The organism is Aquimarina algiphila, assembly GCF_947494415.1.
Taxonomy (GTDB): domain Bacteria; phylum Bacteroidota; class Bacteroidia; order Flavobacteriales; family Flavobacteriaceae; genus Aquimarina; species Aquimarina algiphila.
In genome coordinates this window covers 173,014-288,356 of sequence record NZ_CANLVC010000010.1, presented here as the reverse complement: position 1 = coordinate 288,356, position 115,343 = coordinate 173,014, and the positions used below count along the sequence as shown (strand labels likewise).

Annotated in this window: 113 protein-coding genes (1 of these 113 running past the window's edge); 45 read left to right on the top strand and 68 right to left on the bottom strand. The window is 32.9% G+C overall.

Going from position 1 to position 115,343, the window contains the following annotated elements; translation table 11 throughout:
- Positions 1 to 94 precede the first annotated feature (94 nt).
- Positions 95 to 952: a hypothetical protein gene (locus PQF96_RS24820; RefSeq protein ID WP_271769352.1), complete on the top strand. Its 858-nt coding sequence runs from the start codon at positions 95 to 97 to the stop codon at positions 950 to 952.
- A 961-nt stretch (positions 953 to 1,913) separates the two neighbouring features.
- A complete protein-coding gene (locus PQF96_RS24815) occupies positions 1,914 to 3,524 on the top strand; it encodes an isocitrate lyase (RefSeq protein ID WP_143918832.1) in 1,611 nt (536 codons plus the stop codon).
- 217 nt (positions 3,525 to 3,741) lie between these two features.
- Here PQF96_RS24815 and PQF96_RS24810 read toward each other — a convergent pair whose 3' ends face one another.
- The 12 genes from PQF96_RS24810 to PQF96_RS24755 all read right to left on the bottom strand — a co-directional run bounded on the left by PQF96_RS24810 (position 3,742) and on the right by PQF96_RS24755 (position 12,344).
- Complete coding sequence (locus tag PQF96_RS24810; RefSeq protein ID WP_271769349.1) at positions 3,742 to 4,809, bottom strand: alkene reductase; 1,068 nt, start codon at positions 4,807 to 4,809, stop codon at positions 3,742 to 3,744.
- Positions 4,810 to 4,881: 72 nt separating this feature from the next.
- Positions 4,882 to 5,106, bottom strand: coding sequence for a tautomerase family protein (locus PQF96_RS24805; protein WP_109434079.1), 225 nt, complete (start codon positions 5,104 to 5,106; stop codon positions 4,882 to 4,884).
- A gap of 128 nt (positions 5,107 to 5,234) precedes the next feature.
- Positions 5,235 to 5,999, bottom strand: coding sequence for a DUF6503 family protein (locus tag PQF96_RS24800; RefSeq protein ID WP_271769346.1), 765 nt, complete (start codon positions 5,997 to 5,999; stop codon positions 5,235 to 5,237).
- Positions 6,000 to 6,048: 49 nt separating this feature from the next.
- The gene (locus PQF96_RS24795) at positions 6,049 to 6,345 is read right to left on the bottom strand and encodes a putative quinol monooxygenase (protein WP_109434081.1); all 297 of its coding nucleotides are present in this window, start codon (positions 6,343 to 6,345) and stop codon (positions 6,049 to 6,051) included.
- Between the two features lie 256 nt (positions 6,346 to 6,601).
- The gene (locus tag PQF96_RS24790) at positions 6,602 to 7,066 is read right to left on the bottom strand and encodes a hypothetical protein (protein WP_160114009.1); all 465 of its coding nucleotides are present in this window, start codon (positions 7,064 to 7,066) and stop codon (positions 6,602 to 6,604) included.
- 19 nt (positions 7,067 to 7,085) lie between these two features.
- Positions 7,086 to 7,598, bottom strand: a complete 513-nt coding sequence (locus tag PQF96_RS24785; RefSeq protein ID WP_271769340.1) for a YybH family protein — start codon at positions 7,596 to 7,598, stop codon at positions 7,086 to 7,088.
- A 75-nt stretch (positions 7,599 to 7,673) separates the two neighbouring features.
- Entirely contained in the window at positions 7,674 to 8,207 is a 534-nt protein-coding gene (locus PQF96_RS24780) for an NAD(P)H-dependent oxidoreductase (RefSeq protein WP_271769338.1), read from the bottom strand.
- A gap of 133 nt (positions 8,208 to 8,340) precedes the next feature.
- Positions 8,341 to 9,183, bottom strand: a complete 843-nt coding sequence (locus tag PQF96_RS24775) for a helix-turn-helix domain-containing protein (RefSeq protein ID WP_109434085.1) — start codon at positions 9,181 to 9,183, stop codon at positions 8,341 to 8,343.
- A gap of 365 nt (positions 9,184 to 9,548) precedes the next feature.
- Positions 9,549 to 9,950, bottom strand: coding sequence for a nuclear transport factor 2 family protein (locus tag PQF96_RS24770; protein WP_271769335.1), 402 nt, complete (start codon positions 9,948 to 9,950; stop codon positions 9,549 to 9,551).
- A gap of 54 nt (positions 9,951 to 10,004) precedes the next feature.
- A complete protein-coding gene (locus PQF96_RS24765) occupies positions 10,005 to 11,036 on the bottom strand; it encodes an NADH:flavin oxidoreductase (protein WP_271769333.1) in 1,032 nt (343 codons plus the stop codon).
- 112 nt (positions 11,037 to 11,148) lie between these two features.
- Complete coding sequence (locus PQF96_RS24760) at positions 11,149 to 11,703, bottom strand: peroxiredoxin family protein (RefSeq protein WP_109434088.1); 555 nt, start codon at positions 11,701 to 11,703, stop codon at positions 11,149 to 11,151.
- A gap of 236 nt (positions 11,704 to 11,939) precedes the next feature.
- The gene (locus tag PQF96_RS24755) at positions 11,940 to 12,344 is read right to left on the bottom strand and encodes a nuclear transport factor 2 family protein (RefSeq protein ID WP_271769330.1); all 405 of its coding nucleotides are present in this window, start codon (positions 12,342 to 12,344) and stop codon (positions 11,940 to 11,942) included.
- A 389-nt stretch (positions 12,345 to 12,733) separates the two neighbouring features.
- Between PQF96_RS24755 and PQF96_RS24750 the strand changes: the two genes are divergently transcribed.
- On the top strand, positions 12,734 to 13,486 hold the full coding sequence (locus tag PQF96_RS24750) for an SDR family oxidoreductase (RefSeq protein ID WP_109434090.1): 753 nt from the start codon (positions 12,734 to 12,736) through the stop codon (positions 13,484 to 13,486).
- A gap of 420 nt (positions 13,487 to 13,906) precedes the next feature.
- Here PQF96_RS24750 and PQF96_RS24745 read toward each other — a convergent pair whose 3' ends face one another.
- The 7 genes from PQF96_RS24745 to PQF96_RS24715 all read right to left on the bottom strand — a co-directional run bounded on the left by PQF96_RS24745 (position 13,907) and on the right by PQF96_RS24715 (position 24,076).
- Positions 13,907 to 16,129 (bottom strand): heparinase II/III family protein, encoded by a 2,223-nt coding sequence (locus tag PQF96_RS24745; protein WP_271769328.1) that lies wholly within the window; start codon positions 16,127 to 16,129, stop codon positions 13,907 to 13,909.
- Between the two features lie 2 nt (positions 16,130 to 16,131).
- Complete coding sequence (locus PQF96_RS24740; protein ID WP_271769327.1) at positions 16,132 to 17,133, bottom strand: sugar phosphate isomerase/epimerase family protein; 1,002 nt, start codon at positions 17,131 to 17,133, stop codon at positions 16,132 to 16,134.
- A gap of 465 nt (positions 17,134 to 17,598) precedes the next feature.
- Positions 17,599 to 18,558 carry an alpha/beta hydrolase family protein gene (locus PQF96_RS24735; RefSeq protein ID WP_271769325.1) on the bottom strand — a complete coding sequence of 320 codons (960 nt, stop codon included), beginning with the start codon at positions 18,556 to 18,558 and terminating at the stop codon, positions 17,599 to 17,601.
- A 121-nt stretch (positions 18,559 to 18,679) separates the two neighbouring features.
- Positions 18,680 to 19,987, bottom strand: coding sequence for a hypothetical protein (locus tag PQF96_RS24730; protein ID WP_271769323.1), 1,308 nt, complete (start codon positions 19,985 to 19,987; stop codon positions 18,680 to 18,682).
- A gap of 10 nt (positions 19,988 to 19,997) precedes the next feature.
- Entirely contained in the window at positions 19,998 to 20,888 is an 891-nt protein-coding gene (locus PQF96_RS24725) for a DUF4625 domain-containing protein (RefSeq protein ID WP_271769321.1), read from the bottom strand.
- Positions 20,889 to 21,085: 197 nt separating this feature from the next.
- On the bottom strand, positions 21,086 to 23,458 hold the full coding sequence (locus PQF96_RS24720) for a TonB-dependent receptor (RefSeq protein WP_271769319.1): 2,373 nt from the start codon (positions 23,456 to 23,458) through the stop codon (positions 21,086 to 21,088).
- Positions 23,459 to 23,755: 297 nt separating this feature from the next.
- A complete protein-coding gene (locus PQF96_RS24715) occupies positions 23,756 to 24,076 on the bottom strand; it encodes a hypothetical protein (protein WP_271769317.1) in 321 nt (106 codons plus the stop codon).
- A gap of 457 nt (positions 24,077 to 24,533) precedes the next feature.
- Between PQF96_RS24715 and PQF96_RS24710 the strand changes: the two genes are divergently transcribed.
- Positions 24,534 to 25,784: a site-specific integrase gene (locus PQF96_RS24710; RefSeq protein WP_271769315.1), complete on the top strand. Its 1,251-nt coding sequence runs from the start codon at positions 24,534 to 24,536 to the stop codon at positions 25,782 to 25,784.
- A 352-nt stretch (positions 25,785 to 26,136) separates the two neighbouring features.
- Here PQF96_RS24710 and PQF96_RS24705 read toward each other — a convergent pair whose 3' ends face one another.
- From PQF96_RS24705 to PQF96_RS24660, 10 genes are all read right to left on the bottom strand, one after another.
- The gene (locus tag PQF96_RS24705; RefSeq protein WP_271769312.1) at positions 26,137 to 27,003 is read right to left on the bottom strand and encodes a M12 family metallopeptidase; all 867 of its coding nucleotides are present in this window, start codon (positions 27,001 to 27,003) and stop codon (positions 26,137 to 26,139) included.
- 148 nt (positions 27,004 to 27,151) lie between these two features.
- The gene (locus PQF96_RS24700; RefSeq protein WP_271769308.1) at positions 27,152 to 28,597 is read right to left on the bottom strand and encodes a hypothetical protein; all 1,446 of its coding nucleotides are present in this window, start codon (positions 28,595 to 28,597) and stop codon (positions 27,152 to 27,154) included.
- A 53-nt stretch (positions 28,598 to 28,650) separates the two neighbouring features.
- Positions 28,651 to 30,672 (bottom strand): serine hydrolase, encoded by a 2,022-nt coding sequence (locus tag PQF96_RS24695; protein ID WP_271769305.1) that lies wholly within the window; start codon positions 30,670 to 30,672, stop codon positions 28,651 to 28,653.
- 70 nt (positions 30,673 to 30,742) lie between these two features.
- On the bottom strand, positions 30,743 to 31,675 hold the full coding sequence (locus PQF96_RS24690) for an alpha/beta hydrolase (RefSeq protein ID WP_271769302.1): 933 nt from the start codon (positions 31,673 to 31,675) through the stop codon (positions 30,743 to 30,745).
- A 197-nt stretch (positions 31,676 to 31,872) separates the two neighbouring features.
- Positions 31,873 to 35,781, bottom strand: coding sequence for a hybrid sensor histidine kinase/response regulator transcription factor (locus PQF96_RS24685; protein WP_271769299.1), 3,909 nt, complete (start codon positions 35,779 to 35,781; stop codon positions 31,873 to 31,875).
- A gap of 188 nt (positions 35,782 to 35,969) precedes the next feature.
- Positions 35,970 to 37,523 carry an IS66 family transposase gene (gene tnpC, locus PQF96_RS24680; RefSeq protein ID WP_271769297.1) on the bottom strand — a complete coding sequence of 518 codons (1,554 nt, stop codon included), beginning with the start codon at positions 37,521 to 37,523 and terminating at the stop codon, positions 35,970 to 35,972.
- Entirely contained in the window at positions 37,516 to 37,878 is a 363-nt protein-coding gene (gene tnpB, locus PQF96_RS24675) for an IS66 family insertion sequence element accessory protein TnpB (protein ID WP_271769295.1), read from the bottom strand. The genes tnpC and tnpB overlap by 8 nt, the downstream gene beginning before the upstream one ends.
- Complete coding sequence (tnpA, locus tag PQF96_RS24670; protein WP_271769292.1) at positions 37,878 to 38,210, bottom strand: IS66 family insertion sequence element accessory protein TnpA; 333 nt, start codon at positions 38,208 to 38,210, stop codon at positions 37,878 to 37,880. Before tnpA ends, tnpB begins: the two co-directional genes overlap by 1 nt.
- A gap of 16 nt (positions 38,211 to 38,226) precedes the next feature.
- Entirely contained in the window at positions 38,227 to 38,766 is a 540-nt protein-coding gene (locus tag PQF96_RS24665) for a hypothetical protein (protein ID WP_271769289.1), read from the bottom strand.
- Between the two features lie 5 nt (positions 38,767 to 38,771).
- Positions 38,772 to 39,206 carry a BfmA/BtgA family mobilization protein gene (locus PQF96_RS24660; RefSeq protein WP_271769286.1) on the bottom strand — a complete coding sequence of 145 codons (435 nt, stop codon included), beginning with the start codon at positions 39,204 to 39,206 and terminating at the stop codon, positions 38,772 to 38,774.
- Positions 39,207 to 40,231: 1,025 nt separating this feature from the next.
- On the opposite strand from PQF96_RS24660, the gene PQF96_RS24655 reads away from it, so the two are divergent.
- From PQF96_RS24655 to PQF96_RS24600, 12 genes are all read left to right on the top strand, one after another.
- On the top strand, positions 40,232 to 40,474 hold the full coding sequence (locus PQF96_RS24655; protein ID WP_271769283.1) for a helix-turn-helix domain-containing protein: 243 nt from the start codon (positions 40,232 to 40,234) through the stop codon (positions 40,472 to 40,474).
- Positions 40,446 to 40,763: a HipA N-terminal domain-containing protein gene (locus PQF96_RS24650; RefSeq protein WP_271769281.1), complete on the top strand. Its 318-nt coding sequence runs from the start codon at positions 40,446 to 40,448 to the stop codon at positions 40,761 to 40,763. The genes PQF96_RS24655 and PQF96_RS24650 overlap by 29 nt, the downstream gene beginning before the upstream one ends.
- Positions 40,756 to 41,709 carry a HipA domain-containing protein gene (locus PQF96_RS24645; protein WP_271769278.1) on the top strand — a complete coding sequence of 318 codons (954 nt, stop codon included), beginning with the start codon at positions 40,756 to 40,758 and terminating at the stop codon, positions 41,707 to 41,709. The genes PQF96_RS24650 and PQF96_RS24645 overlap by 8 nt, the downstream gene beginning before the upstream one ends.
- A gap of 31 nt (positions 41,710 to 41,740) precedes the next feature.
- Entirely contained in the window at positions 41,741 to 44,032 is a 2,292-nt protein-coding gene (locus tag PQF96_RS24640) for a type I restriction-modification system subunit M (protein WP_271769276.1), read from the top strand.
- Positions 44,033 to 44,351: 319 nt separating this feature from the next.
- Positions 44,352 to 45,611 carry a restriction endonuclease subunit S gene (locus tag PQF96_RS24635; protein ID WP_271769273.1) on the top strand — a complete coding sequence of 420 codons (1,260 nt, stop codon included), beginning with the start codon at positions 44,352 to 44,354 and terminating at the stop codon, positions 45,609 to 45,611.
- A gap of 10 nt (positions 45,612 to 45,621) precedes the next feature.
- Positions 45,622 to 46,545 carry a hypothetical protein gene (locus PQF96_RS24630; protein WP_271769270.1) on the top strand — a complete coding sequence of 308 codons (924 nt, stop codon included), beginning with the start codon at positions 45,622 to 45,624 and terminating at the stop codon, positions 46,543 to 46,545.
- A 1-nt stretch (position 46,546) separates the two neighbouring features.
- Positions 46,547 to 48,391, top strand: a complete 1,845-nt coding sequence (locus PQF96_RS24625) for a DUF262 domain-containing protein (protein WP_271769267.1) — start codon at positions 46,547 to 46,549, stop codon at positions 48,389 to 48,391.
- Between the two features lie 3 nt (positions 48,392 to 48,394).
- Positions 48,395 to 51,649, top strand: coding sequence for a type I restriction endonuclease subunit R (locus PQF96_RS24620; protein ID WP_271769264.1), 3,255 nt, complete (start codon positions 48,395 to 48,397; stop codon positions 51,647 to 51,649).
- A complete protein-coding gene (locus PQF96_RS24615) occupies positions 51,633 to 52,325 on the top strand; it encodes a M48 family metallopeptidase (protein WP_271769263.1) in 693 nt (230 codons plus the stop codon). The genes PQF96_RS24620 and PQF96_RS24615 overlap by 17 nt, the downstream gene beginning before the upstream one ends.
- 1,151 nt (positions 52,326 to 53,476) lie before the next feature.
- A complete protein-coding gene (locus tag PQF96_RS24610; protein ID WP_271769261.1) occupies positions 53,477 to 53,656 on the top strand; it encodes a hypothetical protein in 180 nt (59 codons plus the stop codon).
- Positions 53,657 to 53,666: 10 nt separating this feature from the next.
- A complete protein-coding gene (locus tag PQF96_RS24605; protein WP_271769258.1) occupies positions 53,667 to 54,425 on the top strand; it encodes a hypothetical protein in 759 nt (252 codons plus the stop codon).
- Entirely contained in the window at positions 54,422 to 54,661 is a 240-nt protein-coding gene (locus tag PQF96_RS24600; protein WP_271769256.1) for a hypothetical protein, read from the top strand. The genes PQF96_RS24605 and PQF96_RS24600 overlap by 4 nt, the downstream gene beginning before the upstream one ends.
- Here PQF96_RS24600 and PQF96_RS24595 read toward each other — a convergent pair.
- Positions 54,658 to 55,062: a helix-turn-helix transcriptional regulator gene (locus tag PQF96_RS24595; RefSeq protein WP_271769254.1), complete on the bottom strand. Its 405-nt coding sequence runs from the start codon at positions 55,060 to 55,062 to the stop codon at positions 54,658 to 54,660. The genes PQF96_RS24600 and PQF96_RS24595 overlap by 4 nt on opposite strands.
- 428 nt (positions 55,063 to 55,490) lie before the next feature.
- On the opposite strand from PQF96_RS24595, the gene PQF96_RS24590 reads away from it, so the two are divergent.
- The 21 genes from PQF96_RS24590 to PQF96_RS24490 all read left to right on the top strand — a co-directional run bounded on the left by PQF96_RS24590 (position 55,491) and on the right by PQF96_RS24490 (position 71,471).
- Complete coding sequence (locus tag PQF96_RS24590) at positions 55,491 to 56,063, top strand: hypothetical protein (RefSeq protein ID WP_271769252.1); 573 nt, start codon at positions 55,491 to 55,493, stop codon at positions 56,061 to 56,063.
- A 418-nt stretch (positions 56,064 to 56,481) separates the two neighbouring features.
- Positions 56,482 to 56,811 (top strand): hypothetical protein, encoded by a 330-nt coding sequence (locus PQF96_RS24585; RefSeq protein ID WP_271769249.1) that lies wholly within the window; start codon positions 56,482 to 56,484, stop codon positions 56,809 to 56,811.
- Between the two features lie 48 nt (positions 56,812 to 56,859).
- A complete protein-coding gene (locus PQF96_RS24580) occupies positions 56,860 to 57,156 on the top strand; it encodes a hypothetical protein (protein WP_271769246.1) in 297 nt (98 codons plus the stop codon).
- A 180-nt stretch (positions 57,157 to 57,336) separates the two neighbouring features.
- Positions 57,337 to 57,750 carry a hypothetical protein gene (locus PQF96_RS24575; RefSeq protein ID WP_271769244.1) on the top strand — a complete coding sequence of 138 codons (414 nt, stop codon included), beginning with the start codon at positions 57,337 to 57,339 and terminating at the stop codon, positions 57,748 to 57,750.
- A 71-nt stretch (positions 57,751 to 57,821) separates the two neighbouring features.
- Entirely contained in the window at positions 57,822 to 58,400 is a 579-nt protein-coding gene (locus PQF96_RS24570) for an RNA polymerase sigma factor (RefSeq protein ID WP_271769241.1), read from the top strand.
- Positions 58,401 to 58,680: 280 nt separating this feature from the next.
- The gene (locus PQF96_RS24565) at positions 58,681 to 59,115 is read left to right on the top strand and encodes a hypothetical protein (RefSeq protein WP_271769239.1); all 435 of its coding nucleotides are present in this window, start codon (positions 58,681 to 58,683) and stop codon (positions 59,113 to 59,115) included.
- Between the two features lie 186 nt (positions 59,116 to 59,301).
- Positions 59,302 to 60,624, top strand: coding sequence for a hypothetical protein (locus PQF96_RS24560; RefSeq protein ID WP_271769236.1), 1,323 nt, complete (start codon positions 59,302 to 59,304; stop codon positions 60,622 to 60,624).
- Positions 60,625 to 60,626: 2 nt separating this feature from the next.
- A complete protein-coding gene (locus PQF96_RS24555; protein WP_271769235.1) occupies positions 60,627 to 61,706 on the top strand; it encodes a hypothetical protein in 1,080 nt (359 codons plus the stop codon).
- Positions 61,707 to 61,710: 4 nt separating this feature from the next.
- Positions 61,711 to 62,769: an RHS repeat-associated core domain-containing protein gene (locus PQF96_RS24550; protein ID WP_271769233.1), complete on the top strand. Its 1,059-nt coding sequence runs from the start codon at positions 61,711 to 61,713 to the stop codon at positions 62,767 to 62,769.
- Between the two features lie 4 nt (positions 62,770 to 62,773).
- Complete coding sequence (locus tag PQF96_RS24545) at positions 62,774 to 63,238, top strand: hypothetical protein (protein ID WP_271769231.1); 465 nt, start codon at positions 62,774 to 62,776, stop codon at positions 63,236 to 63,238.
- An 11-nt stretch (positions 63,239 to 63,249) separates the two neighbouring features.
- Positions 63,250 to 64,155: a hypothetical protein gene (locus PQF96_RS24540; RefSeq protein ID WP_271769228.1), complete on the top strand. Its 906-nt coding sequence runs from the start codon at positions 63,250 to 63,252 to the stop codon at positions 64,153 to 64,155.
- A 5-nt stretch (positions 64,156 to 64,160) separates the two neighbouring features.
- Positions 64,161 to 64,679, top strand: a complete 519-nt coding sequence (locus PQF96_RS24535) for a hypothetical protein (protein ID WP_271769226.1) — start codon at positions 64,161 to 64,163, stop codon at positions 64,677 to 64,679.
- A 43-nt stretch (positions 64,680 to 64,722) separates the two neighbouring features.
- Entirely contained in the window at positions 64,723 to 65,754 is a 1,032-nt protein-coding gene (locus tag PQF96_RS24530; RefSeq protein WP_271769223.1) for a JAB-like toxin 1 domain-containing protein, read from the top strand.
- 2 nt (positions 65,755 to 65,756) lie between these two features.
- Positions 65,757 to 66,308 (top strand): hypothetical protein, encoded by a 552-nt coding sequence (locus tag PQF96_RS24525; protein WP_140591285.1) that lies wholly within the window; start codon positions 65,757 to 65,759, stop codon positions 66,306 to 66,308.
- 31 nt (positions 66,309 to 66,339) lie between these two features.
- A complete protein-coding gene (locus PQF96_RS24520) occupies positions 66,340 to 66,816 on the top strand; it encodes a hypothetical protein (protein ID WP_271769220.1) in 477 nt (158 codons plus the stop codon).
- Positions 66,817 to 66,880: 64 nt separating this feature from the next.
- Positions 66,881 to 67,369: a hypothetical protein gene (locus tag PQF96_RS24515; protein ID WP_271769217.1), complete on the top strand. Its 489-nt coding sequence runs from the start codon at positions 66,881 to 66,883 to the stop codon at positions 67,367 to 67,369.
- Positions 67,370 to 67,399: 30 nt separating this feature from the next.
- Positions 67,400 to 67,981, top strand: a complete 582-nt coding sequence (locus PQF96_RS24510) for a hypothetical protein (RefSeq protein ID WP_271769215.1) — start codon at positions 67,400 to 67,402, stop codon at positions 67,979 to 67,981.
- Between the two features lie 35 nt (positions 67,982 to 68,016).
- Complete coding sequence (gene tssD, locus PQF96_RS24505; RefSeq protein ID WP_271769212.1) at positions 68,017 to 68,712, top strand: type VI secretion system tube protein TssD; 696 nt, start codon at positions 68,017 to 68,019, stop codon at positions 68,710 to 68,712.
- 11 nt (positions 68,713 to 68,723) lie between these two features.
- Positions 68,724 to 70,202, top strand: coding sequence for a hypothetical protein (locus tag PQF96_RS24500; protein ID WP_271769210.1), 1,479 nt, complete (start codon positions 68,724 to 68,726; stop codon positions 70,200 to 70,202).
- 8 nt (positions 70,203 to 70,210) lie between these two features.
- The gene (locus PQF96_RS24495; protein WP_271769208.1) at positions 70,211 to 70,786 is read left to right on the top strand and encodes a hypothetical protein; all 576 of its coding nucleotides are present in this window, start codon (positions 70,211 to 70,213) and stop codon (positions 70,784 to 70,786) included.
- Positions 70,787 to 70,820: 34 nt separating this feature from the next.
- The gene (locus PQF96_RS24490; protein WP_271769205.1) at positions 70,821 to 71,471 is read left to right on the top strand and encodes a hypothetical protein; all 651 of its coding nucleotides are present in this window, start codon (positions 70,821 to 70,823) and stop codon (positions 71,469 to 71,471) included.
- 32 nt (positions 71,472 to 71,503) lie between these two features.
- Here the strand turns inward: PQF96_RS24490 and PQF96_RS24485 are convergent, their stop codons facing one another.
- The 27 genes from PQF96_RS24485 to PQF96_RS24355 all read right to left on the bottom strand — a co-directional run bounded on the left by PQF96_RS24485 (position 71,504) and on the right by PQF96_RS24355 (position 87,030).
- Complete coding sequence (locus PQF96_RS24485) at positions 71,504 to 72,472, bottom strand: hypothetical protein (RefSeq protein WP_271769202.1); 969 nt, start codon at positions 72,470 to 72,472, stop codon at positions 71,504 to 71,506.
- 6 nt (positions 72,473 to 72,478) lie between these two features.
- Entirely contained in the window at positions 72,479 to 73,012 is a 534-nt protein-coding gene (locus PQF96_RS24480; protein WP_271769199.1) for a hypothetical protein, read from the bottom strand.
- A gap of 11 nt (positions 73,013 to 73,023) precedes the next feature.
- The gene (locus tag PQF96_RS24475) at positions 73,024 to 73,566 is read right to left on the bottom strand and encodes a D-Ala-D-Ala carboxypeptidase family metallohydrolase (protein WP_333968243.1); all 543 of its coding nucleotides are present in this window, start codon (positions 73,564 to 73,566) and stop codon (positions 73,024 to 73,026) included.
- Between the two features lie 84 nt (positions 73,567 to 73,650).
- A complete protein-coding gene (locus PQF96_RS24470; RefSeq protein ID WP_271769197.1) occupies positions 73,651 to 73,968 on the bottom strand; it encodes a hypothetical protein in 318 nt (105 codons plus the stop codon).
- Positions 73,969 to 73,975: 7 nt separating this feature from the next.
- Entirely contained in the window at positions 73,976 to 74,608 is a 633-nt protein-coding gene (locus tag PQF96_RS24465) for a glycoside hydrolase family 73 protein (RefSeq protein WP_271769196.1), read from the bottom strand.
- Between the two features lie 11 nt (positions 74,609 to 74,619).
- Positions 74,620 to 75,405, bottom strand: a complete 786-nt coding sequence (locus PQF96_RS24460; RefSeq protein WP_271769194.1) for a hypothetical protein — start codon at positions 75,403 to 75,405, stop codon at positions 74,620 to 74,622.
- 7 nt (positions 75,406 to 75,412) lie between these two features.
- Entirely contained in the window at positions 75,413 to 75,832 is a 420-nt protein-coding gene (locus tag PQF96_RS24455; protein ID WP_271769192.1) for a hypothetical protein, read from the bottom strand.
- The gene (locus PQF96_RS24450) at positions 75,738 to 76,097 is read right to left on the bottom strand and encodes a hypothetical protein (RefSeq protein ID WP_271769189.1); all 360 of its coding nucleotides are present in this window, start codon (positions 76,095 to 76,097) and stop codon (positions 75,738 to 75,740) included. Before PQF96_RS24450 ends, PQF96_RS24455 begins: the two co-directional genes overlap by 95 nt.
- The gene (locus PQF96_RS24445) at positions 76,094 to 76,438 is read right to left on the bottom strand and encodes a hypothetical protein (RefSeq protein WP_271769187.1); all 345 of its coding nucleotides are present in this window, start codon (positions 76,436 to 76,438) and stop codon (positions 76,094 to 76,096) included. The genes PQF96_RS24450 and PQF96_RS24445 overlap by 4 nt, the downstream gene beginning before the upstream one ends.
- 12 nt (positions 76,439 to 76,450) lie before the next feature.
- Positions 76,451 to 76,687 (bottom strand): hypothetical protein, encoded by a 237-nt coding sequence (locus PQF96_RS24440; protein ID WP_271769184.1) that lies wholly within the window; start codon positions 76,685 to 76,687, stop codon positions 76,451 to 76,453.
- A gap of 6 nt (positions 76,688 to 76,693) precedes the next feature.
- Entirely contained in the window at positions 76,694 to 77,122 is a 429-nt protein-coding gene (locus PQF96_RS24435) for a hypothetical protein (protein ID WP_271769182.1), read from the bottom strand.
- Entirely contained in the window at positions 77,119 to 77,607 is a 489-nt protein-coding gene (locus PQF96_RS24430) for a peptidoglycan-binding domain-containing protein (protein ID WP_271769180.1), read from the bottom strand. Before PQF96_RS24430 ends, PQF96_RS24435 begins: the two co-directional genes overlap by 4 nt.
- 40 nt (positions 77,608 to 77,647) lie before the next feature.
- Complete coding sequence (locus PQF96_RS24425) at positions 77,648 to 78,163, bottom strand: hypothetical protein (protein WP_271769178.1); 516 nt, start codon at positions 78,161 to 78,163, stop codon at positions 77,648 to 77,650.
- A 16-nt stretch (positions 78,164 to 78,179) separates the two neighbouring features.
- Positions 78,180 to 78,674, bottom strand: a complete 495-nt coding sequence (locus PQF96_RS24420) for a hypothetical protein (protein WP_271769175.1) — start codon at positions 78,672 to 78,674, stop codon at positions 78,180 to 78,182.
- Positions 78,671 to 79,129, bottom strand: coding sequence for a hypothetical protein (locus PQF96_RS24415; RefSeq protein WP_271769172.1), 459 nt, complete (start codon positions 79,127 to 79,129; stop codon positions 78,671 to 78,673). The genes PQF96_RS24420 and PQF96_RS24415 overlap by 4 nt, the downstream gene beginning before the upstream one ends.
- A 10-nt stretch (positions 79,130 to 79,139) precedes the next feature.
- Positions 79,140 to 79,328 (bottom strand): hypothetical protein, encoded by a 189-nt coding sequence (locus tag PQF96_RS24410; RefSeq protein ID WP_143916928.1) that lies wholly within the window; start codon positions 79,326 to 79,328, stop codon positions 79,140 to 79,142.
- A 2-nt stretch (positions 79,329 to 79,330) separates the two neighbouring features.
- Positions 79,331 to 79,834 (bottom strand): N-acetylmuramoyl-L-alanine amidase, encoded by a 504-nt coding sequence (locus PQF96_RS24405; RefSeq protein ID WP_271769169.1) that lies wholly within the window; start codon positions 79,832 to 79,834, stop codon positions 79,331 to 79,333.
- A gap of 38 nt (positions 79,835 to 79,872) precedes the next feature.
- Positions 79,873 to 80,328, bottom strand: coding sequence for a TIGR02594 family protein (locus tag PQF96_RS24400; protein WP_271769167.1), 456 nt, complete (start codon positions 80,326 to 80,328; stop codon positions 79,873 to 79,875).
- 14 nt (positions 80,329 to 80,342) lie between these two features.
- Positions 80,343 to 82,061, bottom strand: a complete 1,719-nt coding sequence (locus PQF96_RS24395) for a YncE family protein (RefSeq protein WP_271769164.1) — start codon at positions 82,059 to 82,061, stop codon at positions 80,343 to 80,345.
- The gene (locus PQF96_RS24390) at positions 82,058 to 82,813 is read right to left on the bottom strand and encodes a hypothetical protein (RefSeq protein WP_271769161.1); all 756 of its coding nucleotides are present in this window, start codon (positions 82,811 to 82,813) and stop codon (positions 82,058 to 82,060) included. The genes PQF96_RS24395 and PQF96_RS24390 overlap by 4 nt, the downstream gene beginning before the upstream one ends.
- 5 nt (positions 82,814 to 82,818) lie before the next feature.
- A complete protein-coding gene (locus PQF96_RS24385; protein WP_143916933.1) occupies positions 82,819 to 83,307 on the bottom strand; it encodes a hypothetical protein in 489 nt (162 codons plus the stop codon).
- A gap of 25 nt (positions 83,308 to 83,332) precedes the next feature.
- Positions 83,333 to 83,560, bottom strand: coding sequence for a hypothetical protein (locus tag PQF96_RS24380; RefSeq protein ID WP_140591381.1), 228 nt, complete (start codon positions 83,558 to 83,560; stop codon positions 83,333 to 83,335).
- Positions 83,544 to 84,320 carry a hypothetical protein gene (locus tag PQF96_RS24375; RefSeq protein WP_271769157.1) on the bottom strand — a complete coding sequence of 259 codons (777 nt, stop codon included), beginning with the start codon at positions 84,318 to 84,320 and terminating at the stop codon, positions 83,544 to 83,546. Before PQF96_RS24375 ends, PQF96_RS24380 begins: the two co-directional genes overlap by 17 nt.
- A gap of 24 nt (positions 84,321 to 84,344) precedes the next feature.
- Complete coding sequence (locus PQF96_RS24370) at positions 84,345 to 85,100, bottom strand: hypothetical protein (protein WP_143916935.1); 756 nt, start codon at positions 85,098 to 85,100, stop codon at positions 84,345 to 84,347.
- 19 nt (positions 85,101 to 85,119) lie between these two features.
- Positions 85,120 to 85,761 carry a hypothetical protein gene (locus tag PQF96_RS24365; protein WP_271769154.1) on the bottom strand — a complete coding sequence of 214 codons (642 nt, stop codon included), beginning with the start codon at positions 85,759 to 85,761 and terminating at the stop codon, positions 85,120 to 85,122.
- A 95-nt stretch (positions 85,762 to 85,856) separates the two neighbouring features.
- Positions 85,857 to 86,756, bottom strand: a complete 900-nt coding sequence (locus PQF96_RS24360; protein ID WP_271769151.1) for a hypothetical protein — start codon at positions 86,754 to 86,756, stop codon at positions 85,857 to 85,859.
- Positions 86,757 to 86,859: 103 nt separating this feature from the next.
- Complete coding sequence (locus tag PQF96_RS24355; RefSeq protein WP_167571847.1) at positions 86,860 to 87,030, bottom strand: hypothetical protein; 171 nt, start codon at positions 87,028 to 87,030, stop codon at positions 86,860 to 86,862.
- 286 nt (positions 87,031 to 87,316) lie between these two features.
- Here PQF96_RS24355 and PQF96_RS24350 point away from each other — a divergent pair, with 286 nt between their 5' ends.
- On the top strand, positions 87,317 to 87,484 hold the full coding sequence (locus PQF96_RS24350; protein WP_271769147.1) for a hypothetical protein: 168 nt from the start codon (positions 87,317 to 87,319) through the stop codon (positions 87,482 to 87,484).
- Positions 87,485 to 87,507: 23 nt separating this feature from the next.
- Here the strand turns inward: PQF96_RS24350 and PQF96_RS24345 are convergent, their stop codons facing one another.
- Entirely contained in the window at positions 87,508 to 87,756 is a 249-nt protein-coding gene (locus PQF96_RS24345) for a hypothetical protein (protein WP_271769145.1), read from the bottom strand.
- Positions 87,757 to 87,869: 113 nt separating this feature from the next.
- On the opposite strand from PQF96_RS24345, the gene PQF96_RS24340 reads away from it, so the two are divergent.
- The 7 genes from PQF96_RS24340 to PQF96_RS24310 all read left to right on the top strand — a co-directional run bounded on the left by PQF96_RS24340 (position 87,870) and on the right by PQF96_RS24310 (position 108,978).
- A complete protein-coding gene (locus PQF96_RS24340) occupies positions 87,870 to 88,118 on the top strand; it encodes a helix-turn-helix domain-containing protein (RefSeq protein WP_271769884.1) in 249 nt (82 codons plus the stop codon).
- A 17-nt stretch (positions 88,119 to 88,135) separates the two neighbouring features.
- A complete protein-coding gene (locus PQF96_RS24335) occupies positions 88,136 to 90,976 on the top strand; it encodes a DEAD/DEAH box helicase (protein ID WP_271769143.1) in 2,841 nt (946 codons plus the stop codon).
- Positions 90,977 to 90,982: 6 nt separating this feature from the next.
- The gene (locus tag PQF96_RS24330) at positions 90,983 to 95,770 is read left to right on the top strand and encodes an Eco57I restriction-modification methylase domain-containing protein (protein WP_271769141.1); all 4,788 of its coding nucleotides are present in this window, start codon (positions 90,983 to 90,985) and stop codon (positions 95,768 to 95,770) included.
- Positions 95,771 to 95,781: 11 nt separating this feature from the next.
- On the top strand, positions 95,782 to 100,362 hold the full coding sequence (locus tag PQF96_RS24325; RefSeq protein ID WP_271769139.1) for a sacsin N-terminal ATP-binding-like domain-containing protein: 4,581 nt from the start codon (positions 95,782 to 95,784) through the stop codon (positions 100,360 to 100,362).
- A gap of 9 nt (positions 100,363 to 100,371) precedes the next feature.
- A complete protein-coding gene (locus tag PQF96_RS24320) occupies positions 100,372 to 106,683 on the top strand; it encodes a DEAD/DEAH box helicase (protein ID WP_271769137.1) in 6,312 nt (2,103 codons plus the stop codon).
- A gap of 94 nt (positions 106,684 to 106,777) precedes the next feature.
- Positions 106,778 to 108,766: a UvrD-helicase domain-containing protein gene (locus tag PQF96_RS24315; RefSeq protein ID WP_271769134.1), complete on the top strand. Its 1,989-nt coding sequence runs from the start codon at positions 106,778 to 106,780 to the stop codon at positions 108,764 to 108,766.
- A gap of 11 nt (positions 108,767 to 108,777) precedes the next feature.
- Positions 108,778 to 108,978, top strand: coding sequence for a hypothetical protein (locus PQF96_RS24310; protein ID WP_271769132.1), 201 nt, complete (start codon positions 108,778 to 108,780; stop codon positions 108,976 to 108,978).
- A gap of 121 nt (positions 108,979 to 109,099) precedes the next feature.
- On the opposite strand, the gene PQF96_RS24305 is transcribed toward PQF96_RS24310, so the two are convergent.
- The 10 genes in view from PQF96_RS24305 to PQF96_RS24260 are tightly spaced (at most 26 nt apart) and all read right to left on the bottom strand, a layout consistent with a single transcriptional unit that may run on beyond the window.
- Complete coding sequence (locus tag PQF96_RS24305) at positions 109,100 to 110,128, bottom strand: zonular occludens toxin domain-containing protein (protein ID WP_271769130.1); 1,029 nt, start codon at positions 110,126 to 110,128, stop codon at positions 109,100 to 109,102.
- Positions 110,070 to 111,029, bottom strand: coding sequence for a hypothetical protein (locus tag PQF96_RS24300; RefSeq protein WP_271769128.1), 960 nt, complete (start codon positions 111,027 to 111,029; stop codon positions 110,070 to 110,072). The genes PQF96_RS24305 and PQF96_RS24300 overlap by 59 nt, the downstream gene beginning before the upstream one ends.
- A 6-nt stretch (positions 111,030 to 111,035) precedes the next feature.
- Positions 111,036 to 111,491, bottom strand: coding sequence for a hypothetical protein (locus tag PQF96_RS24295; RefSeq protein WP_271769126.1), 456 nt, complete (start codon positions 111,489 to 111,491; stop codon positions 111,036 to 111,038).
- A 24-nt stretch (positions 111,492 to 111,515) separates the two neighbouring features.
- Positions 111,516 to 112,004, bottom strand: a complete 489-nt coding sequence (locus PQF96_RS24290; protein ID WP_271769125.1) for a hypothetical protein — start codon at positions 112,002 to 112,004, stop codon at positions 111,516 to 111,518.
- A 26-nt stretch (positions 112,005 to 112,030) separates the two neighbouring features.
- Entirely contained in the window at positions 112,031 to 112,285 is a 255-nt protein-coding gene (locus tag PQF96_RS24285; protein WP_333968236.1) for a hypothetical protein, read from the bottom strand.
- 21 nt (positions 112,286 to 112,306) lie between these two features.
- Positions 112,307 to 112,975, bottom strand: a complete 669-nt coding sequence (locus PQF96_RS24280; RefSeq protein WP_271769122.1) for a hypothetical protein — start codon at positions 112,973 to 112,975, stop codon at positions 112,307 to 112,309.
- Positions 112,976 to 112,993: 18 nt separating this feature from the next.
- Complete coding sequence (locus tag PQF96_RS24275; protein ID WP_143916952.1) at positions 112,994 to 113,353, bottom strand: hypothetical protein; 360 nt, start codon at positions 113,351 to 113,353, stop codon at positions 112,994 to 112,996.
- A 3-nt stretch (positions 113,354 to 113,356) separates the two neighbouring features.
- Positions 113,357 to 113,701 (bottom strand): hypothetical protein, encoded by a 345-nt coding sequence (locus tag PQF96_RS24270; protein ID WP_143916953.1) that lies wholly within the window; start codon positions 113,699 to 113,701, stop codon positions 113,357 to 113,359.
- Complete coding sequence (locus PQF96_RS24265) at positions 113,698 to 114,717, bottom strand: DUF7192 family protein (RefSeq protein ID WP_271769119.1); 1,020 nt, start codon at positions 114,715 to 114,717, stop codon at positions 113,698 to 113,700. The genes PQF96_RS24270 and PQF96_RS24265 overlap by 4 nt, the downstream gene beginning before the upstream one ends.
- Positions 114,718 to 114,724: 7 nt before the next feature.
- Positions 114,725 to 115,343: the 3' portion of an AAA family ATPase gene (locus PQF96_RS24260; RefSeq protein WP_143916955.1), read on the bottom strand. Its footprint extends 338 nt past the window's final position; the window shows 619 of its 957 coding nt (coding positions 339-957); the start codon falls outside the window, past its right edge; its stop codon occupies positions 114,725 to 114,727.

The following is a 115,343-nucleotide window of genomic DNA, read 5'->3' as shown; positions in this document are numbered from 1 at the left end:
ACCTTTTAACAATGTAATTCACTTATTAAAAAGAGGTTACCCTAAACAAGGTACCCTGTCAAATAATTATAAACAACATAAAAATTAAAGTATTATGAAACATTTTAGCAAGTACACAACAACAATTATTTTATCATTACTTTTTATTAGCTGCAGCTCTGATGATGCCAATCAAACTATTGGAATATCTAAGGAAATTAAAGATTTAATTTATTTCAAAGGAGATGAAGGTGCATCTACAGTTATAGTAAATGCCCAAAGTGGACCAGATACAAAACTCAGCACAGGTGAAGTTGACGAAATTTTTCAAACTTTTGATACTACCGACCTTTTAGTGGTCAATGTACACCAAGCACAAACATTAAATCCTAGTCTATTTGAAGCAAATGATATAACATTTGATCGAGCTATTGATTTAAATACAGAAAGTGTAGAAATGATTTACAAGGTCGTCAAATATTTTAAAGATCAAGGAAGAACCGTTTATGTTTTAGGAATTTCGTTTGGTGCATTTATAGCACAAGATCTTATCGCAAAAAAAGGAGCAGATGCAGCAGATCAGTATCTCATTATGGTAGGTAGACTGGATATGAATGCTATTATGTGGCAAGCATTTTCTGAAGGAAGGCCCGGGTATTTTGAAAACGGAATTACTCCTATAATTGACCAAGAAGTTGGTGCAGACTTAATTGATAGAAATTTGGATCGACTAGCCGCTGGATTGTCGATGAATAGATATACAGAACTTCTTAATACGTTTGAAGATTTATCCAACATCACCTACATTTATGGAGAAATTGACGAAGCCGTTGGTAGACTTACCGATTCAGAAATTGAATTTTTGCAGTCAAAAAACGTTAACCTAATCACTAGCAGTGGAAATCACGATGACACTATTAATGATTTTGTTGTACAAGGTTTTAATGAGGCATTTGGAATACAATTACAATAATTAATCATACCATAGGTACAGTTGACAAGAAGTTACTAATAATTTCACAGACTATTTTTCATGATTAAAATACTGTAAAAATACTTTTCTGGTATTTTTAATAAAACCGATGTTCTTTTAAAAACAAAAATATTCACAAACAAAAATGACCATCTCAAAATGAGGTGGTTATTTTTTTTTAGTATTTCTAATAAAACCAACAAGATTATACTCTTTTGTAACAAAACTAAAACGGAAATTTTATAACATTCTAAACTATAAAATCTCTACAATGAAAGCCAAATTCTTATCAAACTTAATAACAAGATATAGTTATAAAACACATCCGAAGTACAGAAAAGCAGAATAATTTTATCAATTTTTAGAATACTATATCCTTTTTCAATCTTATTAAAGTTGAATCACAACAAACCAAAAAACTGAGATTATTTCAATGGTAATAACTTATCAAAAAACAAATAAACCATTGATTATCAGTAAAAAAACAAAACATCAAGATTGATCTCCAACAATTTTTAGCTAGAGAAAATAACTTTTGCGAACATAAAATATTTCAACTTTTTTTACATATTTAGCGAACGTTCGCTTTTTTTATCAAAAACTTTTTTATAATATTGTCCTGTAATTAATTATGAAAAACAATAAATCATTTGTCTAAACTATATACAGCTTTCATAAAAAGGTGATCTAGAAGTATTGAAAAAATGAGGTTATGATTTTCTTAATCGCATTGCAAAAAAAAGAACCCCACAAATGCTGTTTCGTAGATATTGATCGGGATTCAAATTATTAATAAAATGGTAAAAATCTAAAGGATGAAATCTCAAGCAAAAACTAAAACATTGGTTACAAATTGGGCTATTAATAATACGATTGACTACAATAGTTATGATTACAATGCTCAAAAAAACAATAGTTAAAACAAAGACATTAACCTAAAATAAAAATTAAAAACAAGATTATGACTACTTATAATTCGACTCTTGATATCGTACGTAAACTAAAGGCAAAACATGGAAATACCTGGGCAACCATAAATCCAGAAAACGCGGCGCGTATTGCTGTACAAAATAGATTTAAAACAGGATTAGATATTGCCAAATACACGGCTTCTATCATGCGCAAAGACATGGAAGCTTATGATGCTAATAGTGTAAATTACACACAATCCTTAGGTTGCTGGCATGGTTTTGTTGCCCAACAAAAAATGATTGCGGTAAAAAAGCATAAAGGCACCACAGATAAAACATACCTATATCTTTCTGGTTGGATGGTAGCAGCATTACGTTCAGAATTAGGGCCTTTACCAGATCAATCCATGCACGAAAAAACCTCAGTTCCTAAATTAATCGAAGAGATATACACCTTCTTACGTCAAGCTGATGCTGTAGAATTAAATGATCTTTTTCGTCGTCTGGATGCAGGAGAAGATGTTCAAGCCGAGATCGATAATTTTGAGACCCATGTTGTACCTATCATTGCCGATATTGATGCTGGTTTTGGTAACGAAGAAGCAACGTATCTTTTAGCCAAAAAAATGATTGAAGCGGGTGCTTGTGCACTTCAGATCGAAAACCAAGTGTCTGATGCTAAGCAATGCGGTCACCAAGATGGTAAAGTAACAGTACCGCATGAAGATTTTATAGCTAAACTAAATGCCCTGCGGTATGCGTTCTTAGAATTGGGTGTAGAAGAAGGTGTAATTGTTGCCCGAACAGATTCTGAAGGTGCCGGTTTAACACAAAAACTACCCGTATCTATGGAGGATGGAGACTTGGCATCACAGTACATGGATTTTGTTGAAGCAGAGGAAGTTCTTATAGATGAGGTTAATGAAAATGATGTCTTATTCAAACGTGATGGTAAATTGGTTCGTCCGGTACGCATGCCAAACGGTTTGTATAAATTTAAAGAAGGTTCTAATATCGATCGTGTTGTATTGGATTGTGTTACAAGTCTAGAGAATGGTGCAGATTTATTATGGATTGAGACTCCGACGCCAAATGTTAAGCAAATTGCGCATATGGTAAACCGAGTTAAAGAAAAGGTGCCAAATGCCAAATTAGTATACAACAATTCTCCATCTTTTAATTGGACGATCAACTTCCGTCAGCAGGCATTTGATCTTATGGTAGAATTAGGGGAAGATACATCTGATTATAACCGTTCTGAGTTAATGGATGCTAAATATGATGGTACTGAATTATCAAACCGAGCAGATGAAATGATTCGATTATTTCAAGCAGAAGCATCTCGTGATGCTGGTGTATTTCATCATCTAATTACACTACCAACATATCATACGACTGCGTTACATATGAACGATCTTGTGGAAGGTTATTTTGGAGACGAGGGAATGTTGGCTTATGTAGACTCTGTTCAACGTCAAGAAATACGAAAAGGTGTATCTTGTGTAAAACACCAACGTATGGCAGGTTCTGACTTAGGAGATGATCATAAAACATTTTTTGCTGGTGAAAAAGCGTTAAAAGCTGGCGGAGAGAAAAATACCAGTAATCAATTTGAAATTAAAACAAATATCAAAGAGCCAGAACTGGCTTTAGATAAGTAAAATTCATATTGAAGTTATTTAGAAAGGTGACCTTATTGTTGGTCACCTTTTTTGTAGTTTTAAAAAATAAAAGAAGCTGTTGAATTACCTTAGTAGAAGTGAAGTTCTATAGTGTTAGCTTGATCATGAACAAATTAAAACATTGAATCTACATCTAATATTGAAAACGAAAGAGTAGTTTAATTACGGCTACTCTTTTGTTGATGAAAAATTGTAATTAATAATCTGTATAACCTACTTCGCCAGGTGTATAGAAAGTATCAGGATTAGGATCTATAAGCTCTTGATTATTTTTTAGCTTCTCAACCAGATTTGGATTTGAAATAAATGGCCTTCCTATATATACTAAATCGTATCCTTCATTAAGTAGTTTCTCAGATTTAGATATGCTATCTACATCTCCTCCTACAATTATATTTCCTTCAAAAACAGTCTTTATCGTTCGTTTTATATTTGTAGTAAAATCAGGAGCATTCATAGCAACTCTTTGATCAACGATATGAATATAAGCTATACCTAATTTACCAAGCTCCTCTGCCATATATGTATAGATATCTACCAGATCATCATAATCTCCTTTCATATCATTAAAAACACCATAAGGAGAAACACGAACTCCAACTTTATTACTTCCTATAACATCTGCTACGCGTATTGCCAGTTCCAGTACAAAACGGGCTCTATTTTTATAATCTCCGCCGTATTCGTCTGTTCTAACGTTAGTTTTCGGATTAATGAATTGTTCTAATAAATATCCATTTGCTGCATGAAGCTCGACTCCATCAACACCTGCATCAACCAATTGCTTTGCAGCGTTCACATAATCGTCCTGAACTTTTTTGATATCTGCAATAGTCATTTCTCGTGGTGTATCATGTGGCTGAAACCCTTTACTGTCTGTATATATTTCTCCTTCTAGCGTTATCGAAGATGGTGCAAACACTTGTGAATTTTGAGGTAGGTTTAACAGTGATGTTACCCGACCAGTATGCATTAGTTGTACAAAAATATTTCCTCCATTTTCATGAACCCCTTCTGCAACATTTCTCCATCCTTCAATCTGCACTTTAGAATATGCACCTGGTGTTCTGGCATATCCAAGACCATTGGGCGAGGGTGAAGTACCTTCTGAAATGATTAATCCAGCGGTAGCTCTTTGTGCGTAGTATTTACGCATTAATTCATTTGGAACATTATTAATAGCTCGATTTCTTGTTAAAGGAGCCATAACAATTCTATTATTTAATTGTATATCTCCTAACTTAAATTTTTCAAACGTTTTCATATTTTTTATTTTTTTTATATCATCGTCTTTAGACTACTTCATGAATATAGGCGTATCAACTATTATCTTTCGTTAAGCTGAAACAAGGTTTTTGACTATTTCAGAGGTAACCACATTACCTCCAATACTCCAATTAACTGGATCTTGTTCATCTATGATTACTGTAACAAACTTGGCAAAATCTTCATTGCCTCTTCCTTCTGTTTTGATCATCAATTCTGTTATCCCTTGATGGATTTCTTTTTTAATTTCTTCTGTAAGCATTCCTTTTGGCGTACTAATTTTTACTGTTGGCATTTTTTAAGTTATTAAAGGTTTATAATTTATTTACATTTTTTTATGAGGAGTGATATAGGATTGTTTAAATAGAAAATATCCTTCTCTAATCTCACATTTTACTTTTATCCTCAGAATATTATTTTAAACTACTTTGCGTAGATGTTCATATCAATTTTAGTATTAAACTTGATATTTGTCCAATACGTTGTCGCCCATTTTTTACCCATGACTTCACCTTTCCAATTAGATGAAATTTCTACACGTTCTGTAGGTACTTTTATACCATCGATTGTCTCGTAATGAAGCTTTAACAATTCTGGTTCTGTGATTCCAAATGCTACGACTGTAAACAATAATTGATCAATTAGTTTTGTTTTTTTGTTAACATATAACACATAAGTATCTTGAGAGTCTCCAATATTATTACCAAATGTTACTTTTATCAGATCATAATCACGTCCTTCTACTTTTTTGTTACCAATATGTTGCAGATTTAATCCTTTATCCTGTAACTTAAAGAACATGGCGAACCAATAATAATTTGTCTTTCTCCAAAACCGTGCTATTTGATTTGCTTGCTTATCATTAGAAATTTTATCATCAAACTTTATCCAAACATTTTCTCCGTCATACGCTTCTGTTACTTTACCTTTTCCTTTTAACATAGAATGTTCAGAATATGTTGCAAAAGAGCGCTCTTTATCAAAAACATAGATTTCCTTACTCACAAGAGACATTGGCATATTTGGATCTTTATATTCTACATCATAAGTGACATTTTTCATATTGTAGAAAGCATTCTTGCCTCCCAATTCATTAATCATATCTGCTATTATTTTTTCAGCATTTTGAGCAGATACCATAGGTATTGTAAAGATTGCTATCAGTAGGGTTTTAATTGTGTTTTTCATTTTTTAATGTTTATTTTATTATTTCTATTTTGTGGATTTATTGTTGTTTTTATGCATCGGTCAATACTTCTAGAATTTGTAAGTCTATTTCTGAAAAAAGCATAGACCTAAGTATCTTAAAATCTCCTGTTCTATTTCTCCACTCTCCATAATCCAGGTAGTGCTGACTAGATTCCCAATGCTCTATGAGGATAAACTTATAAGGTTCCATAGGAAATCTTGATATTTTTGCACTTTCGCACCCCTTATAATCTCTTGTGTCAGGAAGTATTCTTTTAAAAAAATGGTGGACTTTTTCAGTGTTTTCTGGTTGAGCAACTAGCTCTATTTTTACCATAATTTTCATAATATCTGCTTTTTGATTACATAGAGTATTATAATGACCTTAATGCTCTGTCGAATTTCTATATTTTATTAATTTGTTATTGTGTATGTTTTTCTCACAATCTTCAGATTATTGCTACCCTTCAACACTCATTCATATTTGACAAACAATACGTCTTGTGTTTAAAATTAAATTGGTGTATCGGCTATTTTTAACAATATTTATAATAGCAACCTATTTCAGTATTAGTTTTTAAGAAAAAGGTTATTATTATTTTTTACCAAGACTTAATGGATTTAAGAATATTGAAATAAAGTCCCATCCCTAAAAATGGTGTAGGATCATCTCCAAATGTGCCTCCTACTTCGATGTAACCTTGAATATAATTTTCTAATATTGGCGTGGTGAAACCCAAAAAGTAATTCCCTGTGTTTCCTGTTAATATTTTATCTATTGCTATATACGCTCCAAATTCATTTGAGATATTATAGTTAACAAAAGCACCTGCTCCATTTGAACCAAAATTATAGTAGGGAGCTATGGACCAATCCCCTTTTACAATAGCAGCAGTAAAGAATAGTGAAGTGTCTACAGAAAACGGCGGATCTCCTTCAAAAATAGTCGTTGCAGAAGGTGAAAAAATAAAACCAACAAGTATTTCTTTAGACAGTTTTTTGTCTTGAGCTATCAGGTTTATTGTAAACAAAAACAAGAAACCCAATAAAAATATGCACCTGTACATCACTAATTTTAGGTTGAGCTTATTTATAAATTGAGGTGATAGTAGGATCCACATTCCAAATATCAACAGCCATTTTCCATTCCCCTTTTTTATCTTTTTTCCAAACCGTAACGACTTTTTCAAATAGACTTACCGTGTTGCCATTTTCACCATCAAAATTCACTAACATTAGATCTATTGTATAACCTAAATCAACACTCTTAGACACAAAAGCTTCTTGTGGTTCCCAAGCGACTTTAAAACCAGGTAATGATTGAAATTCTTGTAATATTTTTCTAATCTTTTCATGACCTCGTATCATCCCTTTATCTGGAGCCATCATTATACCATCCTTTCCAATAAAACTAAAATATTCTTCGGTTGAAAATGTTTTAGACCACTTGCGACTGGTTTCCATTAAATTGTCTTCTTCATACTTTTTTTGTTCTGCTGTTTGCTCAGCTAATGGTTTTACTACATGTTTTACTTTTTCCTCATTTGCACAAGAGGTTACTAAATAACCTATTAATGCTATTAAAAATAATTTTCTCATTTTTCTTTATTCATTATTATTATTAAAAATTATTAGGGGTGTTTAATTAATTACGAATACTCTTAGTTACCTGATTTATAAGTTTTCTATAAAGCTTATGTAGTTTTTGGTATTCTCCTCGATATCCTCTTGAGTTGGATTATGTTCTTCGCCATAAAATGCATAGAGCGGTTTATAATCTGCTTTGACATACTTAAATGTAGTTTCAAAAGGTCTGGTTAGTTCTTCGAGCGTATATTCGTATTGCCCTGTTGCCTTATAATCCTCTTCTTTAATACCCGCAGTAACAGCTAATGCAAACTTTTTACCAGCAAGTTTATAACCGCTATTTTTACCAAATGCCCATCCATGAGTCAAGACATCATCTATCCATTTCTTTAAAAAAGGTGGACAATTGAACCAATAAAACGGGAATTGAAGCACAATTTTATTTACAGATTCTAGTAAAAGTTGTTCTTTTATGACGTCTATTTCCAGAGTTGGGTATGTAGAATGTAAATCATGAATAACATATCTATCTGGGTATTTCTGAAGTTCTTGAATCCAACGTTTATTTATTTTAGAACTCCCTAATTTAGGATGCGTTACTATAATTAATGTTTTCTCCATACTCATTTGTTTTAGAACACATTTATTGAATCTTTTTATGTGTTATTTGTTTTATAAAATGTTTCTAAAACAAAGGTATTGAGATCAAATGGGCAACAAATGGAGGAAAAGTCCGCAGATATGGATTATAGGTTCAAGCTATATTTTTTTGACGATACTCTGTTGGAGAACCGCCAATTTTCTTTTTAAAAATTCGTGTGAAATATAAAGGATCATTAAACCCTACTCCGTAGGCGATTTCACTGACAGGCATTTCTGTAATACGAAGAAGTTCTTTGGCTCTTTTTAATTTTTGGTCAGTTATGTAATTATTAGGAGTGTCATTAAACACTTTTTTGAACTCTCGTTTAAAAGAAGACAGGCTCAGATTACATAACTTAGCCAATTCATCTAATCCTAAATTCGAATAACGGTGCAACTCGATTACATTTTTTACATGAACGCTCCTAGTTGAATATAGATCAGAGATTAATTCTTGTATAGAACAAACATTTTCGGATTGTATAAGCAATAACACCAGTTCTTTTATTTTTAACTCAAGTAGATCGTTATTTATCAAAATTGGATTCTGAAAATAGAACTCTAGAGATTCTATAAATCTCGAAATAACCTCTCTTGACACTACTACTTTACTTTGTATATTACAGTCTCCTTGCTCTATTATTTTAGGTAACTCGTTTGCATATATTTTCTTTAGTACTTCCGGATATAAATGCACGACCATAACTTCAACTTGTTCATCATCGGTTTTCTTCAACATATCCAAAAAATGATTTCCGCACTTTAACAAAACTGCTTCTTGACTATTTACCTGAACATTCTGTTCTGCAGATAATAATTTAGGTGCTCTATCTTTAAAATATATAAAACAACCACTGTTTTCAAAAATAGCCTCATATCTAAAAGGAGTACCAATTTTCACCTTTTCGATAAGGATTTTATTGTCATATTCAAATGTAAGTCGCTCAAGAATCATTTAGTTATTTTTTATGAGTCTATTTATATTTAATTATATTAATTAACCAGAAATAGTATTCAATATAAATATACTATTTCTGTTCTTCTTTCAACAAAACATTTATGATGGATTGTTGGGTACTACTACACACTGCAAAAGAAAGATGCCTGTTATTTAAGGTTACCACCAAGGTACTCGCTATAACTTTTTTCTTATGGATTCATCTTCAATGACAAAAACTTTAAATAGCAATAATCCATAAGAAGAAGCTGATCGATGGATTGATTTTTGCAAATCATCATGATTAATTTCATGTGATATATTGTACAGCATAACCCGCCTATCTGGCGGGTTATAGGTTACACCTTATTTTTATGTATGTGCTATTTTGACTCTTGTCTAGTATAATATATTTTACTTACTATTTTCCACTCTCCATCAACTTTTAACAGATGCATAAAATCTATGTATGTAAAGGTTGGGAACTGAATTTCCAATTGTGCACTCGCAGCGTCACCAGCAATGTTTACTGAAACAACACGAGTATTTATCTTTTCCTTGTGCGGAGTTCCATCCATACCTTCTGTTAAGCCTTTGATAGCATTAACTTCTTTATAGTCATCGCCAATCCATTTCATAGTCGCCGTTGGATGATATGCCTTTTTAAGTGTTTTAGCGTCGTTATTCACAAGTCCTGTTAGATAATAATTCACTGTTTTTTCAACAAGTTGTAAATCTGTTTGTTGTGCTTGAAGTTCTGTTGTTATAGTTGTTACTATAACCAATATTGATAAAAGTTTTTTCATATTTTTTTATGTTTTTCTGTTTTATATAATCATTTAATTTTCAACAAAATCGGGCCATGTTTTCATTAATGCAATAAATTTCGGACCAAGGCCTTCTTTTTTAAGATGTTCTGCCGACACAGGAAGATTTAAAGGGATAAAATCTTTATTATTTAATACTTGTTTAGGAAAATCGTGATGTACAATGCCAGACTTTCCTATGGTTACAAAGTCTACTCCAGAATTAAGAACCTTATGTACTTCTGCACCACCAGTTATTTTACCAGCCACAGTAAGCTTAACACTTTTATAGTCTAATTCTAAAAAATGATCCAACAATGATTTATTAGCTTCTGTTTGCCCTTCAGGAACTTTAAAAACATCCCATAGCGAAAGATCTATAAAGTCAATTTTATCAGTATTAATCAATCGTTTAGCTATCAATTTTACTTCTTCTAAAATCATTCCGTAACGTTCTGGTGATAAACGAACACCGATAACAAAATCGTTTCCACAAGCAAGTCGTATACCATCTACAATTTCGAGTAATAACCTGGACCTGTTTTCAAGACTACCGCCGTATTCATCGGTACGATGGTTAATCTCACTACTCAAAAATTGCGCGATCAAGTATCCATGTGCACTATGAATTTCTACTCCATCGTAGCCTGCTTCTTTTGCTCTGACTGCAGCTAATATGAAATTATTTCTTACCTCATGTACTTCTCTTAAAGATAACTCCCTTGCATCAAATTCTTTGTTGATTGAAGGACCTACTGGTTGCCCATCTATTAAATCTTTAGGAGAACGCATACCTCCATGAAAGATTTGTATAACCGCAAGACTACCATGAGCTTTAATACTCTTTGTTAGTTTTTGATGTCCAGGTATCTGATCATCAGAATAAATACCTAACTCTCCTTCCCATACTTTTCCATTGGCCATTACATTTGAGGCACATGTCATCACCAAGCCAAATTGTCCTTTGGCCCTCATTGTTAACCAATGTAGTTCTAGATCTGATAATCTCCCATCGTCATGACTTTGTTTATTGGTCAAAGGAGCCAACATAAACCTATTCTTCATGACTTTTTTGCTAGTAAACTTTAAAGTTTCATTAGCTTTATTCGCTTTGTAATTAACTACGCTCATTTTGATGACTAATTCTTTTAAATATCTAAATCTGGAGAGTTATCTTTTAATTCATTTCTAAAGTAGAGACAATATCCCATTCTAAAATCTTGGACACTGGTAAATGGTCATCATATGTATTTCCATAGTGTGCTTTTACCACGTTTTGTTCTTCATCAATCAAAAAGTCTGCAGGTAAAACAGGGTCTTGAAATGTCGTTTTCAAACTAAAAAAACCTCCGGTTATAGCTTTGGATACTTTACCCGGATTAAACATGGTTTTTAACATGCCCTTGTAAGAAATATCGATCCCATATTTTTTATAAATATTGTATTTCTCATCAGGAATGATCGGGAATGGTGCCTTTTGTTCTCCAGCGTACTTTAGAATCTCAGCTTTTGATGAAGCAAAAAGAGCAACCACCTTTATCCCTTTTTTTATAAATTCATCATGTTTTTTTATCAATTCTCTAACTCCCATATTACAAAAGGGACAAGCAGCTTTCCTAAAAAAAACCAGATATAATTTTTGCCCCATGTAATCAATTAGATTTATCGTCTCTCCATTGATATCTTCTGCCTTAAAAGGTATTAAAAGGTCATTCTCTACTATCTTTTCCATTGTTTTTAAAAATTAGTTTCTTAGTAAAAAAGGCATATCTGTTTTATTAATGACTACCTCATATGCTCCCGTTTCTATTAAACCTGTAATTCATTCTTTTATCAGAGCTTCTTTCTTACACGTGATTAGTCATTTTCTTTATTAATCAACAAAGGCTGGATATCATTAAGTACACCATTCATATCAATCCATCATAATATAACCAGCCCTCGTGTATAGTTTTACACTACGTTAAATTAATTTTTTGCGTGTGAGTCATATACCTTCCCACTTATTTTCCATTGTCCGTCTTTCTTGTATAAAACAAAGAAATCGGTAAAACGAAAACCAAGCCAATCAATGAATTCTACCTTTGCTGCTGCTGCAGGACCTGAAATATCAATCCAGGCAATATGATGTTTTACATTTTCTGACGCTCCTAGAGAACCTACCGCTTCGGCAAACTGATCGGCGGTATGATTTAAATGATCCCCATTCATAGATCCTACAATATGTGCATGATCATAAAATGCTGTACGAATCACTTTCCCGTCTCCTGTCTTTGCACTTTCGATATAAGGTTGAAGCGCTTTTACTACTTCTTGATATTCATTAAAATTTTGAATCTCGTCTTGTGCTGTCTCTTTTGTTATTGTTTCCATTTTTATTTTAGATTTTTTTATTAAATAAACTATTTGATTCTATCAGATATTCTTAGAACCTGATTACGACAACAAAGATATCGTCGTTATGCAAACAAGAAATGGAGAAAAAGTTCTTTGATATGGACAATACGTTCAGATAATATATTGTCTCAGACACATTATTAAAAAGATATCTTATACCATTTATTAAAACAATATCTAAAAGGAAATAGGAACTTACCTCATCATTTTTGAGAAAGCGATCAAATTTGACCCAAATATCCATACATAAGGACTATTTCTCCTGTTCAATTCTAAATACTGCATCTACTTTTGCCCCTGATAATAACAAATTATTGCGGCATACATTGAAATGCTAAAACATTAAACTTTATAAAAAAAACGATATGAATTTAACAGACAACATTACAGGAAAAGTAGTAGTAATTACAGGAGCAAGTAGCGGATTAGGAGAAACCACAGCTCGTTATTTGGCATCAAAAGGCGCAAACGTAGTTTTAGGTGCCCGACGAGAAGAACGTCTACAAACGATCACAAAAGAAATCAATGCTCAAGGAAATGGCAAAGCAATTTATGTTAAAACCGATGTAACTAAAAAAGAAGATGTACAAACTTTGGTTGAAGCAGCGGTAAGTGAATTTAGTAAGTTAGATGTGATGATCAATAACGCAGGATTAATGTCTATTGCTCCTATGAGCGAAGTTAAAATCGATGAATGGGATCGTATGATTGACATTAATATAAAAGGTGTTTTATATGGGATCGCATCTGCTTTACCAATTTTCCAAAAGCAAGAATCTGGACACTTTATTAATTTATCTTCTGTCGCTGGAGTAAAAGTATTTAGTCCAGGAGGAACTGTTTACAGTGGGACAAAATTTGCTGTTCGAGCAATTTCTGAAGGTTTACGTCATGAAGTTGGTGGAAATATTAGAACAACCTCTATCGAGCCAGGACTTGTAGATTCTGAATTAAAACATGGTAGCTCACACACAGAGAGTTCTGATTTTGTAAAAGAGTTTTATCAAATCGCTATTCCATCAGATTCTATTGCGAGAACCATTGCTTTTGCGATAGAGCAACCCGCCGATGTAGACGTCAATGAAATCGTTATTCGTCCGACAGTTCAGGATTTTTAATCCGTTCAGTATTTTCACAATCAGTGGATCTTAAAAAATAGCTTACACACAGAAAACCAATGACGAGATTCATCAGGTTTTCGGGTATAAAAAAACCATGCTCCAAAACGGAGCATGGTTTCATTTATATCGATTATTGCCAAAGTTAATACTTCGATTTGTCTTCTAACTCTATTTTTAATCTTTAAACAACTGTATTTGATAACATTTCATAGTATTTGGATACACAAAATCCCTGTATATTTTGATTATGTTTCAATTAAAAAAAATCAAGCTTCTGTAAATATGAATTTTCTCTTGGCCGTCTCCAATAATGCTGTGTAAAAAGAATTTAGAGAAAACATCTTAACAAATTAATAAGCAACTCTATACCAATTAATTACAACTCTAAAAGCTTTTATTGCTTATATCAAACATACATTATTTAGGTAAACTCAAAAACGCTCCTGGTTTTAAAACAAAGTCCTGAATTGATTTTCCCGAAATTTTTCCTTTAATTTCTTTATCACTCAAATTGTAAAACGTAGTCTCTCGATCATTTTCTTTAATAAAAATATCACTTTCAGCATCTAATGTAATCTCCAGATCTTTCCTTTTTAAAGATTTTAAGTTAAAAAAATACCATTCATTACCTTTTGAAATTGATGTCACCTTATTTCCTTTAACTTCATAATACGTTTGATGTAAACTCCATTTTTTAATTTTTGGAACTGCTTCTTCTTCATCAATTCGATTATTGTATCCTTTGTACGGATAAATTAGGGTGATAAATTCAAAATTTTTAGATGGCGCTGCCTTAGCGATATTCCAATTTTTTCCTCTAGTACCTCCTTGCTCTACACTATCTATTGTATTGATTTGATAAATATCACAACCTGAAGCATAATCGTAAATGGCGCGTAATAAATTTGGGCTTTTTTCTTGAGTATAGTGACCTTGCCATACTTGCTTATAGCTATGCTCTTCATTGGCTTTAAAATTATCTTTTACAATCCAAAAATCTCCTTTTACATAGATTACTTGCCTGCTATAATTAACTCCCAAGTCAGAAAAACCATCATGACTTCCCGTAAAAAAGTCGAAATCAGAATTTGTCTCCCAACCGATCACTTTTGGAGTGGGTAATGACTTGAATTTCCCAAAACCACTTCCTCCTTTGTTTGAAGTCCATTTTTTTCCTTGCAACTCATCATCTACCAAAGCTACATTTTTAGTCATTGAATTTTTAAATATCTCTAAATCTTTCAACGGATAACGTACTTGGTAATTTGGTAAAATAACTTGGGTATTGGCAATAGCTTGTACTCCCAAAACATCCCCGTGTTGATGATCTGGTTTTTCGGTATCCACACCAGCACTAATAATCATCATTTGATCTTTGGTATTCCACCCTTTTCGCATCACATAGTATTGGGTTTCGGGCAATGTTAATGATTTAAATTTGGGCTTTTGAGCAGCTATATCCTTTAAGGATTCCAGCTGGTTCTTTCTTAAAAACCAATAAATTTTAGAAGCTACTTTATCTTTAGAAAAATACCCCATCACTGGATCATCAAATAATAAATACCCTAAAGTCATTGCACCTGAAATATCATTTTTTTCTGCCCAAGGAATATTGGTGTCATCCTGCAAAACAGGGGCTGTTTTATCAGGATACGCAATTTTTATTAAGCTTATAAAAAGTGACTTTAACTTTTCCTCCCACAGTGTATCTATTTTTAAATCACTAATTTTTAATAACTGATACACGTAAAAATAATTTTCAATGTCGCTTATATGATAGTGTACGGATCGTTCAAATTGAAATCCATCGGGATTAATTTCTTTGTCCAAATGTTCTTTTAATCGTTTCATTGATCTTTCACGCCAAAGATCAGCATCTTTAAAATCCCTAAATAAAATAGAAAGCATTGTCAGTGCTGACATCCCTCTGGTTTGATGATTCCCTGCTCTAAATTTTGAATTATTTTGGTATAAATCTGCCGCATGTTGTAGTAAAGTAGCTATGGTGATCAATTGCTCTTTATCATCATAGCTCTCTTCACCAATAAACATATTGTGAATTTGAAGCCAGTTTAAAATTCGATAGCCCGATCTAAATACCTCATATATTCCATTGCCTGAGTCCAAGGTTTCTACTTTTTTATTAGCAAGTGCTTCATTTAAGGAATTTCGTTGCTCTAAAAAATAATTCAAATATTTAGGATCTTTGTTTGAATTAAAATAATGAAAAGCAATATCAACCATTTTATGTTGCCTGGCCAAATGCCTAAGTGCATAAGCATTTACTTCTTTTTCATTACTATAAGTAAAAGGCAACTGCCATTTGGTTGTTGCCGAAAACTTCCCCATATGATCTTCTGCTCTACTCCTATGTTGTTCTAGAGGTGCATACATAGCATTATAATCTTCTAAACGCGCTGAAAAATTATTCCAATCTGAAAAAAAGCGTTCTGAAAACTTCAAACGAAAATAGTGAGCTAAATCACTTTCTGAATCCAGTTTTGTTTTGAGATCTTCTTGCAAATAGTTTTTCAATTCTGTATTCAAAAGTACTCTATCGGTTGGTATTTGTGCTTGACCTATCATCCCTACTATAAGGAGTAATAAAAAACACACTACGGTCTTATATAATGGTGTCATAATTATTTGCTTAGTCCCTTTTTAATGAATTCTATATCTTTTTTCATTTGCTTAAGAATTTTTTCTTTCGGTATCGTAGGTACTTTTCCGAGCTCTGCTCCTCCCAAATCATATTCATAATGAACTGAAATGGGTACGTTGATTTTATATTTTTTCAATACTTCAAAATAGGTATCAAAATCTACCATCCCTTCTCCAAGTGGCGTATATTGTTTTTTCCAGATTCCATTATTTTCTACCCATTTAAAATCTTTAATCACCAAAGAGTTAATATGTGGTTGAATGAGTTGAAAATCTAACTCCCAACTTTTAGCACCTTCTAAACTGGCATGCATAATATCGTATTGACATCCTAAAAATTTAGGATTCATATCTTTTAAAGCAGTTTTTAAATCCCAAATAGGAGCCCCAAAATATAAACCAGAATGATTTTGATACGCACCGGTGATCCCAATATCTTGGTTTAATTGAGCTAACCTTTGTAGCTGAATTGCATAAGCTTCTATATCCCTCTCTATCGCAATATCTTTGGGATATTTGAACCATCCGGTTCGATAATGTGAATAACCAAGCTTTGCTGCTACTTTTAAAAGTTGAATATTTACAGGGTCCTCTGTGTTTTTTACACTAGAGGAAATCAATTTGGTTTTTAAACCATACGATTGCATAATTTCTGTAGCCTTTGGTAACTCTCTCGCTACATTTTCTGGTAGAACATGCCCTTTGGGTCTTACTGTAAGATCTAAGCCATCTGCTCCAATCTCTTTTGCCGCCACACTCATTTCTTTGTAGTCTAAAAATTGTAGGGCTTTAGAAAAAATATATAATTCAGGCGTATGCGACTCTGGTTCAAAATTAACCAGTTTTTGTCCCATTACACTTGTAAAAGAAAGACCTCCGATGGTTGCCAATGAACCTTTTTTTATAAAATCTCTTCTACAATGATTATTTCTATCCATCATTATTTTCTTAAATTGGTTAACCAATTTAAGAAAATGTATCATCTTACCCTTTTTTTTGGCTTAAAATTATCATTTTGATTTCCAGAAATAAATTCCTGTATCCCTAAACCAGCTATTGCCCAATTTAGGAGCGCTTACACTTTCAATGAAACTTCTGATTCGTGTTGTTTTAAAACTTTGACGATTTGTACTTAGCTGAATCTACTTTTTTTCATATTCTAAATTTACAGTTATTATCCTTATTGTAACTGTAGTAGGCTTCAGGAATACTTATACCATCGTGCAAACTATCTAATGGTCACAAATGCTATAATACTCCATCAAAAATTTAAAAACCAATAATAAACTCATTTTCAAAAAAATTAAATTCAGTTCTCGAAATGTTATTTTATTAAAAACTAAACTAATCGTTTTATTGAACTTTTTATGATTTCATTTTCACTTTAATATTCTCTCCTATTTTTTGAAACTCAGGTTCAATTCTCTTCAGTAGATCCTGATACTCAATTAAAATTTCAAATGACTTTTAAACCAATTGACTATTTCTTGAAAGGAATCAAATTTTGAATACGGTAAAGAGTGGCTTTTTTTGTCATAGATTTTTAACTTAAATTCTTTTTTGTGAAGCTGCAGTTGCCTTGCCATTTCAATCGCTCCCATAACAGAAACTCTTCCATCTTGACGAGAGTGTAAAATGTATACCGGGGTGTTAATTTGATCAGCCCATTTTACAGCAGAACGCATATTTAAATAATGTTCTTTGTTGTTTTCAAAATCAGGTAAAATATTCTGTAACCCTTTATAATTGTATTCTTCTTCCAGATCAGACCAACCGTCTATAAAAATAGGTCTATTTTTTGCCTGTAATTCGAGATCTGCCACACCACCCAATACGGCGGCGGCATTTAATTTGATTTCTTTAAGACTTTGATAGGTCATTTGACCGCCTCTGGAAATTCCCATCATAAAAATATTACTAGTGTCTACAAATTCAATTTCTTTCACCAATTTGATAAGATTTAGGACATCATTAACATCATCACCTCCCACTTGATCTACACGACCTAATTCGTCCACAAAACGATAGTTTGATGCAAATACTGCAAAACCATTTTTAGCTAACCAATAAAAATCTGGTAAATCTTCTGCAGACAATCTCCCATAATTTCCAGTTCCGCCTCTATTATAAATGATCACCGGTATTTTTTTGCCTTTTCTATTTTTTGGAATACAAGATAAACCTTCAATCTCCAGACCATCACTCTTATAGCTAAATTTTTCGTAGATAAACTGTTTTTGACTTTGAGCCTCCTGATAAGATAAGCTGTCATATCTATATTTTCCTAATGAACTGATCTCCTCATAAGGCTGTTTTAATTCAATTTCTATTTTATTATATATTTCAGTTTGAGAAAACACCTGAAGAGATAATATCATTAGAAATATTAAAAATTGATTTTTTTTCATATATCTATATTAATTTTAATCATCTAAGTTTAAAATATTGCATAAAAACTTACATAAACCTTGAATTAAGACTAACCCTTATTCGAAAATGTACTAGAATAAGGGTCAGTCATTAAGATGTTTAGTGTTCGTAATCAGGGTTCTGATCACCTTCTAGTGAAAAACCATTTTTCATCATACTGAGAACTGGCGAATTCAATTCGATGGTATGCACGTGAGAAAGATTCTCTATTTTAAGAACTTTAATCTGTGTACGGTTAGGTGCTAAAACGTATAGAAATTTGTTAGAACATACTAGCACAGGGCTAGGTTCTTCCATTTTTTGTAAAATCTGAATTTCAGAATTTTCTCTTTTTGAAGATAATTCTGGAATATTTGCTATCTCTATATTACGCTGCGTAATCTCATTTCCGTTTTGCGCATCAAATACTATAATTTTATTCTCATTTGTATGTACTAAAAAATAAGCACCATCAAAACTAAACATAGCATTTGCTACATCTTCTCCTAGATAAATGCTTTCAAGACTTTTTGCCATAGGGTCAATCTTAAAAACACCAAGATTTCTAGATCTACCAAAGAATAAATTTGAGTTATCATGTCCTTTCACAGTACCTAACCAATTTCCTGATTCAGCATTTAAACCCTCAGCGTTTGCAATTAAATTGATATTATTATCTGTATCAACAAGTATTATTCCGTCAGTAGAACCAAATACTCCGTAATCGCCATTTACAGCATCCCCGTGAATACCGCTAACCTCAACGCCACCATTATCGTCAATTACTTCACCTTCGCTAGATATATACTTAACCATCTGCGGACCCCATTCATACCCTTCAGGAGGAGTTTCGCTTTGGAATGTTACAGCAAACATCCCATTAGTTAATCGAAAACCTGCTCCGTGATGCGCAACGGTATTCGTAAAAGTGAAAGTTTCAGGTTGATAGGATGGAATTTCTAATTGTGCTTCATTGATGTAAGAAATAGAACCGTCTCCATCATTAAATATAACTATATGTCCTTTAGATCCTGCATAATGTGTAGGAAGCACTGTATTGAGTTCTGCATTTGCCCATTTGGCTTGATATTCGTGACCGTGATCTTCATGGTTCACTATTCCAGAATCAAAAAATCGCACAATGCCTCCAGCTCTATCTATGACAGTAAGATAACGCCCAGAGTTACTGGTGTAATAACGAGCATCCTCTGTAAGCGGAGTGTCTAAGTTATATTTCATTTCTCCAGAATCTGCTTGCATGACCTCTAGTTTGCCTTCACTCATCAAAGTCAGGCGAACCCAGTCACTTTCCATATCTGCAAAAGTAATTGGTTCTTCTACTGTTCCAGAATCATCATCATTACTACATCCTATAAGAAAAATGATACCTGATAAAATAGTTAAGAAGTTTAAAAAAAGTTTTTTCATGATTTATATTTTAGTTATTAAATTGATGTACTGATATATTTCCATTTGTATCTTCAGCCCAAATGACTAAGCGATTTCCAGTTAGATTGTTAAAAAAGTCAGGATCATCTTCAAAAAGAGTCTCTAGTTGAATTTCATCTACATTTGGAAGGTCTTCTCCAGAATTAGGACGGAATTGGTGAGGCCAATTGGATTTTCCAAAGATTTTTTCCTTTAAAACAATTCCTTCTTGATCAGGATTATTCTCATCAGGATCTTCTATATATATCCAAAGAAAAGAAAGGTTAGAATTTGCCGGGTGTTCATTATTTCTATAAATACGTCCAGAAATCGAACCGCCAGATGTTCGAATTTCTGAAAGCTCTACCTGTGGTGCGTAAGGTCTATGGATATAAACTGTGGTATGATATGTGGTATTATCTGCATACGTTGTCTGATTACCTTCAACATCAGTTGCTTGAATCGAAAAATGGTAAGGTCCCGCAATTATAAGTTCATCGTCTGCTATTTCAGGATTTCGATGATCTGCAAATACTTCAGAACTGTAAGTGATCCGCGTTTGATCTTCAAATGTTTCAGCATCCATAACCTCATTGAGACTAAACAATTTAAATTTTTGACCATCATTTTGTACTGATTTTCCGTGAGTATGGCCATCGAATCCACTATGTGATTCAATTTTTATCTCCTTAATTCCAGAAGGGTCTTCTATACTGAAAGCAATAGGTATATTTGGATTTTCTGGACTCGTAGTGAAAAAATAAGAAGGTTGGATTCCACTCGTGCCTTCCATAGCTTTAATGCTAGGAGCCCCTAAATCGACATTGTCATCTGAATCTTCGTTTAAGCAAGAAATAAAGATGCTCAAACAACATAAAGGTATCCAAGTGTGTTTTTTCATTTTATTTTTTTTAGTATTAAAATCAATAATTGATATATTCAAGTAACAGTTTTAAAGCGAATTACTTCAAATCGATATTTAGAGCTAGAAGTTGAAAATTGCGCTCTTGTAAAACTTTAAGGTGTTACTTTTTTGTTTCTGTTCTATTCGTTTGACGTTTATTTTAATTTTATTTCATAGGCATCATTTTTAATGGTTTATATAGTTATTGGTACTTTTAAGGAGAATATGATATTACGACCCTGCTCGGGCAAATTGAGCAATCGGTATCGGCTTATATGATTTAAATACCTAGCATTCAATATATTGTTTACACTTAATCTTGATGTTAGCTTTTGTCCTAAAAATTTAAAATCCATAGTAATGCCCGCGTTCAGTATAAAACTGTCTGGAGTAGATCTTTCATTGCGATCTGTACGGTTTTGAGAAAAGTTATATCTACCTGATATAAATACCTGTCCATTTTTTAGCTTTTCCTGGTTTTGCAAAAAAGAATAATCTAAGCCTAAGGTGATTGAAGATGATGGAGTTAAAGGCAGCGGTAAACGACTGTTAAGATTTAAATTTTGTACAAAATCAGCAGCCATATCAACCTGAAGTCCCATCGCTATATTGTACTGTGCAGAAAACTCAAAGCCGTTAAAAACCGCATCATCTTGACGATATTGCCAAAGTGTACCTCCTGAAGCTAGCGGTGAGAAATTTCCTGTAGGCGCTAGATAAATATAATCGGTAAAGTAGCCATAAAAAGCAGATGCCTCGAGAAATAAGTCTGAAGATTGAAACAAGTAAGTCAAATCTCCTTGATACCCTCTTTCGATACCTAGATTCGAATCTCCACGTTCGTGCCTGAAATTTCCGTGATGTACTCCGTTACTGGATAATTCAATTGCTGTAGGAAATCTAAAGCTATTGCCTAAATGCAGCTTAAAGATATTTTTTCTATTCCGCTTAAAAGTTGCTCCAAATGCTCCGCTGATATTATGAAACTCTCTATTAAAGTCTGGAGTACGTTCTTCAAATTCCCCGGTAGGCATTAATGTGCCTCGATCATATATGGGTTGCAAATGCTGATCAATATGATGTAAACCTATATCATATCGTAAACCTGCATTGATCTTCCACTTTGTTTTCAATTCCCATAATTGATAATGAAAGAAACCAACTTGAAAACTGTTAAATACAGGTAATAAAAATTCAAAACCATCTTTTTGATTATTCATATACTGCAATTGACTACCAAATAAAATTTGACGATCATCATTTGCATTTATTTCATAGCGCAGATTAGCGGTGTATGTATCTAAATAAAGACCTAAGGCTAGATTAGATCCAACCAATTCAGGTGAAATACCGTGTGCTCCAGGAAAGGATAGCTCCTCCCGTATATTACGCTGGTAACCTAAATCTATCTCCAGTTGATCAGAACCTATTGCAATTGTGGTGTTATTAGTAATCATATGATGCTGATTCTCTTGTCTGGGCACATCAATATTTCTAAAATCACCATTGTGCCTGAGATTGTAAGCTCTAGGTAGACCTATAGCACCGGTAAAAATTCCAGCTTTTTGGTTAAAGCTTGAGATCCTAAGCGTTGAAGAAAATGTTTTTGATTGATAGTTTAAGTTACCACTGAAATGAAACTCATTACCTGCTGTATTTTTCAACCTATTCTCAAAGATGGGTAAATCAAAACCTGCATAAGAAAAATCATCTGCAGGAACGGTATAGTCTCCATAATCCTGATGAGTAATTCTGTTTCCATAGCTCCAGTTCCCTTTTTTTCCTTCCCAGTCAATAGTATTTGATATGGCTCCATTATTAGACTGATACATTCCTAGATATTCTAAAAAATGCCCATCCTTTTCTGGAACACGATCATCTTTTATATTGATAACGCCTCCCAAACCATCGGAACCAAAAAGTAAAGAAGCAGGACCTTTAATAATCTCTACATTGTCCACGTCAAAAGGATCTACTTCAAGACCGTGATCTGCACCCCACTGTTGACCTTCTTGTTTTATTCCTCGATTATTGACTAATACTCTATTAAAACCCATACCTCTGATCATAGGTTTGGCTATTCCCACACCTACATTCATAGTATTAAGACCAGGTAATGCCGCTAATGCTCCAGAAAAAGTGCCTGTATTATTACTTGAGATAAAATCTTTATCTAATATCACTACAGACTGAGAGTTGTTAATCACTTCTTGCAATATGCTTTTTTGTACTAAAGTAACTTCTGCCAGATCTGTAACTATAGCCTTCATTCTAATTTCAATGGAGTCTAAATTTTGTTGAATCGATAAGGGAATTTGTTTTTTGAGATAGGCCAAATGGTTTACTTCCAGAAATGAAATACTGTCTTTTTCAGCTATAGGAATATTAAATCTTCCTTGTTTATTACTAATTGTTGCATTTCCTGAAGGAAAAACCTGAATTGTAGCAGTTTCTATAGGATGCCCTGTCTCACTAAGGATTACTCCAGATATTTGCTGAGCTTCCATTATATAGCTTATCAAAATGATTAAAGGACAAAGTAATTTGCGTGATAGGGTGATCGACATTCTGTTTAGTTAATAAGGAATTAAAATCTTTTATGTAGGGATCGTTTTTAGAACAACTGCGATACAGAAGCTTGTTGAAATTTTAAAGTGTTTAATCCTCTTTAAAATTTCAAATTACTTTCATTAATCGAAGTCAAAGCAAGTTGAAGGATATTTTACTTGTTCTATCTAGGAAACATAAAGGGAAAAGTTAAATCAAATAGAAAACCTAATTCCTGATAGCAATTAGACATATGTCTATCAGCCACAGGTATCCGCAGTCTTTAATTTTTAACTATTGGAAATTGTACTTTTCCTTTATATAATAATACCAGGAGGTGGTTTGTTATAAAAATTTTCAAAATAAAGTACTTTAATCGCGGGTGAAGTGTAATAACCAAACTCATTTAGATTAAAAACATTACTAATATTTTGTTCAGGAATACTGGGCGAATCTGGACAAAAGTCTAAAGTATTAGAATTAGATTGTGTGATTAAATCACATAGTTCACAGTGTTGAACATCTTCTTCATCTTCGTTGAGATGAGAGAAAGAGTGAAAATTTGCAATTCTTAGAAAAAGAAAAGCAGAAAGAAAAAAGAGTGTAATAGTATTTTTCCAAAAACCTATTTTCATCATACAAATATAGTGATAAAACATAGATTTAGTCCTCTTTTAAATTCTAGAAAAAGAAAGGACTAAATTTCGTACAAATTTGATAGATTATTATTTATTTAAAGAAAACATAAACCCTTGTAAACATCTACATTCACAAGGGTTTAAATTCAATAGTAGCGGGAACAGGACTCCCTTCGACTCGTACCTCGTTTATCCTGAGCTTAGTCGAAGGGCTCAGGATAAACTTCTCGTCCTGTCAAGTCTTATTAAAATATTAGCAATAAAAAAAGCTTCAGAAATTTCCTGAAGCTTTTACTTAGTAGCGGAAACAGGACTCGAACCTGTGACCTTCGGGTTATGAGTATTTTACCCTTATGTATCAAATTAACATAAATATACTGAATATCAATTAATTATATTTTAAAAAATACTGTTTGATATCAAATAATATCATATAAAACCATAAAATGTTGTACCTATGTTGTACCCAAAATTTGTATCTTTACAATCTAGAGGTTTTAATATGGCAACGGTAAGAGCAGTTTTAAGGAAGAAGAAAAACAAGGCTGGTCTATGTCCAATTGCAATTCGTATTACCAAAGACAGAAAAAGTACATTCGTAAGCACAGGTCAATACATTAATGAAAAATTTTGGGATGATAGAAATAGAGCAGTTAGAAAATCACACCCTAATAGTAATGCTATAAATAACTATATCTTAAGTAAGGTGGCGGAAGCCAACCGTAAAACACTTGAAGCCGAAATGAAAACCGAATATCAAACGGTTTCTGAAATTCGCAATAATGTGATTGTTAAAAAGGAATTAGATTTCTTTGCTGTAGCTAATATTCATCTTGAAAATCTAAAGGGCAGAAACAAACATCATCAATACGATACTGAGGTTGGTCGTTTAAAAAAGTTTAAAGCGTTTTTAAGACAAGACGAACTTTCGTTCAGTAAATTAACTCCTTCCTTGCTTAAGCGCTTTGAGGGTTATCTCTTAGAAAATCAGAAGCGTTCACCAAGAACTGCGGTTAATTATTTAATCTTGATTAGGACAATCTACAATCTCGCTATTAGCGAATCCATAGTTGACAGAGGTCGCTATCCATTTGGAAAAGGCAAAGTGACGATTCGCATTCCAGAATCTCAAAAAATAGGATTGAATAAAGAAGAAATTCAGAAGCTTGAAGCTGCTAATAATCTTTCGGAAGCACAACAGAATGCCGTTGATGTTTGGCTCATTAGTTTCTATTTTGCAGGTATTCGAATTGGGGATGTCTTACAATTAAAATGGTCGGATTTGGTCGATGGTCGTTTACTTTACAGAATGGACAAAAACAGCAAGCTTGTTTCTTTAAAGATTCCAGAAAAAGCCAAAACAATATTTACTATCTATCGAAAATTACAGACACTAAACGACCTTATATTTCCATATCTTGAACATACTAATTTGAAGAACGCTGAAGAAGTTTCGGTAAGAACACAATCTGTAACAAGAAATCTGAATAGAGCACTAAAGCGAGTAGCAAAACATTTAGACATCAAAAAGAATATGAGTATGCATATTGCCCGACATAGTTTTGGAAATATTTCAGGGGATAAAATTCCTATTCAAATGCTACAAAAACTATATAGACACTCTTCAGTAACAACAACTATAAGATATCAGGCAAACTTTATTCATAAAGATACTGATACAGCTTTAGATAGTATTATTAATTTCTGACTTGATTTTTACAAGTCATTATCAGTAGTCTATATCCTCTTTACTTTTTAATTTATTTACATAGCCAGAAATTGGACTTGTCATTTTCGGTTCTTCCAATTTAAAATCGTTTTTCACAAAAATCTTCGCAATCGTTTGCCAGTTGTCTGTCTTCCATTTTTTCGATTTAATATAGGCGTGAAATTTTAGGGGTAACCGTTTGGTAAACCACGTATTGTATATCCTTAGTTTACCAAACGGTTACCTCTATTTTCTCATCTTAAAAAGTTTAAGAGGGCAAACCTAAAAAATAGCTAAGACTTTAAGACTTTACAATCGTCTTTGACGATGATTTTTCAAATAAGAAATAAATTTAGTTATAAATTTTATTCACAATTTTGATATCTCTACCACTAGGCTTATCTCTTTGAACAGAAAATGTACTCCCATCTTTTCTTACAATAGTAGGCAATCCATTTTTAGAAAAAAAATAAGACCCATACATCATTATAGACTTAAAATTGAATTTATTGGTTCTCACTGATGAAGGAGCTTGAGGATAAAAATTACCATAATAATCTGGATTTATATTTTGGTAATTTACAGTGATATAATTATTGTATTTAGGATGTGATTGTTCATGGAACAAACCAATTGCATGTCCCATTTCATGAATAGTATTTCCTATAGTACAAGCATCGGCTAAAAATATACTTTGTACACCTCCTTTTTTTCCTATTGATGACTTACACATATCATCACTTCTACGAAAACGAATATAATCTGGTTGATTGTCTCTTCTCAAAACAAACCTAAGTTTAGTGTGTGCTTCCCAGTGAGCAATAGCTGACAAAACCCTATTTATATTAGGTAAATCATCATCAATGGTATAAGGAACTTCATAATTGTTTCCCACTTTAGGCCAATGTTTAACCATCGTTTTTATTATAGTTCCTTTAGCATTGATATTGTTAGATTTTGTAACTTGTTCTTCGGTAAATATGATATCCCCCAATAGGTATTCTCCATTAATTTCCTCAAAGGTAACATCCTTACCAAAATATTTCTGAATGACTTGTTTTCCCCTTGGTAAACCTGTATAGATTTCTGCGGCTGCAGGAGAGTTCAATAAATTTTCTGCGGCCTCTTCACGTATATTTCCTTTTTGGCAATTTATACACGTAAAAACGAGAATGATTGTTGAAATTATTGAAATGAATTTTAATTTTAGATTTTTCACGATTTTGAATTTTAATGTTGATAATTAGTTTACCCCACTTTATGTAATAGATTTTCTATTACATAAAGTGGGGTAAACAGTATTTTTATTGAGTTCAAGTAATGGAGAGGTAATCTATATCCCAAATGTTGCTAGGGAAAGATAAATTTTATTCTAAAAAAGTAATCTTTGAACTAGAATCTACACCCTCTATAACAAGTTTTAGAGGTTCTTCAAAAATTGTAGCTTCTCCTTCAGTAGTATGTGTTAACGGGAATTTGAAGTACCAATTAGAATTGTTATCCTTGCAATTATCCAACGGGCCTTTAAAACCAATACCTTCATTTACATAGAATGAACCGTATTCTCCATAGTTACTTAGTTTATTTACTCTATTAAACATCTCATTGTTTATGATATTTCCGTTTTTATCAAGCCATTTAAAACTAACTGCATGTGTTACTTTGATTCCGCAAAAATTTTCAGGAAGAATAATATTTCCTTCATTATCGTGATAATTATAATCAGGATTGTTGTCCTTTAGTGCTTGCCAATCAATACTTATTTGTGGGCTCGGGGAATCATCAGGAATATTAATAAAGTCAATAATTATTTTACCTTCATCATTAATACTAACATAATCTGGAATCACATCTCCTCCTCCTCCAGGAGTGGGGGTTCCTCCTCCTTCATTTGCTTTTTTATCCATCATAAAATCAAACTCATCCAGTTTCATTGCATTTTTCACTCTAATTCTAAACGATCTTTTCTTTGATGCATTTTTATAAAATCCATATGTCTTACGCTTATTTGCAGGTATTTCTATGCCTTCTTTAATTGATGCGTCGATTGGTTTCCAAACTCCATCTTTTTTAAATTCAAAATATAATTTAGGACCCCGATATCCTGTACATGGAGGATTCAGACATAGTATATTAGAGAGGTAGTGATCATTGTTTGAATTTTGAATAGATTTTGCACATATTTTTCCTCTCCATTTTTTAATATTTTTAAAAGTGGCTGAATAACGATATCGTTTTCCTTTTTGACACATAGCATCAGATAAGTTACTACAATCATTTTTAAAACTAGCGTAATTAATTGGTTTTTTGTCTAGTCTCACAAATTCAGGATTTCCTAAAAAACCTCCTGCAATAGAGCTGGTGAACTCACTGTTTTTACATGCAACTACAGTACTTGGTCCAGGGTTTTCAATACCTTTATTGATAGAGGTCTGGACTTGGTCTCTTGCCCATCCCTGAGGCTTAGCAAATGTTTTTCCAACATTTTGTCCTGTTTGTAAGAATGCAGGAACTCTTTGTCCTGTTTTTGACAATGCCCAAAAAATCTCGGCTTCGGACCAATCTTTTTTTGAAAGAGAAGCTAGATTATCCAGAGCAGAACAATTAGAACAATCACTTTCCTCAAGTATAAAAACCTCGTTGTCGTCATAATTAATAAAAGAAAGTTTGTTTTGGTTTTCTAAAATTAATGAGATACTTTTTTCTTTTTCAGTAGATTGCTGTATAGCTTCATAGGTCAATAGATCAGTTTGCTCACAAGAGAGTAAACTAAATACAATAAAAATGATGTTTATGATTTTAATTGTTTTCATAATGGTACGGTTTTAAAAGTTAATGTTTGAAAAATTATTAATACTATGTTTATTTATTTCCACCACAGTGCGGCAAATCGGTGTTTTGTTCCTTCACTATACCCTGTAATTGATTTTAAGGCATAGCCTTCTTCACTATTTTTATCAAATACTTCTTGATACTTTACAGGCCCTCTGCCTACAGAATATGTATATTTTTGTTGTTTCTTTTTAAAAATGGCAATGCAGTAGTTTTTACCTTTATGGGGATAAGCATTTACAAATACAGGGATCATGCCTTTACTTTCCATATCATCTATTGTTGGTTTCAGTTCTGAAATAGGTAAGGAATGTTTTACGTCCCAATTAGAATCTGATATCTTCTTAAAGGAAGCTGCGAATATTTTGTTAGTACCATTAGAACTACATGTAATACTCACAGGAGCATATCCATTATTTTTATAATGCTCTAATTTTTGTTTAAAAACAGTAAGTGACTTATTATGAAAAGCTTTGTAATCTGTAACATTAGTCTTTTCCATAATAATAGAATATTTAATCTGGTTGTTTTTATTATATGTATCAATATGGATTGGTCGGTACCCCTTATTCCAATATTCATCAAAGACTTTTTGATATTCAGAGGCAGAAAGATCATGCCTTGAAAGCCATTTTTTTATAGCAGGTTTAAAAATAGCATTGACATATATTTTTCCATTGACCTTATAGAAATCTGCATATTTTACAGCGCTTCCTTCTTTATCCATTACTTTTAAAATTCTATAGTATGCAGTTTCAGAAATACCATGTCTGATTAGGCTAATAGGCTTCCCTTTGGTAGCTTTATAGAAAGCATCAAAAACTACTTCTTTTATCACCTTATTAGTAATATCCTTCTGCTCGCCATTTCTATTCTCTAGTATAGTACTATTTACCATAATGATGGCATAATGATCATTAGGAAGTATTGTAAATACAGCTCTATATTGACCTTCTGCTCCATTATGAGAGGGATAATAGTTTGTTTTATCTTTAAATCTATTGTCAAATTTCTGACCAGAAAACACGATCATATCATCCCTTGTTTCCTTTGTGTCATCGATATAAAGTGAAGCCCTGGTTACAGGGCCAAAGAATGTATTAGTATGATAAAAAGTTCTGGCAAAATTTGCGTAATCTTGTGCAGAAACCATCCATCCTCCTTGAGTATGTGCGTGGGATTTATTAATGACTTGTGAAGAACCATCAGCATTATATGATTTAGCATATTTAATGTTGTTTGTTGGTTTATATATAGGCCTCATTTTTGGATTTACTTTGTTGAAAATATACGCTCTTACATATTTCTCATATAATGCTGCATATTCTACCACCATTTTCTGAGAGTGTATTTTAGGGTCATTACTACTGTTATATTTATTCTGGATCTTCTTTGTTTCCTCAGGATATGCTAATGAGGGAATTAACCAGACTAAAAGCCCTATATTAGTATTCTCATATTTTCTTTTAATTCCTACATTTGATTTTTTAAACCCATATGACATATTGAGATAATGATAAAATCCTTTCTCATAGACATATCCAGCATTCTTTGCCTTTTCAATCGCTTTAGCATCTTTACTGATTCCTGTTTTATGAGTAAGTAAATCTCTGTATGAAATTTTTTCGATCCCCGTTCCCATAAATTTAGTTTTCCATCTATCAGGAAGTTGATGAATTATATTCATATCTAATTGTTCTTGTACCGTTTTAGAGGAATGGATATGACGACTAAAAATATTTAATAAGGCTACTGCTGATATAGTTTTAAAAACAGAACCAATTCCTGATGCAACATCTGTTTTCATAGGTAAATTTCCATCACCTGGTATTCTTGCCCAACCATAAGAAACATTGGCTTGTATCTCTTTTTTATTCCCAACAACTATAGAATATCCTTTTACTTTTTTAAATAATTTTTGATGCACTACTTCCTTAAACAAGGCATCATTAAAAACAAAAGAAGAGGATATGTTCTCGTGTGCTGTTTTATTACTTACTTTGGTAAATCCCATACTGATATATACCAGTACTAGAATTAATGTTACTTTCTTCATTTTTATAGTGAGTTTTAAAAGTTATGAATTGACTAGACTAAATGGGGAATATTTTTCTTTAGGGGGCAATTTATTCAACTGTATTTTTTATAAAATCAAGTAATGAAGGGGTAATAATAGTTTCATTTTCTTTACCAATTGCATCATTGATCTCAGAATGTGTATACATACTTCCATCGATTTGAGAAACCGAAATAGAAACATTTTTTAATGCATCAATAAACTGATCCGCAATTGCTTTTCTCTCAATAGAACCTCTTTTTGCAATAAAAAAACTTGGATACGTAGTATTATATTTAAGATTATATATTGGTGAAGCATCTATATGCTGAGATTGATTTATACCAAATGCATTAATGTATAGGCGGTTTACATATTTACTATTCGTTATTTGTTCTAAAACGTTGTATCCTTCTGTATCGATAGAGGCTATTCCTCTAATAACGGAAGGTGATACTCCTCTTTTTTCTAAAAAACTTTTATTTGTACCTATTAACGATACCAAATGTGCTCCAGCACTATGTCCCAAAAGGATTATTTTTTCTTGATTTCCACCATATTGGTCAATGTTGTCATAAATCCATTTTATAGCATCGGCTACATCATTATTATGATCGGGATATTTCACTCTATTTGGATTAGCCAATTGAAAAGGAAATGGACTCAGCCTATAATTAAGACTTATGAAAAGCCAATTTTGTGATTGAAATAGTGATACTTTATTCTGGATTTTATTGTTTTTATCACCAAAAATCCAACCACCTCCATGAACATAAACAATAATAGGTTTTTTCTTATCTATAGAACTAGTATAGTAAATATCCAAGCTTAAAAGGTTATTATCTATTCCAGGTATAGATGCATATGATATGGTTTTCTTTAATGAAGTTTGTACCGTGACTTTATTCGATTTTTCTAATTCATTTAAAATGAATGCATCATCCGTATGGCAAGAATAGAACAATAGAAGAAAGCAAATCAATATTGAGAATATTTTAATCATCTTATTTAATTTTAAAAAAAAGGAAAACCTGATAAAGTTAATTAGGGAGTAGATTCTTTAATAAAAAGAAAGTATTATTAACATCTATAGTTTTAATACAACCGCAAGGTATTGGATAATGGATTAAGCGTATTGTACTCAGGTTACCAAAACTTGTATTATGGTTACAAATACAATAAAATGTAGGGGGAAGAAGATTAATTTCTGGATTGCGAAGGAGTTTTTCCGAATTCTTCTATATAGACTCTGGTAAAATATGCGGGATCTTTAAAGCCAGTTTGATATGCTATTTCTGCAATAGTCAGTTCTTTTTTGCTCAATAAGTTTCGCGCATGTTGTAATCGTATACCTCGGACTAATTTAGTAGGAGACATACCTGTTAAGTTTTTAATTTTCCTGAATAAGTGTACTCTACTGATATGTAATTTATCTGCTAGTTTAGGAATATTAAATTCATCATTATCCATGTTTTCACGGACCACTTCCATAACTGATTGTATAAAAGCATCAATATTTTTATTATTAGAACTTGCGTAGAAATTGCCTTGTTGGTACTTTTCTCGTAATTTATTTCGATTATCAATCAAATGATTCACTCTTATCAACAATTCATCTCTATCAAATGGTTTAGTCAGATAAGCATCAGCTCCTATGTTTAGTCCTTCTAACTTATCACCATGATTAGTTTTTGCTGTTAATAAAACAATTGGAATGTGATTAGTGGCTATATGTTCTCGCATAACTTTACCTAATTGCAATCCATCCCACTTTGGCATCATTACATCAGAAATAACCAGATCAGGGATATGTTCTTGACATAATTCCCAGGCATCACTACCATTGGTTGCAGAGAGTAACCGGTAGGTAGATTTTAAACAAAACTGAATGTATGTGTTGACTTCCTGATGATCTTCGGCTATTAGGATCAATGGTTGAGGTATTCCTTCTATGATTTGAACACTTGTTTTATTTAAAGTTTGTGGCTTAGAGTCTATTTCTGTTGCAGGGACCTGTATAGTAAAAACACTTCCATTCCCTACTTCACTTTTTACAGTAATATTCCCTCCCATCAATTCTACAAGCTCCTTGGTTAATGCTAGACCTAAACCTATTCCTTTAACCGTACTTATTTGCTCTCGAGAAAAAGGTTCAAATAACTGTGATATAAATTTAGGAGATATACCTATCCCTGTATCCCTTACAGAAAGCTGAATCATAGGTTGCGATCTTAAATGCACAAAATCAGCAGTGACTACTACATATCCTCCTTTTTTAGTGTATTTAATAGCGTTAGATATAAGGTTTGTTGTGGCTTTCTGCCATTTATCCTCATCATATGAGATATACAACATCTCTTTTGGCGAAGAAAACTTAAGTTGTATTTTATTAGATTCTGCTAATGAAGAAAAAGACCGTAATAGATATTTCTGAAAGGAGATAAAATCTCCTGTAGTATAATGTAACACTAGTTGACTATCTTTCATTTGGGCAATTTCCAGAATTTGACCTACTTGTTTGGACAAGTGCTTAGTCTGATTTTGTATTTGTGTAAGATGTTTGTCATTTTGATAAATAGATGAACTATTTAATTTATGCCTAATTTGGTCTATAGCACCTAGTATAACGGTTAACGGTGTTCTAAATTCGTGTGCAATCTGATTAAACCATCGTGTCTTTTTTTGTGATAATTCTTGCATATATTCTTTCTCAGAAAGTGCTGTTTTTCTTCTTAATTGTAAAAAATACCCTGTAAATAGTAGCATTACTATGCTTAATACATATAATGCATATGCCAAATTTGTTTGATACCATGTTGGGATTACCTGAATATGAATAGGAGGATGGTCAACATGCCAACTATCGTCAATGGAAAATGCTTCTACCATTAACTTATATGAACCTTTAGGGATATTAGATATTGTAAACATTCCGCTTTTCTGAACAGGTAACCAATTTTTATGGTACCCCTCTAACCGGAATCTATATCGGGTTTTTTTTGGTTCTTTATATGTTAATGTAGAAAATTGGTAAGTGATACTCTGATCAATCGGAGTGATCTTAATCGGATTCTGTTTAGTGATTTCTTTTGAAGGAAAACGGAAGACTTGTAATGTATTAGATTGGTGTTTGGTATAAGATAGCCAAACTAAATTAGGCTGAATTATAGATTGTAGTGTCACCTCGTCAGGATGGAAATACAGCAAACCACTGGTACTACCCATCCATATGTATCCATTTTCGTTTTGAAAGATAGAACTCAATAACATAGAGTTATCATACAAACCATCTCGAGAGGTATATGTATGGTATTTTTCTTTATCTGGTTCAAAGGAAGTAACTCCATGACTGATCGTACTCAGCCAAAGAGTTCCATTTTTGCTGCTGGTTATATTTAGAATTTTATCATCAGGCATTTCATCACTTCTTAGAAAACGTTGAAATTTATTGCTTAGAGGATCAAAACAATTTAAGCCTCCATCTGTTCCTATCCATAATTTACCATTCTTGCTTTGATGAATAGATTGAATTAAATTAGAACTTATACTATAGGGATCATTTTTGTCATAGAGAAATTGTTGATATACAGGGTTTTTATTTTCATCATGATTACTAATGTTAGAGATTTTTATAAGCCCTTCACTCATAGTGCCTATCCAAAGGTTATCTTCATTATCTATAAATAAATCTATAATTCGGAGCTTAAGATCTTCATGGTTTTTCGTTAGGGAAACTTCAAAATAATTCTGACCTTTTAGATCATAAGTGACTATACTATTCCATTCCGCGATCCATAAGCGTTTATTTTTGTCTTCTACAATCTTCCAACAGACAGAGGATGGTAATGGAATAAAAATATTTTCAATTGCTTTGGTAGTAGTATTAATTTTTAATAAATGTATTTTCTCTAAACTTTTATTAACTACCGCATACAGAAAACCATTACTAGCGCAATGCATAGAATTTATTTTCTTTTCATACAATAAACGAGGTTTCTTGATTTTTTCTTTTTCCCATACATATAAACCTTCAGGAATTGCAAACCAAACTTGATCATTACATTCTACGATTTCTCGAACTCCGCCAAGACACTCTTCGAACGATTTCAAGATTGGATGCCTAAAAGCTTTATGTTGGATAAGTTGAAATAAACCCAGATTGGTTCCTATCCAATAATTATCTTCGTGATCCTGAAACATACAATGTGCAGTTAACCTATCAGAACTATTTAAATTTAATAATGAAGATATTTCAAAACGTTCATACGATTGAAGGTCAGTAGAGTATTTCCAAATCCATTTTCCTCCATTAACCCAAATTTGATCGGCCTTATCTTTAAAAATAAATGATCTTGAATTATTATTGGAAACAATTGTAGTTTTAAATGGTAAATTCTCACGATACCATTTATTCTTTATTTTTTTTAGAAGATATAAAGCAGTATCAGTGGTCGCTAAGACACTGTCTTTTTTTATTCTAAAAATAGAAGTAACTTTTTTATTTTTTAATAACGGGAATTGATATGTACTGTCCTTTTCTATAGTGAATATACCTTTAGGTGTTGCTGCCAGAAGAGAAGTATCATTATGTACAGAAATATCTAAAGTTCTATATTCATATAATTTTTTTAGGACTTTACGTTCATGGTTATAAAAAAAAGTACCGCTTGAGGAGGAAATCCAAAGATTTTTCTCTGTATCCTTAACCAATTTATTCACAACAACAATTTTCTCTTTGTTTTTAAGTTGGGATAATGGATTAGAGAATGTTTCTAAATACGGGTCCATTTGATTTATACCCTTGCCGTGAGTGCCTAAAAAAAAATGTTCATTGTCTAGTTGAATGATCGATCTTACCCAATTGGCGTTAAGACTTGTTGAATCTCCAGGTCTGTAAGTATAGGGCGTAAAATCGTTACCATCAAATCTATTTAGCCCATTCTGAGTAGCACACCAGATAAAACCCTCATGATCCTGAAAAACATCTGATATCCAGTTGTTTGATAAACCATTAAAAATATCATAGTGTCTTACATAGTATGAATTTTGTTCTTGAGCAAAAACTAAAAAACACATATTAAATGTTAATACAATATTTATGTATTTCATTTATATTAATTTTTAGAATTATAATTTGATTAATATATTGAATATTAGGAAGATTTATTAGAAAAAAGATAAACAAGTGCATATCTTTTCCTGTATAAATATGTATTCCTACTAGGTTTAAAGTATCAACAAAAAGAAAAATACCATTCAGTAAAATGGCAAAAGTACATGAATTGATAACATTTATTTTATGATATTCTCCAATTGTTAGGTAGCAGCTCTTGTAATTGATTCACTTTATATTCCTGGATGTTTTCAAGCACATCTTTAAGCCAGATATAAGGGTCAATAGCATTGATTTTACAACTGGCAAAAAAAGAATATAAAATGGCACCTTTTTGTGCCGCTTTGTGAGATCCAGAAAATAAATAATTCTTTCTGCCCAACGCCAATGGTCTGATAGTATTTTCTACAAGGTTATTATCAATCATGTAACAACCATTAGTGGTATACCTTTTCAGTTTATCCCATAATTTTAGTGTATAGCCAATAGCTTTACCGATGGCGCTTTTAGGAAGTACTTGCAAAACTTGTTCTTTTAGCCAAATTTCTAATCTATTCAAAACAGGGATTGCGTACAACTCTCGATAACGTTTTATGAGTGTAAAGTTACTTTCCCGCTCTCTGGTTTTTCGTTCCATGGCATACAACCGTTGAATTTGTTCCAATACATAACTGGCTCTGGATGCATCATTATCCAGTGCTTTTTCAAAATACCTTCTTGCGTGTGCCATACAGGCCAATAGCGTAATACTTCCTTTAGTAGTAAGATTTATATATCCTGAATATCCATCGGTTTGAATGGTTCCGTTATAGTCCTGTAAGATTTCTTCTGGAACTTTTCTTGATCGACTTGGATCATACTTAAATAATACTAAGCCTTCTATAGGAGCATGATGTACCCAATGATATCCCATATGAAGTTTTCCTTTTTTAGCAGTATCCTGAACTCCGATAGGGGATTCATCTACCTGAAGATAGTTACTTTGTAAAAGTTCCTTTTGTAAGGTGTCATATAAGGGTTCTAATAATCTAGTGGTCGCATTAAACCAATTACAAAGAGTACCTCTGCTAATAGCTAAGTCTTGACTCTTAAATATTTGTTGTTGTCTGTAAAAAGGTAGGTGATGTACAAATTTACTAACCATGATATGAGCTAATAATCCAGCTCCTGCATTTCCTTTGGGAATAGGAAGTGATGGTAATGGAGCAACTACGATGTTTTCTTGTTCAGTCAAAATGTATTTAGGACGTATGATTCTCCTAACAAAAATAGTAGAGGGATTATATTCTAATATCTCCGTAACTTCCTCTCCTATCTTTGTAGCTCCTGCTAGTATATTATCGGGCTCTATGATTTCTTCTATTCTTGGCAAATGAGAGGGAAGTACCTGACGAACTGCTTGTTGTTTCTCCTGTACTTGTTTCTCTCTTTTGTAGCTAATTTCAATAGATTCAGAATTATTAATTGAACAAACATCTGATTGAGCTACAAATAAATCTAACTGTCCATTTTCTAAAGGAATATAACGTTCACTTTTACTACCAAAAATCAGATGTTTAAGTTCGGATAATTGTTGCTGTAAATACTGATAATCAAATTGTAGTTTTTGATGCTCCTTTACAAGAATATCATAGGATTCTTGCAATAAAGATTGTTGATCTAGCAAAGGTGTATCAGGTATTATTCCCACATAATAAAGATACCTAAAACCCATAAGTTTCGCAACAAAATCAAGCATTTTTAGCTAGAGATTTATAACGTTTTCTCTTATTGATATTGGTAATAGAAATACCATCTATGAGCAATACTAATTGTGAATATGATAATGAGATACTTTCCACTTCAGCATCATAATATGGAATCTCAAAAGTACCAGATTCTAAGCGTTTATAATAAAGCATAAAACTACTGCCACTCCAATGGAGTAATTTTACTTTATCACGGGTTTTATTGATAAAAATGTACACAGATCCATTCGTTGGAGATCTAGAAAGATGATTCTGTATCACTCCACAAAGTCCGTTAAATCCTTTTCGCATATCGGTGGGTTTACTATACAAATGAAATGTATGGGTAGTTGTGAGTCCAAACATTAGAAAAGGTTGATCAGATTTTTTAATTCTTTTTTACAAAGATCAGAAGGACATTGTAAAAAAACGCCATTGGGATAATGAATCTCAATAGGTACAATCTTAGAAATCGATACTGGTGTGGAAACTTCTACCGGAATGAATGCTGTTTCTTTCTTAGATATACTTTTCTTAGAATCTGGATATTCAGCTCTATACTTTCTATACCAATATTTCATGATCCCATAAGTGATGCCTTGTTTTTCACCATAGTCTCTTAAACTTAGACTACTCTTTTTCCATTTTCTTAGAATGGTGTACATCTCTTGTTTTCTCCTTGTGTCTTCTTTTTGCATAGCACAAAACTAAAACCTAATAAGAAGCCAAACAATATGTAGTTTGCCGAACGCTTACTTTTAGGGCTTCAATCTTTGGCCAATTATTTTTCTTGAAAAATAAAGTGACTTCACTTTCATTAAAAATAACCTTAGACTGTTTATTTAAGTTTTCTTTTGTTTTATGTTTATTAGAAGATACCAATTTTTGGCTGGGTTCTGGAACGCAGTTGTCCAAATTTTGGACTTTCAGTGTACTATCGCTTGTACCACTTTTGGGACAAGCTCTGGTCATCTTAATTTTAGAACCCCTTGATGGATGATATGATGGATAATAGGTAAGATATCCCCAAGCATCTAAATCTCGCAAATGATTATGATAAGTCGTTTTTGATTTCATTTTTGCCCGTTCCATTATTAGCTCACGATTAATGGTTAAGGTCTTTTTGAAAAACTTTCGATTCCATAACTGAAAGAATGCCAGATACAAGGTGATATGCCCTTGCTTAATACGCTCATCATTATAGAATCTTTCCAAGACAGTATTAAGGTGCGAGATGTAATTTACCTTTTCCATCGGTTTTAACTTTTAGACTTTTCAATTGCGCTTACTCGAGAATTATCTGAAAATGTTTTGCCTGGGTTCTCTTCTTCAAAAACCAATCTTTTTTTTTCAATCATAAGCGGTCTTTCATCTTTAGGCTCTGCTTGTTCAAAAAGAGATTGCAACATTGCAACAGTCGGTTTGGTTTGGTTCTTTTCAATATCTTTCATTATGGAAATCATTCCATTCATTCGCTTTTTGATGAGAAGAGAAATTCGCTTTTCTAATGTTTCCATATTTGGTCCCATAGACTCTGCTGGGGAAATACCATTTTCCTCAAAAAAATCAAGCATCATAAGTAATGTCATCGATTGTGATTTAGACATTTTCTTGCAAAATTTCCGAAACCTGTCTGCTACCGAAGCCTTAATCCCTAGCTTCTCAAATCGCTCTTTTTTAAATCCTTTATCCATTTTTTCTGAAAAAATTTGTTGTTTTTATTAGGCTGCCACGTTTTTTTCTGAAAAAACGATGCTAAAATACTAATCTTAAAAACAATCAATCGCTGTCAAGTACTGATTTTACTGGCGCTTTGAAAAAACTGAGTTTCGTAACATCGCGCTAGCGTGTTACCCTCTTGCTATACAACCCTTCCATTTTATTTCAGGTTTGCAGTACTTTATATCTAAAGCTAAAAAGCCTTTCAACTTAAATACTGACATCTCTATTTTTTAAGAAAAATGTACCACACTTTTATTCTATTCTTATAAAATAGCTTGAAGCGTTGATGTTTTTTTTATTCTGATTATAAGGATGTTACGTCAAAACCTAAGCCAATAATATATGGTGTCAATTGGTTTCAGTTAGTTGCCACAATGGCATTTATTCACATACTTATTATATCTTGAGCGTTTTCCTTTTCTTTTGATATTGAATTCTATGTATCCTGACTAATACCTCATTTATTTGTAGCAAAATGATACAGATTGCGATTCAATTCAGTTTTATTCACTTACTTCCCATAGCGCCATCGCCGTTACCTTTTCGGTAACCGACACTAAAATTGTGAGCGAGTAAGAACTTATAAAAGTGAGTGAGCGAACGGTTATGCAGTTCGTCTCGGACAGAATTTTAAACTTTGTGAAGAAATAGGTTGTCGTAATCTTTTTGCTTGGCGAACGCTGTCGCTTTTTCTGCGACTGTGTTCAAGATTGCCGTAGTGAACCGCTTTTCTCGGAATGAAGTTTTTCGCGAAATGAAGAGGAATGTGGTGTAACGGTTAGCAATTACCACACAAATTTGGTGTTATGAGCCGATTAGTCATTCTATTATGTTCATATTTTTATAGTGTTCAGTAACAATGAACAGCAAAAATAATGAGCAATAGAATCTAATAGTATGCTAAATCGGGTATAATTTACATTTCAAACAAAATAATATACCCAAAAAGGTATATTTTATGTAAATTTTAATATCTTGCACCCATATGGGTATAAATATGAAAGATTGGAATCGACATAATGCTATAGCTGATTTTGTTAGAACAAACAGAAAGGCAAGTAAAATGACACAGACAGAGTTATCTGACTTGACTGGCGTTGGACTTCGCTTTGTACGCGACCTTGAACAGGGAAAACCAAATTTAATGACCGATAAAGTAAATCAAGTATTGCTATTTTTTGGCCATACATTAACACCAACACCTATAAGCGATGAGACAAGGAGAAATTTGGGTGCATAAACAAAAAGCAGGAATGCTTATTGAAAATGACGAAGGTTATCTTTTTCAATATGATAAAGCATATTTGTCATTGAAAAATGCTACCCCTGTATCATTAACATTTCCGCTACAGGAAGCACCTTTTATATCAGATAATTTATTTCCTTTTTTCGATGGACTAATTCCAGAAGGATGGTTGCTAGATATTGCACAAAAAAACTGGAAACTTAATCCGAGAGATCGTATGGGATTACTACTAACCACCTGTCGAGATTGCATAGGTAACATAAGTATTATAGAAAATGAGTAGTTGCTTAGCCTGTCATAAACCATTAGCATCAGGGGATCATCAGTATCACCCTGCCTGTCTTGCTCGTTTCTGGGAAAGTGATACACCTGTATTTCAATTAGACTATGACGTATCACAAATAAATGAGCTTGCTGAAGAAAACGTTGCACAGCGTATTATAGTAACAGGTGTGCAGCCTAAATTGTCAATGGGCTTTACAAAAATTGCTACTGAAGAACGCTTAACCATAGTTGGGGCATTAAACGGGAGATATATTTTAAAACCACCTTATTCTGCTTATCCACAAATGCCAGAACTAGAAGCCTTGTGTATGCTAATGACCCAAGCTTGTGGTATTGAAACCGTTCCTTTTTTATTACTGCCTTTAAAAGGTGGAGAGTTAGCTTACATAACGAGACGCATAGATCGTAATGCACAAGGTGAAAAGTTCGCCATGGAAGATGCGTGTCAATTTAATGAGCGACTAACGGAGCATAAGTACAGAGGATCGTATGAACAAATTGCCAAAGGCATCATCGCCTACTCTAAAAACCCTATAAAGGATGTTGTTCATTTTTATGAACAAGTGATAGTGTCTTTCTTAATAGGAAATAATGATATGCACTTAAAGAACTTTTCGCTTATTGCAAAAGAGCCCAATGCATACGAACTCACACCTGCTTATGATATGGTCGCTGCACAATTATTATTGCCAGACGATCTAGAAGATTTAGCACTAAATCTAAATGGAAAAAAACGAAAACTAAAGCGAGGTGATTTTAACGAAGCCATGTTAAAAGCACACATACCAGAAAAAGCAATTGAAAATCTTTGGAAACGGATTGAAAAAGGAATGCAGGAATGGTCAGGATTGATTGACCACAGCTTTCTTTCACAAGAACGAAAAGAGAAATTTAAAGAACTAATAAATAAAAAAACAGCTCAATTGGCGCTACCATTAATCTAACCAAAGAACAACAATATTTCACAAAAACTAAATGACCTTCGAAAAAAAACATAAACTAACATTGCCAAGGTTAGAATCACTTTTACTTAAAGCCTGTGATGAACTACGAGGTAAAATGGACGCTTCTGAATATAAAGAGTTCATTTTTGGGATGCTCTTTTTAAAACGTGCCAACGATAAATTTACCGAAGAGCGGAAAAAACTTAAAGTCGAATACGAAAAAAGCAATATGCGAGCTGACCTTATCAAGCGTCAGCTTTCAAACCCTTCTAAATACGATTTTTATGTGCCACCTATTGCAAGATGGACGCTTACAGATGACGAAAAAGACCAATTAGCCAAAGATACGGACGAAGACAACCGAGATTTCAAAGGTATTCTTCACTTAAAAAAAAGTGTTGGTTCTGGCTTAAACAAAGCATTGCACGCAATTGAAGACGCAAAGCCAGAGGTTTTTGAAGACGTACTTAAAAACATCAACTACAACCGTAAAGTTGGAAAAAAAACCATCGATGATGCCAAATGGGTGTCGTTCATAGAAAAGTTTAATGATATTCCTTTAAAAGATGAAGATTTTGAATTCCCAGATTTATTAGGTGCTGCCTACGAATTCTTGATAAAGTATTTTGCGGATAGTGCTGGTAAAAAAGGTGGGGAATTCTATACACCTTTTGAGGTGGTTAATTTAATGACCAGAATCCTTGCGCCAAAACAAGGTATGAGCATTTATGATCCCGCAGTTGGTTCAGGTGGTATGCTCATTCAAGCAAAAGACTTTATCGCAGAAAATGGAGGAAACCCTCGTGACCTTTCCATTTTTGGACAAGAGGACAGTGGAACCACTTGGGCAATTTGTAAAATGAACATGATTCTTCACGGAATTCGTAATGCAGATATACGTAATGAGGATACCATTAAAAGTCCTGAACATATTGAAGATGGTAAATTAATGACCTTCGATAGGGTAATCGCCAATCCACCGTTTTCTCAAAACTACTCAAAAAAGGAAATGAAACATCCTGAACGTTTCCACACCTTTATGCCAGAAGGAGGTAAAAAAGCCGACTTTATGTTTGTGCAACATATGGCTAGTGTGTTGAAGAACAAAGGTAAAATGGCTGTGGTTATGCCTCACGGTGTACTCTTCCGTTCTGGAGATGAAAAAGAATGCAGAGCAAAGTTTATTAGTAGAGGAATACTAGAAGCAATAATTGGTTTACCATCTGGTTTATTTTACGGTACAGGAATCCCTGCTTGCATTATGGTTTTTAATAAAAAAGGAGCAAAAGACCGAAAAGAAATTCTCTTCATCAATGCTGATGCAGAATATAAAGAAGGGAAGAATCAAAATAAATTACGACCAGAGGATATTGAAAAAATCACCAATACCTACAACGCTAAAGCAGAAATACCTAAATACAGTCGTCGTGTTCCTATAAGTGAAATAAAAGACGAAGATTACAATCTTAACATTCGTAGGTATGTAGATAATTCGCCAGAACCTGAACCTCAAAACGTAAAAGCGCATTTAAATGGCGGTATACCTTGTGAGGAAGTAGAAGCGCTCAACGAACAATCTGAAGCATTGTTTGGTTTAAACAAAACCTTATTTGAAATAAGCGACAAGGAATTCTTAGCTTTCGCGAAATCTGTAAATAGTAAAGATGTCATTAAAGACATTATAGAAGCTAGCGATAATGTGAAGCAAAAATACGCCGAATATGAAACGCACATAAACGATTGGTGGGATAAGTACCATACAGATTTTGAGAACTTACCTGAAACTAAAAACCCAGCGTTACTTCGTAAGAAAGTAATGCCTGCTATTATTGAAGATTTAAACCATTTTAATGCCTTAGATGAACACGAAATACGTGGAGCGTTTGCACAATTTTGGGATGAATTAAAATTTGATTTTAAAAGTGTTGCCGCTAGTGGCTGGGGACCCGAATTAATTCCTGAAAAGGATATTTTACATAGTCAATTTCCTGAAGTTTTAGAGCAAATTGAAAACGATAAAACACGTATTGGAGAATTAGAAAGCTTATTCAGTGCGGCAGATGATGAAGATTATGAGGATGAAGACGATACAGGCATTTTGTCTAAAGAGACCGTAAAAAGTTTAAAGACGAAGCTAAAAACGCAAAACACTAACATTAGAACCTTTAAAAAAGAACTTAAAGAACTAAAGGCAGCACTTAAAATATTAGGAAAAAGCGAGTCGGTAGATGTTAAGGAGATAGCAAGTATTAAACAAAAAATTGAGCATCTAGAAAGCAAACAATTAAAAAAGGCTGAACAGAAAAAAGTAGAAATTGACTAGCAATTAGAAAAACATAGTGGGTTAGCGAAAGAACTTAGAGATTTAAAAGCCAGTATCAAAGCAGCCGAAGCTAAAAAAGATGAGTTAGTAGATGCAGCTCGAGCTCAAATTACGGAAGAAGAAGCTAAAGAATTAATATTGGAACGTTGGCTAAGCATTTTACAATCGCAATATAAGGGCTATGTAAAAGCTTTTATTAATCAATATATCCTTAAAGTTCAAAATCTAAATTCCAAGTATGATTTAACTATAAAGTCTATTCTAAAAAGTAGAGATGCCGATGCTAAACAATTAAATAAATTTTTAACGGAGTTGGGATATGAATAATTGGGAAGAAAAAACTGTAATTGAATTTGCAAGTGTTCTATCAGGAGGAACACCATCTTCGTCTGTTTCTGTTTTTTGGAATGGAGATATCACGTGGATTACACCAAGTGATATGAGCAAACTAAATTCTTATAAAATATCCAAAAGCCAAAGGATGATTACAAGTAAAGGATTAAATAATTCTTCTGCTGTTCTTATCCCTGAGAATAGTATTGTAATGTCTTCGAGAGCACCTATTGGCTATTTCGCAGTTGTAGATAATGAGTACTCTACTAATCAAGGATGTAAAAGTATTATTTTAAAAAAAAATGAAGTTCCTCTATTTCATTACTATAATTTCAAATTCAATGTTCAAAAATTTATAAATAAGGGAGAAGGAACAACTTTCATTGAAATATCAAAAAAGGAAATAGAACAATTAAAATTCAAAATTCCTAAGCCTAACCACCAACAAAAAATAGCAAAAATACTCAACACCATTGATGCGGTTATAGAAAAAACAGAAGACGCTATTACCAAATACCAAGCCATCAAAAAAGGAATGATGCACGATTTATTTACACGTGGTATTGATTTAAAAACAGGACAACTACGTCCAAGTTTTAATGATGCACCAGAATTATATACAGAAAGTGAGTTGGGGATGATTCCAAAAGATTGGGAAGATACATTTCTAGGAAAGTATAGTATCAAAAACATTTACGGCCCTAGATTTAATGCTAATGATTACTCAAAAAATGGAAATGTAAAAACCATCCGAGGGACAGATTTTTCTAAAGATGGAGAAATTTTATATTCACAATGTCCTATAGCTAAACTTCCTGAAAGTAAGGTCAATACACATTCCTTAAAAGAAGGAGATGTAGTTATAGTAACTACTGCTGATTGTGGTTTAACAGCTGTTTTTAAAAAACAAGATTTTGAGTATATACCTAGTGCTTATACTGTAAAATATAGTTTCAAAGACAATGTAGACCCATACTTTGTAAAGTATTTTATGAATACAAGTAATGCTAAAAAGCAAGTAGAGCAATTCATTAGAAAAGGAACTATAGCGAATCTTCCAAGCTCAGATCTATTTAGGTTTGGTTTTCCATTACCAAGCCCTGATGAACAAAAAGCGATAATTTTGAGGTTATCTCAAATAGAAAAATTAATAAATCAAGAACGAAAAAACCTAACAAAACACCAATCTATGAAAAAAGGCTTAATGCAAGATTTATTAACGGGTAAGGTAGAAGTAAAAGTTTAAAAAAATATAGATGTTTGATTTTAATTTAATAGTTCAGGAAGCAGAAGAAATAACCGGTTTTTGGTCTTTTTCTCAAAATTGGTTTGATATTCTTTCTTTGGTCTTAACGCTTTTAAGTTTATGGTTAGCGTATCATTTAGGTGAAAGAGGTTATAAAAGAGATAAAAAGGACAAAGACAAAGATCAGAAGGAACTTATTAAATCAGAAGTTAAACTTTTTGAAAATAACTTAGGGCAGTTAAACCTAGCCATAGACAGTCAATTAAAAGGATTCAACAAATACAAGGAAGAGCAAAATTTCAGCTTAGAATTTAATCCAGATGTACAAGTTGATTTTCTAAAGTTTATAGATGTTAAACATATTTATGAAGCTATCGGATTTAAGAAAGAAGATGGTATAGGAAAGGTAAATAGCCTTTTTGCAGCACTATACTCTTTAAACGATTTTCGACATTCTTTTAGGGATTCCGTAAGGACTTATAACTCTAGATACGTTACATTAGAAAAAAGATTCTACTTATACAGAAAGTTAATGTATAGAATGCTACACGAAATATGTAATAAAAGAGCAATTGATATACAACCAGCAGCAGGTGGATTGAATATCAACTTTGGAGATAATCATTTTGCTAGAGATTTCTTTAGGTTAAATCAAACTGTTTTAAATAGTCCTGAACTATTAGATGAAAATCAAATAGTAATTAGACCAAAACTAATTGAATTATTTATCATCCCACTTATTGAGTTAAGTAAACAGCACATTCCGTTAAACGCAGATGCTATTGAAATTGCAGATATGGCTAACGAGGTCAATTCTGCTTGGATTGATATGGAAGGAATTACTCAATCCCATTTTGGTGAAGTTGAAGGTCATATAAATAGCTTAGAAAAAGTAAGAAAAGAGATTATAACATTTTTAGAATTGAATAAGTAGAATGAATATTACGAATACAGAGATAGATATTAAAAAACTAATTGAGCTATCCTATAAAGAAGAAATTTGGTTACCTGAATTTCAGCGACCATTTGTATGGGATAAAAACCAAGTGAGGTTACTTATTGATAGCTTATACCGCAATTATACTATTAGTTCAATACTTGTTTGGAAAGGTGGAGATGAATTGGCAAGAAGAGCTGTAGGAGCTCGAGTAAAAGACATTAAAATCCCACAAAACAAACCTGAAGATGTTACTTATTTACTCGATGGACAACAACGTACTACAGCCTTAACTTTAGCTTTCACTGACAAAGCAATTTTTAAGGGTAATAATAGTAAAAAGAAAGAAAAGGTCTCACTCTTTTGGGACTCTGAATACCAAGGTGATGATGCAGAATTGAAGTGGATTTTTGATGATGAAAAGATTGATAACCCTGAGAATCCCAAAGAGCCTTTTATGTTGAAAGAGTATACCGATGAAGTTCTTTACGGGAAATTTGGTTCTCGATTTGTAAAAATAAAACACGCCTATTCTTTTGATGATACAATTGTAGAAAAATGGTTTGATATCACTAAAGAAAAGGAAGAAATTAAAATGCTTCGTTTTAAAAACGACTATAACAAAAAGTTAAAAGTTCTTGAGACAACTATCCTTTCGAGAAAGGTTTATGACATAGAGCAAAAAGGAAGTTTAGAACAAGTTCTTGAGGTATTTGAGCGTATAAACACAAAAAATACTAAGCTATCAATTTTTGATATTATGGTAGCCAAAACCTATCGCAAGTTTGATGAAGGCTATTTTGATTTACGCTCGTATTACAAAATCATCAAATATAAAGGCAACGTTAAAAATGATTATTTCCAAAACCTTGATGCTATAGATTTAGATATGGTAAATCTTCCTGTAGATGATAGTGATATGCTTCAATTATCAATGATTATTTTGAACAAAAAATTTAAAGGAAGTGAAATTCTAAAACTGAATACCAATCAGTTGATGGAAAATACAAAATTGCTTCACGATAAATTCGCCACATTAGTTCAATTTATGGATCAAAACTTCAACATCGAAGTTACAGAGCTTAGAAGATACAATCCTTTATTAAAGTTTTTAGCTGGTGCAATTTCTCACTTTGATTCCAGAGAATTAAAACAGAATGAATTTTTGAAGACCTATTTCTGGAATACGTTGCTTAAAAATCGCTATCCAGGAGCTCAAAGTGAACGTATTGCAAAGGACTTTGATTTATTAATTGAAACAAAAACTTCTTTGAATGAGAAGCTTGAAAAGATGATTAATGAAAACACTAGAAGTTTCGATTACTTACAAAGTACAACTACAAGTAATATAAAGTTGATTGACGCCCACTATTCTAATAGAAGCCAGCAAATGTATAGAGGGATGTTATTGTTATTAAAATCTAAAAATGTTAAAGATTTTTATAATGGTTTTACACCATTAAAAGATGTTATTAATGAGAACAAACTTGAAGAACATCATATTTTTCCTAAGCGCTCAGCATTAGGGAAAGAAATCGCTAAACAATATGAGAATCATAAGTACGATGATATCATTAATAATATAGCAAATGTTGCATTAATTACTAAAGAAACAAACAACAAACGTATAGGTTCAAAATTACCAAGTGTTTACATTACTGAATTTGAAAAAGAATATAAAGATTCAAAAAAGTATGATGAATTTCTTGAGATTATGGAATCTCAATTCATTTCAACTGATATGGTAGAACTATTGAAAAATGATGACTTTGATGGATTCATTGTTGCACGCACAAAATTATTACATCAGCAGATTGAAGAACTATGTAAAATAAAAGAATAATCTATGTCTGAGTACCACTTTGTAGAAAAACCTTTTTTAACGCAATTAGAACAATTGGGATGGGAAAGTATAGATTTAGGTCAAGGAATACCAAAAGACCCGACAACAAGCTTCCGTAGTTCTTTTAGAGAAGTTGTTTTAAAAGAGCATTTTTTAAGGAGTGTAAAAGCTATCAATACCTCTAATGGTAAACGATGGCTTACAGACAGTCAGTTAGAAGGTATCTTTACTGAAATCACACAACATCCAACAAAAAATTTACTGGAGGTTAATAAAGCAGTCTTTGAATTACTTATTAAAGGTACAAATGTTGATGTAAATGAAGTTACAGGAGAAGAGTATCCAACCGTTCAGTTTATAGATTTTAAAAATCCTAATAATAATAGTTTCATTGCTATCAATCAGTTTAGAATTGACACACCGGGAACACCGAAAGGTTTTATTATTCCAGACATAGTTCTGTTTATTAACGGACTGCCTTTAGTAGTGGTCGAATGTAAAGATCAAAACGAATATACCGCCAATCCTTTAACTGAAGCCTACAAACAGTTAAGACGTTACAGCAACCAACGAATAGAAACGCACGAAGCTGGACTAAAAGAAGGTGAAGAACGTCTCTTCCATTTTAACCAATTGTGTATTGCCAGCTATGGTGATGACGCTACCTATGGAACCATCACTTCAACAGACCAATACTTTTTAAATTGGAAAGATATCTATCCAGAAGCTTTAAAAACGTATCAACCACCTTTAGGAAAAGAACGTAGACAAGAGCAATTGATTCAGGGAATGTTATCTAAGGAAAACTTGCTTGATTTGCTTCAAAACTTCACGCTTTTTATGGAAGTGAGCGAAGGAAAAGAAATAAAAATAGTAAGTCGTTATCAGCAGTTTAGAGCAGTACAAAAAATTAAAGATAGATTATTAAAAGGAGAAACACCGATAGAACGTTCGGGTGTTATTTGGCATACGCAAGGTTCAGGTAAGTCCTTAACTATGGTTTTTTTGATTCGGAAAATAAGAACCGTTTCCGCTTTAAGCGACTATAAAATTATAATAGTTAATGACAGAACAGACCTCGAAGAACAACTTGGTGATACAGCACGTTATACAGGAGAAAAAATAGATTATGTGTCAAAGATTGGTAACTTAAAACCAAAGTTATCTACTGAAAATTCTAATATTACGATGGTAATGCTACAGAAGTTTCAAGAAAGAGATACTACTCAAACACCTAATTATCTTCTTGATAAGGTTGCAGAACCAATCCCAGAATATAAAAATTTCGGTATCGTAAACACTTCAGATAGGATTTTAATTCTTCAAGACGAAAGCCATAGGACGGTTAATTCAGACTTAGGAGATAACATGTTTGCTGCGTTTCCAAATTCAACAAAAATTGCGTTTACAGGAACACCTCTAATTACCGACAGGCATAAAACAAAAACCGTAGATCGTTTTGGTGATTATATAGATAAATATAAGCTACAAAATGCGGTTGACGATGGTGCAACTGTTCAAATTCTTTACGAGGGGAAAACCGCAGACACTGCCTTAAACGAAAAAGCGGTATTTGATAAAAAATTTGAAGATCTTTTTAAAGAGCGAACAGAAGAAGAATTGTTGGCTATCAAAAAAAAATACGGAACTTATGGTGATATCCTTGAGGCAGAAGAACGTATTAAGTTAATTGCACGTGATATGGTTGACCATTACGTCACAAATATTCTTCCTAATGACTTCAAAGCGCAAGTGGTTTGCTCTTCAAAACTAGCAGCAGTGCGCTATAAAAAATATATCGATCTAGCTCTTGAAGAAATAATTAAGGAAAAAGAAATAGACAATGATTACGAACCTAAACTTTTAAGAAAACTAAAATTCTTAAAATCGGTAGTAATTGTTTCTAGTGATGACACCAATGAGCTGGCAGAAATTACCCAAGTTAGAAAAGAGGCTAAATCCTTAAATGCAATTGAAAATTTTAAAAAGAAAATCAACTATGAAGAGCCTAATACAGGTATAGCCTTCATAGTGGTTTGCGATATGTTACTTACTGGTTTTGACGCGCCAATTGAACAAATAATGTATTTGGATAAGAAACTTAAAGAGCATACACTGTTACAAGCTATAGCTAGAGTTAATCGTGTATATCCAGATAAAAACAGAGGTTATATTGTCGATTATATTGGTTTAGCTAATAACCTTAAAGACGCACTATCTATTTATGGAGGAGATGCTTTTGACGAGGTGATGCAGGGAATGAAAGATATTGAAACAGAAGTCCCAATCCTTGAAAGCAGATATAGGCGCTTACTTCAATTATTCAAAGACAACAAAGTTGTTTATTTTGAAGATTTTTTAAATCAAAAAATTAAAGACAAACTTGAAGAATATAATATCTTAGACGCTGCAATTGATATAATGGAAGACATTAAATTGAGAGCAAACTTTACGACTTTTCTAAAAGCTTTTCAAGAAAGCATGGATGTTATACTTCCTAATGAAGCAGCAACACCCTATAAAATTCCTGCAAAGCGATTTGGCTATCTCTTAATCAAAATTAAAGAGCGCTACAAGGATGATACTTTAGATATTGCTGGAGCAGGTAATAAGATAAAGAGATTGGTTAACGAGCATTTGATTAGCTTAGGGATTAACCCAAAAATTCCACCGACAGAATTATTTTCATCTAACTTTATTGAAAAACTAGACAAGAATAAAACAGCCAAAGCTAAGGCAAGTGAGATGGAGCACGCCACTCGTAAACACATTAAAGTTAATCTCGCAGATGATCCTGTTTTTTACAAAACAATGAGCGAGAAACTCGATTCTATCATTCAATCCCATTGGGAAGATTGGGATGCTATTCTTGAAGGGTTAATCGATTTGAGATCAGATATAGAAGCAGGAAGGAAAGAAGGTTCTATTGACGGTATTACTGTTGAAGAAGCCCCATTTTATGATTTGATAATTTACATTGCCTATGGAAAAGAAGCTTCAGACGAAGTGATGCATCAGCTAAAACCAGTAATAACTCAAATACTTCCGCTACTCAAAAAGGAAATTAAAATTGCAAGATTTTGGAAAAAGAAAGATGAGGTTGAAAAATTAAGAGGGAAGATAGAAGATATAATTCTTGTAATTGCTGGCGAATTAAATTTAGACCCAGTAATAGATAAAACCAATAAAATCGTTTCTGAAATATTAGCATTAGCCAAAAAAAGACATCATAATTTATTAAATGACGACAACGTATAAATACAAAGACATAGAATATGCTCTTAAAAAGAGTAATCGAAAAACTTCCAGCATTTACATTGAGCGTGATGGAAGTATTTCTGTCTTAGTGCCAAATCAATTGTCTCATTCGGAAATAGAAAATATTCTTGAAAATAAACGATATAAAATTTACAGTCATCTTGCAGAATGGGAAGATGCTAATACGAGTAAAGTTTACAGAGAATTTGTAAGCGGAGAAGGTTTTTATTATTTAGGAAGAACTTACAAATTAGAGATTGTAGACAAACAAGATGTTCCCTTAAAGCTTAGAAATGGTCAATTCCTATTGAGAAAAAAAGACCTACATAAAGCAAAAGAACATTTTGTAAACTTCTATAAGGAAAAAGGTAAAAACAAAATACAGGAACGTGTAGAATATTGGAAAAAGTTACTAAATGTAGAGCCAAATGAGGTTAAAATTATGGAACTTCAAAATAGATGGGGCTCTTGCACAGAAAAAAGAAACGTCAATTTTCATTGGAAATCTATAATGACACCCTTAACAATAATTGATTATATAATTGCCCACGAATTAACTCATTTGATTCATCCAAATCATTCAGAATCTTTTTGGTTCGAACTTGATAAAATAATGCCAGATTATCATCAGCGTAAATCTTGGTTAAAAGTACACGGTGCTGGAATGGATTTATAATATCAAAATTGAAAAGTCCTGGTTTTAAAGCAGTATCGGTTTTATAGCAGGCTGTTACAAGTTCATCCCAAGAAAACGAGTATTCTTCAAACGATTGTAGTTGCTTTATATAATCTGAAATATCCACTATAAAAGTAAATTTTAGAGAAAGACACCTCTTTACGGTAATTATCTCATTATTTTACTATTTTATTTTATGATTTATTGGTCATTTAAAATCTAGAAATATGACTATTTGGATACTTTCCTCTTTCACATCAATTATTAATGACTAAATAACCACAAATTAAATGAGTGCAATAAAAAAATGCAATTTGTTGTACCTATGTTGTACCCAAGATATAAAAAAAGCCCTCACATTTCTGTGAAGGCTTGATTTTACTAGTAGCGGGAACAGGACTCGAACCTGTGACCTTCGGGTTATGAGACTGAATCACGTACTGCGTAACCTATTGTTTGCTAATATCTTAACAATATTAGAGCAGACATATAACAACATTTAGCTACAAAACCCTGCTTAAAAACCCTGCTCTAAATCAGAGCAGGGTTTTAAACTATAATGTACGACCAAAGTCAGTACTCCAACCTATACTAAAACTAAACTTCAAACCTGCAAACACAAACATTTAGTAACAATTAATAGCATTTGATGCTAGTAATGTATAAAACTCAAATTTCATAGTCTGCTCCAATAATTAATAATTTGTTTTTTTAATTTACTGGAATTAAGACAACACTATAAAAGATAAATATTTAGATTTCTTTAACAGATTTAAAGAAAACCTTATTAGGGGAAAACTCCGTTTTTCTGACGCTTTTTATTTTATAAAACTATCCAAAAAAACACTTGAATTTAACCAATCTGTGCTAAACAGCACAAATTTACATTCCTCTGTAATCGCGCAACCATAGTGCATTTAATGGCTCAGAAAGATTTTACGGAAATCCGTAAGCTATTGTTTTATCAATAAGCAATTGCTTAAAAAAATGCGGTAAAACCGTAATTTTCTTTCGATTTTATGTGTTAATTTTACCCTTCAAATAAAGTTTAATAAGCTATAATTGAATTTGAATCAAATTGTTTTCAAAACACAATAGTAAACTAGGACTAAATTTTATCTTTAAGCGGAATAACCTTAAAAATTTTAGTCATGAAAAACGTTTATTATGTATTAGTAGTTTTAATTTCAATATTTGTATTATCAAGTTGTGAAACGGAATCCGTTGAAAATGAAATTGAACCTAAACAGGAAACTGAAAATATTGATTCATCTTTTAATATATCTGCAATAGATAAAGAAGATGCTGAAACTGTCGGAACAAGAGATTAAAAATAAAAGTTTGAAATGGATTCAAACAACTAGAATTATTGCTATTTCTGTGATAATCATTGGAGTGTTTATTGTTGCCTTTTTAGGGGTTTTCTTTCCAAAGAAAAGTGAGTCTGCAATAAAAGCCCAAAAAGCTTATATTGAAGTCGATGATGCAAGAATAGAATCCGACAAAAAAATAAAACTTTTATTTGCACAATACAATGAAAATAAAATAACTGAAGGAGAGCTTCTCTCTAAAATAAAAACTCAAATACCTCTGATTCTTAATTTATCAAAAGAATCAGAGGTATTGAAAAAAGAGTATAAATCAATATCGAATGAAGATAAGGTTTTTGGTTTTAGAAGTGTAAAAATCTTTTTTGGACATTTAGGTATGCCTATTGTTGCTACTGCTTTAGGGGTTTATCTCCTACTTTTGTTTTTTAAAGAAGAAGATTTGTTTTTCAGAAAAGTAACATTGTCTTTCAGTATTGTTGGTTTAATCACAGGATTGTTTTATGTAATATGGGTCTTTTATCCGTCTCCCGATATCCCTGATTGGGCATACATTTTACTATTACTATTGTTTTCAATTCTTGGTACTTTAGTAGCCTACTTCACAGGAAGATATATGTATAAATTATCGCAAATAGATCTTGTTGTAAAAACACAAAACTTATTAAGTTATATAACTTTTGACATAAAAAGAAAATACATCAGTAAACAAGATCGTCAAGAATATATCAGTGATTACTTAGGGGAAATAGAAAAATTATCCAAAAAATGATGAAGTACGAGGAAGGAAAAGAAATCCTAAAAAAAGATGCAACTGGTTTATCCTTTGTTAATAGGAAACTCCGGAAAGAGATAGATAAGGATATTGAAGAATGTCTAAAAAAGCAACAAAAAGAGATTGATCAAATAGTTGATGAACTTAGTCATGTTGTAAAGATAAAGTTTAGCTCTATTTCGGAATTCAAAATTTTTATTGTAAACAATGTTTATCTGAACGTAGCTTCCTAATCACGACCTCCCATACCTTTTACCATTTTCAAAACTTGATATGCTGCATGTTTATCAATAATGTTTGAAAAAGTTTTTAATTTCATAAGCTCATCCTCATTATTAGAACAAAAAAGAGCTAATTCCTCTAAGCTTCCAAAATGAAGTTCTTTGTCAATTTTCTTTCTATTTAGTTCTGCCATCTTCTCTCCATCTAAAAGCATTTCACCAACATCTTTAAGAAGCCAAAGCGGATTAATTTCATCAAATGCTTCAAGTATTCCTTGTGTAACTTTATCACCCGCATTCCTCTTGTCTTTTAAGATGTCACTTATCGTTTGAGGGACAACTTTGATCTTTTCAGCAAATTCTTTCTGATTCAAACCATAGTAATCCATTATTTCTTTGATTTTTTTCTTCATTTATAGGGTTTTAGCTTAAAAAAATAAAGTTTTTGCTTATTAATAAGCTATAATTTTATTATATTTGAATGTGATAAACAAAGATATAAAGTATATCCATACTTATAGAAAAACTGACAAAATAATCTGTGGAAATATCCACACAAAATTAAAAATGAAGGAAAATTTTGAGACCAAAAGGAAGAAAAAAAATAGAGAATTGGCTTATTACATATGCTGACATATTAAACGTAACAGCATTAGAACGGAAAGTCGATATTCAAAGAGGGACAATACAAAAATTTGTAAAGTATAATCGAAAATTAGACAATTCTATTATTAAAGCGCTCGAAGAATTTTTAAAAGATCTCTGCTAAAGATTGGCTAAAGGTTCATCAACTTAGGCTTCAAAAAAAAATCAGTAATAATCCCCAAAAAAAGAAAAGATTATGAAAAATTCTGAACTTGATAAAAACAAATTTATCTCATCCATTATTGATTCAATCAAGATGAATGTTAACGATTTTATGCAAAACTTGGCTAACGGAGAAAAGTATGAAACTACGATTTATGAATGGTCAATAAACCTTTTTAAAGAGGGAAAATCTATAGATGATGCTATAAAAGTAATTCACGAAAAACGAATGCTCATAATTTTTAACTCCTCCTATATTTCCTCAACTCGTGAAGAACTAATTACAGCCCGAAATCGTCAAAGGATAATGACTGAATTAAACTCACAACCTATTTACATCAATCTAAATGAAAAGCAAAAGGCATCAATTCAAAAAAATATAGATGTCTTAGTTGAATCTAAACTCCGTACCCATAGTACCATCATAAAGTTAGTGCTTGAGTTGATAAAGCAAAATATAACTAGTAAGAAGTGGAATACAAATGTAACTGAGAAGTCAAGAAATAAGATCGATCCCGATGACAATGAATCGACATTCTTATCAAAATTTAAAAATTATCTAAACCCTAAAATCATGCTAAATGAAACACTATTACCATCGTCATAGCTAAGTTGAGTTTGTGGTTTAGTTACCCCAAGCAAGAAGATATTAAGGGTACTTTTCTCTTAATGTATACTATGAAACCTTTATTGTGACACTCCCAATTTATGTCATTCAATGAAGCCCTACCATTCTGTATTAACAGTTTTCAAAGTATGCCCCCCGTAAGCGATTCAGTACCCTGATATCTTCTAACTCATAAGATTATTTGCATTATATCAATTACTCCAAAAACCCAAAAAATGAAAAAATCGGCATTACCACATTTCAATCCTTTAATCGCAAATATTATGGAAATCTCAATTCAAAAATTATAAATGAATTACTTAAAAGATCAATCAATAATAATGGCAAAAATGGAGAACAGCATAATCAACTTTCTCACAAATTATCAAGATTTTATAAACCAATAATCTAAATAATTATGAGTGCATTCATTAAACGAGTTGAACTTATAAATCGAATAGATCAACTTATTCGTTTGCAGGCTACGGGAACACCAGTAGAATTGGCTTCGAGGTTGGGAATCTCAAAAAATAAATTGTATCGCATTTTAAAAAATATGAGAGATTTAAACGCTCCTATTGACTATGATGTCACTAGCCGGAACTTCGTGTACCAAGAAGACGTTGTATACTTTAGATTCGGATTTTACCCAACAAAATTATATCGCAATACTCAAGTATCAGCATATAAAAAGTTATCTCTTAATAGCACCAAAAAAATAAGAGAATTAACTAAGGAAATACATTAACCACATATCTTGTTTTGAAATCTAGTATTAAAAATAACTTCAATCTATATGGCTCTTGCCAATGATATTTATGACAAACTGAGCAAAAAAGAAAAGTTATCTATTTTAAAAACAATAGACACCATTGTTGATATGAATACTCCAATAGAAATCTCTAAAGAATTAGCAGATGAACTACTTGAAAAGTTGCTTTCATTAGGAGTTTTTGAAAAATCGAATATACTATTTATTGAATCTGATAAAAGTGTTTTTCAAAGGTTTAATCCACTGAATATTTTAAAAAACATCAGGTCAATTTTATCAAGAAAAAGCTTAAAAAAATTAAGAGTTAAGAGTGGGTTTTGAGTTTGTGTAGAACAAAGATGTCGAGTGTTTGCTTTAAAATTAAACACAGTAAAAATTCCAACATTTTGAATTTTATGCCAAGTGTTTTTTCTATGTAGCCCCATAGTTTTGAGCAAACATCTTGATGTCTTTGTAAACTCATCAAAGAACAAATAAAAACTAATTAAACCATAAATCGATATGAATACTAAAACGACACTAACAATTTTATTCCTATTTCTTTTCACAACCATCTCTATTCAATCACAAACAGCTCAAAACCAATCCTCAAATGAGTACACCGAGATGTTTCGTTTTAATGGAATCACCTACTCTGGTGATCGAGTTTTTGGTATTCATCCAAATAAAGAAAAAGCAATCCAAATCGCTACTGGTTTAATGTTTCAAGACAATAATTCCGAAGACCGCTTAAAAGAGTTAAAAATTAGCATAGAGACTATTGAAAAGAAAAAAGGCGCACTTGTTTATGAACAATTTAAGAAGCTATGCCCAAATGGTTATAAAGCAATCTCTAAAGAAGAATTTTCTAAGCTTACCAAACTGGAAAAGGAGGGATTATTTGGGAATAGTGCTTTACTAAAAGAAAAGAATTAAAACGGATTTTTCAAGGTCATCAAAGAATCCAGAGGAATATTTATAAAAAAAACACAACCTAGCTAAATATTATGAAAAGCCAAAGAGACAATCAAATAATAGAAGGAATCATTTCCGGAGATTCATTCATCATCAATTCTTTTTATCAAGAGAACCTTTCTTTTGCGAGTAGATATATTAAAGCCCATTATGGTAATGAAGAAGATGTAAGGGATATCTTCCAAGATGCAATGATTATTATATATCGAAAATCAATTCTCAATCTGTTACATTTCAATGGTTCTTTGGAAGCCTATTTCTTTGGGATTTGTAAAAATCTATGGAGAAATCGCTTAAGAAAAAAAAACAAAGTAATATATGATAACGTTCTTTTGGAATACAAAATTGATGAAGCTTATTTTTCTGATCAACCAAACATAGAAAAAGACTTATCACGTAAAATTTATGACAAGTACTTTTTAAAATTAAGTGAGTCAAAAAGAGAATTAATACTTCTCTCACTAGAAGGAAAAAGTTCTAAGGAAATTTCAAAAATTACAGGCTACACTCAAGGCTACGTTAGAAAGAAGAAACATAAATCAAAAAATGAATTGCAAGTTAGCTTGCAAAAAGATCCTGTTTTTTTGGAACTAACAGCTCCATTAATTTAATAAAATAAATTATGACTCTAATTATTTGTTATCTAGTAGGTTTCCTCATAGGTTTTGTTTTCGCATTATTATTAAAAAAAAGAAGAAAAAGAAGAGAAAAAGACTTACAAGATTTCGTTAACAAAAAAAACTTTGAACTTAAAAAGCTACACAAACAACTCAATATCACATCAGAATTTGAACCTTTAAAATTCAATTAAACGATAGTTGATTCCTATTGTGATACTTATAATAAGAAGATAGTGTGAATAGTATAAAAGAAAGAAGAATAATTAAAAAAATGGTCAAAGAACTATCAGGACTTACAAATCCAGAAATATTTGATATTCTTTATAAAACAGAACGATTGTTTAATGTGGTTAAAGATCCCGAACCCAAAATAATTGATGCTATATTATTTTCGTGGGATAACCCCCATGATATACCTTTTGATGGTTCTTTTTATCTTTTAACTGATTACACTTACAACCTAAGAATTTTTATCACCTCTTATCCAGTTACCTTATTATCTGTCTTTAGAAATAATTATTATTTCAAAACTGCTTATTGCAGTAATCCAAAAAAGTTTACAAAGAAAAATGTCCTTAAATCTTTCAAGGATACAAGTATGGAAATTCCCATATTTGAATTTCTGAAAAGAAATAAGTTAAGAAAAAGAAATCCTAAAACAAACCGCTTTCTGATTCTTGAATATTTACATAAAATAGAATGTTAAATGATATATAAAAAACACAACCAATTTGTAATTAATAAATGGTTAAAATGAAACGTATGAGTTCTTTATCGACAATATCAATCTACTTATCGAAAAGTCAGCAATATAGGGGAAAACACCCCCATACACTTTTAGGTTACTAATGATTATAAAACTATGTTTGTAAAACTTAAAACCAATATCAAATTGAAAAAAATATTCTCCTTTTTACTACTTGGAGTATTTCCCTTTTTGAATGCTCAAGTACTTCCTGATTTGATGCCTAAAACACCAAATACAAGCCAGTTTAACAATTATTCTAAGAATAACTATGGTAACCCCGCTATTTCTCCATTAAACACCACAAATCAAAATGTGAGAAATCAACTTTTAATTGAAGAAGTTGACAAAAGAATAAAAGAACAACAAGTGAGGGAACAACAAGCACAAGCATTAATTAATGAGGCAATACACTCTTTTCCAGAAACCTATAGTTTACCTTCCTATGGCAATGAAAAAGGGGCTAATTATTACCGCAATGCGTTTGAGAAGCTTCGAAATATGTCTAGCGCTGACTTTTCTGTAAAGAAAGCAATATTTGCAATTGAAAATGCATTTTATGAGGAAACAGAGAACTACGATGAGTTTGAAAATACTATCAAACAAACAGGAGATTTTCTAAGAGAAAAAATGAACGAATTAGGTTATGATTCTAAAAGTAACTTAGCAAAGAATTTTCTGCTTTTCCAATTTTTCTCAGATACTCTCAAGATAAAATCTAAAAATCTTAAACACCTCCCCTTAACTTATGATTTTGAAGACTATATGGGTAAGGATGATTGGAGCAAGATGTTTGTGAAAAAGTTACTTGAAACTGGAAAAGGTCAATGTAACTCATTACCACAACTATATTTAATATTGGCAGAAGAAATCGGAGCTGAAGCTAACCTAGCACTTTCACCCAATCACTCTTACATAAAATTTCAAGACGATGAAAAGTGGAAGTGGTACAACGTTGAACTTACCAATGGAATGCTCACTACAGATGCCTTTATACTTCAATCGGGATATGTGAAAGCCGAAGCTCTCCAGAATAAGGTATATATGCACCCCCTTTCTAAGCCACAACTACAATCTCATCTTTATATGAATTTGGCTTTGGGATACATTCGTAAATATGGGTATGACGAGTTTGTTAATGAAATACTCACTCAAGCTTTGGAACTCAATCCTTCCAACGTTCAAGCATATCTGATAAAATCAAATTACGCCACTATCAAGGTCAAATATGCTTTGGATAGATTAGGTATTGGAAAAGAAAACTTTGAGGAAATAAAACAACACCCAAGGGCAATTCAATTGTACAAAAATATGATTGCTCAATACAATATGGTCGATAAACTAGGGCATCAGGAAATGCCACCAGATGAATATCAAAAATGGTTGGCTTCAGTAAAAGAAGAAAGTAACAAACAACAAAACATCGAACTTAAAACTAAACTAAACACTATAATACCTGTTAAGCAATAATGATGCAAAAAAGAATATTTCTATTAGCACTACTTATTAATATTTCGCTTTGGTCGCAAGATCAGGAAAAAACATATAATGACACCTTAGAGCAACTAAACTGTATGCTCAAAGATTCTTGTCAATTAAGTTTTAAAAAGGCTGTTATGAGTGTCGAAAATGCGTATTACAATAATGTACTCGATACAGTAGGATTCAATTTTGAAATAAAAAGACTCTCCTCGTTTACTAGTTCTATGGTAAATCACATAAAATTGAAATACCAGGGTAAGGATAGTTTAAAAGTTAAAAAGTACGCTGCTTTGTTCTCAGTAGTAACAGATACAATACCCATTGTCGACAAAGATGGAGTGATGTATGAATATATTCCTTACGTATATGATTTTGAAGATATTTGGGGCTTGAAAAATTGGGATAGTATGTTTGTTTCTAAATTATTAGAAACTGGCAAAGGAAATTGTCACTCTATGCCTTATTTATATAAAATACTTGCCGAAGAAATTGGAACAGATGCTCATTTAGCAATAGCTCCAAATCATATTTATATTAAACATCGAAATGAAATAGATGGCTGGTATAATACTGAGCTTACTTCTGGTATTTTTCCTAATGATGCTTGGTTAATGGCTTCTGGTTATATCCATTTGGATGCAATAACAAATAAAATGTATATGGAAGCTCTAAGTGACAAACAAAGTATTGCTATGTGTATAATCGATTTGGCACAAGGATATAATAAAGTTTTTCCTGATAATGACGGTGAATTTGTAATGAAAGCTTGTCAAGTGGCTTTACAATACTACCCTCATTATATAAATGGCAGAATTCTTCAAGCAGAAACAAAAAAGAAAGTTTTTGAGAAAGAAGTAAAAAAGGATTTTGATGTTTTTACAAAGGAAGTTTATGAAGATGATTTTTTAAGATTACAATTCTTAGAGATTCAACACGAATATGTATCAATTCACGAATCAGGCTATCGAAGAATGCCAGAAGAAATGTATCTCAATTGGCTTACCTCTTTAAAAGAAGAACGAAAAAAATATGAAAATAAAAAGATAACTAACCCTGAAAAATTCAATTAGTAAAATGAAAAGAAGTTATATTATATTGCTATTAATAATGTGTACAACTATTGTTACAGCACAAAATCCATTTGAAAAATTTGGATATGAGCCAAAAATAGGAACATTAACCAAAGGAAAATTTATCGAGCATTTTGATAATGATACTATTGTACAGATTGGAACGGTATTACTTAATGTTCGTTCTAAATCCATAATTGGATTTGAAATGAAAACAATAACATTATCTGAAGCGACTTTAGAACCTTCAATATCTAGTCGATGGATGAATCCTGACCCATTAGCAGAAGGCATGAGACGATTTTCCCCGTATAATTATGCTTGGGATAATCCTATAAATGTAATTGATCCAGACGGATTATTTGGAATTTTCGTAAATGAAGCTGGTAGACAAATTGGTGATGATGGTATAGATGATGATAAAGTTTATGTTGTTAAAACAGTTACAAAAAGATTTGAGGGTGGCGCTCCTTCTGCGGGTATTTCGCGAAAAAATGCTAAAGCAACAATAGATTTTATAAAAACGAATAGCGGGAATACCGCAGCATTTCAAGAAAACAGTATTGCTTACGATAATAGTGTAGAAATCGAAGGAAATGCAGATACAAGGCAGGCAATGGTTGATATAGTAAACCAAGACAATGGACGAGGCGGGGCTTCCGATGCAAACAATAGAGAATATGGGGGCATAGTTTCAAATAATGGAACAGTTACGGAATCCCCTCCGGGGGCGGTTTCTGACCCGGCGGTAAATAAGCTTGCATTTATAGAACATGTAGTTCCTCATAACACCAAGTCTGTTTTTCATAGCCACCCTAGTGGAGTAGGATCATCACCCGTAGGGAATAAGAATAGTACCTCTGCTTCTTCAAGCGTTGGAGGAGGTGGAAAAAGTGGTCGTTTCGCACAACCTACTTCACTGCCTGATGTTCAAGGAACAACAGGAAACAGAACCAACTATACTTTTGGTAGAAGCTCAGGAAGAGTCTATATTTATAATAGCACAGGAATATTGGCAACCATGCCACAAAGCAGATTTGTTAGACCTAAGCCAAAAAAATAAAAATATGAAGAAAATTTTATTAATAGTATTAATGTTTTTTAGTGTCTTATGTTTTTCTCAAGAAGATTGGGATAATGATTTAAAAACATTCTATTACACTGCTGTCAAAGATTATATTGATTTTCATAAAAGTCATATAGATATTAACGAATTATATTTTACATATGATCCCGATGTCTCAATAAAGCTCTTACCAGATAATGTTGAAGGGTATAATGTACAATATGTTGATGTTGACAATATAAAAAACAAAAAACCTTTTAGAAAAAAACATGGGGTTTCAGCAGGGCATATTTTACCTATTGAACTAAAAGGTAAACAAATAAACGTTTACATATTAGAACTTAGTCTAGGATATAAAAAAGGACGAATAGATCGAGCTAGAAGCGGACAGACAACAACAACTTTTGAATATTCTTGTATGACAAATAAATGGGAGTTCGAAAAGAAAGAATATACAGGAATATAATTTAATTGATTATGAAGTACAAATATCTGTTATTGATACTATTGGTTTTAGGAACAATAAATGCACAAAACAAGAAAGAGAAAGAGAATGTTAATAAGTATATTTTAGCAGAGAAAGTACTTGCTAAATCAATCGATTCTCTGTTAAATACAACGAATAGTTGGCACTTTGATAATTCAAATAACGATTATTTCAAAAAAGATACAATTGTTTTAAATAGTGCTAGATGCTATTATAAAACCCTTTGTCAAAAAATAAGCTGGACTTTTTACGAAAACAAAAAAATTAGGTTAGACAAAGTTTCCGAATGTACCGAACCACCTACCCGAGAAATATCAAAAAAACAAGATTTTATACGTCTTGAGATAAAAAAAATAAGAGCTATAAACTATTTATATCTCTATAATACTAATGGGCTTTTTGATACTTTTAAGGTTTTAAGCCTAAAAAACAATAAAACTTTATTAGATAAAGAATGTACTTTTGATTATACTTTAACGCTTGTTAGAGATATTTCGAGTCAAAAAAGAATGTACTATACTGCTATTAAAAACCGTATTGATTTTGAAAAAGAAAAACTCGAAAAGGAAGGCTCTATGCTCGATATTGATGAATTCCTTTTTATGTACTCTAGTGCTAGAACAGGAGATCATTTACCAGAACACATTGAAGGGCATAAAATAAAATATATCAATGTTTACCATAAATCATATAAGAAAATTTTAAGAAGAGGGATTCAAGTTGTATCTATTCGACCAGTAAAAATAAAGGGCAATAAAGTAATTGTTGATTTAATCGATTTCGATATAAACTACAAAAAGAAAAACTATGAATTTGAAAATAGAGGGGAAAGTAAAACAATATTTGAATATTCCTGTATTACGAATAGATGGGAGTTCATAGAAACAAAACATTAAGGAATATGAAAAATATGATTTTACCATTATTGTTAATATTGTATTTAAACATATTTGGGATAATCAATGCTCAAAGTCAAATTACACCAAAAGAAATGCAATTTGTTTTCAAAGAAACACTTGCCAAATCTCGAAATTTTGTACCAGAAGCAACGAATATATGGTCATTTGATAATTCAAATAATGATTACTTCAAAAAAGATACAATAGTTTTAAATAGTGCAAGATGTGGTTTTGGATATAATTGCCATAGAATACAGTGGAGTTTTTACGAAAATCAAAAAATTATCTTAGAAAAGATTATTGAGTGCAATGAACCCCCGACTAAAGTTGCTTCCAAAGAGGAAGATTTTATGGATTTAAAAATCAAAGAGCAAGATGGTATGACATATTTATGCCTTCATAACAACAATGGGATTTTCGAGACTTTTGAAGTTTTAAGTTTAAAAGCAAATAACACTACTGATGAAGAATGCACCTTTAACTATACTTTAAAGCTTCTTAGAATTAGAGAGAATGAATAGAAAATCAAATCAACAAAAAAGAAAAAACACTAAATCAATCAGAATGAAAAAAATTTATTTATTCTTAATATTCCTTCTGAGCTTAACAATTATGAAAGCTCAAAATCCATTCAAGAAGTTTGGCTATAAACCGAAAATAGGAACTCTTAGTAAAGGAAAGTATATAGAATCTTTCGACAATGACAGTATAGTCCAAATAGGAACAGTATTGCTTAATGTTAAATCAAAACAAATTGTTGGATTTGTCAAAGAAACTATCACTTATTCTGAAGCAACTCTAGAACCTTCAATTTCTAGCCGTTGGATGAATCCTGATCCTCTCTCCGAGGAGTTTCCTGATAAATCTCCCTATAATTTTGTAAATAATAATCCTATATTTTTTACCGATCCAACCGGATTAGCTCCACAGGGTTTATTTGATGACTATGGATTGGATAAGAATGGAAATATTAGGTTGATCAAAAAGACCAATGACAATACTGACACACTATATGCAACAACTACCAATGAAAACGGAGATACCGTAAAAGATGAAAGTAAAGGTTCCGTTACCGTAAATAAAGATTCTGAAGGTAATAGTTTAGTTTCTGACTTAGCAAATAACGGTAAGACACAACAGTATGATGATTATGGCACAACTAAAGAAAGGGAGGTAAATATAGCCGTCACTGATGAAAAGAATAAAAATGATGTCTTTAATTTATTTAAGTTTGTAGCAGATAATTCCAATGTAGAATGGAGTGTTGGTAAAATTGAATATCAAGGGCTTGGAACAAACTATCAGATTGGAACTTATCACGATTCTAACCTTTCTCCAGGAGTTAAAAATGGTTCTCTTGGAAATGTCTTAGGCTTGGTTCATTCCCATCCTAATCAGAATACTGCCCAAGAAAGACGTGAAAGTATAGGAGGAGATACTGGGGTTTCTACTCGATTTTTGACTAAGCATGGAAGTAATAAACCTTATTTAATATATTTTCCTAGTACTCAATCAACAACTAGACTTCGCTTACCAAAAGAGGACTTTCTAAGAGGTAGAGCCGTTCGCAGAAGTAACTCATCATATAAATTTTAAATATGAAAATAAACTTAATAATTTTTGTTTTTTTTGGTTTGCTAGTAAGTTGTAATAGCAAACAAAAACTAGAGGACCAAAATGACATTATAAAGATTGATCCTTCTTTAAAGAAGGTTTTAGACGATTATATAGAAGAATATCCTATAAACGTAAAGTATGGAGAGGATTTAAACAGATTCTATGAGAAAGGATTCTCACATCCATCATATCACATTTACTTTGATAAAAAAGAAAAAGACACGATTTTCACTATAACCATTTTTCCACAGTTACATACATTTGAATTGGAAGAACGCGAGGGGGAAATGGAAGGAGAATCGTTCATCTTTCATTTATACCCAAAAGGATTTTTTACTTATAAAAAAACCAATCCTATTGTAGTTTTCGATCAAAAATCTATTGCTAATAAGTTTTACAATAAAGAGGTATTACACTCCATACCCGACACCCTTATTACAACAAGTATTGATGACGTTAGAGGTTATAAACCTTATCCTTGGAGATATCTTATTAAGAATGGTAAAATTACTTTAAAAATTGAAGGCAATTAATGAAAATGACAATTTTCTCAAAAGATTTAAAATGCTTAAATATCCAGTTATCATATTCACTTTGTTCTATTTGACTTCCTGCAAAACAAGTCAAGAGGAACTAAATTTGAGTGATCGGGAAACAATACTTCTGGATTCAGAATATAACAGATGGCTTAGAACCAAATACGGTTATGTAACTTGGAAACCGAAGAAAGAAGACCTTCGCATTTTAAATATTGTAATCAATAAAGCTATAAAAAACAATAAATTCAATTTTATAAAACAACCAATAAATAAAAATATTGAAACATATTATCGGCAGTATATCCCTTATATCAATAAAAGTAATGAACGTCTTATAAAAATTAATGCTTTTTGTGAATTACTTAAAACTCCTCCTACTCCATCACAGAAAGATATTGGCTTCACAAATATTGATTGGAAAGAAGAATATGTGGAAGTTGAAGATGGTGAAAGTTGTTATTGGGAATTGATTATCAATATTGACACAAAAGAATATGAATAAATTTACCTTGACATCCTTATTCTGTGAAACATTTCTTTCAACACCATGATTAAATTCAACCACTATGAAATACTTAATGTTATTATTCATATTTATTTTAATCAGTTGTAAACCGAAAGCAACAGGTAAGAGAACTGATTTTAATGAGACCCAAAATCCTACTAATGAGAATGAACTAGTGAAATATCGTTTTAACATAACTATGGAATGGGCTACCAGAATAGATGAATTCGTCGTAGTGGAAAATACGATAACAGGGCATATACAAAGAAAAGTAGAAGAAATAGATGATGATTTTACTGTTATCAAACTACAAAAAAAGAAATACCTAGAATCTAGTTTGACTACTTTAATCAAAAACAACCGCCAAAGGATTGAAAAAAAGAAAAATGCCAGAGAACTTTTAAAGATTATAAAAACCGATGATACTATAAGCTTGTATTCTTATGGTCTCTCAGATAAAAGCAAGTTTATTAAAGAATACTTTGCGGTAATGAAAACAATATATCCAAACAACCATAGCTTTGAGTATCCTAAAATTATCATTGATTAATATTTAAAGAAAAAAACACTAAAACAAATCATGTCTCGTATAGTTTTACCAATAATAATATTCATTTTACTAACGTCAGTTTGGCAATGTAAACCAACTTCCAAAAAGGAATCGTTTACTATTGACTTTAGTTTAAATAATGTAGTAAGGAAAAACAAAAACTGTCAGGAAATTTTTAAAAAGATATACTGGATAGATTCTATTCATTTAAATACTGAACCTTTTGTTGAAAGCTTACTTAATCGTTTTATTGGATATAACAGACGGGATTCCTATGATCGTTTGTTTATGATCATCTTGGATGAAGAAGGAGAGGTTTCGACTAGACATACTTTTGATATTCAAATCTCAAATAAGGAAGCATCGATTGTTAAATATGCCTATACCGATGGAAAATTCACCCCAATTGCTAAGGGAATTAAATCATTTGACGAACAGAAATTTGAAGATTTTTTAAATGCAAATTCTCTTGTAGAACGTCAGAGAAATTATAACATACTAACTTTTGATTTTAAAAATAATAATTCTTGCGAGTGTCGATTTTTAGGTAGGACAGAGTTTGTTATAAATGACTTGAAAAATTTAAACTTGTTCGATCAATTCGCAGACTGAACTACTAAACTGGATTAACCCTAAAACTAAATGTAATGAGCTATCAAGTAAAACTATATGTAGATGGTATGGAATTTAATATTCTACAGCATTATTTCGGTTTCTTGCAAAATAGTGACTATACAGGTAGACCAATTTCCAAACCACAGTCCAGAACATTCGACTTTGTAATTGAAGCGAGTAAGGACAACACATTTTTTGAATGGTCAACCCACCCAACGATGATGAAAAAGGAATGCGAAATTGTTTTCTCACCTACTCTAGGTAATAGTAAAAGCACTAAAATTAAGTTATTAGACATTTATTGTGTGTATTGTAATTATCACTTTACTAGTACAGGTGTTGATCCTTTCACAGTCACATTCAGTTTATCCCCAGCAACTATTTTAATTGATGGTCAAGTAATAATGTCGAAACATTGGAAAGTAACTGATCCCGAAAGATTAAATGTTGCACCAACTGCTATTGAAAGTAACAAGGAATTAACTAGATACTATCTTACAGATATGGATGGTAACGAAATTGAGGATTACATAACAGGAGATATTATATTACTTCAACTAGAAACCCGAAATAGAATAGGAGACAGAACTAGTATCAGTTTTAATGATAATGAACATGATTTCAAAATGAATGGAAGTATCCTTAAAAACGATACAATAGAAGACTATATCATCAATAGCGATCACGAAACGATAAAATTAGAAGTGATAGATCAACAAGAAGCTTAAAACCAATAACGATGACAAGATTTACAGTTAAATTTGAAGATGGAGAAACTAGAACCATTACGGCAAAGTATATAAAACCGGAGATCATAAGAGGTTGGTGGACATATGACAAAGAAGGAGAGCAACCTTATATATACAAAATGCTTGATGAAAATAGTAATAGAGAGGAAGTTTCTGTTCCATTAGGAGATACTATGTATTTTCATGTTGAAGTAAAAGGTATTCGACCGAAAGAAAAGCTTGAATTTCAATTATTCGATTATGACGAGTTATTCTGGAAAGCAGATATTTTAGACCCCGATGATTCCAAATTCCCTAATGATCCAGTAATCGTAGAAGAAGTTATAAAACAAGTAGGAGATAAAAGGATTGCTACTTTAGAAGTAAAGCTTGAAGACAGTTGGGAACCTGTTATACAAGATGACCACGATGGATATATGGCATCCAGAGATCAAACCATTGAATTATACTGGAAAATATCTTATAAAAATTTATCGGAAGAATTTCCTAAAGATAAAAATGATGATCGACTACGGGTAGGGTATAATGAACAGGATTTGTTCATAAAACCAATTGTAGAAGGCACTGGATTACCAGAGTTTTATGACAATAAAGGTAAGTTAATGATTTTCGGCTTTAAAATGTTTGCTAAAGTTTCGAAAGAACTTAACCCCAATCCTTATTTTAGTAGTCTATTTATAAGTACCGTAAGAATTACAGAAACAAGTACGCTTACAGAAATAAATAAAGTAAAAAAAACGTTATTATACGAACGAGTTTCTTGGGACACAAATGAAAGTGTTCGTTATGGTTATAAAAGTGTTCAGTCCAGCAATTATGTAATTAAAGGGAAAGCTACTTTTAAAAATGTTAATCAATTTGAGATACAGAAAACTAAAAAGTTTAGTGATTATTTTAATAGAAGAGATTTAAGAAACGGTAGTGATATTTTGATAAAACAAGGAAGAGAAGCATTGCGTATATTAGATTTTATTAATGCTTCCAAGACTGTTCATAGTATTTTCAAAGAACCAGAAAAAGGTCTACAAATTCCTAAACCTTCTTCTGTAGTAAGTGCTATGGGGCTTTTCTCCGCTATTCGTGCTGTTTCTGGTTTTGGCGCTTTAAGTCCTTTGTTTATGACTGCTGATGTAATCGCCACCAAGGTAGTAAACGAAATTATTAATGAATTTACTGAAGAAAGTAGACTTGCATGGGAACATAGAAAAATGGCAGGGTTGAAATCTGCGCTAGCATGGGTTAAAAATGAAAATGCTGGTGCAAAGATGTTAGGACTTAAAGTAATAGAGTACGTATGCCAAGAAGCTTATGAAAAAGTTCTATGTAGAGAAATAAAGACACTACCCGAATTACGGGATTATGATGCTCCATTGGATGCTGGTGACAATAACTATTATACCTGTTTCTATTATGAGAAAACCGAAAATGGTAGAGAAAAGTATTTAATAGATTGCTTTGTCTTAAATTAAGAAAGATTATGAAAAAATTTAAAATAAAATTAGTTTACTTCTTCTTTTTATTTTGTTTAGTTAGTTGTAAATCTCAAATTAAAATTGAAGAACAGCCAAATGAATTACAAAGTAAAATTCTGTATAGAGGTGAGCATAAAGATTCTTGTCAGTTTTTCATAATGTTTCCAAAATCAATCAAGATTATTAATGAAACATCGGAAGAATTAAAGCTAACAAATGTTTATTTGAATACTTTTAAAACGGGGATGAATCTAAAAGACTATAAACTTTTAGAATTTCAATCAGGAAAGTTGGTATCTTCTAAAAAAAGAAATATCCCAATTGGTGAAGAACTAAAAATAGACTTCTACTATGGATATTTTATAAAAGAACATAAAAAGAGTTTTGAAAAGCTCTTTAATTTGAGCGAGGAATTTTTAACATATAAAAATTCGAAACTATATGATTTAAGTTTTAATGAAGGTGATGAAAAATACTTGAAAGAAAAAATAAACGACAGTATTATTGGTAAGATATTTCTTCAATTTACCGATAAAAAAGAATTCATATACAAAGAATTAAAACCAACTCCTTTTGATTAGGTTAATATTTTTTTGATCTTCATAATTTAGATTAATGAAACGCTTAGATTTTTATTGGTTTTTAGTTAAAGCTATTTTTGCTATAGTTCTTGGATTTATGTTGGATTTTGCCTTTAGAATGGGACAAAATGTTGCTTTTTTCTCAAAAGATAACGATTTCCTTTGGACAGGAATTATTGCATGCGCACTTTCATTATATCTGATCTGTTATGCCTTAGTTGGTGAAGAAAAAACTTACCTCCTGTCATTTTGGGTTATTGGTTTAATAATCGCAGAAATTATTTCCTTCTTTGGCTTTTTTGAAAAAGTAGCAAAAGATGTTTGGTATGAACATAATGAACCTACCGAGCTTATTCCGATAAAACCTCCAGAAATAGAACCTAATTTTAAAAAATGTCAAGAATGGAAATATGGAACATTTCATTATGGAGCAGACACAATAACAAGATTCAAAAGGGGTAAAGATGATTATGAGGTTGTAAACAACGAATATCTAGGAAAGCCAATAAAAATTCAATGGATAGATGAATGTTCCTACTATAAAATAAGAAAAACGGGGCAAATATTGTCCAAAGTAAATATGGGCGATTTTAGGGATGATAAATATTCTATTCATTATTTATATTTAGATCAAAGTGGTTATCCCAAAACGTTAAACGTTCAAAAAGTAAAAAACACTCCTTAAAATTTGATTTTTAATGTAATCCTATCCGAAATTCACCCAATCTTAAAAGCAGTAAGAAAAAAATTCTGGTTACTCCCTACCGTCCAATAAGGAAGTAATACTTCATTATCACTTGGAGAATCTAAAAACCATTGACGAAGAAAAAGAACACTCCTATCAAAATTCAAAGGATCTACTTCGGATATGGTCATCAATGTTCTAGTTGAGCTGAAATTATAATTTAGTTTATAAAATTTAGAAACTTCAAAAGAAGCTGTCCCTCCTATATCTTGTGTCCACCTTCTATATCTCGATCCTCCGCCATACATTTGATTTGCCGTTCCGTTAATAACAAATAGATGAGATTCTGCTTCGAACAATGGTTCAGAACCCAAGTTGCCTACCTCAATACCAATCCCTCCAATTCCAAAAAGACTGATCCCTTCTATTTCGCTCAGGGTAAATACAATACTAAAAGAAAGATCGTCACATCTTTTCCAAGGAAATGCTCTAAATTTCACAGCACTATTAAAATCTGAACTTCTATTAATACCCCATAACCCTTTTTCCAAGTTACGGTTGATAATCACTCCTGGACTAATTTCTAAACCTAAATCAATTACTGATGTTGTCCTTAAATCTACCCAAACTGGATTAATTACTACAATAGTCTCATTTCCAGTATCGCCAGAATTTAGATTTCCATTTCGTACTATCAAATCAAATCTCCCTTCTGTATCTCCTGCAAATATTACGGCTTCCAACAGGGTCGGATTAATAAACTTTACCTGACTAATTACTACAACTAGATTTCCTGCGCTCTTAAACTCAGAACTATCTATTTCTGATCCAGTATCTACATTTACATTAGGAGTAAAGTGATATCCTTTGATCTGCACCCTCCGTATTCCCTTTACGGGCATTCTAGCACCACATACTTCAGAAACAAATGGCGCTAATCCATTGGTATTCTCTTTGTTTTGTGTTCCTCTTACGAAGCGTTGCGTTCTGATTGTTCTCATACTATCTTATCCAAATTGTGCCGTTTTGTAAAATTGTATTCTTAAAACAGGTGTTCCATTCTCTTGTACACCGATTACTCTGAACCTTTTTAGGTTTTCACTTCCTACCAATTCAAATATATCTTGGTTTCCCAATCCAAACCCTGAAATGATACTAGGGTTTGATCCATTTTCCTTAAACCTTAGTACAGCTGACGAATTCGTAATGGGTAGCTCCAACACAGGTATCGATGGTGTACGCTTCTTTTTATTTGATCTAGCAACAACTGAAACGGTTTCATCCGGATCTGGATCGACCATTATATTGTCCACTCCCTTTTCAATCATCATAGTTGCTGATACAGCTTCTTCAGGGACTTCTAATGAAAGAACTCTACCAAAAGGTAATGGAATATCTTGATACCCTCTATTACTCTGATCTATTGGCACAAGACCAACTTCTTTAGCATTGATTAATACTAATTCCTCCAGATAATTTAGAATTGTTGCAGTATTCTTTCTTTGTGGATATGTCTGTTTCTGTATTCGATCTCTTAACATAACTATTCTTTTTAAACAAAGGGATTAATGGGTGGTTTCGTTCCTGAAGGATATCCCCAAGCCACATATTGTTTCTTTGAACTATCATTATCTAAATGCACAAAGGTTTTGCCTACACCAATGCGTTTGAACCCAACTAATTTTGCAGCTACTACTATCTTGTTTCTAATTGATCTGGTAGGAGCTTTAATGTCCGCAGCTTGGCATTTAGGTATTTTATGTGATGAATTGGAAACACCACCAACTTTAGTATTCCAATATGATGATCTCGCACCTGAATTTATCATATCAAAAATGGGTAGTTTGGTGACTTTTGCTAACTTTTGAAGCATTCTAATGAATTCCTTATCCATACATCTGCCAGATCCTTGAATATCGGGGCTGTCAAATTTGGTGAGATCAACTTTTGGTTTTGGTTTTGATTTTAGTCTGGACAAAGTAATAGCTCCTATAATTACTATAGAAGCAGCACCTAAACCTAACCATATATGTGTTCTATCCTTTTCCACCACAATTACATTGTTTCTTCTCTTTCTCCCTTTTATTACGGTCACGAATAGCAACACATTTTAATACTATACTTACTGCTAAAAAAGCTCCGAAAAGTACGTTCATCGTTATATTCCCTTTATCTGCTTTCATTTTTTCTCTTGGTATTTCTTCAACTTATGTTCAAGTTCTTCTATATAAACTTCAAGATCATTAATACGCTCACGTTGCTTAGTGATCGTAAGCTTCATCTCTTTGTTATTTTTTTCCAATCCCTGAATACGCTCCTCCATTTTGTCACTCCAAGCAATCCAATTTCCAATCACTTTTTCATTGGTTTCGGCATTTAGGTTTCGCAATTCTGCTTTCTTCAACTTCTTTTGTAATCCAAAATGTAATAACGCTTCTAACGCCTTCCAAAAAGCTGAAGCTCCAATAAATATCCCTGCTAATTTTAAATATTCCATATACTTTTTATTTTGTATTGCTTTTTACTACTGCAATAATTATTGCAATGACACTTATCCCCATAATTGCCATTGGAAGCACAATGCTCCTTTCTTTTTTATCTAATTTCTTCAGAATAATAATCTGCTCCACTTCCTTCATTATTCTTTTGACCTTACTGACATAATTAGGATCTGTAGCGTATCCAGCTTTGGCTACTTCTTCAGCGAATCGATACGGGTCTTTTTTAAACTGCATTGCATAGCTATATCTCCTATTTTTAAATAACAAGCCAGCCCAATCTATAAATGAGAAAAAAGGATTAGGGTATGCCCTGAACACATCTTTTATTCTATACTTCCATTTTCCATTGGATTGTCGAATTGGATAGCCTGGATAAATAAAAGGGAAGCTGCGATTCGGACTAGAACTATATTCAGTAGTAGTAATTAACTGGCTACCGCCCTGCGACCATCCTCCGTAATTTCTTCCAGATCCCTTTTTGATTCCAAACATCATATTGCCCTTTGCAGATTTCCCCCAACCAGATTCTAAAGCGCTTTGCGCCAATGCAAACAAAATGGGCACTCCAGATTTCTCAGAAGCCTTCTTTGCATAAGGGTAATAACGAATTACAAATTGTTCTTTTTTTGTTGCCATCCTTCATCTCTTTATGGTACAGGTGGAACATTAAAAACAGGATTGGCTGGAATTTCTAAAGGTAGTTTCGCAATGTATGGTGGAAAGATTATTAGTACTTCATCTAGTTCCGAAGTAAATTCTCCTTCTATTGCTAACACCCCAAAACTACTCAACTGACATAAGAAAATATTTCCTTCAGAACTTTGAGTCGTCCAAGCTATCACACTTCCAAATTCTGCAAGTGCTGGCATTTTTAATACTGTAGCACCACTTCCTGTACCTCCAGTTTGCCCTGCACCTCCAACTCTACGAAGTCTAATATTTAAAGGTGTTACCAGATTTCCATTAATCACAGAATATCTGTTCCTATTACTGATATAAAAAACACTATCAGAATTGATATTTTCATCCAGTACCGAAAATATTTCTTCACGATTTTGACTAATGCCTGTACTCAAAGGAATTCCTGTAAGAACCTGAAAACAACTCCCATCATAAACAAGGTTATAAACAAGGTTGGTTTTCAAATCATTAGCTATTAAAGGTATCAATGACACCCCGTTGAATTTCTTTAATGGAATTGCTCCTTGTTCATCAATATTCAAAGTAACAGCTTCGGTATTTTCACTATGAAATACAACTTCTACAGGTAAGCCAGCTTCATACGGTCTTGTTAATTTTGGATCTAATGATAGTTCGTATACATTATCATCTGTTCCAGTTGTAACCCCATATCCTCCTAAACTATTTTCAAGAGGTAAATTATCTTCTCCTCTTGTAGCTGATATTCTAAAATCTGATTGATATCCTCCCATTTCTTACTTATTTACTAATTAATAATGTTCCAAGTGCCACTAAACTTATTCCCAATAAGATCTTGTGTAGCTTACCTCTTTTGATCTTTTTTTCTTTTCGTTTGATACTTTCCTCTAATAGCAGAATGGTTCTATCATTATTATTTATCACCATTGTATAATTTTCTAATTGGTCAGACTGAAAAGAGATAATACTATCTTTCTTTTGGGTCACTAATTCAAATCTTCTAACATTCAGGGATAGATTATTTACAAGGGAATCATTGTATTTTCCAAGTTCCAATAACTTTGCAATTTCACGGGATTGTGCAATGGTAAAGCAATAATGTTTTTCATTTTCTATCAGCTGTACCTTTGGTACTAAGTCTTGAGAAATACTGATAAAGCTCATCATCAGTAAAGTCATTAATAGCATTAACTTTTTCATCTTTCTTTTGCTTTAATTTTTCTATTACTTGGCTATCTACATCAATCAATGATGTTAGGCTATCTGTCATCGATTCTAATATCTCTACCTTACTATCTAATAGTTCATTAGTCTGTATGAGGGTCATGTTTTCTCGCTTCAATTCTTCAATCTCAATCTTTTGTATCTGTTCAATTACATCATCCTCTGCAGGAATGATAAAGAAGAGTGCAATGACTACCCCTACAATTGCTATAAGGGGCGGTATCCATTTATACTGTTTCATAATAGATCATCTTTAGGAATTTCTATTTTCTTCTTGGGAAGAAACCTTTCAATAACAACCTGAATCAAAAATTTGTAAAATGCTGTTGCAAAAAGAAAAGAGATAAAAAGGCATAGCACTTTTGACAGATCATATCCTCGCAAAAAGAAGACAATCACGGCATACATAAATCCTATGATTAGTACCTGGTATCTGTTTCTAAGTTTAATCCCTAATCCTCTACCTATAAACTCAGGTATTTTATAATAGTTTATTACATAAGTAATAAGCATAAAAGAGAATATATACGCCCAATCAAGGGAATTCAAAAAATTTGTAAACTGTTCCAATACGATTTCCATAACTTTTTAGATTTAAAGGGTTTGTTTAATTTTTATTACTTCTTGTTCTATAGCTGCTAATTGTGTGTTTGGAAATAGGTTTTTAACCATATTAGCCACAACAACAATGGCTACACCTGCTAACAGCATTCCTATTATGATTTTTAACAAGGTCTGATTGGTAAGTGTAATTGTCACTTCTGTTTTCAATCCATCCTTATCCACTAATGCATCTAACAGACCTCCTAGATTTCTTTTTTTGCGTACCATGTTATCTTAAGCTTTAATAAGTTCGTGAATCGGAGTTCCCATTTGATGTTTATCATAAGTAACTCTATCAATGCCATCCGTCTTGAAAATCTTCTTTACCAATTCTTCAGTTTGCTGATCAAACACTTTGGTTATAGTTCCTTTCCAACCGTGGTGTCTTAATAGCCAAATCTGTAGCCGTTCGACTTCCTTCCCCTTACTTCCTTTAGTCAATAACCAAGGTTTCTTTGCTTCCTGTTTTGGTTCTATATAATTGGCTTCTGACGTTACTTTTGTAATGGGTTCAGGTTCTATGATTTCTTCTATATTTTGTCTTTTCTGTAATACAGGCGTTTCCTTTTCAGGTTTCTTTTTTTGACCTTTTATGAGGTATACCGCTAAAATGCTTACACCAATGCCAACCCCTGCTATAATCAAATCATTTGTACGTATCATCTCTTTATAGTTTTAATTGCCGTTCTCATTCCATCGATATCCTGCTTGCTAAATGATGTTCTTTGTAAATGCTTCTTGGCTGCTTTATTTGTTTTATTTCCAAACATTCCGTCAACGCCATCTCTGCTTCTTCCGGAACGTCCCAAATCTGCCTTATAAATTTTACTTAAATAGGATTGCAATATTTTTACGTCCCTATGACAAGTACCATATTGCAGAGGATATTTGTTACTGCTGCACCTAAACCTTGTTGGTCTTCTTGTTGTAGTTGATCTTCTTGTTGTATTGTTTGCAATGGTACTTGCTATTTCTCGATCAAGATCTTCCGCTTCTCTTGGTAACATCTCTAATTTGCTTTTGCGCTTTCTGTAGTACCAATACCCGATTCCTCCTAACGCAAGGGTGGTAACTCCGATAATGATCCAAAGTGTTTTATCATCATTATTCGTTTTTTTGACTATTGGTTTTTTATTCTTAATTTTCATAATACTGTCCTTTATTGAAAAAATTGTGATGTATCATTTCTTAGGCTAACCTGTAATTTGGTAGTCTTCGTACAGGATCTTTGACAAGCTTTTTCATCTCGCTATCACTTAAGAAACTTCTAAGATGCTGCCACATATCTTTTTTGCCGTGATTAAAATAGAATGCTCTGGATAGACTAGCGACCTGTGTTTTATCTTGTAAGCTTCTAAATACACGCTCTACTGCTTTTTCATCATCATTGAATACACCTTTGGCATTGTTCAATTCGCGAGCATACTTTTTAGCAGCAGATTCAGGCAATTCCTTGATACGTTTTCTTCCTAACCATTTTTTTACATCTTTGATATAATTCATATTAAAAGCTGCATTCCAATTCGGTTCTGTAACAGGTGTTGCTTTACCGCCACTTGTTACCTTGATGGGTTTTCCTTTATTTCCCATTCCCGTATATGAAGTCTCTTTATTGGTTTTGCGTTTCTTTACAAAAAAGTAAATACCAACACCCAATCCAGCTACTCCTGCACCTCCAATTACCCACCACATTGTTTTCGTCATTTCCATTGTTTTGCTTTTATACTGTTCTGTATTTTGGTAATCTTGAGATAATACCTAATACTGTTTTGATTTCACTTCTATCAAAGTGATCTTTTAATTGATCTCTAAGGTTTAATTTGTGTTCTCTTTGATATGCTTTAGCGACCTGAGATACTTGCACTTTATCCTTTAGGTTCCTGAATACGGCATATATATTTTCCTCTAAGTCACCACCTCGATACCAAGGTCTAAAGCCTTTATGAATTTCATTGGCATATCGTGTTGCCGTAGACTTCTTTAATACTATTATTTTTCCTGAACTAGAATTAAAAACCCTGTCGACGTATTTAACATCCAAAGCTGCTGAACTCTCTAGTCCTTTACTGTCTGGATTCAAACTTTTACTTAATTCACCCAATAGACTACTAGCAAGTTTATTTCGCTTTTTGTTACGCAAAGTGATATAAGTAGTACCAATCAATATCAGTCCTACTGTGCCTGCGGTGATCTGTAATCCAACTACCTTTTTCATTTGTTCAAAAATTTAATCCCTCCTCCAATAGATCTACCCATCGGTGTAAGCATCGCAAGGTCAGTTGCATCCGCTTTCTTTGCAGTATTCCACAATATCAATCCTATAACCGCTAATAATAATGTCAGGGTTACAGGCACGGCTATTGAAACAACTTTTGACAAATTCTTTCCTAACCCCATAAAATTGCTGCCTATTTCAGATGCATCTGCTATGGCTCTTGTTGCTGCACTTGATACGTCAATTTTGTTCTTCTTGAGCCACTTGTTGAAATCTCCATTTGTGGTACAACTGGATGATCCGTTTGTCTTCCAAGTAACCAACCAAATAGTACGGGCATTTGTCGTTCCAACGGTAGCTTTTAACGTATTGAAATAACCTACCCATAGTTCACAAGGATCGTTAGATTCTGGCACTATATATGACTTGTTCTGTATGTTAATTTCAATGGGCATACTATTTTATTTATCTTCTTAAAATGTGATTTGATTGTGACTTGACTTCTCGTTTGGTTAACCCTAAATCTTCTAATGTTTCTATAAGCCTTTTCTTGACTTGGGCTTCTTTTCTATCAGCTTCTTTCTTATCATACTTTTTGTAAATATGTCTACCAATAAGAAAACCCACGCCAAGTGCTAAAATGGTGTTCTTCATTGCTATTCTTTTTTGATTTTTTTAAAGATGTTGATTTCTGGTACACCTATTTCCTCTAACCAAATGGATACACTAAAAGCAGGGTTTTCTTTGCCTTTCATAGCAGGAGCTTCGTCAAGTCCTAATACCTGAATTTTTGGAAATTTGAGAACGTAAAACTTAACAATAGCTTCCAAACTTTTTATCTGTGCCGTAGTACGGCTATCCTTTGGCTTTACCTCCTTTTCCGTCCGTCCACCTACATAGGCAATATGCTTGCAGATTCCTAGTACCCCTTTCTTCCCTTCAGAAATCCCCCATAAGTCAACAGTAGTTGGATTATCTTCTGAGACTAGAGTTTTCATTGATCCATCGGGTTGAATTAGGTAATCAATACCAGGGCGATTAAATCCATAGCCACCTAGTTTTTTATCACTAGTATGTAGGTCTATAATATCTTCTTTAGTTACAGGAATTCCTTCCCCTGATTCTGTACTTTGAATAATTAAATAATCTACTTTTTTCATCTCTTGTCATTTTAAATGTTCATTTCTATTTTGTGCTACTATGCAGCATCGAATAAGGGTCTGAATGTTTTTTTGATGGATCGAAATCCTAATAATCGATACGTGGGATAAGGCTTTATGTTTACCTGATTGTTTTGATTTCCACCTAATACGTAGATGTACTTTTTATCTTCGCTATAGCCGATAAAAAATCCTACATGACCTTTCCAACTACTTCTTTTTTCCCTCCAAAAAATAACTACATCTCCTTGTTGTGGAATCTTTACTTTTGTACCGACTTTTAACCAAGATCGAGCGTTGAGCTTACCACTAAGGGCATAGCCAGCTTTTAAAGCCACAAAATTCGCAAATGCGGAACACCAAGCTGTTTCATCTGTTGTTACCCATCTGTGACCGATCTCTTTAAAATACGTCAGTATACGAGGGTTATGTTTCTTACCAACAACCTCTGTGACTCCGTACTCTCCTAATGCTATATCTAATACATTGTTCATAGCTTTCTTTTTTTCTAATTAAGTATTGCATCTTCTAAAATGTTTTCTGTTTCATATTGTTTGTAATACGTTAGTATCGTGATGGTTTGCTTTCCTGCAATTTTAAATACCCATCCATTTTTGCCGTCAATGATAGCTCCGTTCATCTCAAAAACTTCTGCTACATTTCCGAAGTTTTGAGGGCTGTTATAGCTCGAAAAGGAGATAGGTTTTATATTTGTTTTTCCTGTTACAGTTTCTTCTTCAAGCTTCAATACCTTAAAGCGTTCAGTACCCGATAAAACAAATTTTACATGCTTGACAATGGCAGGGTTAAATGTGAAGTCTTCACGCCTTGCTTTATACCCATCATTGATGAGTACTTTATTACTTTCTCGACTATAACTAATGATATTGATAGCCCCATTCGTGCTATCACTACTGTAAATCATATCACTATTAGGATCTATAGCCACACCTGTACCTACAGCACCTAAAAAAAGCGTATCAATTACTACATCGGTGGTATCTACTATGGAATATGAATTATCCCCTCTGTTACCTACATATAGCAATTCATTACTAGGATTATAGAGAATACGATACGGATCAGCTCCAACTGGTATTGCTGCCCTTGTAGTATTTGTATCCAGATCAATCGGGATTACTGTATTATCTCCAGATGAAACTATATACAAGCTATTGTTTACTGGATGATATGCTATTGTAGTAAGTTCACTACCCGCAGTATCAATAGTATTTGTTACTTGATTGTTAGTATCGATGACTGATATACTGTTGTCATTCGAATTGACTACATAGACCGATCCAGTCTTTGGCACAATGGCAATATTTCTTGGTGCTTTCCCTACACCAATAGTTTCTATTACTGTTTCTGTAGTAGTGTCAATTACACTAATGGTATCATCAGCAATGTTAGCTATGTATACATTTGAATTAAAAGGATTGAAAGTTATACTAATGGGTCTTTTCCCCACTTGTATGGTATTTACTATTTCCAATTGTGTATTAATCACCGTTACGGTATCACCTATAATATTCGCCACGTAGACCGTACCAAAGTTTGGGGAACTAGGTTGGCTATTCACGGTCAGGTCTACGGGCGAAACCCCAAAGGGGCTGCTAGCATTAGCAGTTATAGGAATAAGGGAAACGATAACTCCTTCAGTATTCAGTACACTAATATTATGAGATAATTGATTTGCGATATAAGTAAATCCATTAAAAGGATTTACAATAATTCCTTGTGGGTATATTCCTGTTCCTAAATTTGAATTGACGGTTACCGTCCAAAAAATATGATCTGCTACGTCTCCTGGTAATGTTGGACTGAGTGGTGGCTTTTTGTTGCCTGCCCACAAACGAACTTCTCTTTCTACATCAGAAGTATTGGTAATAGTCAATTGTGTTGTCTCATACCTATCTTGAAGCCTTTTATAAAAGGCTTCATTACCCAATTTTGTAGCACTTCTATGTAAGCTTTTAAAGGTTCTTTTTGGTAACCTTCTTGTATAAGGGCGATTCACTTTTACAAAAGAATCGTACTGATTTGAATGTATCAATTCTGCAATCATAGCATCTTCTTTTTCTTCAGAGGACACATCATCTTTCTTCTTAGTAGTATCCGTTTTTGAGACTCCAGCTTGATCCTCATCATCATCCAATAACACCCACCAAAGTGCTGCAAGGGTAATCCCTGTAGTTATCAATGCTATTTCGGTGTTTTTTTTCATTGTGCTAATTTGTACTTATCTATAAATTGGACAATCTCTTTTGTCCTTCTTACTTGTATTTCACCCACTAATTCGGGATGTTGATTAAAAATTTTTGTCGCTGCATACACCGCTTCTATTTTTGGAAAGCCATAGTCTAAATAATGTCTGATTCCACATAAATCTGCCGTCGTTTCGCTACGGGTATTTAAAAACCAATGGCAACCTTCATGTGCTAGTATAGCTACTCGCACAGGAATTGTATATGTTTTAAACAATCGTTGCGATATCTGAACTCTTGGCATCTTGCGATGTATTCTTGCAGGAGTAATCAATTCCTTACCAAAAGCATCAACGATGCTAGGTAAATATTGGAATAGAAACTCATTATTTGGACTATCATAAAATCCCGAAGGGACATACCCTGCCTTTTGAGCAAACTGGATGGCAAACTCCATAAACCGTTGTTGTTCTGGAGTAGTCCAAATCTTAGGTTCGTCCATCATGATCACTTTAAAATCAAGAATATCGATACCCTCATCATCGCCTGTCTTTTTATCATAGACCTCCATCTCCAGTTCTTCAGGTGAAACAGGTAAAGGAATTTTGATACTCCTTTTTTGTCCTCTTTCCAAGTAAGCTTTCCTACGGAAATAGTGCGTGTTTGGAGTTAAAGGATCGTATACTTTAAATCCTACGTTCATCGCCCTTTTTACTTTTACCGTAATGGCAATAGTAAACCGCTTTCTAAGAGAAGGAATTGGAATGATCATCGTTTTTAACCTTGATTAATTCTTACGTATTTATTCTTTTGAGCTTGATAGGCTAATACTCCAATTCCGCCGACAACAACAACTCCTAATGCAACATATAGTATTGTCGTTGTGGTCTTATCCTTTTTAGGAGTTTCCTTAGTACTTTCATTTCCAAATCCTACTCTGAAATCCGAAGGAGTCTCATTGTTAGGCGCTCCGTATAATTCTGGAATTTGTATAGGTGCAGGCTTACTGATAATTGTATCAACCGCCCCTCCTATAGCTGCTCCACCGCCTAAATCCCTATAAGCTTGTCCTAATTGTGAAAAGAAGTTTCTTCTCTTTTGCCTTCTGGCAATTCGTTTAGGATTAGATCGCCTTTTGGCTCGTCTTGCTTTTCTAGCAGCACGTCTTTTCGCTCTTTTCTCTTTGTTCCCAAAAAATAGGAACTCATCATAGGTATCATCACCTACATGATCTGCCAATAACATTTCTGTTTCTCCTGCTATCATAGTTAAGTTTCTTAAAGTTTAGTATTTATATGATGTACATAATGTGTAGGGTTGAATCCATCGGGTCAAACGACTTGGCATTATGTGGTTTTCCAACAAAGGGATACGATTTTGCGTCACCAGCAGCAAGTGGTATTCCATTCACCATTACTGGAGAGTTCCCAATGTTTTTTACGGATGCAAATAGAAACCCTAATGGGATTTCCCCTGCATCACTAAAAACTTGTTCTATAGTTTCAGCTAGTACGTCCATTTGCTTCTATTTTAGTTTTCATTTTATACATTACAAATCCTGTTACCACAAGCCCTAAAACAGCAACTCCAATGATGTTTTGCATCTTTCTTTTGTTACTAGGCTTCTCTGGTTTTTTCTCTTTTTCATTTCTATCCATTACTTCCATATTTGATGCTATCATATTTTGTTCTACAACTGGCAATTCATCCTCCATTGGTAGTATTGTCTGTTTTGGAACTCTTTTAGGCATTGGCATAGCCCTACGTTTACGACTGCCATATCTTCTTTTGTATGGAATGACGATATCCCTTGATACTTTCGGTTTTTTCCTTTTATTAGGAATAGATACAGATGGTCTTGTACGCTTTCTTGGATCGCCTGGCATAATAGGAGTTCCCTTAAAAATTGGCTTTCTAATCCCTATCTTTGAAATCCCTCTATTCCTTTCCAAGTCTCTGTGAATCGGATTACCAAATTTGATTGGTGGCATCCGAAATGGCTTTTTAATGGTTCCAGATCTTGAAACCATTCTGTTTCTGAAGGGGCGACCAATAGGTCTTCGATATCGCTTATCAAGTGTTCTTACTGGACGGGTTCTACGCCTTCTTCTACCAATCCCAATGGAACGTAATATCCTTGTTTTGGGATGTTTACGAAACAATTTGCGTAATCGTCTTCGGTTCTTTCTTTTTCGAAGTTTATGACGAACCACATGATGCAAAAACGGATCATATTCGGTAGTGTCAAATTCATCTATATCTATAGGGTATTCAATCATATCTTTTTCTTTTGAATGTTAAGATTATCTACCAGATATCGGTTGAACTGGAGCTGGCATAGGTGGATATAAAGGCTTTGAGTTAGATTTAGCCATTACGACACCAATGATCGCCAAGAGTGCAATTCCACCACCTGCCATTAACATCGTATTGGTTTGCTTTTTCTTGGCTGCTGCTTCTCTTTCCCTTTGTCTTTTGGCTTCTTCCTCTCGTCTTCTTCGGTCGGCTTCTTCTCTTTGCCTACGTGCTTCTGCTTCTCTTCGTCTGCGCTCGGCTGCTTGTCGCATTTCCCGCATTCTACGTTCCATATCTCGTTTAGCCTGCGCAGCTTGTGCAGAAGCTCTACGTCTTGCAGCAGCTTGTGATGCTGCAAGTGCAGCAGCATTTCCACCACCACCTCTACTTCGTCTACGTCTTTTCTTTTTGAAAAGTCCACCAACAATACCAATTGCTCCTTTTGCAAGCGCTCCCCAAAATTCATCTTCGTCTTCCTCTCCATCATCATAGGAACTAAAATTGCTTCGCTCCAAGGCAAGCATTTCTTTACCTTGATATTGAATATGGATCGTTAGTAGTTTGCCTAAATCATCTTCAAACTTTTGATTATTTGATTTTAGCAATTCCACCACTTCATCTATAATTTGATTTCTGTTAGGTGTACCTTTGAAAGTGATTCCATATTTTGCCAATAAACCAATGACAGGTTTAGGTTTGGTCAGGATCAAATGACTGATTAGATTAATAGAATCATTATATTTTTTTTGAAAACTCTGTTTCATCTCTTACTCTTTAAATTAATTATGAATTACCAATGCGAGTAGCGCCTACCAGATACCCTGCGATAAATACCACGCTTAAAAGCACTAGTTCATCTTTTCCAAATACAGATGTTTTTTGGGGTTCTGAAACAGCGGGTGTTGTATCTTTATCTTTTTCAGTAAGCTTTCTTTGACGCATTTCATTCCAGACCATTTGTACTTCTGATGCCAACTTCTGATCTTCTGGATTGGCATTAGATTTCTTTACAATTCGGTCATAATAGCTTTTAACTTCCTTATCGCTTGCATCTGAAAATTGATCCAAGAAACTATCTTCGTCACCAGATCCATTGTAGTTCGAATGCCCACACTCTCCACAAAAATTGTCTTCACTATTATAGTTGTCATTACTACAAGAATTGCAGGGCTTTTTCTTCTTCTTTGTATTTAGGGCTAGTATTGCCTTCTTATCTGGATGATGCTGTAGTACTTCTGAAATTACCGATTTACCATTTTTCTGTATCAGTTCTTTGGTTGCCTTTACAAGTGTGTGTAAATCTTCTGGAACTTCATATCCACAATCAAAAATGATTTTGCGGATCGGATCAGGGTTACTAAGCACGATGTAGTCAATACTATTTTGTGCCAAGCCTTTTGTTCTATGTCTTTTTGATGTTTTCATAAGCATGTATTTTGTGATTAAAAAAAGATCAGCCAAAGCCTTGGAATATTCCTATCGCTTTGGCTGTATCACTTTTGTAAGCTTGCTTATAGCAACTATCTCAACCTACGTCTACGTAAGCTTGATATTGGATATCGACGTCTTGGTCTGAATCTGCGTACTGGTCTTCTACGAACTCGTCTACGTCTTCGTGGACGGATTCCAAAGGCAGTCTGCCTTTTTCTTCTACGGATCAAATCGATCTGTGGTAGACCAGTAGTTCTTGGAACTCTGGATAATTCCGCCACATTATTACCTTTTAACAGGTTACCCATATTCGCTCTCGCCTTGATGGTAAAAGTGAATACTGCTGTAGTATCTGGATTAACAGTTACACGTAAAGAATCCTGTCCTGTAACATTCAACTCGAAGTTATCATCATCAATTAATTGCTGCGTAAAATTTTGCGGACTCGTAGCATTACGTGGTTGATACACACGGATTGTATTCGATCCTGCTGCCGTTCTTTTTGTCAACTTTAATACATTGTCAAATTGTAACGGATTTGATACAGAATACTTCATCCCTGAAATCTTAAAAGGATTCGCCTTAGATTCCTCACGAACTTCCTTATGACTCGATTCCTCAACCGTAACTGTTACACCAGCAGGTTGCGCTGCTTCCTCATTTCCTCCAAACACAACCGCTTCAGCTTGATCACCAGAAGTGTTTTTTACCACTACGGTAAGGGTTCTATCATTGGGATCTATTTTACCAATGGAAGTACGGGTGTAATCATCGTAACCATCTTCCTCAAAATCATCTACATACTCATCTTCGTATTCCTCATCGTAATCGTCATACCCATCCTCATTTCCTTCAAAACCTGAATCGAAATCATCCTCCTCATCCTCATAGTCATCATACCCATCGTGCATATCCATATCTCCATCATAATCATCAAAATGATCTTCTGCATCGTCTTGATATCTCATTAGTTCATCGTAATCGTTCATAATAATTTGTTTGTGCTGTCATAGACAGCGTTTGACATTTCTTAATCTCCATTCTCTAAATACTCACCATAACAAAGTGGCTATGCCACACCTCTCTAAAGGGTTATGATTTTTTGTTAGCGATTTGTGATTTTTTAGCTGCTGCTAGTTTTTTAGCTTTTCTTTTTTCCATCCAAGGAGCTACTTGAAAAGCTCCAATTGCCGTAAAAGCTATTGCTGATACAAGGATTACTGCTCCTATAGCCTTGTAGTCCAAATCTTTTTCGTTTGCCATTTCTCTAGTGTATTATTTGTGAATATTTGGCTTGGTTTCTAAACCTTTGACAGCTAAATTCAGAAGGTATTTTTGGAAAAACACGCAACTTTTTTGCTACGGGGCATTGAAAAATTGAGGAATGTCGAATTGGTGGGATACTCCGAATTATGAGGTGTAGTAAAACTTTTTTCTACTAAATCCAAAATATCAAATTTTATAGATGATTTGTATTGATATTTGCAATAGAAAAATATGATTAACCTTCTGAAATAATTCTACTATTTTTGTTAGAGACACTACAATTATGAGACGTATTCTGCTTCAGGAGCATATCATTGTAACAAAGAAGGTATTCGATGAATACTTTAATGATGCTTTGCAAAAAGGAGAATTAAGGGTAGGAAATGAAAAGGGTGAAGTTTTAATAAAGTTTCTACGACTGAAGTATTTTTGTCCGGACAAACTACCCTAGTTAACGTCGTGTTATTTAATAAATTATTGAATAACCTGACCCTTCTCCCTCAAATACACTCCTACATCTGGCTTTTTACAAACTTTCACATTCTCAGTTAGAAAATGAGTATCTACTTTATTTTCCTCTCTTAATTTCTTTAGACACTCAATGACCATTGTAGTTGGAACTAACTGATTTGGTAGTGGTCGAACTCTAACTCTGTTGGTCTCTTTATCTAAAAAAAATTCACACTTAATATTATCATAATACTGCCCTATTATCAGATCCATAGTTGACAAAAAATTAGTTTCTAATTTAAAAATATTCTCGTACTTATTCCTTAAATTGTTCAAAATTTGTCAAGTCTTTTTAAAGAAAACTCCCTTATTATGATAGGCGAACACTGAGAGAGCCTAATGACATCTTACTAAGGCAATTAGCAGCTAAATTAGATACAGATCAAGCTATGTTAAGTAAGATGGAACATGGTGAACATTCATTTAAAAGAGAGCATATTGATGTGCTTGCAAAAGTGTTTAAGCAATCAAAGAAAGGCTTGCTTACAATGTGGCTTGCAGATAAGATATTGAAAATCGTTAAAAGTGAAAAATTCACTAAAGAAGCTTTGAAGCTTGCAATTGAAAACGTATAAAGACCAGAAAGAATAAATTGAGCAACGATACACTAACCAACCAAACTCAAAATGTTACTCCAGGAATAAGGATTAACTTAAGAGGAGAAGATTTTATTGTTACTAATAGGGAACGGGACATCATTGATGCCGAAGGGATTTCTGAATTAGTGTACGGTCAAAGTTTTCAATTTGATTTACGATTAGAAAACTACAGAGTGATTCAGCCAGAAGAAACTGAGCTTCAAGCTGACGATTCGACGCATTACAGACAGACAAAGCTTTTTCTTGAAACTATCTTTAGGAATTCTTCTCATTATTCCGAATTTATTGAGATAGCTCATAAAGCGGCCATAAGAGGAGCTAATTATCAATATGAGTCAACCATAAAAGCACTTTCGTTACCGCAACCAAAAATACTTATTGCAGATGCAGTAGGTCTTGGTAAAACGGTTCAGGTGGGAATCTTTCTAGCGGAATTAATTAGACGAGGAAAGGGAAAGAAAGTTCTGGTGGTAACTCCTAAATCTATTCTTGCCCAATTTCAGCAAGAAATATGGGCTCGCTTTGCTATTCCATTAGTTAGGTTAGATAGTCAAGGAATTGCCAGAATTAAAATGGAAATTCCATCAAACAAAAACCCATTCAATTACTATGATAAGGTAATTGTTTCAATTGATACGCTTAAAAACAATGCTAAGTTTAGACACTATTTAGAAAAAGTAAAATGGGATGTTGTAGCCATAGATGAATGTCATACAGTTGCTAATATCGCTTCTCAAAGGGGTGGACTAGCTAAATTCTTATCGGAAAGAACAGATGCGATGGTCTTAACTTCGGCAACCCCTCATAATGGTAAACGTGAGAATTTCGCTAATTTGATTAGTATGCTCGATCCTACTGCAATACCGTATAATGGTGAGTTTACAAAAGAGGATATTCAACCATTATATGTTAGAAGATTTAAAAAGGATATTGAAGATGAAGTTGGTGATGCATTTAGAGATAGGATTACTAGTAAAATAGAATGTCCTTTAAATCCAGATGAAGAGGAAGCCTTAAGAATAATTCAAGAGTTTAAATCTGTTGCTCAAGAAGAAAGTGATGGGAATTCTACATTTGGGGCATTGCTTTTTTCTATTGGTTTATTCAAAGCTTATATGTCTTCACCTAAAGCTTGTTTAGAGACGGTAATTAATAGAATAGAAAAAGCTATTGATGAGGAAGGTGTAATCGAACACCTTCAAGAACTAAGATTAGTTCTTGAAAAAATAGTAAGGCAAAAAAGTGATTCAAAATACAATCAATTACTCTTCAAACTCGCTCAAATGGGTTGGAAAGGTAAAAAGAATGATGAACGTATAATCATTTTTGCGGAACGCAGAGCGACTCTAAATGAATTAGAAAAAAACTTTAAAGAAGATTTTAAGCTAAAAGATAATGCAGTTGTTCAGTTCAATGGAAGCCTTACCGATACAGAACAACAAGCGATTTTGGAAGACTTTTCGAAAGAAGACAGTACTATTAAACTTTTCCTAGCTTCAGATGCAGGGAGTCAAGGTGTTAATCTTCATTATTTCTGTAATCAAATGTTCAACTATGATATTCCTTGGTCTATCATAACCTTGGATCAAAGAAATGGAAGAATAGATCGTTTTGGTCAAACTAAAACACCATTTATCTACTATCTCATTGCGGAATCTCAAAGCGAGGACGTTCAAGGAGATATTAGGATTGTAGAGCGCTTAAAAGAAAAGGAAGAAGAAGTACATAAAAGTCTGGGTGATGCTGGTAGCGTTATGGGCTTCTATGACCAGCAGAAAGAGTCCAAATTAGTAGAAAAAGCGATAGCCAATAATGATATGTCACTTTTGGATTCAAATGAAGAAGATACCGTTGACGATGATTGGCTAACGGCATTAACTGAAGACTCATCAGCTACTAGAGCACAGATGAAAATTGATGAAGGTTTTGCTTCGTTTTATCAAGACGATTTTAGCTATTATGCATCACTTATTGATGAATTAAAAGCTAAAGACGAAAGACTTATTCCTCTGATTAATATAGATAGAGAAGATAAGGTTCTAGAGATTGAACAATTCGAGGAAATATCATCTAAAGGTGTTTTATATGATATGCCTAAAGAAGCTTTTCCAAAATCAAGTCAAACATTCAATCTTACTACTAACACAGATATTGTTGAAAGGTCAATTATTCAATCTAGAAAAAAACAAAACGAATGGCCAAACTTTCAATTGCTATATGATTTAAATCCTATTGCAAAATGGATGCAGTACAAATTACTAGGTCAAATAGACCGCGGTAAAGCTTTAGTAGCTCGATTGAGAGAACCATTGCCTAAAAATACTGCTTGGTTTGTTTTTCAAGGAATAACATCTAACCAGCAAGGGAAACCAATTTTTTCAAAGACCTATGTTGTTGGAAAATCATTTGACGGAACAAGTGTGGGGAGTTTAGAAAACTTCCAAGAGTTTTTAATTCAATACCGCCTTAAAGATACTTTACCTGAGCTCGAAACTACTAGAGAACAACTTGAAAAAATTAAAGAGTTGCTTCCTGAAGCAGTGAAAAGCGCAAAACAGATATATGATTTAAAAATACAAGGTGATCTTGAAGATGAAATGGAAGATAAGTTAGAACGCTATCAGAAAAAACTAAATGATTGGCTTAGTGCATCCGAAAGACAAATGGATATCAAATTTGGAGATGAAGAATTCGGAGGAGGCTCTTTTCATAAAAAGAAAAGAAAGAGTGAAGTAAATTTTGTAAAAAATCAAATGGATGCATTCTATAATGAGTACTTCCAATTAGAAAACGAACCGTTCCTGAGAGTATTAGCGGTTTTTTATAATGGGTAATTAAGAATGATAGAGTTTTTAGAAAATATAGGTGATTACTTTTCTCAGCATTTCTTTGATGAAGACTTTCCAAAGAAAGTGTTTGATAAATCTGGATATGGGTCGGAACATATTAAAGAGTTCACTCGCAAGATTGCTCCAATTAGCGAGAAGTATTATAAGTTTAAAAATGACTACTTAAGTCTACGAAGAACAAAAGATAAAGTACTTCGTACTCATCAGTTTCATACTGAATTATTAGAGGCGCTGGGTTACATTAATGGTGTTAGAGCCTATGATGAACCTGTAGTAATGGATGACAGTAAAATTATTCCTGTACGTTATCGCTTCAATAAAAATGACAAGCCTTATTTATATATAATGGAAATGCAGCCTATGATACAAGTAGGTGATGTGGATGCAGATGGATTATATGAACAGAGTTATATTAAAGATGATTGGGAGAAAGTCCTTCCCAATTCGTGGGATGGGTTTGATATAAGACCGGAAGTAATTAAGGAAGCATTATCAGAGCTATTTTTATTGCCCGAAGAAGAACGTCCGGTATATCTAATAATGCTTGCTGGTCCAAAAATATTCTTGATTCAATATGAAAAATGGAAGTTTGATAGTTATTTACTTTTTGATTTAGAAGAACTATTTACAGTAACTAAAACTGCTTCTAATCGAAGTTTACTTGCTTTATTTTATGCTCTTTTAGCGAAAAAGCAATTCATATCTGATACAGAAAGTATATTGTCTGGATTAGAGGAAGATGCCCACAAAGCAAGTTATGGAGTAACTGTAACTCTAAAAAACGCAGTTATTTATGCCGTAGAAGCTCTTGCTAATGAAGCTATAGAATACAGATTAAAGAATGCATCTACCCAAGACGATAAACGTAAGATAGTAGAGCTTCGTAATAGTGACAATTTTGCTAGAGAACTAAAAGATGAATGTTTGAACTTCGTTTATCGTTTGCTCTTCCTTTTTTATGCAGAATCACGAGAAGATCTAGAGATTTTACCAATGAAAGACAGTACCTATCAAAAAGGGTATAGCCTTGAAATGTTACGCGATTTAGAAATGGTAGCTCTCACTACTGAATCTTCTCGTAATGGATATTTCTTTTCTGAGAGTTTGTGGAAACTTTTTGGTTTTCTGCATACTGGATCTGACCTAAGAGATGGGTTTCAGATGCGCCCATTGGATTCTCCTTTATTTGATAATGATGCACTAAAGCATCTTATGGGAATTCAGTTTAGCAATATCGTCCTTCAAGAAATTGTAGTTCGATTATCGTTGTCTGAAAGAACAAAGAATAAAGGGCGTGGTAGAATATCGTATTCTAATCTTGGTATAAACCAATTAGGGAGCGTTTATGAAAGCCTTTTATCCTATTCGGGTTTCTTTGCAAGAGAAGATTTAATCGAAGTTAAAAATGCCAAAGATAAAAATGGCAGCGATGCTACGTTCCTTGTGCCAAAATCAAGACGTGATGATTTTAAGGAGGCTGAAATACTAAAAGACGCGGAGCATCAAGAACAAGATGTGGTAATACCTAAAGGACAGTTTGTTTATCGTTTAAATGGTCGAGATCGTAAAAACTCAGCATCCTATTACACTCCAGAGGTCTTAACACAATGTACTGTAAAGTATACGCTTAAGGCGATTATAGAAAATCTTAAAGAGCGACAAGCGATTGTAGATGGGAAATTGACTGGAACAAACTGCGCAGATGAAATTCTAAAGCTTAAAATTTTAGAACCAGCGATGGGTGCGGCAGCATTTCATAATGAGGTGATTAATCAATTAGCTATAGCTTATTTAGAGTTAAAGGAAAATGAAGAACAAGCAGCTGGTCGTAAACGTATTACGCCTGGTGTTTATAAAGGCGAATTACAAAAGGTAAAAGCGTACATCGCTGCAAATAACGTCTATGGAGTCGACTTGAATCCAACCGCGGTTGAACTTGGTAAACTATCATTATGGCTTAACTGTATGCACAAAAATATGGAAACGCCATTTTTTGCGCATAGACTTGGAGCAGGTAACGCAGTTGTAGGTGCTTGGTTGAAAGTATATAAAGAAAAAGATTGCTTATTAGAATATCCAACTGAAGGAACTCCAACAGCAAGGCGCAAACCTATACCTAAGCCTTGGTGGGATAAAGCACCTAAAAGAGTAACGTGGAATAAGGACGGAACGCTTTCGCGAAAGCAAAATCAGATTTATCACTTTTTGTTGCCTGATGATAATATGGTTCCTAGTCATAGTATTAAATTATTAAAAAATGGGTTATCAGAAGCTGAAATAAATGCGTTTAAAGACTGGCGAACCGAATTTAAAAAGCCCTTGAGTAGTGTCGAAATAGCTCGATTAGAAAAGATAAGTAGTGTTATAGACTATCTACTAGAAGAGCACTACAAGCAACAGATGGGTGTTATCGTTGATACTTCTTCTGTATATCAGGTGTATGGGCAACCTAATCCTCAAATTACCACAAAGGGTTATAATGAGAAAGAACGATTAACAGAATCTCGTAAAGACCGTTCTGCACCTTACTATAAATTAAAGATGGTCTTAGACTATTGGTGTAGTCTATGGTTTTGGGATGTTCGGGATGTTCGATTATTACCTAATAGAACGGAATGGTATAATGAGATTGAATCTATACTACAGATAGATAGTAATGAGTTATTGTTGGAAGCTTCTGGACAGGATATTAAAGAACAGATACGAAATAAAGCAAAAGCGGGAACCTTATTTGATAACAGCGATCGTATTGAGAAGGTAGAGGAACTAGCACTACAGCATCACTTTTTTCATAATGAGATTGAATTTATTGAAGTTTTTAAAGAGCGTGGTGGTTTTGATGTTATTGTGGGTAATCCACCTTGGTTAAAGTTGCAGTTTGAAGAAAAAGGAATAATGAGTGAATCGTTTCCTGAATTAGAAATACGTAAAGTAGCAGCACCTAAAGTAAGAAAGTTACAAGAGCAATTTCTGGAAGATGAAACTCAAAGAGAGGCATATTTTAGTGAGTTTATTGCTGTAGAATCTGCTGCTACATTTATGAATGGGCATCAAAATTATCCTTTACTGAAAGGGCAACAAACTAATTTATATAAATGCGTTTTAACAAATGGATTTGGAATGATTTCTAAAGATGGATTTTTAGGGATAATTCATCCTGTAGATATTTTCAATGACCCTAAAGGCGAAACATTTAGAAAAAATGCTAACAATAGATTGAGGTATTATTTTAATTTCCGTAATGAACTAATGCTTTTTTCAGAAGTTTCTCATACTAGGTTTTACGGTTTATGTATTTATGGAAGCAAGCAGAAGACACCAGATTTTTATGCTATAAATAATCTTTTTCATCCATCTACGATTTCAACTTCCTTTTCCCATAGTGGAAGTGGTATTGTCAATGGGATGAAGGTAATAGATGAGGTTTCAGGTAATTTTAGTTGGAATACAATACCACACAAGTCCCGTATTATAAACTTTAAGGAAAGAGAATTAAGAATCCTAGCAAAAACCTTTGAAAATTCTGATAGATGGCAAGGAACAAAGTTGATCAGTATACACTCGCAAGAGTTAATTGAAGTTTTTGATAAAATAGGTGAGTTTAATGGAACTGTAGGAAATTATAAAAGTAGAATTACTCAATGTTGGGATGAAACTAATTCATTGAATGCTGGAGATATAGAAAGAAGAACTAAAATTCCTGACATAAATGCATATGAGATGGTCTACAATGGACCACATTTCTTTGTGGGAAATCCTTTGTACAAAACACCAAGGGAAATTTGTTCTCAAAATTCACACTATGACATTATTGATTTAGGATTTTATAATAAACCTATAGACTTCCAAAGAACAAATTATGTTCCTTTAAATGTAGATGAAGATTATTATCACTCTATTATTGGATTCAAAAATGGAAGTTATGATGATGGAAGACCTAAATATGATAGTTGGTTTAATTATTACAAGCTTGGCTTTAGAAAGATGATAGATATTAATACAGAAAGGTCTTTAGCAGGAGCAATTTTAGCTAGAGAGTCTTCTCACGTTAATGGTGTTATATCGATAATTTTCAAATCAGAAAGTCTTTTACTTGAATTAGCAGCTATATCTTCTTCTGTAATTTTTGACTTTTATTTAAAATCTATTGGTAGATCAAATTTATATGATAGAACATTGAGGTCATTCCCTATGGGAGTAGATGAGATTTTTTTAAATTATTTATTTTCTCGTATCCTTTTATTGAATTGTTTGAATAATCAATATTCAGAATTATGGGAACGCAACTGGAATGATGATTTTAAAGGAGATACTTGGAGTAAAGAAGATACGCGCTTAAAACCTTTTAGTGAGTTAACAGAGGAATGGGAATGGGAAATACCATTACGCAACTGGTTTGAGCGTAGGCAAGCATTGGTTGAAATAGATGCGATTACTGCTCTTGCTCTTGGACTATCCTTAGAAGAATTGATTCTGATGTACAATGTGCAATTTCCAGTGCTTCAACAAAATGAAGACGATACTTGGTATGATACAAAAGGTAATATTGTATTTACTTGTTCTAAAGGTTTGGTAGGCGTAGGTCTCGGCAGAGGTGACTGGAACGCCATAAAAGATATGAAAGCAGGAGAAACCTTCGAGTATACTATTACAAAAAGTGAATTATATCAAGGCAAAAAAATAACCTATTATGCGCCATTTACAAAGTGTGACCGTGTTGAAGATTATAAAATGGCTTGGGCGCATTTTGAAGCAGTTTTCAACGATAAAAACGAATAGGAAGTAGAATAATGTTAACCAAAGAACAAACCATATTTGCTGAAGATGTACTCAAATTAATTGAGGAGAATCGTGATACTTATAGACAAGTAAAACGAATCACTAGCGACTATAGGTTGGAGAAAGAGACAACAGAATCTTATAACGGTAGACAGATATTAGAGTTGTTACAAAATGCAGATGATGCAAAAACAGATACTGTTGTTATTGAGTTAAATAGAGAAAAACGCATTTTAACAATTTCAAATAATGGAAACCCATTTACAGCAGAAGAAGGTGTCGCTTCTTTAATGATTGCACACACCTCTAGTAAAAAACGAGAGTTTATTGGTAATAAAGGATTGGGCTTTCGCTCTATTCTCAATTGGGTAACAGAGGTGAAAATTATAACTAAAACCGATACTGTTGTTTTTTCTCAAAAGATAGCTAATGAAGAGTTTAATGCACTACCAAAAGAATCTAGAAGTAAATTAATAGAAGACAACAAGGAATATTTAAGTAAAGATGAAGTGCCTTTTGCTATTCTGGCAATTCCTAGATTATATGTCAATGAGATACCTTCAACTTATGAAACTACTATAGCCTTAAAATACCTTGCGAATAAAGAAGAAGATATAGAAGGGCAGATAAAACTGTTAGCATCAGAAATTCTGCTTTTTCTAAATCATATAAAGACCATTATTGTAAAAGATAGTAATGGTGTTTTAGATAAAAACTTCTCTAAGTCATCGAATGAAAAAGGAACTATAGTAACAATTAACGAAGCCACTTGGAATATAAGAGATTCAGGCGATGTTTTAAACAAAACAGTTAAAGGAAAAGAGCAATATTACAGATATAAGATAGCTTGGAAAGATGATTTAAGTGATGTGAACTCAAAGTTTTTCACTTATTTTCCTACTCAAGAACGTGCACATTTACCGTTTTTAATACACGCTACACTCGAACTTGACCCAACTAGAAATCATATAAACAACTCTAAGGATAATATCAATTTACTCTCGGAAATAGCCAAGAGCATTGGTTATATTGCTGAAAATAGTATCAAGAAAGAAACGAGTGATTGGTCTTCGTTTAAATTCTTGTCAGTTGATAGAGAAAATGAAAATGAAATACTTACCGATTTTTACCAGGTAATAGAAGATTATAGAAGCACTTTAGAAATATTCCCTTGTGTCGATGGTAGTTACTGTACTTACGATGATGCTGTGTTTTATGGAGCTGAATTTTCTAATTGGGTATTACAAAACAATGTAGAATCATTATTTCCAAATCTTATAATTCCAGAAGTTGATGTAGATGTTGATTTTGGCAATGCATCAGAATATACTGAAGAAGCTTGGACAGATATTTTAGGAGAAATCACCCAACAAGTAAATAGCATCTCCGAAAGGGCTCAATTAATTAAATTATTGACACAATATTCTTTTGATAAAATTCATACATCAAAAAATAAAGCGCCTTTACTTATAGATAATTCCGAAGGCGTTATTCCGGAATATAGGCAGGCATTTATGATGAATAGAAAAGATATTGAAAAATATTTTATTCCCGAAGCTGTTGAGATTTCGTTTATGTCAGATAGCCTATTTGCTGAATTACTTAAAGTCTTTGAAGAAGAAATTAAGGAAAAACGTATTGAAAACGAACATCGTTCTAGACCTCTAAAAAGATTGATTTCAAATGTTGTTAATATTGGTTCAAATGATATTACAGACGTTATACGACATATAGTAACCACTTCTGAAAACAAAATAAAAAATACAGAAGATGGTGAGGAAGAAAAATTAAAGATTGTAACTGAAATGGTTAAGTCTTTGTTTTCAATCTATCAAGTAAATCCAGATAGAAGAAATAATATTAATCTTGATGTTCCTCTTTTAAATAAGGATTTAGAAGTGAGCTACGCAAAAGACCTTTTTCTAGGAGAAGGGTATGACAATGGCAATAAAACTACTATTGTTTTTAAAGACATTTTTGATGATTCAAATTATGTCTTAGGAAATGATTATTGGAAGTTAGAGGATAATAGTATTGGCTACTTAGATAATTTCTTTTTATGGCTTGGTGTAAATAGAATTACCAAAACTAAAAAGACTAAAGTAGAGTTGCATAGAAACACTGAAGACTCATTTACTAAATTCGTTTTCGACCAAACTAATTGGCCAGAGAACAACTCTCATAAAGTTTATGAAATCACTGAAATTTTAGATTTTGAAGCCATTGTTAAACACCCAAGTTTCTCGATAGAAGTTTTAGTTGCTTGGCTAATTTCGGATTCTAATCTATCAAGACAGTTAAGTTTTGAAAACGAAGATTCATTTAAATATTCATACCACAACAAAGTAACTCCTTTAAATCAAAAACCCTCTTACATTTATTATCAGATAGTAGAGAAATACTTGACTGATTTAAACACTAAATTTATTGCAGACCTTGATTTTGCAAAAGAACTAGGCTATAATTCTATTGATTTTGAACATCAGGTTTTTAAACAACTAGGTATTGATGAAAATGAAATCATTATTATACTAAATCAGCTTAAAGTAAGTCGTTTATTTAATGATTTAAAAGTTGAAGAAGTCTATAGTATTTTACAAGAATTACCAGCTATAAGTCCTGAAGAGAAGTATGTACGCAAGATTTATACACTTGCGTTCAATTTTTTCAAGATTAAAAAGGATTACGACTACATAAATCACATCAAAGACTACAAGCTTTTAGCTAAAAAACGCAATAAAAAAAAGTATGTTTCGGCAGAAAACGTTTACTATAGCGATAATTCTACTTTACCTTCAAAAATAGCTGATGACTTTTGGGTTTTCGATTTTCCAAAGAGATTAGGTGAAAGCCAGATATCCAAATTCTTTGGAGTTAAAACGTTCAAGGAAGTTGATTTAGAAATTTACCCAGATTCTATTACGGAGAGTAATATAAACACTGAATTTCAAAAGTGGTTTCAGAAAATTAAGCCTTATCTACTTGCTTATAGGTTAATCTCGATTAAAAATTCGATTGAAAAAACAGAGGCAGATGAATTGAAAAGAGTAGATATAAAACTCGTTTCATCTTTGCAATATAATATTGAGGGAGGTGAGTCAAAAGAACTCCTTTCAGGTGAATTTTTACCAATTCCAACTAATCAAGGTTTTTACTTATGTGTTGAAGAAAACACATCACTTGATCTTATAAAAGACACGCCAAAAATATGTGAAGCGTTTGCAGAAATTCTTTGTGTGCTTTTTAAAGTTAACGACCATAAAGATAACTACAGGGTGATTTTTAAAGATAAAAGAAGCTTAAAAGACACCATTTTTACGATAGAAGTAAATTCCTTAATCGAAAATTATAATAAGGCTTTAGAATTGCTTGGAATTTCTATGGATGAAATTCATTTTTGGACAAAAATTTATGTTCTTAAAGGAAAGGAGTTTCCTAAAACAATTAAAGATTCTGATGAGCTTTCGGAATTAGTTCTGAGAGATTTAGACTTTAAATTTTCAAAGGGATATACTGGTATTGATTACGGTGCTTTTGACAATCATTTATCAATAGATTTCTTAAAACAAATAACAAGTAAATTGAGTATTCCCGTATCTGATTTATTTGATGAGAATTTTCAAGGCATTTTAGAATATCATAAAAAACGTTTTTCAATAATACTACTTGATTTTAAAGAGGACTTTAATACTTCTTTATGGACGAATTTGAATAATAACAGAAGCGAACAAAAGTATCTAATTTCATATCAAGAAAATTACGAGAGACTAATTGATTCCTCTACTTTAGAAAGTGAATTACTAAGAAATAGATTTAAGCTAGATATAGATTACGCTAAGTTGTTGAAGCAAGTGGTTAGTGAAAGTTTCGGTTTTGAAATTAACCTAGATAGTAAAGCTTGCGAAATAATGATTCAATCTGAGTATAAACCGCTGTTACGTGAAAAGAAAGTAAATGAAGTCGATATAGAAGACTCAGAACACAGGAGTCTATTGTATTTTAAAGGTAATAAGGAAGAGGTTTTAGCTTTATTAGCAGCTTCTCAAGACGACGATAATAGTGATTTAATTGACGATATAAATGAAAACAAAACTGGCGAGATTATTTATAATTCTTCAAAAAAAGTAGTACCAAAAGAATCTGGTGGTCGAAGTGGTAGAAAAGGTAGTTGGAATCACAGTGATAAAGATGCAAAGCGAAATAAGATGTCTGGTAAAAAGGCAGAAGAATTAGTTTATAATTCTTTGAGAAAAAGAGATGATGTTTTAAAAGTAGAATGGGTTTCCAGTTTTTCTAATACATCAGACAAATCAGATGAAAAGCACTATGATATTCGATATAAATTGGAAGGCAGTACAAATTGGAAATACTTAGAAGTAAAAGCATTTAACGGCACTTATTTTCATTTAAGTAAATCGGAAAAAAGAGAAGCTGTAAAACAAGGTAAGGATTATGAAATAGCTTTAGTATTAGGTGAACAAATACACATTTTGAAAGATTATTTTGCGGAAGATGTTGATTTTGAGAATAACAACTTGTTTTATGCTACACCATCGGATTATATAATTTCATTAAAACTAAAAACAGAATAGTAAAAGTCTATGCTACCATTATTACAAGCAAATGAAATAAAACGCGCAGTAGTAGATTACCTAAAGTCTACTTTCAATTTTGAAGATGCTACATTAGATCAATCTTTTGAACAGTTTCTTTTAAATGAGAGAAGAGGTATGTTTAAGGGGCCGTATATGCAGCTTAGATTACCTTTTGATAAGGTTGAGGAAGATGTGGATAAAGAAGCTTTAGCCAAAGCTCTATTCGTTAAGCCTCCTTTCGCTCCGTATCATCATCAATTTGTTTCTTTTACAAAATTATCAACACGAAATGACCACAAGCCAGAACCGGTAATCCTAACAACTGGAACCGGGTCAGGTAAAACCGAAAGTTTCTTGTTTCCATTGTTAGATTATTGCTATCAGCATAGAGAAACGCCTGGGATAAAAGCCATAATTCTATATCCAATGAATGCACTAGCTACAGATCAGGCTAGGAGAATTGCCGAAGAAATAAATAATTTTGAAGATGAAGCTGGTAAGCAAGTTCTGCAAGGTAAAATACGAGCTGGACTATTTATTGGTGAAGGTAAAGACAAGAATGGAGTTCGCAATACAAGAATGGGCGAAGACCATATTATCGAAGATAGAGATACGCTTGTAAAATCTCCTCCAGATATTCTACTAACTAACTTTAAGATGCTTGATTTTGCTCTATTGCAATCAAGATTTCACAATTTATGGCATCATAATTTTAAAAATACAAGCCTGCTGAAGTTCATCGTTTTAGATGAGCTTCATACCTATGATGGAGCAAAAGGGTCTGACGTAGCTAACTTGATACGCCGTTTAAAACTAAAACTTAAATTACCTAAAGATCAAATTGTTCCTGTAGGAACATCAGCGACAATGGCTGGGGGAGATGAAGGTAAGCAAGAATTAGTTGAATTCTTCTCTAAAGTTTTTGGAGTTAAAGTAACTGTAGACTCTGTAATTGAAGAACAGCGACAAGAACCTGATGAGTTTTTTACCGACACTATCGAAACCCCAAGTGTTAATCTCAAAAATGTATCACAATGTGCATTCTTAGAAAATGATACATATAAAACTTATTTAGAGAGACAGCTTCAATTTTGGGGTTATTCAGGTTTAAATGCAAGTGATTTAGGACTTGCTTTAAAACAAAATGGATGGTTTTTTGAGTTACTGAAGATATCAAAATCTAAAGTGGTAGAGATTAAACCACTACTTAAAAGATGGAAAGATAAGATTGGAGTTGAGTTAGAACCAGAGAATGTTAGATTATTGTTCGGTTCCCTATTATCCCTCATAACTTATGCAAAAGAACAATCAGGTAAAAAACAATTTCCATTTCTCTATTTACAAATCACTTATTGGTTACGTAGTCTTTCAAAAATAGTAAGGAAGCTTCAGCCTAACCCTGTTTTTGAATGGGAAAGTGATAGTAACCCAAATGATAAGGCTAAATCCTTGCCACCTTATTTTTGTCGCGATTGTGGTGGAAGTGGTTGGATTGGGATTAAGAAGGAACAGAATGTTCATTTTGAAGAGGATTTAAAAAGAACTCGCCAACAATTAATCGCGAACAATCAAAACAAGAACCTTTACTTTATTAGTAGTCTTGAAGATAAAAATTATACAGAGATATATGCTTCTGATTATAGCCATTCTGGAGATGAGATTGATGGTTATTTACATCCTCACTCTCTAAGTATCTATGATAATTATGAAAGTGAAGAGTACTTTAAAATACTTGGAACTCGCGTTGTTGATGGCAATAGAGTAGACAAGATTTGCCCACACTGTAATTCAAGAAATACGTTAGCTCTAATTGGTACCGGTGTACCTACACTAGAATCTATTGCTACGGCACAAGTATTGGCAACTGCTACTGATCCGACTAAAGATGGTCAGCGAAAATTACTTGCATTTACTAATGGGGTACAAGATGCTGCACATCAAGCTGGTTTTATCGAAAATCGAAATTTTCGTTTTGGAATGCGACACGCTATTCAAACAATATTAAAAGATTCGGAGGAATCAATAAAGTTATCGGAAGTCTATGAACGATTTATTGGTTATTGGAGAGCAAATTCCGATGATGATGGAAAAGGTAATCTAGAAGCCTATTATTATAAATTCTTTCCGCCAGATTGTGAAGCCCGTTTAGAAATAACGGATTATAAAAACAAGAGCGGAAAATTTAGTAGTGTTTTCGACAAGGAATTTTCCAATAGAATGTCTTGGGAAATTTGGGCTGAATTTTCTTATCGAGCTAGTATTGGTCGAACGTTAGAAAAAACGGGAGCTTCGGCAACTCACTTTGATACTGAATTGATGGGGGAAGTTTATGACCAGATGAAGTATTGGCTAGATGAAAATGAATTAGGAAGTACTATTGATAAAGAGCCATTCCTAAAGTTTCTAAATGGTTTTTTACATAGATTGAGAACAAAAGGGGGTGTAGATCATCGGTACTTAAAAAAGTACAGGACAGAGCGTACTAACTCTTATTTGATAGGTCATAGAGGAAATGTCAATCAACAATTCTTCTTAATGAAGAATTTTGGGCCTTCATCTAGACTTCCAAAATTTTTAGCACTCACAAGTGGGGCAAATACAAGAGCTTTTGATGTCGTACAAACAGCCTCTAAAGATAATTGGTTTAGTTCTTATTTTAAGAAGTGTTTTCAAACAATTGTGTCTGAAGAAAAAGAACTAATTAATGATTTCTATGCTCAACTTTTAGATTATTTAGATTCTAATAGAATACTCGATAAACGAGTAGCGGCAGGTGTTACTAATTATGGTCTAGCAGAAGATAGCATTTATATAAGTTCTGAAGTGCAGTTGTTTGGATGTACAAGTTGTGGGCATCAAGTAAATACTGGTTCTAATGGAGCAGATTTAGTAAAAGAGATGAAGTGCTTGCAATATAGGTGCGTTGGTCATTATGAAGTGATTGAGAATTCCCAACTAGATTATTATAGAATGGTCTACAATAGAGGACGGTCTTTAAGAATTTTTGCAAAAGACCACACAGGACTTATTGATAGGGATGAAAGAGAAAAACTAGAGTTTGACTTTAAGAAGCAGCCTAAGCAAAATAGTACTAACGTATTAGTCGCTACTTCTACTTTAGAAATGGGTATTGATATTGGAGATTTGAATGTTACTTTTAATTCATCATTACCACCCGAAACCGCAAATTATTTACAACGTATTGGACGTGCAGGAAGGTCGAGTGGTACTTCAATGATATTGAATCTAGCGGGAAGAGACGAACACGATTTATACTACTTTCAAGATCCTCAGGACATGATGAGTGGTAAAATAAAAACACCGGCTTGTTATCTTGAGGCAAAAGATATTTTGAAAAGGCATTTTATGGCTTTCTGTTTTGATAATTGGGCAGCTTTAAATCCAGAGGATAACAAAATCCCACCTTTGGTAAGAATGCTCAGGATAAAATCGCTGAAGCCAGGAGATACAAACTTCCTTTTTCAAAAAATAGCTGCCTATATTGAATCAAATAAAACACAGTTATATCAAACATTTGTTGACCAATATAAAGACCAATTAGGTGAAAAATCTATTGGTCTATCCTCAATATTTGAGGATTTAAGTTCGGGTAGATTAATAAATCGATTGACAAGAATTCATAAGGATATTCTTGCGGAGTTAGAATATTACGCTAAGAAAGTAAAGGACGTAAATAAAAGATTAAGAAGCCTACCAGAAACAGGTAATGAAACTGTGATTTTAAAAAATGAAAAAAGAGCTTTGTCAAGTGCCATATATAATATACATAGGCGTAATGTAATTGAGTATCTCACAAATGTTGGAGTGCTTCCAAACTATGCTTTTCCAGAAACTGGTGTTACTCTGAATGCTCAGATAAAAATGAAAAAGCAAGTTGACGGAAAGACAGAATATAAATACGAGGACTTTAGTGAAATAGTAAGACCAAGCTCTTCTGCATTAACAGAGCTTGCACCTGCAAATACTTTTTATTCACAAGGTCATAAACTAAAGTCCGAAGGATTAGAAATAAAATCTCAAGAAGATTATGAAGAGCATCGTTTTTGTAGTAATTGTGACCACGTAAGAAAAGAGATTGACGTAGAAGAACATCAAACCGAATGTCCTGTTTGTGGACACGGTTCCTGGTCCAGTTTAAATAACCGCAAATTATTAGTCAAACTTCAAGGGGTATTATCTGTAAATGACAAAGAAGATTCTAAAATAACAGATTCGTCCGATGATAGAGAACGAAAATTCTATCAGAAATCTGTACATATAAAAATCAATCAATCCTCTTCTCAGGGTGCTCACGTTCTGAAAAGAGTTCCTTTTGGAATTGAGTTTTTCCAAGATGTAGATTATTTGGAAATCAATACTGGAATTAGAGAAGAAGGCTTTTTTGGCACACGAGAAATTGAAATTAATGGAATAAAACATCCACAAGTGGGTTTTGTGGTTTGTAAAACCTGTGGCAAGTCCACGGAGCGTCCACTTACAGAAAGAGAATTGACCAATAGAAGACGAGCATACCACTTCCCCTATTGTTCAAATAGGGAAGCTGTTTATGATGATACTATTGATGATGTTTTTAATGAAATCTATCTGTATAGAAAGTTTAATACGGAGGCACTATCTATTTTATTACCGATTCAAGAATTTAGGTCAGAAGAACGTATAGCATTATTTAAAGCAGGTCTACAACTAGGGCTTAAAGAATATTTTAAAGGACGACCAGACCATATATTAATTAGAGAAAACGAAATATTTAATAAGGCCTCTAATCGCAAAGATAGATACTTAGTTTTCTATGAGACAATTCCAGGTGGCACAGGCTATTTATCTAAATTATTTGACACTGAAGTGTTCACTGATATTTTGAAAAAAGCCTATGAAAGAATTGCTTTTTGTTCCTGTAAACAAGAAGGTAAGGATGGATGTTATAGATGTATTTATACTTACGGAAATCAATATGAACGAACAATTTTAAGTAGATCAGAAGCACAAGAATTATTTTCAGATATCATTGAAAAAGCAGATGAGTGGAACAACATAGAAAGTTTACAAAGCGTAAGCACTTTTGCTAATAGTGAAGAATCTGATTTAGAATGGAAATTTGTAACCCTGCTTGAAAGCTTTTCTAACCGATATAAAGGATCTACTTGGAAGCAAGAAAATGAAAAAGGTCTCAAAATATATAGATTGAAATTAGTCTATGGAGATAGTGAGATTGTATACAAAGTATATCCTCAAAATTTAGGTAGCGCTCTTCAGGGAGTTTCCTTGAAAACAAGGCCAGATTTTGTAATGAATTGTGTTCGATTATCTGAAAATGGAAAAGAATGGTCATTGGATGACATAGAGACATTAAAATCGATTGCAATTTATCTTGATGGATATGAATTTCACGCAAGTGAGAATCATCCGAGATTTCCTTCTGATTTGGCTATTCGAAATAATATTATTGATTCAGGGAGATACAACCAATGGATTTTTACTTGGGGAGATTTTTCTGAAAACATGTTTAATGAAAAGGATATTGTCGGATTAAAACAAGATGAAAAAGTTATCAATGATAAATTTTTCTTGAAACATCCATCATTTAAGGGTTACAGTGTGAACGACATATTTTTTAATAATAATATAACTAGATTTTTTCATCTGATTATTAATCCTCTTACCAATATTGATTTAAAGAAATGGTCAAGTCTGGCACTATTTAATTCGCAAGCCAAAATGATGGACGTCTTCTACAGCCCAGATGATATAGAAACGATATTATCGCAAAGAAATGTTTCTGGAATTGTAAAAACTCCCCCTGGACTTGTTAATTACGTATTTGCAGATGGTATAAAGTTTAAAGATGAAGCAACATTTGGAATATTTATCCGCCCTCAAGATTTTCAAGTAAAAGCTTATGGTGCTTTTAAAATGGTTCCTTTTTGGCAAAAAGACAACTGGATAATGTTCTGGAAAATCTATAACCTAACGCAATTCCATAGTATTAAAGTTAAGTCATTAGATGTCGAAATTAAAGCTAAGGTTAGTGAGTCTAAAAGTGAAATAAGTGATACAGTTCTTTCAAATTTTGATGAAGAATTACACGATATCGTAAAACTATTATTTAAAAATAATATTGAGTTCAATATGGAGTACGACTTTGACCTTATAGAAAATGATGTAATTATTGCTTCAGCGGAATTGGGTTCACATACTAAAAAGATTGTTTTAAATCCATTTGATGAAGAATCAAAACAAACATTTATAAAGAACGGATATAAAGTCTTTAGTCCGAATAATTTTAAATTAGAAGAGTAATATGAATCACGCAATAAAACTATTTATACACGATTCTTTTTTCGATGCTTTTTCGGTGCTACCTAGAAAAATTCAGAAGAAGACTAGGGAGTTTATGAAAAAATTCAAAGAAGACCCTAAGTCTAGTGCAATCAATTATGAGAAGATAAGTACGTTTAGAGATCAGTCTTTAAGAACCGTTAGAATTGATCAAAAGTATCGGGCTATTATTCAAGCCCCTGAAGAAGGAAATGGATATCATTTACTTTGGGTAGATAATCACGATGAGGCTATGGATTGGGCTCAAAATAAAGTGTTTGAATGGAACTCAAGTACACAGTCATTTCAAATGTATGATAAGCAGACTACGGAAGATAGTAAAGTGGTTGTTCACGATAAGGCTTCTGCAAGTACACCTGTTCTATATAAGTCTTATACAGATTCCCAACTTACTCAAATTGGAGTGCCAAATGATTTGCTAGAGCTTGTAAGAAGTATCGAGCGTGTGGAACATTTAGAAAGCTATGCTTCAAATATTCCAGCAGATGTATACGAATACCTTTATTATTTATCCGAAGGTATCTCTATTGAAGATATATTAGAAGAGATAGAAGCTGGTAAAGTTGAAGATTCAGAAATGTTAAGTCCAAATGCTCAGAAGAGTGTGTATGTGCTTACTGATGATGGTGATTTAGAAAATATTTTGTCGGGTGATTTTGAAAAGTGGAAGTTATTTCTTCATCCATCACAACGTTCAATAGCTTATGGAGAATTTAAAGGACCATTAAAAGTTACTGGAAGCGCAGGGACAGGTAAAACCGTTTGTGCTTTACATAGGGCAAAACATTTAAGTCAAAAATTAGAGGCTTTTGATAAGCCAATCTTATTTACAACCTATACCAAGAGCTTAACACAGTATTTAAGTTCAGTAACAGAGAAGTTCAATATTCCAGAAAGTGAAATTGAAATAAATAATATTGATAAACTAATATTTGATGTTTCGAAAAACTCAAATGTTATTGAGTCTTCATCTGGAATGATAAATAGTTCTCAAGAACTAGAATTATGGAAAGAAATTATTGAATATAACCCATCAACCTTTGATGAAAGATTTCTTCAAGAAGAGTATAATGATGTAATATTATCTAATTCAGTAGTTTCTTTAAATGAGTATTATAAGACATCTAGAATTGGCCGTTCTGTTAGAATTGGCCGTCAACATAAAACTCAAATATGGGAATTATGCGAGGAGTTTAAGAAGGCTAAACAATCTAACTATACCAAGTTTGAACTATGCAATTTGCTTATTGCGCATTATAGAGAAGAAGCTGATAAACCGTTTTCACATATTATATGTGATGAAATCCAAGATTTCTCAAATCTTGAATTAACACTGTTGAGATTATTGGTGTCTGAAAAAGCGAACGATTTATTTTTGGTTGGAGATCCATTCCAAAACATTTATGGAAGAAGGATTAATTTTTCTAAATCAGCAATACACATTAGAGGTAGAAGGTCTAGAAAATTGAAAGTTAATTACCGCACGACTGAGGAAATTAAAAAGAAGGCGGTAAGTATTCTTTTTGATGAAGTGTATGATAATTTTGATGGAGAAGCCGAGACTAATGCAGGTTATGTGAGTTTAATGCACGGTGCCGACCCATTGTATCAAACATTTTCAAGTCCAGAGGAAGAAGATTCTTTTATAAGTGTAGAGATTCAGAAATTGCTAAGTAACGAAAATGTTAATCCTAGCGATATTTGTATTGCCGGAAGAACTAACAAGATTGTTGATGATACAAAGACACTTCTGAATGAATTACAACAGAAATATACTGACATTAAAGCAAGTCGAAGACCAAACGAATCTGTAGTGGTTTCAACTTTTCATAATTTAAAAGGACACGAATTTAAACACTTGTTTGTAAGAGGTTTTAGTAATGACCTTGTGCCATTTAAACATCCAGATTTTGACACCTATTCCGATGTTCAGAAAAGAGGGTATTTGAAACAAGAGAAATCTCTTTACTATGTGGTGTTTTCAAGAGCAATTCAGACTCTTATGATTTCTGGAATAGGCGAGAAATCTGATTGGATAAAATAACTGTATAAAGATTGGCAACACTAATACTGACTGCAAAAGCAAGTACAAATAAAGTAAGTAACTTAGAAGAAGTACTCAATACGGCTGATTTTCCAGAAGACATTCCAAACAAAGCGGACAAAGGCTATCAACTCAGGAAAAATCGGAGATTATCAAAGAAAAGAAAACTGAGAAATCATATTTTAAAGAAGGAAATAAAAATAAACCTTTAACTCATTGGGAAAAGAAATTCAATAAACTTATCGACAAGAAAAGGTTTAAAGTGGAAATTCTTACCAAATCAGCCAGAACGTCAGCAACAACCTGATCAGCTAATTTGCTTCATAGAGAGGGTCAGCTTAGTCTAATGTATTCAGGACTTAGAATTTTATCATCGTGATAACGTAGATAATCTGAAATCAGTTTTATGATAGCTGCATTGCGGTCCTTATAAATAGGTTTGTTATAAAAATCTAGCTCATTAAGCATCATACGAATTGTTGATTTTTCTTCCTGATCAATAAAGCGTTTACAAGCTCGAATATAGGCTGCTCTAGTACATCCACTAACTTTTCTTCTCCGCATATCGATATATACAAAAAAGCTTCGCTGCTTCTTGTATTCCGATTCGGTCTTAAACTTACCTTCATCCATTGCTCTGGAGCATAAATCATACTGCTCATTAACTATGAGCTGTGCTATTCTAACTATTGAATAATTAGGGATTCTCTCTTTGTATTTTGTAACGGGATCAACCTGATGATGTAATCGTATCCAAGTACACGCCTGAAATTGTGTTGTGGTAACTTTACCTAAAGATTGATGCGAAAACAAAATATCAATTCCCTTATGTCTAACGGTAGTCAAAGCTCCAATAAGAGATTGCCCTTTTGCACCCGTCATATAACTATCCGTATCATCCAACACTATAAGACCATTCTTAAAATGATTTACTATTTTTTCCGCCACTTCTCTCTTTTCTATGTTACTCATAGCTTTACCGCCTTTCTTAAAAGGAAGGATTCTTCTAGCAGCAACTTTTGTTAATGCCTTTATATAATTTGGACTTACAGTACGAAATGTCGGATAATCATGTCCATTGGTATCAAACGCTAAAACCTTTCTCCCTTTTTTACCCTTTTCTGGATTATCTTTCATATAGTATTTGATCTCCAAATTAGTACGAAAGGTCTTTCCAACTCCCATTTCTCCAATGATAAGCATCACAAACGGATCACGTTCTAAATCTTCATTACTATATACAATAGGTTTCCTACCCTTAGTAGACTTTTTCTTGATCTGTGATTGTGCTGACATACCTCCATCATTTTGTGCTATCTTCTGCCACTTCGACAATTGCGTTTTCCATTCTTGGTTCCTCATCGTATTCTTCTTGAACAATTACAGGATCTACTACTTCTTTTTCCTTTAAAGGCACTTCTTCTCTCTTAGGTTCTGGTTTTCCATTAATCTCCTCATAAGCCATATCAAGAACATCTTCTTCTGAATCATCATCTTCTAAATCGATATCTGAATATCCTTTTTCTTCCCTTACGATATCCAATATGCGCTCTACTAAAAGATCATTTTCTGCCTTGATCTCCATTACTACCCGACCTTTTTTAAACAATATTGATAATACAACAGCCATCAATTGTCTTTCTGGAGTAAGCTTTTTTGCTTTTCTTTTTAGTATCTGAACTAATAATGGTTTTAATAATGCTTTATCTTCCTTATCTAATTTTATCCGCTTTACATTCTTGTCATTCTGAACATCAATGAGTTCTATGATTTCATCAAAGTCATAGAATTCCTTATGCTTTTTGATCTTTACAAAATACCCTCCTCCTAAATCGATCAAATTATTAACCGTCCCAAAAATGCTATCAGCAGCTTGTTTAGCAGCATCCGTAGGCAACTCAAATTCCTCTTTCTCCGCATCACTACTTGTTTGTGAATTATCATCACTTATAGTTGACTCATTCTCAAATCTTTCGTCAATTTCCTGTTCTGGCGCATCCAAAGGGGTTTCATCCTTCGTATCAAAAGTTTCCTGTTCCATTGTTCTTCCTGAATTCTTTTCTGCTTCATTAAAATCATTCCTTTGTCCTGGTCTATCTGGTTTCCATATGTTCCAATCATTAGGTTTTGTTACACCAGCTATTTCCTTCTCAATGACTGCCTGATTTAACGGACTCAAAACTTCATCTTGAATATCTTCAAAACCAATATCATTCGGGTTTTTCAATACATCTACCACTTCTTTCTCCAACTCTTTCTTCATATCTTCTTAGTTTATCTGCGCTATAAATTGAATAAGGTTTTCTTCTAAGGTTTCATATCGACCTACAAACGGTTTATTAAACTGCGGAACGGATAGGATTTCTTTACAATTTTTAATGTGATAATATGCTCCGAATTTCCCTTGATCGAAATGTTTTCCCATCTCATTATATGTTAATCTTGTATACTGACTTATGAGATGATAACTCGCCATACGAGCATCTTTATATTCTTTTGTTACCTTACCATTTACTTCTTTATGTTCAACTTCAAAAATTTTAAAGGCTTCGGAAATCACAAAAACAGTAATCAACTTAAGCCGTTGTGTTTTATTTTTTCTAACTATTATCGTTCCTGATAGTTGCCTTATAATATTTATGGCTTTCTGCATCCCAAACTTCCCAATCAACTTGTCAATACTTTGTTGTAAATCCGAATATTCTTTCCCTGCTATTTTTTCCATACTAGATCCCCTTTTTTTTAAGGCTTACTTCATTAAAACTATATCGTATACGTGATAAAAAAAAGAAGTTCTTTCAAGCATGTATTTACCGATTATCGTATCTCCTCCAATCTTGGTTTTTAATCCCATATCTCGCAATTTTGATCTCTTAAAACCTTTTGTTCTTTTCATTTTTACCAACTCATCCAAAATCATTTCATCAGTTTTCTCCTTTATGGGAGCTGTTTTGGGTGGTGATTTTTTGACAATAACTTCTGGTTTCTTTGGAAGTTCTGTACGCTTGTTATTCGTTAACTGATCTTCATATTCTTCTTCAATATCCTCTAAAATCTCTATATCCAATTTCTCTAATTGCTCCATTAACTCCTGAAGGTTTGGTTCTTCAATAGTATCTACTAATGCATACAAATCATCATAGATCTGTATCATTTCCTGAATAGGTTCTGGAAGCTCTTTTTTCTTTAAGTTGTTGCTTTTCAAAAACTGTTTGAATTCAATTACTTTATTTTTCATTTTGTTTCTGTTTAAGTGTTAATAAACTATTTTACAGGGATTAACTTTCCTGCGGATTTTGCTTCTATTGATTTCTCAATCTGATAAGAAATGAGAGCAGTTAAGGCAGATGTTGCTAATACAACTCCTAAATTTTTTGCCAATTCCTTCCCTTTAGGAACACCAAATTTGAACCCTTTTCGATTTGCATTAGTACCTAGATTATAGTACACTAGGGCTTCTGCAAAACCAATCGCTAATCCTACTCCTGTAATTATGACTACTGTTTTGTCTATTTTCATACTGCTTATTTTATGGATATATTACGATTCCAACTTTTCTTCTATTTTATCAAATTTCTCTTGCAATTCGTCATTATCCTTTTGCCCTCTTAAAGCATTCATTCCATAGATTTTTAACAGACTGCGATGTGTGTTTTTAAGCAGTTTTTTGGATTCCTTTTGTACTTCAAGATTATCTTCAAGCTTCTCTGGAATTAAATTTCCTAGAGAAATAAAATGTCCTCTAATTTTTATGTACGGTGAGGGTTTTGGTTTTGGTCCTTCTTCTTTTCTTTTCTCCTCGTTATACTTTTTAATCTTGACACGGCATTGTTTGATTTCATTAAGAACTTCATCTAAATCTTTTTTAGTAGTTGTTCTTTTAGGGCTCTCTTTTTTAGTTTCTTTTTCTTTCTTTTTTGATGTGTTTCCGTTCTTCTTTGAAGTAGTAGCTCCTTTTTTGCTTGATGCAGATTTTGTTTTAGTTTCTTCCTCAATGGGATCTCCACAAGGAGTCTCTACAATAGCATCTGGAGATACTTTTGTGACCATTTTGTAGATTTTATCAATATTATCTCCTGCTGCTTTTTCAAAAGCATCTTTAGCACCTATCTCATTGTAATCATCAATAATTCCTTTTACCGATTTTTGAAGGGCTTCTGGTCTTACTTTAGAAAGGTCTAGTTTTAATAAATCCTGTATTGTTGCCATTTTACTTGTTTTTATGGGTTACGCACTTTTTGCATTCAATTCTAGCTCTATCTCTACTTCTAATAGCTCTATGGCTCTTGCTCGTTCTCTTTCCTGAATTCGTATTTCTTCTACGGATAGCTCTTTTTTCACAGTCGATTTCTTCTTTGAAGTATCTCCTGAAGTACTTTTAGCATCACGATTCAATAATCGATATAGAAGCTCATCCGCTTCTTGCGCTTTTACATCAGCTTTACTAAAGCCTTTGGATTCATTTTTAATTACTTCAAAGGCTTGAAGCGGATCAAGCTTTTTTTTGGTTCTTACCAAAATTTCTTCCTGATTCTGGATCTCAACTGTTTTCAGGTCTTTTACTTTTGTGTCTTTTGTTTTGTACATAATTTAAAGTGTATGATCAATTGAAAATTCTTGTTTATATAATGTTGTCAAACTCAAAAAGAAATCATTCGCTTCTTCCTGATCCGAATAATGAATAGAACAATTTTGTGGAGTACCATCCATATCAAAACATTCGTAACGATAACATTGTATTGGGCGATCAACATTGCTAATATCAATTGTTGTCCATCTTAGGATTCTGGTTTTTTTATGCATTGGTGATTCCATAATTCTGAAATCCCTACAATGTTCCAAGCATTCCTTATTAATCACGACAGCTCTATTCATAATAGCATTGATGATATGTTTCTCAATATTTTGGATTTTCTTAGCGGTCTTCTTTTTCATTTCTTATTGATTTGTGCGGTGTAAACCTCTATAACCTCAGTGACTTCATTAACTGCTCCACTCATAGAATAACTCTGTTCAAAAACAGCATAGTGGTCTTGCTCCTTTCGTATTTCTTTTACAAAATCTTTACCCATATTCCCCTTTAGTGATCCCAATCCATCAGGTATGTTTAGACCAAAATGATCACTCAATGCTATAAGTGCTTTAAATCCTCTATAGCGAAAATATCTTGGGTCACTTGTCATCAATAACAATTGGTTTTTATCCAATCTATCCTGAAATCGTTTGATCCGAATGACACCCATAGCTACGTTGCCTTTAAATGAGGTTCCTAATAGCGCATTCACTTCTACTGCCACTCCTCGTATCTCCATAAATTCTACCAATTCAGCACACGCCAAACCGACATATAAAAGTTCATCTCCTTTTACGTTGGCATTACCTCCTGCCATTAGATACAAGCTCAATGCTGGATAAGAAGATTTTCTATCTTTGAAATAGGCAAATACACTTTTTACCGCAGTCGTTTTATTTGAGGTATCTAATTCTATTTGGAGTTGGCTAATGGCATTGTCAATTGGAATTTTTGATCCTGTAGGTTGTAATCGATATAATCCCATTGCTGCACGATCAAATGAGAAAACACCTAAACCTCTATCATTATATGCCACTTTCGGTTTTGAAAGGATTTGGTTATCCATAAGTTTTATGTACTCGGATAACTTGTCTTTGATCTTTGGTTGAATTGTCCGCAATAGTTCCATTCCAAGAAAATATCTATGTTCATTCAATTCACTCACATCTCTTGGGATTGGAGATCCATACCAAGTACTACCTCTTTTAATTGATGAAGCTGTTGTTTCATTCATCCTTTTCAACACCCCACGATTATCTTCATTCAAGGAAGCAGCTTGTGCATCTACAAAGTCATTAAATCCCTGTACGCTATCGAAATAAGAATAATAGGTGGTTCTTCTTCCTCGTTTTTTAGTATGTATTTTAGTTAAACCCATAACATGCTTATCCTAACCTCTTTTTGTACTCAGTCTTAAATTCATTTAACATCACAACCCCTTTGTATGAGTTTAGAAAACCTTCCAGATTCACATCAAGTTTGATTTTCTTCGCCTTATCAGGATTCATCACCATAAAGTAGCTTTCTAAGGCATCCTTTAAGGTTTTACCATTTGGGACTTTGCGATAAGGTTTGCCATGTTCGTCTTTTAGTCCAGTAGCTCTTTTCATCTCAAGCTCATAAGCTCGTTCCATATTGAGCATTGTTCTTAAAGTCATTATATCTTCAGTATCATCATCGCCTAATTCTTTTCCTTCATGGAATAATATGGCTTTACGTATTTTAATACATATATCTGCTACTGGAGCATAGACTAATTGACGTTCTAACACTTCATTAAACCCAATCCTATAGATACATCCGCTAAAGCGATCTAAAAGGGATGCATCCTGTTTATTGTTGCCTACATAATTCCCACTTGCTCCTTTCCCAATGACATTTCCCGTTGCAATGCAGCCAAAGTCATGATGTTTTACAATAGGCTCATTAAGACCGTTAAAAATGATTGCATCAGGTTTTGAACTCTTAGCCAATGCATCATTTAACAATCCTGCTGTATTAGCA

Coding starts and splice junctions, on each gene's coding strand:
- PQF96_RS24820 (WP_271769352.1), top strand. CDS start 95: ATGAAACATTTTAGCAAGTACACAACAACAATTATTTTATCATTACTT.
- PQF96_RS24815 (WP_143918832.1), top strand. CDS start 1,914: ATGACTACTTATAATTCGACTCTTGATATCGTACGTAAACTAAAGGCA.
- PQF96_RS24810 (WP_271769349.1), bottom strand. CDS start 4,809: ATGAAAACGTTTGAAAAATTTAAGTTAGGAGATATACAATTAAATAAT.
- PQF96_RS24805 (WP_109434079.1), bottom strand. CDS start 5,106: ATGCCAACAGTAAAAATTAGTACGCCAAAAGGAATGCTTACAGAAGAA.
- PQF96_RS24800 (WP_271769346.1), bottom strand. CDS start 5,999: ATGAAAAACACAATTAAAACCCTACTGATAGCAATCTTTACAATACCT.
- PQF96_RS24795 (WP_109434081.1), bottom strand. CDS start 6,345: ATGAAAATTATGGTAAAAATAGAGCTAGTTGCTCAACCAGAAAACACT.
- PQF96_RS24790 (WP_160114009.1), bottom strand. CDS start 7,066: ATGTACAGGTGCATATTTTTATTGGGTTTCTTGTTTTTGTTTACAATA.
- PQF96_RS24785 (WP_271769340.1), bottom strand. CDS start 7,598: ATGAGAAAATTATTTTTAATAGCATTAATAGGTTATTTAGTAACCTCT.
- PQF96_RS24780 (WP_271769338.1), bottom strand. CDS start 8,207: ATGGAGAAAACATTAATTATAGTAACGCATCCTAAATTAGGGAGTTCT.
- PQF96_RS24775 (WP_109434085.1), bottom strand. CDS start 9,183: ATGATTCTTGAGCGACTTACATTTGAATATGACAATAAAATCCTTATC.
- PQF96_RS24765 (WP_271769333.1), bottom strand. CDS start 11,036: ATGAAGAATAGGTTTATGTTGGCTCCTTTGACCAATAAACAAAGTCAT.
- PQF96_RS24760 (WP_109434088.1), bottom strand. CDS start 11,703: ATGGAAAAGATAGTAGAGAATGACCTTTTAATACCTTTTAAGGCAGAA.
- PQF96_RS24755 (WP_271769330.1), bottom strand. CDS start 12,344: ATGGAAACAATAACAAAAGAGACAGCACAAGACGAGATTCAAAATTTT.
- PQF96_RS24750 (WP_109434090.1), top strand. CDS start 12,734: ATGAATTTAACAGACAACATTACAGGAAAAGTAGTAGTAATTACAGGA.
- PQF96_RS24745 (WP_271769328.1), bottom strand. CDS start 16,129: ATGACACCATTATATAAGACCGTAGTGTGTTTTTTATTACTCCTTATA.
- PQF96_RS24740 (WP_271769327.1), bottom strand. CDS start 17,133: ATGATACATTTTCTTAAATTGGTTAACCAATTTAAGAAAATAATGATG.
- PQF96_RS24735 (WP_271769325.1), bottom strand. CDS start 18,558: ATGAAAAAAAATCAATTTTTAATATTTCTAATGATATTATCTCTTCAG.
- PQF96_RS24730 (WP_271769323.1), bottom strand. CDS start 19,987: ATGAAAAAACTTTTTTTAAACTTCTTAACTATTTTATCAGGTATCATT.
- PQF96_RS24725 (WP_271769321.1), bottom strand. CDS start 20,888: ATGAAAAAACACACTTGGATACCTTTATGTTGTTTGAGCATCTTTATT.
- PQF96_RS24720 (WP_271769319.1), bottom strand. CDS start 23,458: ATGTCGATCACCCTATCACGCAAATTACTTTGTCCTTTAATCATTTTG.
- PQF96_RS24715 (WP_271769317.1), bottom strand. CDS start 24,076: ATGATGAAAATAGGTTTTTGGAAAAATACTATTACACTCTTTTTTCTT.
- PQF96_RS24710 (WP_271769315.1), top strand. CDS start 24,534: ATGTTGTACCCAAAATTTGTATCTTTACAATCTAGAGGTTTTAATATG.
- PQF96_RS24700 (WP_271769308.1), bottom strand. CDS start 28,597: ATGAAAACAATTAAAATCATAAACATCATTTTTATTGTATTTAGTTTA.
- PQF96_RS24695 (WP_271769305.1), bottom strand. CDS start 30,672: ATGAAGAAAGTAACATTAATTCTAGTACTGGTATATATCAGTATGGGA.
- PQF96_RS24690 (WP_271769302.1), bottom strand. CDS start 31,675: ATGATTAAAATATTCTCAATATTGATTTGCTTTCTTCTATTGTTCTAT.
- PQF96_RS24685 (WP_271769299.1), bottom strand. CDS start 35,781: ATGAAATACATAAATATTGTATTAACATTTAATATGTGTTTTTTAGTT.
- tnpC (WP_271769297.1), bottom strand. CDS start 37,523: ATGCTTGATTTTGTTGCGAAACTTATGGGTTTTAGGTATCTTTATTAT.
- tnpB (WP_271769295.1), bottom strand. CDS start 37,878: ATGTTTGGACTCACAACTACCCATACATTTCATTTGTATAGTAAACCC.
- tnpA (WP_271769292.1), bottom strand. CDS start 38,210: ATGCAAAAAGAAGACACAAGGAGAAAACAAGAGATGTACACCATTCTA.
- PQF96_RS24665 (WP_271769289.1), bottom strand. CDS start 38,766: ATGGAAAAGGTAAATTACATCTCGCACCTTAATACTGTCTTGGAAAGA.
- PQF96_RS24660 (WP_271769286.1), bottom strand. CDS start 39,206: ATGGATAAAGGATTTAAAAAAGAGCGATTTGAGAAGCTAGGGATTAAG.
- PQF96_RS24655 (WP_271769283.1), top strand. CDS start 40,232: ATGAAAGATTGGAATCGACATAATGCTATAGCTGATTTTGTTAGAACA.
- PQF96_RS24650 (WP_271769281.1), top strand. CDS start 40,446: ATGAGACAAGGAGAAATTTGGGTGCATAAACAAAAAGCAGGAATGCTT.
- PQF96_RS24645 (WP_271769278.1), top strand. CDS start 40,756: ATGAGTAGTTGCTTAGCCTGTCATAAACCATTAGCATCAGGGGATCAT.
- PQF96_RS24640 (WP_271769276.1), top strand. CDS start 41,741: ATGACCTTCGAAAAAAAACATAAACTAACATTGCCAAGGTTAGAATCA.
- PQF96_RS24635 (WP_271769273.1), top strand. CDS start 44,352: ATGAATAATTGGGAAGAAAAAACTGTAATTGAATTTGCAAGTGTTCTA.
- PQF96_RS24630 (WP_271769270.1), top strand. CDS start 45,622: ATGTTTGATTTTAATTTAATAGTTCAGGAAGCAGAAGAAATAACCGGT.
- PQF96_RS24625 (WP_271769267.1), top strand. CDS start 46,547: ATGAATATTACGAATACAGAGATAGATATTAAAAAACTAATTGAGCTA.
- PQF96_RS24620 (WP_271769264.1), top strand. CDS start 48,395: ATGTCTGAGTACCACTTTGTAGAAAAACCTTTTTTAACGCAATTAGAA.
- PQF96_RS24615 (WP_271769263.1), top strand. CDS start 51,633: ATGACGACAACGTATAAATACAAAGACATAGAATATGCTCTTAAAAAG.
- PQF96_RS24610 (WP_271769261.1), top strand. CDS start 53,477: ATGAAAAACGTTTATTATGTATTAGTAGTTTTAATTTCAATATTTGTA.
- PQF96_RS24600 (WP_271769256.1), top strand. CDS start 54,422: ATGATGAAGTACGAGGAAGGAAAAGAAATCCTAAAAAAAGATGCAACT.
- PQF96_RS24595 (WP_271769254.1), bottom strand. CDS start 55,062: ATGAAGAAAAAAATCAAAGAAATAATGGATTACTATGGTTTGAATCAG.
- PQF96_RS24590 (WP_271769252.1), top strand. CDS start 55,491: ATGAAAAATTCTGAACTTGATAAAAACAAATTTATCTCATCCATTATT.
- PQF96_RS24585 (WP_271769249.1), top strand. CDS start 56,482: ATGAGTGCATTCATTAAACGAGTTGAACTTATAAATCGAATAGATCAA.
- PQF96_RS24580 (WP_271769246.1), top strand. CDS start 56,860: ATGGCTCTTGCCAATGATATTTATGACAAACTGAGCAAAAAAGAAAAG.
- PQF96_RS24575 (WP_271769244.1), top strand. CDS start 57,337: ATGAATACTAAAACGACACTAACAATTTTATTCCTATTTCTTTTCACA.
- PQF96_RS24570 (WP_271769241.1), top strand. CDS start 57,822: ATGAAAAGCCAAAGAGACAATCAAATAATAGAAGGAATCATTTCCGGA.
- PQF96_RS24565 (WP_271769239.1), top strand. CDS start 58,681: ATGGTCAAAGAACTATCAGGACTTACAAATCCAGAAATATTTGATATT.
- PQF96_RS24555 (WP_271769235.1), top strand. CDS start 60,627: ATGCAAAAAAGAATATTTCTATTAGCACTACTTATTAATATTTCGCTT.
- PQF96_RS24550 (WP_271769233.1), top strand. CDS start 61,711: ATGAAAAGAAGTTATATTATATTGCTATTAATAATGTGTACAACTATT.
- PQF96_RS24545 (WP_271769231.1), top strand. CDS start 62,774: ATGAAGAAAATTTTATTAATAGTATTAATGTTTTTTAGTGTCTTATGT.
- PQF96_RS24540 (WP_271769228.1), top strand. CDS start 63,250: ATGAAGTACAAATATCTGTTATTGATACTATTGGTTTTAGGAACAATA.
- PQF96_RS24535 (WP_271769226.1), top strand. CDS start 64,161: ATGAAAAATATGATTTTACCATTATTGTTAATATTGTATTTAAACATA.
- PQF96_RS24530 (WP_271769223.1), top strand. CDS start 64,723: ATGAAAAAAATTTATTTATTCTTAATATTCCTTCTGAGCTTAACAATT.
- PQF96_RS24525 (WP_140591285.1), top strand. CDS start 65,757: ATGAAAATAAACTTAATAATTTTTGTTTTTTTTGGTTTGCTAGTAAGT.
- PQF96_RS24520 (WP_271769220.1), top strand. CDS start 66,340: ATGCTTAAATATCCAGTTATCATATTCACTTTGTTCTATTTGACTTCC.
- PQF96_RS24515 (WP_271769217.1), top strand. CDS start 66,881: ATGAAATACTTAATGTTATTATTCATATTTATTTTAATCAGTTGTAAA.
- PQF96_RS24510 (WP_271769215.1), top strand. CDS start 67,400: ATGTCTCGTATAGTTTTACCAATAATAATATTCATTTTACTAACGTCA.
- tssD (WP_271769212.1), top strand. CDS start 68,017: ATGAGCTATCAAGTAAAACTATATGTAGATGGTATGGAATTTAATATT.
- PQF96_RS24500 (WP_271769210.1), top strand. CDS start 68,724: ATGACAAGATTTACAGTTAAATTTGAAGATGGAGAAACTAGAACCATT.
- PQF96_RS24495 (WP_271769208.1), top strand. CDS start 70,211: ATGAAAAAATTTAAAATAAAATTAGTTTACTTCTTCTTTTTATTTTGT.
- PQF96_RS24490 (WP_271769205.1), top strand. CDS start 70,821: ATGAAACGCTTAGATTTTTATTGGTTTTTAGTTAAAGCTATTTTTGCT.
- PQF96_RS24485 (WP_271769202.1), bottom strand. CDS start 72,472: ATGAGAACAATCAGAACGCAACGCTTCGTAAGAGGAACACAAAACAAA.
- PQF96_RS24480 (WP_271769199.1), bottom strand. CDS start 73,012: ATGTTAAGAGATCGAATACAGAAACAGACATATCCACAAAGAAAGAAT.
- PQF96_RS24470 (WP_271769197.1), bottom strand. CDS start 73,968: ATGGAATATTTAAAATTAGCAGGGATATTTATTGGAGCTTCAGCTTTT.
- PQF96_RS24465 (WP_271769196.1), bottom strand. CDS start 74,608: ATGGCAACAAAAAAAGAACAATTTGTAATTCGTTATTACCCTTATGCA.
- PQF96_RS24460 (WP_271769194.1), bottom strand. CDS start 75,405: ATGGGAGGATATCAATCAGATTTTAGAATATCAGCTACAAGAGGAGAA.
- PQF96_RS24455 (WP_271769192.1), bottom strand. CDS start 75,832: ATGAAAAAGTTAATGCTATTAATGACTTTACTGATGATGAGCTTTATC.
- PQF96_RS24450 (WP_271769189.1), bottom strand. CDS start 76,097: ATGAAACAGTATAAATGGATACCGCCCCTTATAGCAATTGTAGGGGTA.
- PQF96_RS24445 (WP_271769187.1), bottom strand. CDS start 76,438: ATGGAAATCGTATTGGAACAGTTTACAAATTTTTTGAATTCCCTTGAT.
- PQF96_RS24440 (WP_271769184.1), bottom strand. CDS start 76,687: ATGGTACGCAAAAAAAGAAATCTAGGAGGTCTGTTAGATGCATTAGTG.
- PQF96_RS24435 (WP_271769182.1), bottom strand. CDS start 77,122: ATGATACGTACAAATGATTTGATTATAGCAGGGGTTGGCATTGGTGTA.
- PQF96_RS24430 (WP_271769180.1), bottom strand. CDS start 77,607: ATGAAAATTAAGAATAAAAAACCAATAGTCAAAAAAACGAATAATGAT.
- PQF96_RS24425 (WP_271769178.1), bottom strand. CDS start 78,163: ATGACGAAAACAATGTGGTGGGTAATTGGAGGTGCAGGAGTAGCTGGA.
- PQF96_RS24420 (WP_271769175.1), bottom strand. CDS start 78,674: ATGAAAAAGGTAGTTGGATTACAGATCACCGCAGGCACAGTAGGACTG.
- PQF96_RS24415 (WP_271769172.1), bottom strand. CDS start 79,129: ATGCCCATTGAAATTAACATACAGAACAAGTCATATATAGTGCCAGAA.
- PQF96_RS24410 (WP_143916928.1), bottom strand. CDS start 79,328: ATGAAGAACACCATTTTAGCACTTGGCGTGGGTTTTCTTATTGGTAGA.
- PQF96_RS24405 (WP_271769169.1), bottom strand. CDS start 79,834: ATGAAAAAAGTAGATTATTTAATTATTCAAAGTACAGAATCAGGGGAA.
- PQF96_RS24400 (WP_271769167.1), bottom strand. CDS start 80,328: ATGAACAATGTATTAGATATAGCATTAGGAGAGTACGGAGTCACAGAG.
- PQF96_RS24395 (WP_271769164.1), bottom strand. CDS start 82,061: ATGAAAAAAAACACCGAAATAGCATTGATAACTACAGGGATTACCCTT.
- PQF96_RS24390 (WP_271769161.1), bottom strand. CDS start 82,813: ATGATCATTCCAATTCCTTCTCTTAGAAAGCGGTTTACTATTGCCATT.
- PQF96_RS24385 (WP_143916933.1), bottom strand. CDS start 83,307: ATGATAGCAGGAGAAACAGAAATGTTATTGGCAGATCATGTAGGTGAT.
- PQF96_RS24380 (WP_140591381.1), bottom strand. CDS start 83,560: ATGGACGTACTAGCTGAAACTATAGAACAAGTTTTTAGTGATGCAGGG.
- PQF96_RS24375 (WP_271769157.1), bottom strand. CDS start 84,320: ATGATTGAATACCCTATAGATATAGATGAATTTGACACTACCGAATAT.
- PQF96_RS24370 (WP_143916935.1), bottom strand. CDS start 85,100: ATGAAACAGAGTTTTCAAAAAAAATATAATGATTCTATTAATCTAATC.
- PQF96_RS24365 (WP_271769154.1), bottom strand. CDS start 85,761: ATGAAAACATCAAAAAGACATAGAACAAAAGGCTTGGCACAAAATAGT.
- PQF96_RS24360 (WP_271769151.1), bottom strand. CDS start 86,756: ATGAACGATTACGATGAACTAATGAGATATCAAGACGATGCAGAAGAT.
- PQF96_RS24355 (WP_167571847.1), bottom strand. CDS start 87,030: ATGGCAAACGAAAAAGATTTGGACTACAAGGCTATAGGAGCAGTAATC.
- PQF96_RS24350 (WP_271769147.1), top strand. CDS start 87,317: ATGAGACGTATTCTGCTTCAGGAGCATATCATTGTAACAAAGAAGGTA.
- PQF96_RS24345 (WP_271769145.1), bottom strand. CDS start 87,756: ATGGATCTGATAATAGGGCAGTATTATGATAATATTAAGTGTGAATTT.
- PQF96_RS24330 (WP_271769141.1), top strand. CDS start 90,983: ATGATAGAGTTTTTAGAAAATATAGGTGATTACTTTTCTCAGCATTTC.
- PQF96_RS24325 (WP_271769139.1), top strand. CDS start 95,782: ATGTTAACCAAAGAACAAACCATATTTGCTGAAGATGTACTCAAATTA.
- PQF96_RS24320 (WP_271769137.1), top strand. CDS start 100,372: ATGCTACCATTATTACAAGCAAATGAAATAAAACGCGCAGTAGTAGAT.
- PQF96_RS24315 (WP_271769134.1), top strand. CDS start 106,778: ATGAAAAAATTCAAAGAAGACCCTAAGTCTAGTGCAATCAATTATGAG.
- PQF96_RS24305 (WP_271769130.1), bottom strand. CDS start 110,128: ATGAGGAACCAAGAATGGAAAACGCAATTGTCGAAGTGGCAGAAGATA.
- PQF96_RS24300 (WP_271769128.1), bottom strand. CDS start 111,029: ATGAAGAAAGAGTTGGAGAAAGAAGTGGTAGATGTATTGAAAAACCCG.
- PQF96_RS24295 (WP_271769126.1), bottom strand. CDS start 111,491: ATGGAAAAAATAGCAGGGAAAGAATATTCGGATTTACAACAAAGTATT.
- PQF96_RS24290 (WP_271769125.1), bottom strand. CDS start 112,004: ATGAAAAATAAAGTAATTGAATTCAAACAGTTTTTGAAAAGCAACAAC.
- PQF96_RS24285 (WP_333968236.1), bottom strand. CDS start 112,285: ATGAAAATAGACAAAACAGTAGTCATAATTACAGGAGTAGGATTAGCG.
- PQF96_RS24280 (WP_271769122.1), bottom strand. CDS start 112,975: ATGGCAACAATACAGGATTTATTAAAACTAGACCTTTCTAAAGTAAGA.
- PQF96_RS24275 (WP_143916952.1), bottom strand. CDS start 113,353: ATGTACAAAACAAAAGACACAAAAGTAAAAGACCTGAAAACAGTTGAG.
- PQF96_RS24270 (WP_143916953.1), bottom strand. CDS start 113,701: ATGAAAAAGAAGACCGCTAAGAAAATCCAAAATATTGAGAAACATATC.
- PQF96_RS24265 (WP_271769119.1), bottom strand. CDS start 114,717: ATGGGTTTAACTAAAATACATACTAAAAAACGAGGAAGAAGAACCACC.